The following is a 110379-nucleotide window of genomic DNA, read 5'->3' as shown; positions in this document are numbered from 1 at the left end:
GGGGGCATCCGGCGGGGTCGTCGGCGCGCTGGCGCCGCACGTGCCGGAAAACTGGAACCCCAAGAAGGCGTTCCAGTTGCGCGCTTTGCTGGCGGCCGAGCGGTTCTGGGCCGAGATCGAGGATGCGGGAGGGATGTCTTCGGGCTACGGGCGACTGGGCCGCCTGCAGCCAGTGTCCATCGACGGTCTGAACCTTGCGCGGGCCCGCGGTCAAAGCGCGGCCCAGCTGTGGGAGGGGCGCGCGGTCTGGGACGTGGTGCCGTCGGAAGGCGCCCTGGCTCATATCGGCCCCTGGATGATCCACGACACCCTGAGCGGTCGGATCCATCCCCGCCGGGCCTGTGACGCGCTGGTGTGTGCTCTCGAGGCGGTGGGGGTGCCCGTCCTGGCCGAGGGCACGGATCGCGGGCAGGTCATCTGGGCGACCGGGGCGGACGGGTTGCGGGACCTGTCCGAGGATTTCGGCCAGACGGTGGGCCAAGGCATCAAGGGGCAGGCAGTGCTGCTTGATCTGGACTGGCGGGATCGGCCCCAGCTTTTCGTCGGCGGACTGCACGTCGTCCCCCACGCGGACGGGACGGTGGCCGTGGGTTCAACCACCGAGCGTGTCTTCGACGACGGGACGGCATGTGACGGACTGCTGGACGCATTGTTGACGGACGCGCGCGCCGCGGTGCCCGCGCTGGCAGATGCCCCGGTGCTTCAGCGTTGGGCGGGGATCCGGCCGCGTGCGCGGTCGCGCGCGCCGATCTTGGGTGCCTGGCCGGGGCGCGCGGGGCATTTCGTGGCCAATGGCGGCTTCAAGATTGGCTTCGGCGTGGCGCCCGAGGTGGCGCGGGTGATGGCCGATCTCGTGCTCGAGGGGCGGGACGGCATCCCCGACGGCTTTCGCGTCGGGGATAACCTGAAGGCCAATCAGGCCAGGACCTGATCCAGCGGCGTGTGATCCCGCTTCAGCGCTTCGGCCACCGGCTTGTTGGTGATCTGGCCCGCGTGGACGTTCAGGCCCTCGGCCAGGTGGGGGTCGTCCTTGCAGGCCTGCTTCCAGCCCTTGTCGGCCAGCGCGAGCATGAAGGGCATGGTCGCATTGCCCAGCCCGATGGTGGACGACCGCGCCACGGCGCCCGGCATGTTGGCCACGCAGTAATGCATGATGCCGTCGACTTCGTAGATCGGGTCCTGGTGGGTGGTGGCTTTCGACGTCTCGAAGCAGCCGCCCTGGTCGATGGCCACGTCCACCAGTACAGCGCCCGGCTTCATCGTGCCCAGCATGTCGCGGGTCACCAGCTTTGGCGCGGCGGCACCGGGGATCAGGACCGCGCCGATCACCATGTCGGCTTCGGTGATGACCTCGGCAATGTTGCCCTTCGACGCGAAGCGGGTGTTGAAATCGCGGCCGAAAAGCTCGTCCAGTTGCCGCATGCGCGGCAGCGAGCGATCCAGAACGGTGACATCCGCGCCCATGCCCGCCGCGATGCGGGCGGCGTGGGTGCCCACGACGCCACCGCCGATGACGGCCACCGATGCGGGCGTGACACCGGGGATGCCGCCCATCAGCACGCCGCGCCCGCCATTGGCCTTCTGCAGCGTCCAGGCGCCCATCTGCGGGGCAAGACGCCCGGCGACTTCGGACATGGGGGCGAGCAGCGGCAGGCCACCGCGGGCGTCGGTCACGGTCTCGTAGGCGATGCAGGTGGCACCGGACTTCACCAGGTCGTCGGTCTGCGCGGGATCGGGGGCCAGGTGAAGGTAGGTGAACAGCAATTGGCCCTCGCGCAGCATGGCGCGTTCCTGGGCCTGGGGCTCTTTCACTTTCACGATCATGTCCGCAGTCTCGAAGACCTGCTGGGCGGTATCGGCAAGCGTTGCGCCCGCGTCGAGGTAATCTTGGTCAGAGAACCCCGCACCGATACCGGCACCGGATTGGACCAGCACCTCGTGGCCGTGGTCCACTGCCTCGCGGGCCGCGTTGGGGGTCAGACCGACGCGGAATTCTTGGGCCTTGATTTCGGTGGGGCAGCCGATGCGCATGGTGATCGCTCCTGTTGAATACTCGTTGCCCGAACATAGCCTGATCCGGGCGCAAATGGCTTGAAATCTGGTGCGTGATCTTGCCAGTATGGAGACGTATCTTGCATCAGATGAAAGAATACTCGAAGGATCGTGCGCATGATCGAAATCGACGCGTTGGATCGTCGAATCCTGGCCCTGCTGCAGGAACAGGGTCGCCTGAGCAATGCGGACCTGAGCGAGCGGGTGGCGCTGTCGCCTTCGGCCTGCCACAGACGTGTGGCGCGGCTGGAAAAAGCGGGGGTCATCGCGGGCTACGTGGCGTTGCTGGATCGCGCGCTGCTCGCCCGGGGCACCACGGCCTTCGTCGAGATCACCCTGTCAGGCCAGGCCGACGAGGTGCTGGACACGTTCGAGGCGGCGGTTGCCCGCATCCCCGAGGTCCTGGAATGTCACCTGATGGCCGGATCGGCGGATTACCTGCTGAAGGTCGTCGTGCGCGATACCGAGGATTTCGCCCAACTGCACCGCCAGTATCTGGCGCGGCTGCCCGGGGTCGCGCAAATGCAATCGAGTTTCGCGCTCAGGCGGGTGCGCGAGACGACGGCGATCCCGGTTTAGGGGCGAACCGGCGCACGGGCGTCACCCGCGCGCCGGGATATTTTCAAGAACAAAGATGGAGACGCGCGGCTCGCGGTGGGCTGGCTCAGGTCCTCGGACGGCTGCGCAGAAAGATGTAAAGCGGCAGGCCACAGCTGACGCCGATGCAGAACGTGGCGGGGATCGCGACCAGGTTCAGCCAGGCGCGGCGTTCCATGGTCTCCCAGATCACCCAGACCGTCAGGGCGATGGCGGCGATGGTCAGGTCCCAGACCAGCCCCGTGGTCGATGCGTTCACGTACCACGCGTCGATGAGTTGCCCGAGCGAGTTGCCGTCGGCCATGTAGCCCAGGAACCAGTACATCGGATGGATCGCGCCCCAGACGGCGAGGGCCAGGAACAGCCAGCGCATCAGAAGCCACCGCCGGTGATGCCGATTTCGGCGGTGCCGGAAATCTCGATGCCCAGCTCGCGCTCGGGTTCGGTGTCGAACGGTTCGGGCGGGCCGCTGGCGCCGCAGGCGGCGGCGAGCAACAGCGCGGCAAGGGCGGCGATGCGGATCATCTCGGTGGTCTCCGTTTCGGGAATGGTCGCAGGTTAGGCGTGCGGCGACGATTCGGACAGGCGTTTGCGCCAGCGTGCGACCTGATCGCGCACATTGTCGGGCGCGGTGCCGCCATAGGACGTGCGCGAGGCCACGGAATTGTCGACGCCCAGCACCGTGAACACGTCCTGGGTGATGGCGGGGTGCGCGGCCTGCATGTCGGCAAGGCTGAGGTCCGGCAGGTCGCAGCCGCGCTTTTCGGCCAGCGCCACCAGTGATCCGGTGACGTGGTGGGCGTCGCGGAACGGCAGACCTGCCTCGCGCGTCAGCCAATCGGCCAGGTCCGTCGCCGTGGAAAATCCGTGCGCCGCGGCCGCGCGCAGCGCGTCGCGGTTGGCCTGCATGTCGCCCACCATGCCGGTCATCGCCGCCAGCGCCAGCATCAGGCTGTCGGCCGCGTCGAAGACCTGTTCCTTGTCCTCCTGCATGTCCTTGGAATAGGCCAGCGGCAGCCCCTTCATCACCATCAGCAGCGCCGTCTGCGCGCCGAAGATGCGGCCGATCTTGGCGCGCAGCAGCTCGGCGGCGTCGGGGTTCTTCTTCTGCGGCATGATGGAAGAGCCTGTGGTCCAGCGGTCCGACAGGGCCACGAAGCGGAACTGGGCCGAGGACCAGATCACCAGCTCTTCGGCCAGGCGGCTCAGGTGCATGGCGCAGATCGAGGCGGCCGACAGGAACTCGAGCGCGAAGTCGCGGTCCGACACCGCGTCGAGCGAATTGGCGCAGGGCCGGTCGAAGCCCAAGGCATGGGCGGTGGCATCGCGGTCGATGGGATAGGACGTGCCCGCCAGCGCCGCGGCGCCCAGGGGCGAATCGTTCATCCGGGTGCGCGCGTCGGACAGGCGCGCGCGATCACGGCCGAACATCTCCACATAGGCCAGCATGTGGTGGCCCCAGGTCACGGGCTGGGCCGTTTGCAGGTGCGTGAAGCCGGGCATGACCCAATCCGCGCCCGCCTCGGCCTGGTCTACAAGTGCTGTTTGCAGCGCGCCGAGCCCGTCCATCGCCGCGTCGCACTGGTCGCGCACCCACAGGCGGAAATCGGTCGCCACCTGGTCGTTGCGCGACCGGCCGGTATGCAGGCGGCCCGCGGCCTCGCCGATCAGCTCTTTGAGGCGCGCTTCCACATTCATGTGGATGTCTTCCAGCGCCGCCGAGAACGGGAAGGATCCCGTTTCAATCTCTGACAACACGGTGAGCAGGCCTTCCCGGATCGCGTCCGCGTCTTTAGACGTGATGATGCCCTGCGCTGCCAACATGGCGGCATGGGCGCGCGAGCCCGCGATGTCTTGCGCCGCCAACCGCTGGTCGAACCCGATCGAGGCGTTGATCGCCTCCATGATCGCGTCGGGGCCTTCGGAAAAGCGCCCGCCCCACATCGCATTGGAAGTTTTGTCGGCCATGTCGTGCCCCTTGGAGGTCATATGAAGTTCCTGACCCTCGCCCTTTATCTGGGCCTTGCCTCGTTCGCAAACGCGGACCCTGCCGCCTGGAACGCCATGCGCGAAGGCGACATGCGAAAGCTGAACTTCCACGCCGAGCCGCGGCCGGTCAGCGATGCCGTCTTTTTCGACGCGGACGGCACCGAATACAGCCTGGCCGACTATGCAGGCAAGCACGTGCTCGTGAATTTCTGGGCGCTCTGGTGCTCGCCCTGCCGCGAAGAGATGCCCGCCCTGGATGCACTGCAGGGAGAGCTTGGGGGCGACGAATTCGAGGTGGTCACCCTTGCGGTCTGGCGCAACGCGCTGCCGGCGATCGAGTCGTTCTACGCCGAGCACGACATCGACGATCTGCCGATCCTGCTGGATCCGGACCGCGCGCTGTCGTCCCAAATGGCCGTCGCCGCGCTGCCGATCACGGTCCTGCTGAACCCCGCGGGCGAAGAGATCGCGCGCCTGACGGGCGATGCCAAGTGGGACAGCGACGAGGCGAAGCAGCTGTTGCGCGCGGTGATGGCCGACGGCTAGGCCATCGCCTTGACCTGCGCGTGGCGCATGCAATGGGTCAGGTGGTCGTTGAAAAAGCCGCTGGCCTGCATGAACGCATAGACGATCGTGGGGCCGCAAAAGCTGAAGCCACGCTGCTTCAGATCCTTCGAGATCCGGCGCGACAGCGGTGTTTCGGGCGGCACCTCGGCCATGGTCCGAAAGCGATTCTGCACGGGCCTGCCGTCGACGAAGTCCCACAGGTAATCCGAAAAGCTTCCCTGCGCCTCGATGCCCTGCCAGGCGCGCGCGTTCTTGATCGTGGCCTCGATCTTGCCGCGATGGCGCACGATGCCCGCGTCGCCGAGCAGGCGCTGCACGTCCCGCTCGCCCCACCGGGCGATCGTGTTCGGGTCGAAGCCGTCGAAGGCCGCCCGGAAATTGTCCCGCTTTTTCAGAATGGTGATCCAGCTCAGGCCCGCCTGGAAGCCGTCCAGCACCAGCTTTTCCCACAGCGCGCGGCTGTCGTATTCCGGCACGCCCCACTCGGTGTCGTGATAGGCGACATAGAGCGGGTCGTCGCCGCACCAATCACACCGTTCGCCCATGCTATGCTCCGTTTTCCGGGACAATCCGGCTAATTCAGCGCGAATTGTCCATTTTACGACTTATTAGCGGAAGGGGGTCAGGTTGCCCATGTCCCGGATGGAGTTCCCCATGAGTTTCGACAGCCTTCCCGCCGATTCGCTGCTATCGACCCCAGGCGCTGCCCTGGCCGATCCGCTGAGCGTCGCGATCCAGGCCCGCGATCGCGATGTCATCAAGATGGTCGAACGTGCGGTCGCGGACGACAACGTCATGCTCGCCTTCCAGCCCATCGTGCCATCGGGCAGGCACGACAGGCCAGCATTCTACGAAGGGCTGATCCGCCTTCTTGACGACAGTGGCCGGATCATTCCCGCCAAGGACTTCATCAGCCATGTCGAAGAGCGCGAGCTTGGCCGCCGGATTGATTGCCTGTCGATCAAATACGGGCTCGAAACCCTGCGCCAGCGCCCCAAGCTGCGCTTGTCCATCAATCTGTCGGCACGCTCCATCGGCTACACGCCGTGGCTGGATGCGCTCGACCGCGGGTTGCTGGCCGACCCGACGATCGGCGAGCGGCTGATCCTCGAGATCACGGAAAGCTCGGCGATCACCGTTCCGCAAGCGGTGGGCGAATTCATCGACACCTACCAGCGCCGGGGCGTGAGCTTCGCCATCGACGATTTCGGGTCCGGCTACACGTCCATGCGCTATCTGAAGGACCTGTACTTCGACATTCTCAAGATCGACGGGCAGTTCATCCGGGGCATCGCAGACAGCCCCGACAACCAGGCGCTGGTCAAGGCCATCGTCTCGATCGGGCGCCATTTCGACATGGTCACGATCGCCGAACAGGTCGAATCGGCCCGCGATGCCGAAATGCTGCACGACATCGACGTGGATTGCCTGCAGGGCTATTATTTCGGTGCACCCACCATCCGGCCCCGGTGGGAACCGTGCGAACAGGAAAGCCAGGTCGGGTAGCGATCCCGCTTCCGTCGGGGAAGATAATTCTGCACGACGGGGGGTCACTTGGTTGCCATTGTCCGTGATATGCCTAGTTTTCAGGCTTAGTCACTGAAAGGGAGCCCAATGACCAACGTCGTAATCGCCTCTGCCGCTCGAACTGCCGTGGGCACGTTCAACGGATCGTTCGCCAATGTCCCCGCCCATGACCTGGGCGCCAAGGTTCTGGAAGAAATCGTCGCGCGTGCAGGTATCGACAAGTCCGAGGTCTCCGAGACGATCCTGGGCCAGGTGCTGACCGCCGGTCAGGGCCAGAACCCCGCCCGCCAGGCGCATATCAACGCGGGCCTTCCCATCGAAGCGGCGGCCTGGGGCATCAACCAGGTCTGCGGATCCGGCCTGCGCGCCATCGCGCTGGGCGCCCAGCACATCCAGCTGGGCGACGCGAAGATCGTCGCCGCGGGCGGACAGGAAAATATGTCCATGAGCCCCCATGTGGCCAACCTGCGCCAGGGTCACAAGATGGGCGACATGAAGTTCATCGACAGCATGATCCGCGACGGCCTGTGGGATGCGTTCAACGGCTACCACATGGGTCAGACCGCCGAAAACGTCGCCGAGAAGTGGCAGATCAGCCGCGAACAGCAGGACGAATTCGCCACGCGCAGCCACAACAACGCCGAGAAGGCGCGCGCCGAAGGGCGGTTCCAGGATGAAATCGTGGCCTTCACCGTGTCGACCCGCAAGGGCGATACGGTCGTCGACAAGGACGAGCATATCCGCGAAGGCGCGACCATGGAGGGTATGGCCAAGCTGCGCCCCGCCTTCACCAAGGACGGCAGCGTGACCGCTGGCAACGCGTCGGGCATCAACGATGGCGCCGCGGGCGTGCTGCTGATGCAGGCGGACGAGGCCGAGAAGCGCGGCATCGAGCCGCTGGCGCGCATCGTCAGCTACGCGACCGTCGGTCTGGACCCGTCCATCATGGGCACCGGGCCCATCGGCTCGTCGCGCAAGGCGCTGGAAATGGCGGGCTGGAAGGCCGAGGATCTGGACCTGGTCGAGGCGAATGAAGCCTTCGCCGCGCAGGCCTGTGCCGTGAACAAGGACATGGGCTGGGATCCGAACGTCGTGAACGTGAACGGTGGGTCGATCGCCATCGGCCACCCCATCGGGGCATCTGGCGCGCGGATTTTCAACACGCTGCTCTACGAGATGAAGAAGCGGGACGCGAAGAAAGGCCTCGCGACGCTGTGCATCGGCGGCGGCATGGGCGTCGCCATGTGCGTCGAGCGTCCCTGACGGGATACGCCGCGCCGGATCTGTCCGGCGCGGCGGGCCTAGATAGTGGGCAGCAAAACATTCTTCGATCAGATCGTGTTCTCGGGCGGGGGCACGCGCTGCCTGTGGCAGGGCGGCTTCATCGACGTGCTCCGCAACGAGATCCCGATCGAGCCTGCGCGGATCTCGGGCCTGTCGGGCGGTGCGCTGACCTGTTGCGGTTTCATGACCCGGCGCGGCCAGGCCATTCGGGATCACATGTGCGAGGTCTTCGCCGCCCACGATCGCAACATTCCGCTGCACGAGCCCTTCGACGACGAGGACGGCAACTCGCCCCACCAGCGCATGTATCGCAAAATCGTCGAAAGCAGCATCGGCGACCCGCAGGCCCTGCGGCAGATCGCGGAAGGGCCGCAGATGCAAATCCTGATCGCCCGCCCGCCATCGGGCAGGTGGGCCAAGCTCAGCGGCGCCGCGATGACGCTGGTCTACGAGGCGGACACGGTGATCCGGTCCAACCCGCACCTGAAATGGGCCGAGAATTTCGGCCTGACGGGCGAACTTGTCGATGCCAACAAGGCTGCCCGCGACGGAAAGATCGTCGACCTGATCTGCGCGGCGGCGACGATCCCGCCCGCCTTCGAGCCGCCGCTGTGGGGCGGCAAGCCCGCGGTCGATGCCGGCATGGTCGACCAGGCGCCGATGCCGGTGCCCGACCAAGGACGCTCGCTTATTTTGCTGACAAAGCGCTTCCGCGACATACCTCAGGTCGAGGGGCGCGTGTATGTGTGCCCGTCCGAAAGCGTCGCGGCGGACAAGATCGACTTCACCGACCCCGAAAAGCTGCGCGACACGTGGCGGCAGGGGGAAGAGGACGCCCGCCGCTTCCTGGCGGATGGGCTTATGAACGACTGAGACGGAACCAACAGAGGAGGAGACATCATGGGACGTGTAGCAATCGTGACGGGGGGAACCCGCGGGATCGGGGCGGCCATCGCCAAGGCGCTCAAAGACGCGGGCAATACCGTGGCCGCGACGTATGGCGGCAATGACGAGGCGGCCAAGGCCTTCACCGACGAGACGGGCATCCCGACCTACAAGTGGGATACCGGCGATTACGAGGCCTGCAAGGACGGGATCGCCAAGATCGAAAGCGAGCATGGCAATGTCGACATTCTCGTCAACAACGCGGGCATCACCCGCGACGCACCCTTCCACAAGATGAAACCCGAGCAGTGGAGCCAGGTGATCAACACCAACCTGACCGGCGTCTTCAACATGACCCACAATGTCTGGGTCGGGATGCGGGAGCGCGGCTTCGGGCGGATCGTGACGATCAGTTCGATCAACGGTCAGAAGGGCCAGTTCGCCCAAGCCAATTACGCCGCCGCGAAGGCGGGTGACATCGGCTTCACCAAGTCGCTGGCCCAGGAAGGCGCCAGCAAGGGCATCACCGTGAATGTGGTGGCGCCTGGCTACATCAACACCGACATGATGAGCACGATCCCCGAAAAGGTGATGGAGCAGATCGTGGGCGGCATCCCGGTGGGTCGCCTGGGCGAGCCCGAAGAGATCGCGCGCTGCGTGCGGTTCCTGTGCAGCGACGACGCGGGGTTCATCACGGGCTCGACGATCTCGGCCAATGGCGGCCAATACATGATCTGACGCGCTTTCGATTGAAGCTCAGCGGGGCGTCGGTGCGAACCGGCGCCCTTTTCGCGACCTCAGCGGTCATAGATGCGCGGTCGCTTGAACCGAGGGCCGAGACTTTCTGGAGAATATCGGTGCGAGGTGCCCTACAGGCGGGCCGCGGCGGTCTTCGCGCCATGGGGCGCTGGCGCATCCGCCAGCGCCGGGTTGGTCGAGCCTAGTGGCTCAGACGTTCGATTTGCTCTTTCAGGCGAAGTTTTCGCTTCTTGAGGTCCGCAATCTTCAGATGGTCGGTGCCTGGGCTGCGTTGCGCCAATTCGACTTCATCCGAGAGGTGTTGATGTTTCTTCTTCAGTTCCTGCACATGCGAACTCAAAGCCATCGTCGTCCTCCTATAAGTTGGTCGTCCCTCGATTGAGGCACAGAATCGCGCGTTTGTCACCTGATCTGGAGGGGTATTGATAAAATGCCGCGCAATATTAGGGACCGGTAGGCAGGGCTGCTGCGTCCCTGAGCACTGCGCGTATCGCATCCGTGTAGTCATCCCCATCGGACAGGTGGGTGTCGCCCCGGTGCATGAAGAGGGGTGGTGCCAATGTCAGCGCCCCGCGACCGCCCTTGATGGCCTTCACGATGACAAGCGATGCAGCGCGCCCCGGGCGCGGATGCAGCGCGGTCATGGTGATCGAGCCCAGATGCGTATCCATCGCACCCAGAAGATCGGTCAGGCGATCGGCGCGTTGTATCACGCTGAGCGTGCCACGCGGTTTCAGCCTGCGCGCACCGGTGGCGACCCATTCCGCCAGGGGCGTGGCTTCGCGATGGGCGATGGCGCGGTCGGTGGCGGCGGGCGATGTGCCCGTCTGCGGCCGGTAATAGGGCGGGTTGGCGATGACATGGTCGAAGCGCCGCTGGCGGATGTCCGGGGGCAGGTCGGTCAGGTCGGCGGTCAAAATTTTCGCCGAAAATTTGTTCGCGGCGGCGTTGGTCCGGGCAAGATCGGCGTAGGCGGGTTGCAGTTCCACCCCGGTCAGGTCGAGCGAGGGCACGCGCGTGGCCAGTGCAAACAGTGCGGCACCGACGCCGCAGCCTAACTCGAGCACCGATTGACCGGGGCGCGCGTCGACGCTGGCGGCCAGCAGGATCGGGTCGACCCCGGCGCGGTACCCGCGACGCGGCTGGCGCAGCGTCAGGCGACCGCCCAGGAAGGCGTCGCAGGTCGTGTCAGTGTCCGAAGTCAATATCGTTGTCGCTGAGCACCGCGCGGGCGCGGAAATGATCGCGGTCTGCGACCATCAGGCGGCGCGGCAAAATGCCGATGCTGCCTTCCAGCACGCTCATATGGACGTCGAGCTCAAAGCACTCTATCCCCTCGCCGGTGAGCAGGACCTTGGCGAAGGCGATGGTTGTCGGGTCGCTGCTGCGCATGAGCTCTTTCATGGGGTCCCAGATACGCAGGCCCCGCCCCCTTGTCGAGCAGCCGGAGGTGTCATGGACGCGCAGGCAAAACCCCACGAGCGACTGGCCGCCGCGCTGTCCGAGCCGTTGGCCGAGGTCGACGCGCTGATCCGCGCCCGCATGGCCAGCGAGCACGCGCCGCGCATTCCGGAAGTCAGCGACCACCTTATAGGTGCCGGCGGCAAGCGGATCCGGCCCATGCTGACCATCGCCGCAGCCCGGATGAACGGCTACATGGGGCCCTACGACGTGCATCTCGCGGCGACGGTCGAGTTCATCCACACGGCCACGCTGCTGCATGACGACGTGGTGGACGAAAGCGGTCAGCGGCGCGGTCGGCCCACGGCGAACCTGCTGTGGGACAACAAGTCCAGCGTGCTGGTGGGCGATTACCTGTTCGCGCGGTCGTTCCAGCTGATGGTCGAGACGGGATCCATGCGGGTGCTGGACATCCTGGCCAACGCGGCGGCGACGATCGCCGAGGGCGAGGTGTTGCAGCTGACCGCCATGAGTGATCTCGCGACCAGCGAAGAGACCTATCTGAAGATCGTGCGCGGCAAGACGGCGGCGTTGTTTTCCGCGGCGACCGAAGTGGGCGGCGTGATCGCGGGGGCGCGGCTGGACCTGGTGCAGGCCCTGCACCGCTACGGCGACGCGCTGGGAATCGCGTTCCAGATGGTGGACGACCTGCTGGACTGGCAGCGCGGGGACGAGACCGGCAAGGGCTTCGGCGACGATTTCCGCGAGCGCAAGATGACCCTGCCGATCATCCGCGCGGTCGCGTCGGCGAAAGGCGAAGAATATACCTTCTGGGTTCAGACCATCGGGCGCGGCAAGCAGGGCGAGGGCGACCTGGACCGGGCCTACGAATTGCTCGAGACGCACGGCGCGCTGGAGAGCACGCGCCGCACGGCGCTTGACTGGTCCGACACGGCGAAAGAGGCGTTGAGTGTCCTGCCCCAGTCGGATCTGCGGCAGATGCTGATGGATCTTGCGGATTACGTCGTGGCGCGGATCCGGTGAGCGCGCTCGGGGCGGCTCCGTCGCGCCGGGATATTTTCAAGAACAAAGATGGGGCAGGGTGGCGCGTTCAGGCGAGCGACGTCTGCCTGATCCACCAGTCGGGATGCGCAGCGGTGAGCGTTGTGGCCGCATCCCTTGCCTCGGGCGCGGAGCGGTAGAGGCCGAAGCAGGTCGCGCCGCTGCCGGACATGCGGGCCAGCGCGCAGCCCGGGGTCGCGGACAGTCGCGCGAGCGCGACACCGATCGCGGGGGCGATGCTGCGCGCAAGCGCTTCAAGGTCGTTACGCTGTGAGGCAAGCCAGCCGATCAGTTCGTCGGTCCCGGCATCGTCCGGGAGATCTGAGAGGGGGGCGTTGTCCTTCTGCGCCAGGGCCGCGAACACCGCGGGCGTCGCCACGGCCACGCCGGGATTGACCAGCACGGCGTGGAGCGGCGGCAGCGGGTCCACGGGCGTCACGATGTCACCGATCCCGGTCATCAGAGCCGCCCGGCCGTGCAGGCAGACCGGCAGGTCGGCGCCGATCGCGGCGGGACCATCTGGCAGGGGGCGGCCGTCCATGGCCCGCAGCGCCCGCAGGGCCGCGGCGGCATCCGCGCTGCCGCCGCCGATCCCGGCCTGCATTGGCAGGTGCTTTTCCAGCGTGAACGCGGCGGGTGGGCCTTGGGTCGCACGCGCGGCCTTCAGGATCAGGTTGTCCGGTCCCGTCGGAACGCCTTTCGCCAGCGGGCCGTTCACGCTCAGCGCCCATTCGGCGGCGGGACGGGCCGTCACCCAATCGCCGATATCGGCAAAAGCCACGAGCGAGGACAGGAGGTGGTAGCCATCGGCGCGCTGGCCGGTGACATGCAGCGCGAGGTTGACCTTGGCGGGCGCGAAGAAGCGCCCGTCAGCCGCCGTCATTGGCGACCTGCGGTGTGCCATCTTCCTCGGCGATCACCTGGTCGAGCCCGACTTCGAGCTTGCGGCGAATCCGTTCGGGCTTGACCTCGCCGTTCTCGTCGTTGTCCACGAAACTGAGGGCGCGCTGCCACTGGAAGCGGGCTTCCAGCTTGCGGCCGACCGTCCAGTAGACATCGCCCAGATGGTCGTTGACCACCGGATCGACGGGCATCAGCGCCACCGCTTTTTCCATGGGCTCGACGGCTTCCTGGAAGCGTCCCAGGCGGTAGAGCCCCCAGCCGAGGCTGTCGACGATGAAGCCGGAATTCGGCCGTGCGGCGACGGCCTGTTCGATGAGCGACAGGGCTTCGTCCAGCTTCTCGCCGCGTTCCAGGAGAGAGTAGCCGAGGTAGTTCAGGACCGACGGGCTGTCGGGGTTGATTTCCAGCGATTGGCGGAAATCGGCTTCGGCCTTGTCCCATTCGCCCAGCCGCTCGAAGGTCACGGCGCGGGCGAAATACAGCACCCAGCGGTCGCGCACATCGGCGTCCAGATTGGCAAGGGCGGCGGTATAGGCCTTGTTGGCCCCCGCGTAGTCGGACTGGTCGCGCAGCGCGTCGCCGAACGCGTTTTGCACCATCGGCAGGTCGGGATTTTCACTGGCCAGTTGGCGCAGGACTTCGATGCCGACTTCGGCCCGGTCCGATTTCTGCAGGATCTCGGCGCGTCCGATCTCGGCCGCGATATGGGCCGGATCGTCGGACGGGATCGCGGTGAAGGCGTCGATGGCAAGGTCGAATTGCTCGAGCTCGTCCAGCAGGGCCGCGCTCATCAGGATCGCCTCGGTGTGCTCGGGGCGCAGATAGGTCGCGGCGCGGGCGTAGATCAGCGTGTAGGCGGGCGCGGATTCGCCGATCAGCACGTTGGCGATGTCGAATGCGACCTCGGCGATGCCGTCGGTCGCATCCTGCACGATCGTGAACTCCAGCGGCTCCTCGGCCTCGATCGCGGATTGCAGCGCTTGCAAGGGCGCGTCAAGCGTGCCGCCGCCGAAGCCCGCGGCCAGCTTTGCCGCCGCGTCGTCGAACCGTCCCAACTGGCTGAGGATCTGCGCGTGGGCAACGATCCCGCGGCGGGTCAGCCCGAGGTCGGGGCCGGAAAGGGCTGCATCGGCTTCGTCGAAGCGTCCCAGCGACGCCAGTGCCAGCGCCTTGTGGTAGGTGCCGAACGCGACCAGGCCCTGCTCGGCGGCGATGCTGTCGAATGCTTCCAGTGCCGCATCGGTCTGGCCATCGCCCAGAAGCGACCAGGCCTTCGCCAGACCGTCGAACAGCGGCCCCACCGACAGGCCCGCATCGAGGTCGGAAAGGATCTCGGACCAGTTGCCCTGCTGCGCCTGGGTGACGAGCACGGCCAGGGTCGCCAGTTGCGACGTGCCGCCGGATTGCGTCAGTTTCAGCGCGATGGTGTCAGCGCGGTCGAATTCCCCGAGCGAGATGAACGCCCCGGCCAGCTGTTCCAGAAGGGCCGTGTTGTTGGGGTCGCGCAGCATCGCCTGGGTCAGGTAACGCGCGGCTTCCGAGTAGTCGTTGACCATCTGCGCCTGGCGTCCCGCCAGATAGGCGCCGGGATTGATGTCGGCTTGGCCCGCCTGGGCCGAAAGGGTCAGTGCGGCGGAAAGAAGGAGCGGACGGAGCATGGGCTGCCTTTCGCGTTTGCGTTACCGCGAAAGGTAGCCATGCCGAGGGCGCGAAGCAATGAATCCGGGTGCACAAATTCGCGCGCAGCCGGTCGGAAGGCGACAATTCGCGCCGCCAAATCCGCCATCGCTCACATGTTGGGGTAATTCGGCCCGTCACCGCCCTGGGGCGTGGTCCAGACGATGTTCTGCGACGGATCCTTGATGTCGCAGGTCTTGCAGTGGACGCAGTTCTGGAAGTTGATCACGAAGCGGTCTTCGCCTGTCTTTTCGTCCTTCACGAACTCGTAGACGCCCGCCGGGCAGTATCGCTGGGACAGGCCCGCGTATTTCGGCAGGTTCACCGCGACCGGCACCTTCGGGTCCTTCAGCTTCAGGTGCGCGGGCTGGTTTTCGTCGTGGTTGGTGTTGGAGAAGCTGACATTGGTCAGACGGTCGAAGCTGAGCTTCCCGTCGGGTTTGGGATAGTTGATGACCTTGTGCTTGGACGCAGGCTCGGTGGCGGCGGCGTCGGTCTTGCCGTGCTTCAGCGTGCCCAGCAGAGAAAAGCCCAGCGTGTTCGTCCACATATCGAAGCCGCCGACCATCAGCGACGCCATGAGACCGTGCTTGGACCAGAGCGGCTTGACGTTGCGCACCTTCTTCAGATCCTGGCCGATCGGGCCCTCGACGACTTCCTTGGCGTAATCGTCCAGCGTGTCGGACGTGCGGCCCGCCTCGAGCGCGGCGTGGGCGGCCTCGGCCGCGGCCTTGCCCGACAGCATGGCATTGTGATTGCCCTTGATGCGCGGCACGTTGACCATGCCCGCCGCACACCCCAGAAGCGCGCCGCCCGGAAAGGCCGTCTTGGGCAGCGACTGGTAGCCGCCTTCCGAGATCGCCCGCGCGCCGTAGCTGATGCGCTTGCCGCCCGCCAGCAGGTCCTTGACGTAAGGGTGATGCTTGAATTGCTGGAACGCCAGGTAGGGGTTCACATGCGGATTGGCATAGCCCAGGTGCACCACGAAGCCCACGTAGACCTGGTTGTTGTCCAGGTGATAGATGAACGACCCGCCGCCCGCGGACTTGCCCAGCGGCCAGCCCATGGTGTGCACGACGGTGCCTTCCTTGTGCTTCTCGGGGTCGATTTCCCACAGCTCTTTCATGCCGAGCCCGTATTTCTGCACGTCCGCATCGGCATCGAGCGCGAATTTCTCGATCACCTGTTTGGACAGTGACCCGCGCACGCCTTCGCCCAGCAGGACGTATTTGCCGTGCAGCTCCATGCCGGGCTCGTAACCGTCGCCCTTGGTGCCGTCGGGCGAGATGCCGAATTCGCCCGCGACGACGCCCTTGACCGATCCGTCCTCGGCATAGACCAGCTCGGAGCAGGCCATGCCGGGGAAAATCTCGACGCCCAGTTCTTCGGCCTGTTCGGCCATCCAGCGGCAGACATTGCCCATAGACACGATGTAGTTGCCGTGGTTGTTCATCAGCGGCGGCATCACCTGCGTCGGAATGCCGACCTTGCCGGACTCGCCCAAGTAGAAGAACTTGTCGGATGTCACGGGCGTGTTCAGCGGCGCGCCCTTGTCCTTCCAGTCGGGGATCAGCGCGTCCAGACCGCACGGGTCCAGGACCGCGCCCGACAGGATATGCGCGCCCACTTCCGATCCCTTTTCCAGAACCACGACCGACCGCTCGGGGTCGAGCTGCTTCAGGCGGATCGCCGCCGAAAGGCCCGCGGGACCGGCGCCCACGATGACCACATCGTATTCCATCGCTTCGCGGGTAGGCTCGGACATGCTCTTTCCTTCATCGCTGAGGTTTGCGACGTGGTATCGGCAATGGGACGCCGGGGTCAATTGTGACACAGCGTAGCGTGACGCCCGATCGCCGCCCGACTGCCAACGTCCGCTTGACTTTGGCGCATCCCCTTGGCCTAACCGATCCCAACTTTTCAAATGTCTCTCTGAGTAGAAACGTGCCTTCCATGGAAAAAATCGCCCTTACCCGTGCCGGTCATACCGAGCTGAACGCAGAGCTGAAGCAGCTGAAGTCTGTCGAGCGCCCGGCGATCATCCGTGCCATCGCCGAAGCGCGCGAGCATGGCGATCTGTCGGAGAACGCGGAATACCATTCGGCCAAGGAAAAGCAGTCCTTCATCGAGGGCCGCGTCAAGGAAATCGAGGGCATCCTGTCGCTGGCCGACGTGATCGACACGTCCAAGATGTCCGGCTCGATCAAGTTCGGCGCGCATGTGAAGCTGGTGGACGAGGATACCGACGACGAAAAGCTCTATCAGATCGTGGGCGAGCCCGAGGCGAACCTTGAAAAGGGTAAGCTGAACATCAAGTCGCCGCTGGCGCGGGCGCTGATCGGCAAGGACGAAGGCGACAGCGTCGAAGTGCGCACGCCGGGTGGCGTGAAGTCCTACGAAATCCTGAGCGTCGAATATCGTTAGGCCCCGGGGGGCGCAGTCCCTTCGCCGAAAGGTTCGCATGAGCGACACGACCCCATCATCGCAGCCGCGCAAATCGCGCAATGCCGTCAGCATCGGGCTGGCGCTGTCGGCGGCCTGGCTGGTGCTGGTGGTGGCCTTCTTCCTGCTTGCCGGGCGCGGCGAAGGCGAGGGTCTGAGCATCCTGCCCGCGGTGATGATCGTTATCGCGGTCGTCGGGCCCATCGCGCTGATCGCGTCGGTGTCGGTGGCGTTGGCGATGGTTACGCAAGCCGCACAGGTCCGCGCCCTGCGCGCCGAGCTGACCGCGCACCGCGCGAGCGTCACGCCGGTGCCCGGCCCCGATCCCGATCTGAAGGCCGATGTTCAGGCGCTGGGCGGGTCGCTGGACGAAATCCGCGCGCGGTTGGACGAGCTTGAAATGTGGCTGGCCGAACGGGCCCACCTGATCGAAGCCATGGCATCCCGCCCCGATCCGGTGGACGAGCGGCGCGCCGACCACGCGAACGGGCAGGATGCGGATATCGCGGACGCGCCCGATCCCGTCCAAACCGACGAAAGCGAGGCCGAGAAAACCCCCGAACTGGGTCTCACGTCGCCCAGCGAAGGGCCGAACGTGCCGCTCGATACCTTCATCCGGGCGCTGGAATTTCCATCGGACCAGCACGACGCCGAAGGGTTCGACGCGCTGCGCGTCGCCCTGCGGGACCACCGCGCGGCGCAGCTGGTGACGGCGGCGCAGGATGTTTTGACGCTGCTCAGCCAGGATGGGCTTTACATGGACGATCTGACGCCGGACCGGGCCAGCGTCGAGCTGTGGCGGCGATTCGCGCAAGGAGAGCGCGGCGCCGCTGTCGCGCGCGTGGGCGGCATCCGCGACGAAGAGGCCGAAGACCTGTGCGTCGCGCGCATGCGCCAGGACACGATCTTCCGCGATGCGGTGCACCACTTCCTGCGGCTGTTCGATCACACTTTCGCCGATCTCGAGCCCGGGGCCACGGACGCGCAAGTGGCGGCATGGAGCGAAACCCGCTCGGCCCGTGCGTTCATGCTCCTGGGCCGCGCGGCGGGGATCTTCCACGACTAGCGCTCCGCTGGGATGGCGCGCGTGCGGGCAGGCGCTGCGCCGGGATATCTTTAAGAACAAAGATGGGGGCGGTGGTGCCAACATCGCGTCTGTTTGGGCGCGCGGGCTTCTGGTGCGTCAGAACCGGTCCAGCAGGCGGCGCAGGTAGTCGCGTTCGGCTTCCGGGCGGGCCTGGTCGCCAGAGCGGCGGCGGATTTCGTCCAGTAGTTCTTCGGCCCGGCGATAGATGTCTTCCTGGCCCAGCATCTGCTCGTCAGATCCCAGTTGCCCGTTCTGGCCAGCCTCGCGTCCCAGCGGATCGCGGCCGCGGCCCTGGGGGTCGCCTTGGCTTTGCGCCTGGCCCTGGCCCTGCTGCTGCTGTTGCTCCTGCGCCAGGGCTTCGCCGAGCGCGCGCATGCCTTCGCGCAGGGCTTCCATCGCCTCGGACTGGTTGTCGAGCGCGCCTGCGTAGTCGCGGTCGCGCAGATCCTCTTCGGCGCCATCCATGGCGCGGCCCGCGCGGTCCAGCGCGTCGCGGGCTGTATCGCCCGCCTCAGTCCCGGCACCCGGCAGGTTGCCGCGCTGGCGGTTCAGCTCGTCGCGCAAGGCCTGTTGGCGGTCGGCCAGGCTTTCGCCCAGGTCCTGCTGTCCGCCCTGACCCTGTTGTCCCGGCTGCTGCCCCTGTCCCTGGCCCTGCTGCTGACCTTGGCCCTGCTGCTGGCCCTGACCGGGTTGCTGGCCCTGTTGTTGTCCTTGCTGGCCCTGCTGGCCGGGTTGTTGCTGGCCCTGCTGGCCTTGTTGGCCGAATTGCTCCTGCAGATCGCGGAAGGCCTCGTCACTGAGGTCCTGCTGGTCGCGCAGCGCCTGTTGCATGTCCTGCATCGCCTGCTCGCCGGGGCTTGGCTCACCGCCCTGGCCCTGGGTGACCTGCATGTTCTCCATCATGCGGTTGAGCTGTTCCAGAAGCGCCTGGGCTTCGGCCATGCGGCCCTGTTCCATCAGCTCCTGGATGCGGTCCATCATTTCCTGCAGCTGGTCGCCGGTGATTTCCTGGCTTTCGCCGTTCTGGGCCTGCTGCTGGTCCTGCCCCTGGTTCTGCTGGGCCAGTTGGCGGATGTAGTCCTGCGTCGCCTCGCGCAATTCCTGCATCAGCTCGGCGATCTCGGCGGGGTCGGCGCCGTTCTCGATGGCCTCGGACAGGCGTTCCTGGGCCCGGCGCAGGCGGTCGAGCGCGCTGGCGAGGTCGCCGTATTCCAGCTCTTGCGCGATGTCCCAGAGCGCCGCGGCGATTTCTTCCTGCCGCTCGGCGCTGAGCGGCGTGACGTCTGCCCCCGCTTCGAGCCGCCGGATGGCGACGCGCAGCCGCAGGTAGAGCGTCTGGGACGGGAAGGCGTCTTCGGGGCGCCACGACACGGCGCGCAGGATCTGCGCCACGCGGCCCGCATTGTCGCGCGACCACAGCAGGTCGCGGCGTTGCTCAATCACGGCCTTGGCCATGGGGTTGAAGTAGCGCAGTCCCACAAGGGTTTGCGGCAGCGTTTCGGACGCGCCTTCCTGGCCGAGCTCGTCGGTGACGCGATAGGTCAGCGTTACGGGCAGGTTGGCCCAGGGGTGCTGGCTGAAGTTCTCGATCAGGGTGCCGGAGAAGTCCGAGCGGTCGCCGCTGATGGGCAGCGGCAGATCGACGATCAGCGGCTCGCGCGGGTCAGGCGGGGTGGCAAGGCCATAGCTGCGGTCGACCCGATCCAGGTCCAGCGCGATTTCGACATTGCCCGAGGCGACGCCGTAATCGTCCGAGGCATTGAAGGGCTGCCGGAACTCGCCGCCTTCGCCACGCTCGGGCGTCTCGGGCACGGAAATCGCCGGCGGCGCGTCGGGCAGAAGGGTGATGTCGAAGCTGCGCCCGCCGGGCCCGTCGATCGAGATGTCGCCGGCCTGTGCCACGCGGAAATTCTGCACGGTGGCGCTGGCGCTGCCGGGATCGCCGACGGCGGCCGAGACGGTTTCGGAGACCGTCAGGTCGCCCACCTCGCCATAAAGACGCAAGGTGACGTTGGCGCCCTCGGGCACCTCGACCTGGCCCGCGGGCAGGTCGGCCAGGTAGAGCGACGGCAGGCCGGTATAGGCGGGCGGCTCGATCCAGCCTTCCCAGCTTGGCCCCGACGCCATGGCCTGGCCGCCGCCTTGCGTCATCTCGGACACGGTGCCCACGCGCAGGATCGAGCCGAACAAGAGCGCGGTCGCGAAGGCCAGCAGCGCCACGTAGCGCAGCGCGAAGGGGTCGCGCGCGGCCACGCGCAGATCCGGCTCGACCGCGCGGGCGGCGCGGATGCGGGCGGACATGCGCAGGAGGTGAGCCTGCCAGATGGCGCGGGATTGGGCGTCCGCGCCGCCGATCGCCTGCGCGTCGGTCAGCGCGGTGATCGGGCGGCCCGGCAGCGATTCGTCCAGCCGGATCAGCGCGTCGGTCTGGGTCGGCCAGCGAAAGCTGCGGATGCCCCGGACCAGCGCCCAGAGACCGCCCAGGATCAGCGCCAGCGAGACGGCCCAGAACACTTCCAGCGGAACGCTTTCGTGCAGGCCGAGCATCAGGGCGGCCAGCCCCAGCAGCAGCACGCTCCAGAGCGGCCAGAAGCTGCGCGTCGCCCGTTCGGCCAGCAGGCCGAGGCGCGTCAGGAAGAGCGGTCGGCGCAATCCGCGTTTCGCGGTGTCTGGCAGGCGGTCGGTGGGGGGCATGACGCTCCGGAGCAGGACGGGCGCGGGGCCTGTCGGTGAAAGCGCTGCAGGCGGATGCGGGTCGCCGTCAGAGCCAGTCAGGGATGATATCGCGTTTGATCATATCGTCAAACGTGGGCCGGGCGCGAATGACAGCGCTGTGATCGGCTTGAACCAGCACCTCGGGGACCAGCGGGCGCGAATTGTATTCGCTGGCCATGACCGCGCCGTAGGCCCCCGCGCTGCGGAAGGCGACCAGGTCGCCGGGCTTCAGCGGCGGCATGGGGCGGGCCTTGGCGAAGGTGTCGCCCGATTCGCAGACCGGACCGACGATATCGACGGGCGCGTAGGGGATGCCCGCGGGCGGCTCGACCAGCGGGACCACGTCGTGATGCGCGCCGTACATGGCGGGGCGCAACAGGTCGTTCATGGCCGCGTCGAGGATCAGGAAGGTGCGGCCTTCGCCCTCTTTCACGTAAATCACCCTGGACACCAGGACGCCTGCGTTGCCCGAGATCAGGCGGCCCGGCTCGATCTCGATCTCGCAGTCCAGATCGCCGACGGTGCGGCGGATCAAGTCCCCGTAATCGCTGGGCAAAGGCGGCGCAAGGTTGTCGCGGGCGTAGGGGATGCCAAGCCCACCGCCAAGGTCCAGGCGCGTGATCTCGTGGCCGTCGGCGCGCAGCTGGCGGGTCAGGTCGGCCACCTTGGCGTAGGCGGCTTCGAACGGGTCGAGCGAGGTCAGCTGGCTGCCGATATGGACGTCGATGCCGATGACCTTGATGCCGGGCAGGGCGGCGGCGTGGGCGTATATCTCGCGGGCGCGCGCAATGGGCACGCCGAACTTGTCCTCCTTGCGCCCGGTGGCGATCTTCTCGTGGGTCTGGGCGTCGACGTCGGGATTGACACGCAGGGTGATGGGCGCGGTCAGCCCCAGGCCGGACGCGACGTCGGACAGGGCCTGCAACTCGGGCTCGGATTCGACGTTGAACTGGCGGATGCCGCCCGAGAGGGTCTGTGCCATTTCGTCACGCGTCTTGCCGACGCCGGAGAACACGATGCGCTCGCCCGGGATGCCCGCGGCGCGCGCACGCGCGTATTCGCCGCCCGAGACCACGTCGACACCCGCGCCGAGATCGCCCAGCAGTTTCAGCACCGCGACGTTCGACAGCGATTTCATGGCGAAGCAGACCAAGTGGTCCATTCCCTGCAGCGCGTCGTCGAAGAGCTGGAAATGCCGGGTCAGCGTCGCGGACGAGTAGCAGTAGAAGGGCGTGCCGACCTGATCGGCGATCTGGGCGAGGGGCACGTCTTCTGCGTGGAGCTGTCCGTCGCGATACAGGAAATGGTCCATGCGGGGTCTCTTGCAAAAAGGAGCGGCTGCGCCGCGTCTGATTTTATTGCGCTTGGCTGCGCCAATCGCGGTGCCTCCGGCGGAGGTATTTGAAGACAGGTGAAGCTGCAAAGCAAAACCCCCGAACGGTAGGTCCGGGGGTCGATGCGTTTCAGGCTGCTGGGGCGATGATTTACATCATGCCTTCGCGCTGGGCCTTCTTGCGTGCCAGCTTGCGCTGACGGCGAATGGCCTCGGCCTTTTCGCGCGCTTTCTTCTCCGAGGGTTTCTCGAAATGCTGCTTGAGCTTCATTTCGCGAAAGACACCCTCACGCTGGAGTTTCTTCTTCAGTGCGCGAAGCGCCTGATCGACGTTGTTGTCACGAACGCTAACCTGCATGTGGTTTTCACCACCTTTCTAAGTTTGTGTTTCGGTAAAGGTGCAGGAGTGTGGCGATTTAGCAGGGACTGCCTAGTTTGTCCAGCAACGCTTGATGGTGGAGACCTTTATGACAGACCCCAAAGACGCGCTGCTCGACGCGGCGATGATGCATGTGCCCTTCGACGGATGTAGCGAGACGACGCTGCGGGCCGCCGCGCGGGATGCCGACATTCCGATCGAGCAAGCCCGTGCGCTGTTCCCGCGGGGGCCCGTGGACATGGCGCTGGCCTTTCACACGCGCGGAGACGAGCGGATGCTCGAGCGGCTGAAGGACGAGGACCTGTCGGCCCTGAAGTTCCGCGACCGGGTGGCGCGCGCGGTGCGGCTGAGGATCGAGGTGATCGACGACAAGGAGACGGTGCGGCGGGGCACCACGCTCTTCGCCCTGCCACAGCATTCGGCGGACGGAGCGAAGGCGATCTGGGGCACGGCCGACCGGATCTGGACCGCCCTGGGCGACACGTCGGAAGATATCGACTGGTACACCAAGCGCGCGACCCTGTCGGGGGTTTACGCGTCGACGGTGCTGTTCTGGCTGGGCGACGATTCGATGGACGCGCAGGACACCTGGGCCTTCCTGGATCGCCGGATCGAGGACGTGATGTCGATCGAGAAGGCGAAGGCGGCGGTCAACAACAACCCGGTGCTTCGGGCACTGATGGCGGGGCCGAACTGGGCGATGTCGAAGGTGCGCAAGCCGTCGGGCGTGGCGCGGGATGACGTGCCGGGCCGGTGGGGCGCGTGATGGACGTGCCCGAACGGATGCAGATCGTCGAAATTTCGCAACATGGCGGACCCGAGGTGCTGGTCCAAGCCGAGCGCGATGTGCCGCGGCCCAAAGCGGGCGACGTGCTGATCCGCGTGGCTTGGGCGGGGGTCAACCGGCCCGATGCCTTGCAGCGTGCGGGCAATTACGCGCCGCCACCCGATGCAAGCGATCTGCCCGGGCTGGAAGCGTCGGGCGAGGTCGTGGCGGTGGGCGAAGGCGCGGGCTGGTCCGTGGGCGACCGGGTCTGCGGGTTGCTGCCCGGCGGCGGCTACGCGGAATACGTCACCACGCCGGGCGCGCATTGCCTGCCCGTGCCCGAGGGTTTGAGCCTGAAGGAGGCCGCGTGCCTGCCCGAGACCTATTTCACCGTCTGGACCAATGTCTTCGACCGGGGCAGGCTGCGGGGCGGCGAGCGGTTCCTCGTGCATGGCGGCTCGTCTGGGATCGGGACCACGGCGATCCAGCTGGCGCGCGAATGGGGCGCCCGGGTCTTCACGACCGCCGGGACGGACGAGAAATGCGCGTTTTGCGCCGAGCTCGGGGCGGAGCGGGCGATCAATTACAAGACCGAGGATTTCGTCGACGTGCTGCGGTCCGAAGGCGGCGCGGACCTGATCCTGGACATGGTCGGCGGCGACTATATTGCCCGCAACATCAGGACGCTGGCCGATGACGGGCGGTTGGTCCAGATCGCGTTTCTGGGCGGGGCCAAGGCTGAGTTGAACTTCGCGCCCCTGATGGTGCGACGGCTCACGGTCACCGGATCCACGCTGCGCCCCCAGAGCGACGGCGCCAAGGCGGCAATCGCCGACGCGTTGCGCGAACATGTCTGGCCGCTTCTGGCGGCGGGCAAGGTGCGGCCCATCATGGACAGCGAATTCGCCCTGGCCGAGGCCAGCAAGGCCCATGCGCGCATGGAAAGCTCGGATCATATGGGCAAGATCGTCCTGCGGGTCGCGGGGGACATGACATGATCGGTCGACGGGCCCTTCTGGGTGGGATGTGCGCGTGGCCCCTGGCGGGCCGGGTCGGCGCGCTTGAACGTTCTTTCGAGGCGCTGGTCGCCCGGGCGGCGGAGTTCGAGCAGCTTCGGTCGCTGATCGTGTCGGTGGACGGGGAAGACGTCGTCTCGCGGGTTTTCGCCGGGCCGTCGCTGGACACGCCCGTGAACGTCAAATCGGTATCGAAGACCATCGTGTCGGCACTGACCGGATGCGCCATCGAGCGGGGCGAGATCGCGTCGGTCGCGGCAACGCTGGGCGACGTGGCGCCCGGCCTCATCCCGAACGGGGCCGATCCGCAGGTGGCCCGGATCACCGTCGAGAACCTGCTGTCCATGCAGGCGGGGCTCGAGCGGACATCGGGGCCGAATTACGGCCAGTGGATCGCCAGCGGCAACTGGGTGGCCGACGCGCTGGGCCGGGACTTCGTGGCCGCGCCGGGCGGACGGATGCTCTATTCCACGGGCTCGACCCATGTTCTGGGCGCAGTGCTGAGCGAAGCGACGGGGCTGTCCCTGCTGGACCAGGCCCGGCAACGTTTGGGCGCGCCCCTGGGCATCGAGATCCCGCCCTGGACGCGTGATCCGCAGGGCCGCTTCATGGGCGGCAACCAGATGGCGCTGAGCCCGCGCGGCATGGTGCGCTTCGGCGCGTTGTATCGCCAGGGCGGCGCCATCGGCGACACGCGCGTGTTCGGACAGGATTGGGTCGCGGACTCGTGGACGACGCGCACGCGCTCGCCCTGGTCGGGGCTGGGCTACGGCCTGGGGTGGTTCCTGGGGGTCGAGCGCGGGGCGCAGTTCGCCCTGGCGCGCGGCTATGGCGGACAGGTCATCTGCGTGGCGCCCGACCTGGGACTGGTCGTCGCGATCACGTCCAACCCGGATCAACCGGCGCGCTCGCAGGGGTATTTCGGGGATCTGATGGGCCTGCTGCGGGACACGATGGGCCTGGTCGCCCGGGGCTAGTGTTTGAGCCGTCCGTTGGGCTAAGACGCGCCCGAAAGGGGCGCCGTTTGGACCAGAGGCCGATCATCGAAATGCGGGGGCTGCGCCACGCCGTGGACGGGGTCGAAATCCTGCGCGGGCTGGATCTGGAGGTCTCCGAGCGGCGGATCGGGATCGTGGGGCGCAACGGGTCCGGCAAGACGACGCTGGCGCGGGCCCTGTGCGGATTGGTGGACATCCAGGGGCATCTGCGCGTCGCGGGCGTCGATGTCGCCCGGGATCGGCGCGGGGCGCTGGGCGCCGTCGGGCTGCTGTTCCAGAACCCCGATCACCAGATCATCTTCCCCACGGTCGCAGAGGAGTTGTCGTTCGGCCTGCGCCAACAGGGCTTGGCCCGGGACGCCGTGTCCGATCGCGTGGCGCGGACGCTGTCCGCGTTTCAGCGCAGCGACTGGGCCGACCGGTCGATCCACGACATGTCGCACGGTCAGAAACAGCTGGTGTGCCTGATGGCGATCCTTGCCATGGCGCCGGAAGTCGTGGTCCTGGACGAGCCCTTCGCGGGACTGGATATCCCGCTGCGGATGCGGCTGGCGCGGGTATTGGACGGGATCGGCTCGGCGGTGGTGCATATCTCGCACGCGCCCGAGGATTTGCTGGGCTGCGATCGTGTCATCTGGCTTGAGGACGGGCGCATCGCCGCGGATGGCGGGCCCGCGGTTCTGAGCGATTACGCCGCGCATATGCGAAAGCTCGGGGAAACCGAGTGCTGACGCTGACCTCCCCCGTCCGCGTCCGGGCGCAGGACTGGCCCGCGGGGGGCAAGCTGGCGGCCTTGTCCGGGGCCAGCGTGGTGCTCTTCGCGGTGGATTCGGTGGTGTTCCACGGCGCGGCGGCCGCGGCGACGCTTGCGCTGTTCGCCACCGGGGGGCGGCGCTTCGCGGCGCACGGGCTGCGCCGGATGTGGGCGCTTTGGCCCTTCGTCGCGGTTCTTCTGATCTGGAACTGGCTGGACGGCGCGCCGGTGCAGGGCATCGCGCTGTCCCTGCGCCTTCTGACGGCGGTGGGGTTGGCGACCCTTGTCACGATGACCACGCAGCTGTCGGACATGATGGCGGTCGTGCGCTGGCTGGCCCATCCATTGCGCCGCTTCGGCGTGACGACCCGGCCGCTGGAACTGGCGGTGGCGCTGGTCATCCGCTTCACCCCCGCGCTGGCCAGAAGCGGCGCGCATCTTGCGCAGGCGTGGCGCGCGCGGTCGGGCAGGCGCGCGTCGTGGCGGATCGTGGCGCCGCTGGCGGTGCTGGCCCTTGACGATGCCGAGCGTGTGGCCGATGCCTTGCGCGCCCGTGGGGGGCTGACCGGGGGACCGACGGATGGAACGTGACCTGAGCCTGATCGCCATGTTCGCCGCGCTGATCGCGGCGCTGGGTCTGATCCCGCAGATCACGCTGGCCTTCGGCGTGCCGATCACCGCGCAATCGCTGGGCGTGATGCTGTGCGGCACGGTGCTGGGCGCCCGGCGCGGCGGTCTGGCGGCGCTGCTGTTCGTCTTCCTGGTGGCCTTGGGCCTGCCGCTTCTGTCTGGCGGCCGCGGGGGACTTGGTGTCTTCGCCTCGCCCACGGCGGGCTTCGTGCTGGGCTTTCCGGTGGCGGCCTTCGTGACCGGCTGGATCACCCGGCGGCTGGGTCGGCTGCCCGTGGGATTGGCCGCAAGCCTTGCGTCGGTGCTGGGCGGGATCGGCGTGCTGTATCTCTGCGGGATCACCGGTCTGTCGCTGGCGCTGGGGCGCAGTTGGGCCGACGCCGCGCTGCTGGTCACCGCCTTCCTGCCGGGCGACGTGATCAAGGCGGTACTGGCAGGGATGCTGACGCTGACACTCTATCGCGCGCGCCCCCGCCTGGTGCTGTCGCGGGCATGACCGATCTCGAGCGGCTGCTGGCGCGGCGCCGCTCGGTCCGGGGCTACCTGGACAGGCCGGTGGCGCGGACCGATGTCGAAGCGATCCTGACCGCCGCGCGCACGGCCCCCAGCGGCGCGAACCTGCAGCCGGGGACGTTCCACGCCATGACGGGCGCACCGCTCGACGAGCTGCGGCAGACGCTGGCGCGGGCGCTGGACGAAGGGCGGGCGCAGGTGTCGGAATATGACTGGTTTCCCGCCGACATGACGCCCGATCTGAAGGCAAAGCAGCGCGCGGCGGGCTTTGCTCTTTACGACGCTCTGGGCATCGCGAAGCGCAATCTGACGGGGCGCCGGGCGCAGTTTGCCCGGAATTACCGGTTCTTCGACGCCCCCGTTGGCATCGTGGTCACGATCCGGCGCGACATGGGCAAGGGCGCGTTCATGGACCTGGGCATGGCGCTGATGGCGCTGATGCTGGCGGCCGAGGCGCGGGGCCTGGCAAGTTCGGGGATCGGCGCGCTGGCGAATTACGCCGATCTGGTGGCAGACGCGCTGGGCCTTCCGGACGACGAAATGGTCGTCTGCGGCGTCGCGCTCGGCCACGCGGATCCCGATGCGCCCGAGAACGCGGTGCGCACGGAGCGCGATCCGCTGGACGCCTTCGCGTCGTTCCGGGGCTGGGATCAGTAGAAGGCGATGCGCGCCAGGGCGAGATCCGCGTCCATCGCCTCGCCGATGGCGACAAGGCCGATCCGGCGCAGCGTGGCCGGATCGAACGGGACCTCAAGCCGGTGCGCCTCTACCTTTGCGAAGGGCAGGCGATGGGTGGTCCAGTCTGCCGTGGTCGGGAAGGTCAGGCGATAGCTTTGCCAGGGCCGCGCGATGTCGTCCGTGCGCAGGTGGATGTTGTAGTCGGCGCCGTTGCCGCGCACGGTCAGCTCGATGCCGCTGAAGCCGGATGCGTCCACTGCCCCGGCAGCGGGATCCAGATCCAGCGCCATCTGCAGGAAGCCACCGTTGTTTTCCAGGCTGACCTGCCCCGTCAGGTGGCGCGCGGGGCGCCCGGCCACGTCTTCTGTGACAAGCGTGCCGGACGACACGCCGCCCATGACCTGGTCCGATACCAGCTCCCACACCGTACCAAGGGCGGTTTCGGGGCCGGTGACGGCGTCGATCAGCGGGTCTTGCATGGCAATGGCTTCCGGGGCGAGCGCCAGCGACAGCGCGACAAGGGTTCGTTTCAGCATGAAGGTCAGTTAGCTTGCGCTCTGGCAAAGTCGCGGGGCGTCCGGCAACAATGCCCCGGACGGAGGGATCGAACATGGACATCATCGAAGACCTGCGCTGCATCGTGGGCGACGCCCACGTTCTGACCGGCAAGGACGCGGCGTTCTTCGGGCGCGACTGGACCGGTGCCTACGAGGGCACGCCGCTCTGCGCGGTCAGGCCAGGCTCGACGGACGAGGTGGCGGAGGTGGTGAAGGCCGCGGCGGCGGCGGGCATCGCCGTTGTGCCGGTGGCGGGCAATACCGGTCTGATGGGCGGCACCCACGCGCCGGGCCGCATCGCGCTGAGCCTGGAGCGGATGAACCGCGTGCGCGAGATCCGGCCGCAGGCGCGGCTGGCGGTGGTCGAGGCGGGCGTGGTGCTGAGCCAGCTGCACGACGCCGCGGATCAGCACGGGCTGGTCTTTCCGCTGACCTTCGGCGCGCGCGGCTCGGCCCGGATCGGCGGCGTTCTGGGCACCAATGCGGGCGGATCGAACGTGCTGCGCTACGGCAACACGCGGTCGCTGTGCCTGGGGATCGAGGTCGTGCTGCCCTCGGGCGAGGTGATGGACCTGATGACCGAGCTGATGAAGGACAATTCCGGCTACGACCTGCGCGACCTCTTCATCGGGGCGGAAGGCACGCTGGGCATCGTGACGGCGGCCGTGATGCGGCTTTATGCGAAGCCCGCGGCCTACGCGACGGCGATGGTGGCGGTGCCGGACCTGGGCGATGCGCTGGACCTGCTGAACACGCTGCAGACCGCCACGGGGGGCGCCGTCGAGGCGTTCGAATACATGCCGCGCAACTATATCGATGCGCACCTGGCCCATGATCCGGCGGCAAAGACCCCTTTCGCCCGGCAATACGACCACAACATCATGGTCGAGATCGGCGCCACGGCACCGCGCGATGCGGAGGTGGCCGAGGACGGAACGGTGCCGGTGCAGGCCCAGCTCGAGCAGGCCCTGGCCCACATGATCGAGGACGGCCGGGTGCTGGACGCGCACGTGGCCCGGTCCGAGGCCGAGCGCCGCGCGATCTGGGCCCGGCGTGAGATCGCGGGCGAACTGACGGTCGCGGGCGGGCATTCGGTCATCACCGACGTGTCGGTGCCGCTGGACCGCGTGGCGGAATTCCTGGACCGTGCCGAGCGTGCCATCGCCGCCCGCGACCCGGACGCGCGGAGCATGGTCGTGTCGCATCTGGGCGATGGCAACATCCACTTGACGATCTGGCCGACGGACCACTCGGAAGCGCAATACGACGCGATGATGGAGATCGTCGAAGAAATCGTGCTGGACCTGCGCGGATCGTTCTCGGCCGAGCACGGTATCGGCCTGGGCAAGCGCGGGTCGATGGCGCGGCGAAAGGATGCCGTGGCGGTCGCGGTGATGAAACAGATCAAGGCGGCGCTGGATCCGCAGGGGATCATGAACCCCGGAAAGGTTCTGCCCGACTGAGCCCGCCCGAGGCGAGGGGCGCTGCCCCTCGCGCTCCCCGGGATATTTGGAAGAACAAAGATGGGGCAGGGCCGCCCGGTTTCAGGTGCCGGTCTTCCAGTCGAAGAAATCGGTCGCGGCCCGCGACAGCAGCCCCTCGGCCAGCGCACGGCCCAGCTTCGGGCCGTCGGCGACGGGTCCGCTGATCGCGTCGGACAGTGCTTCGGATCCGTCGGTGCGCAGGATTTCGCCGCGCAGGGTCAGGGTATCGCCGTCGAGCGTGGCGAGCCCCGCGATGGGAGTCTCGCACGAGCCGTCAAGGGCGGCGAGGAAGGCGCGCTCGGCCGCCAGGCGCTGGCCGGTGGGCGTGTCGTGGATCGCCGCGAGCATGTCCGCGGCGCGGGCGTCGTCCGAGCGGCGCTCGATCCCGATGGCGCCTTGCGCGACGGCTGGCAGCATGTCGTCCTCGGTCACCGGGGTGCGGGGCACGTCGGTCATGTTCAGCCGGTTCAGCCCGGCCATGGCAAGGAACGTCGCCTGTGCGACGCCGCGTTCGAGCTTCAGCAGCCGGGTCTGCACGTTGCCGCGGAACTCGACGATCCGCAGGTCGGGGCGGCGATGCAGAAGCTGGGCGCGGCGGCGCAGCGACGAGGTGCCGACGACGCTGCCCTCGGGCAGCGCGGCCAGCGTGCCGCCGTCCAGCGCGATAAAGGCGTCGCGCACGTCTTCGCGCGGAAGGTAGGTGTCCAGCAGCAGGCCGTCGGGCTGTAGCGTCGGCATGTCCTTCATGGAATGCACGGCGATGTCGATGTCGCCCGACAGCATCGCATCCTCGATCTCGCGCGTGAAGAGGCCCTTGCCGCCGATTTCCTTCAGCGGCCGGTCGATGATCCGGTCGCCGGTGGTCTTGATGACGACGATGGTGAACGCCTCGAACGGCAGCTCGAAGGCGCGGGCCAGGCGATCGCGGGTCTCGTTGGCCTGGGCGAGCGCCAGGGGCGAGCCGCGGGTGCCGATCTTCAGCGGGGCGTGGGGGCTGGGCAAATTCATGGGCCATGGGTAGCCGTGACAGCCGGGGCTGACAACTGAAACTGTCTTGACAATCGGACAGCCGGAACGGACCACCCATGGACGGATGAGGGAGAGCGGAATGGCCGAGAAATTGTTGATGCGCGCGCTGCGGGGCGAGACCCTGGACGTGCCGCCCGCGTGGATGATGCGCCAGGCCGGACGCTACCTGCCGGAATACAAGGCGACGCGCGCGCAGGCCGGCGATTTCCTGTCGCTATGCTACAACCCGGATCTGGCCGCCGAGGTCACGTTGCAGCCGATCCGGCGGTTCGGCTTCGACGCGGCGATCCTGTTCGCCGACATCCTGCTGGTGCCCCAGGCGCTGGGCGCGGATCTGTGGTTCGTCACCGGCGAGGGTCCGCGCCTGTCCACGATCACGGACCGGGTCGGCGTCGATGCGCTGAAGCCCGTGGACGCGATCCACGACACGCTGAACCCGATCTACGAGACGGTGAAGATCCTGTCGCGCGAATTGCCCGACGACGTGGCGCTGATCGGCTTCGCGGGCGCGCCCTGGACCGTGGCCACCTACATGATCGCCGGGCGCGGCACGCCGGACCAGGGGCCCGCGCACGCGTTGAAGGACGGCGACCGGGCCAGTTTCGAGGCGCTTCTGGACCGGATCACCGAAGCCACCATCGAATACCTGAGCGCCCAGATCGACGCGGGCGCCGAAGTGGTGAAGCTGTTCGACAGCTGGGCCGGGTCGCTGAAGGGCGACGATTTCGATGCCTACGCCGTCGCCCCCGCCAAGCGGATCATCGGCGCGCTGAAAGAGCGGCATCCGGGCATCCCGGTCATCGCCTTCCCGCGCGAGGCGGGACAGGGATATGTGGGCTTCGCGGGGCGCACGGGCGCGGATTGCGTGGCGCTGGACAACTCGGTGACGCCGGAATGGGCGGCCGAGCACGTGCAGAAGGACGGCTGCGTCCAGGGCAACCTGGCGCCCGGGCACATGGTGACGGGCGGACAGGCGCTGGTGGACGCGGTGCGCCACATCCGCGACGCGTTCAGCGGCGGGCCGCATATCTTCAACCTGGGCCATGGCATCACGCCGGACGCGGATCCCGACAACGTGGCGCTGATGCTCGAGACGTTGCGCGAGCACCGCGGCTAGAACGGCACGTCACAGTCTGGGCGCATTTCGACGGTAGGGCGGGACCCGACCATCGAAGGATCCCGCATGCGGCTGATGCTGAAGACCCTGTGGCAACTGGCGCGGATCTGCCTGATCGCCGCGAGCGTGACCCTGACCGGCTGGACGGCGCTGGCCGCGCCCGAGCCGTGGGAGCGGCGCGCGCTCGACCTGCCGCAGGGGCGCCTGGGTTGGGAGGATCGGCAATCCTTGCGCGAATCGCGGCTGCTGCGGCTGGCGATGCGGGCGGCGCCCGAGCTCGTGGTGGATCTCATGGCCTACACCGCGCCCGAAGTGCCGCGCGATCTGCTGGCGCAGGCCTTGCACGACGCGGCCGAGGGACGCAGCCTTCAGCCGATCGCCCCCATGGAAGACCCCGAAACGCCGACTCCGCCGGTGCGGCGGGCAGGCGGCGCCAAGTTCGTGCGGGTCGAGTGACGCGCTAGAGCGTGACGTCGCCGGGCTCGATGAAGGCATCGGCCCAATCCCCGCTGGGGATCTGTTGCAGCGGGTCAACGTCGTCATTGTAGATATAGACCCAGGCCTGGATCGGCCCGCGACTGGTCTGCACGTCGCGCTGGACCCGCTCGTATTCGGGCGGGACCTCGTCGATGCCTTCGTAGTCGTCCAGAACGTGCATGGTGCCGGGCGTCGTCAGCTTCCAGACCTCACCCTTGACCCGGCCCGGACCTTCCTCTTTCAGCGCGGGATACCAGCCGGTCGAATAGAGCAGGCCGGGCAGCCAGCCTTCGCAGATCAGCTCGGCGCCGTGGCGGAAGGCGAGCGTGGCATCGTTGTTGATGAAACCCGAGCGCAGCGTGCCATAGACGAACACCAGGTCGCCCAGGTGGGGATCGTCGCTCATACCCATTTGGCCAGGGGTGGCAGGCTCATCAGAACGGCATTGGCGTCGTGGCCGGTCTCGAGCCCGAACTTGGTGCCGCGGTCATAGACCAGGTTATACTCGGCATAGAGCCCGCGATGGATCAGTTGCGCGTCCTTGTCGGCGTCGCTGAAACTTTGCGTGCGGCGTTTTTCCACCAGCGGCAGGAAGGCGGGCAGGAAGGCGTTGCCGATATCGCGGGTCAGCGCGAAGTCGGCCTGCCAGTCGCCGGTGCAATGATCGTCCATGAAGATGCCGCCCACGCCACGGGCGCGGCCGCGATGGGGGATGAAGAAATATTCGTCCGCCCAGGCCTTGAGCCGGGGATAAAGCTCGGCCCCGTGGGGTCCGAGATGGGCTTTTTGCGTGGCGTGGAAATGGGCGGTGTCTTCGGCATACTCGATGCAGGGGTTCAGGTCCGAGCCGCCGCCGAACCACCAGGCATGGGGCGTCCAGAACATGCGGGTGTTCATGTGCACGGCGGGCGCGTGGGGGTTCTGCATATGGGCGACCAGGCTGATGCCGCTCGCCCAGAAGCGCGGATCCTCGGCCATGCCGGGGATCCCCTTGCGCGCGGCCATGGCGGCCTGCGCGCGGGGGGCGAGTGTGCCATAAACCTGCGAGACGTTGACGCCGACCTTTTCGAAGACGCGGCCGCCGCGCATCACGCTCATCAGGCCGCCCCCGGCGTCGCCGCCGTCGTCGGACTTGCGCCTGGTTTCGGTCACCTCGAACCGGCCCGGCGGCTGGTCCGCGAAGGGGCCGGCGGCGTGCGAATCCTCGAGCCCTTCGAAACCGGCGACGATCCGGTCGCGCAGGGTGCGAAACCAGTCGGCGGCCTGCTGTTTTTCGGATTGGAACGGGGCGGCGTCCATGAAAGTTGCTCCTGTCGCTTGGCTCGGCTTCCGCCTAACATCGGGGCGTGCGGAAATCCACATAGGGCGCACGCGTCGCCCCGAAGCCCGGAGAAGACAATGGTCCGAACCCCCACCGCCCTCATTCTGCCGCTGGTCCTGACGCTGGCGGCCTGTGCGACCCCGCGCGAAGCCTGCATCGCCAGCGCCGAGGCGCCGTTGCGCGAGGTCACGCGCGATATCGCGCAGACCGAGCGCGCGCTCGACCGCGGCTACCGCCTGGTCCGCGTCCGCGACATCCGCCTGGCGCTGACCCGCTGCGTCACGCGCAACAGGGACGGCGAGCGGGTGAGCTATCCCTGCCAGCGGCCCACCACCGTGACCCGGTCCGAGCCTGTCGGCATCGACTATTCCGAAGAGCGGGCGCGCCTGAAGCGGCTCAGGGCCGAGCAGACGCGGCTTCTGCCACAGGTCGAGCGCGGCATCCGGCAGTGCCAGATCAGCTATCCGCCACAGGGTTAGTGCGCGGGCGAATCGACCACATCGACCAACGTGCGGCCGCCGTCGATCGTCAGGATCTGCCCGGTCATGAAGCCCGATCCGTCGGCGGCCAGGAACTGCACGGCCTCGGCGATTTCGCTGGCGCCTGCGATGCGGTTCAGCGGCGTGGCGTCGATGATCTCGTCGCGGATATCGGCATCGGCCTTGATCGCGCCCCTGAGCGATGCGCTCATCACGCTGCCGAAGGCGACCGCATTGACTCGGATCCGGTGCGGCGCGAGCGCCACGGCCAGCGAGCGCGTGGCCTGGTCGGCGGCGGCCGAACTGATCGAATAGGCCAGCAAATTCGGCTGCGTCCGGCGCGCGGCGATAGAGCTGAGATTGATGATCGAGCCGATCGGGCCCTCGTTGCGCTCTTCCGCCTTGGCCTGCTTTATCATGCGCCGGGTGACGTTCTGGGTCAGCCGAAGCGACGTCATCAGGTTCTGTTCCAGCAGCTCGGACACGGTCGTGTCCTCGGGGTCGAGCGGGTCCGACAGCACCATCTGGCGGGACGCATTGACCAGGATGTCGATCCGGTCGAAGGCGTCCAGCGTCGCGGACAGCAGATTGGCGATGGTCAGCTTTTCCCGCAGGTCGCCGCCGAAATAGCGCGCCGAGCCGCCATCGTTGTCGGTCAGGTCGCCCATCTCGTCGGCCAGCGTTTCCTCGTCCATGTCGCACAGCATCACGTTGGCACCCGCCTCGATGAAGTGGCGGGCGACGGCGAAGCCGACCCCGTGGGCGGCACCGGTCACGATGGCGGTCTTGCCAGCGATGGAAAAAGACATCGGGTAGCTCCTAGCGTTTCCGGCGCGGACGCGCGGCGCGGTAGAGTTTGAAGGCGGTCGTGCCCGGCAATTCCGCCACTTCGGCGAACAGCTCGGTCAACGCCGCTTCGTAGGGCAAATGGCGGTTGGCCACCATCCACAGCGTGCCGCGCGGCGCCAGGATGCGGGCGGCATTGGCGATGAAGGCGCGGCCGAGCTCGGGCGCGCCCGCGCGGCCCTTGTGGAAGGGCGGATTGGTGATGACGTGCCGGATCGGCTCGGGCGGGGTCCAGGCCGTCGCGTCCGCCCAGTGGAAGACGGCGCGCGGATCGTCCACGTTGCGGCGCGCACAATCCAGCGACGGCAGGTCGGCTTCGACCAGGTGGATCGCTTCGATTGCGGGGCTGCGCAGCGCGCGGTGGGACAGGTATCCCCAACCCGCACCCAGGTCGGCGACGGTGCCTTCCAGCGGGGCCAACGCCGCCGACAAAGCGGCCGAGCCGGGATCGATCGCGTCCGCCGAAAAGCTGCCGGGCGCCGTCCAGTAGCCATCGGCGTTGCGCGCGGGGTCCGCGATCCAGTTCGAGAAATCCCCGCCGGTCATCGCGAAGATCTTGCCGTGGGCCTTCGATATCACGTCGCCCACCTCGCCCCGCGCACGACAGGCCTTCAGCATCGAATCGATCCCGTCGGTCTTTTGCCCGTCCACGATGACGCGCGCCCCGGTCGCCATGGCGCGGGCGATGCGGTCGCGGGCCAGCGCACGCTCGCGCGGCAGGCGGACGATGATCGTCGCGGGCGCATCGGTGATTGCGGTGTGACAGGTAAAGCCGCGTTCGGTGAACCTGTCGAAATCCGGCTGTCGGGTCACCACGAGGTCGGGACGCTCGGGCAGCGCCGACAGGTCCGTATCGACCGCGGCGCCCACGATGGCCACCGGGGCGTCGATCAGCCCCGCGTCAAGGGCCAGCGGAAGGCGAGCGTCCAGCATCCCCGGGCCGCGGCCCTATTCCTTTTCCATGGTGCATTGCAGCGGGTGCTGGTGGCGTCGGGCGAAATCCATCACCTGCGTCACCTTGGTTTCGGCCACCTCGAAGGAAAACACGCCGACCACGGCCAGCCCCTTCTTGTGGACCGTCAGCATGATCTCGAAGGCCTGCGCGTGATTCAGTCCGAAGAAGCGTTCCAGCACGTGGACCACGAACTCCATCGGAGTGTAGTCGTCGTTCAGCAACATCACCTTGTAAAGCGGCGGGCGCTTCGTCTTCGGCTTGGTCTCGAGCACGACATCGGTATCGCCGTCGTCGGGCGTCGGTCCGTTTGACAGGATCGGGGCTGTCGCGATCACGTCTGGCCTTTCAAGTGTGGCGGGAAAGTCTTGCTGGCGACTATATAAGCCCGTCGCCGGATGTGAAAAGGGGGGCGTCATGTCACGGATCACCGCGATCGGCTTCGATGCAGACGATACGTTGTGGCATAACGAGCGGTTCTACAAGCTGACCGAGGCGCGTTTCGCCGAACTGTTGCGCGAGCATGCCGATCCCGACCACCTGGCCGAGCGGCTGCTGGACGCCGAGCGCCGCAACTTGGGACGCTACGGGTTCGGCATCAAGGGATTCGTCCTGTCGATGATAGAGACGGCGATGGACGTGACCGACGACCGGGTGCCCGCATCGGTGTTGCGCCAGATCATCGAGGCGGGCCAGGACATGCTGGCCCACCCGGTCGAGCTGCTCCACCACGCCCGCGACGCGATCGCGGCGCTGCACGAAGATTTCCGGCTGATCCTGATCACCAAGGGCGACCTGCTGGACCAGGAGCGCAAGCTGGCGCAATCGGGGCTTGGCGATTGGTTCGACCAGGTCGAAATCGTGTCGGACAAGACCGCCGCCGTCTACGCGCGGATCTTCCAGCCCCACGGCGGGGCCGGGGCGGGTCTGATGGCCGGAAATTCCCTGAAATCGGACGTGCTGCCGATGATCGCCGCCGGGGGGCACGGCGTCCATGTGCCCCACGGCCAGGTCTGGGCGCTGGAGCATGCCGAGCCGCCGGAAAACGAGCCGCGGTTTCACGAGATGCCACATCTGGGCGGTCTGCCCGCACTGGTGGACAGATTGCGGTAGCGCCCTGCATGTTGATGCGGCGGGCCCCCGGCCATCTAGATGTGGCGCTGTTGCCTGAGAATCACGCCGAAAGTCATTGAACTAACGCTGTTTTCCGAATCAAAGCCCTGTGCTAGCGTTCTCTCTGAAAGCGGATCGGACACCAAGATTCGACCGCCGAGGCAGAACAAGGCAGTAACCCGTGGCAGCACAGCGGACGAAGAGCGTGTGTTTCGCGCTCGTATCCACCCTTTTCCTTATGATCGGCCCGGTGGCACACGCCGCGCCCTATGCGGCGATGGTGATCGACGCGCGTTCCGGTGAGGTGCTGCACGCGCGCAACGCCGACACCCGCCTGCATCCGGCGTCGCTGACCAAGATGATGACGCTCTATGTCGTCTTCGACGCGGTGCGCCGGGGCGAGCTGTCGATGGATACGAAGGTCCGGATCTCGAAGCACGCGGCGTCCGAGCCTCCGTCGAAGCTGGGTCTGCGCGCGGGCCAGACGATCGCGCTGCGCTATCTCGTGCGCGCGGCGGCGGTGAAGTCGGCCAACGACGCGGCGACCGCGCTCGGCGAAGCGGTGTCCGGCTCCGAGGCGAAATTCGCCCGGCGCATGACCCAGACCGCCAAGGCCATGGGCATGACGCGCACCACCTTCAAGAACGCCCACGGTCTGACCGAAGCGGGCCACCTGAGCACCGCGCGGGACATGACGACGCTGGGGCGGCGGCTGTTCTACGACTTCCCCGACTACTACAACCTGTTCTCGCGGACCTCGACGGATGCGGGCATCCGCAGCGTCAACAACACGAACCGCCGCCTGTTGAACGCCTATCGGGGCGCTGACGGCATCAAGACCGGGTATACGCGGGCGGCCGGGTTCAACCTGGTGGCGTCGGCCGAGCGGGACGGCGAGCGCGTGATCGCCACCGTCTTCGGCGGCCGATCCTCGGCGACACGCAACGCGAAAGTGGCCGAGCTGCTGGACCTGGGCTTCGCCCGTGCGCCCAGCCGCGTGGCGGTGAAAAAGCCGCCCGCGATGGTGCTTCAGCCCGAGACGCCCGAAGCGGTCGTGGTCGCCCGCTCGCTGCGGCCGGTGGCGCGTCCCACCCAAGCGGCTGCACCGGTGCAGGTAGCCGCCGCGCCGAAACCCGCAGCACCCGCACCCGCCGAGGTGACGCGCGCTGTGAACGAGGTGATCGCCCTGGCCGCCGTACCGATGCCCGAGCCGCGCCCCGAGGCCACGCAGGAAGTGGTGACGCGGCTGTCGTCATCGGGCGGGCGGCACTGGGGCATCAACCTGGGCAAGTACGGCTCGCGCTACCAGGCCGAGCGGGTCCTGCTGAAAACGGCGCTGGTCGAGATCGGCACGCTGGAAGACGCCCTGCGCAAGGTCGTGCAGAATTCGGGCGGATACGAGGCGAATTTCGTCGGCATGACCCAGGAACGCGCGGCACTGGCGTGCCGGCGCCTGAGCGCGCGCGACATGGAATGCGCGACCATCGGGCCGGGCTGAGCCCTAGGTCTGCGCGTGGTCGGTCGCCCGGACGTCGAACGCGGCGGCCATCAATGCGCGGGTGTAGTCGGTCTGCGGCGCATCGAAGATCGCATCCGCGTCGCCCGCTTCGACCACGTCGCCCTGCTTCATCACCATCACCTTGTGCGACAGCGCGCGCACGACCTTCAGGTCGTGGCTGATGAACAGGTAGGCCAGGCCGTACTTGCTTTGCAGCGCGCGCAGCAATTCGACGATCTGGACCTGAACGGTCATGTCCAGCGCCGATGTGGGTTCGTCCAGCACCACCAGCTTGGGCCGCAGGATCATCGCCCGCGCGATGGCGATGCGCTGGCGCTGGCCGCCGGAAAACTCGTGCGGGTAGCGGTCCATCGTGCCGGGGTCCAAGCCGACCTCGGCCATGATCTCGGCCACTTGCGCGCGGCGCTCGTCGCGGCTGCCGCTGGAATGGATCGTCAGGCCTTCGGCGATGATTTCCTCGACCGTCATGCGCGGCGATAGCGATCCGAACGGATCCTGGAACACGATCTGCATGTCGGCGCGCAGCGGGCGCATGGCGCGGCCCTTCAGGCCCTGGATGTCGCGCCCCATGAAGACGATCGGCCCTTCCGAGGCGATCAGCCGCATGATCGCCAGCGCAAGGGTCGTCTTGCCCGACCCGCTTTCGCCCACGATGCCGACCGTTTCGCCCTGGCGGACGGACAGGGTGGCGGCGTTCACCGCCTTCACGTAGCCGGTCGTGCGCTTCAGAAGCCCGGTCTGGATCGGGAACCAGATCTTCAGCTTGTCGGTCTCGGCCACGGTCTGCGCCCCCTCAGGGACGGGATTCGGGCGGCCGGTGCTTTCGGCTTCGAGCAGCATCTTCGTGTAGGCGTGCTTCGGCGCGTCGAAGATCTCGGCGGTCGGGCCGGTCTCGACGATTTCACCGTCCTTCATCACGCAGACCCGGTCGGCGATCTTGCGCACGATCGTCAGGTCGTGGGTGATGAACAGCATCGACAATTGCTCGCGGGTCTTCAGCGCGGCGAGCAGTTCCAGGATCTGGGCCTGGATCGTCACGTCCAGCGCCGTCGTCGGCTCGTCCGCGATCAGCAGGTGCGGCCCGTTGGCCAGCGCCATGGCGATCATCACGCGCTGGCGCTGCCCGCCCGACAGCTGGTGCGGATAGGCGCCCAGGCGGCTTTCGGGATCGTTGATACCGACCTCGTGCAGCAGTTCGAGGATGCGCTTGCGGGCCTTGTCGCCGGTCAGGCCCTGGTGCAGTTCCAGCGACTCGCTCAATTGCCGCTCCAGCGTGTGCAGCGGGTTCAGCGACGTCATCGGCTCCTGGAAGATGAAGCTGATGTCGTTGCCGCGCACCTTGCGCAGCAGCTTTTCCGACGCGCCGACCATCTGCTGGTCGAGATAGGTGATCGACCCGTCCACATGGGCCGAGCCGGGCAGCAGGTCCACGGTCGACAGCGCGGTGACGGATTTGCCGGACCCCGATTCGCCCACGATGGCGACGGTTTCGCCCTTGTTCACGTGGAAGCCCACATCGCGCACGGCATGGGTTTCCGCGCCGTCCTGCCGGAAGCGCACGTTCAGGCCTTTGACGGTCAGGACCGCATCGCTCATTGAAAGGTCTTTCTGGGATCGAACGCGTCGCGGATGCCTTCGAAGATGAAGACCAGCAGCGACAGCATGATCGCGAAGGTGAAGAAGGCGGTGAAACCCAGCCACGGCGCCTGCAGGTTCTGCTTGGCCTGCAAGGTCAGCTCGCCCAACGACGGGGCCGAGGATGGCAACCCGAAGCCCAGGAAATCCAGCGATGCCAGCGTGCTGATCGTGCCGGTGATGATGAAGGGCAGCATGGTCACGGTCGCCACCATCGCGTTGGGCAGCATGTGGCGAAACATGATGGTCCAGTTCGACACGCCCAAAGCGCGCGCGGCGCGGACATATTCGAAGTTGCGCGCACGCAGGAACTCGGCCCGCACGATGCCCACCAGCGCGGGCCAGCCGAACAGCACGGTGACGAAGACCAGCAGCCAGAAACTTCGCCCCAGGATCGCGAAGAGGATGATGATGACATACAGCGACGGGGTCGAGGTCCAGATCTCGATCACGCGCTGGAAGATCAGGTCGGTCCAGCCGCCGAAGAAGCCCTGCACCGCGCCCGCGATGATGCCGATGACCGAGGTCAGGATGGTCACCACGATGGTGAACAGGATCGACAGCCGGAAGCCGTAGATCACCCGCGCCAGAACGTCGCGCGCGGTATCGTCGGTCCCCAGCCAGTGGTCGGAATTGGGGGCGGAGGGCGCGGCGCCTTGGATGTCGTTGATCGTGTCGAAGCTGTAGGGGATCGGCGGCCAGAGCAGCCAGCCCGCCTGCGCGCCCTCGGCCACGGTGCCCGCTTCGATGATGGCTTCGGGGTCGTCGAAGCAATCCTCGAGCCCGCCCGAGCGGATCAGGCATTGCACCTCGATGTCGGAATAGACCGCCTCGGTCCGGAAATCGCCACCGAACTCGGTCTCGGAATAGAAGCGCATGATGGGCGCGTAGATCTCGCCATTATACCCGACCAGGATCGGCTTGTCGTTGGCCAGGAACTCGGCGAACAGCGTCAATCCGAACAGCACCCCGAAGATGATGAGCGACCAGAAGGCCCGCCGGTTGCGGCGGAAATTGCGCCAGCGGCGCTGGTTCAGCGGGCTCAGGAACGGACGGCGTCGCGTGGGCGTGACCGGCGGCGGCGCGTCGTGACCACCCCCGCCGGGATGCGGCGGCGGCGTCTCGATCGCGGGCTCGGTCGGGCCGCGGCCGGGCGCGGGCTGGTCGAGATGGCTCATGGGTCAGCCTTCCCGCGTTTCGAAGTCGATGCGCGGATCGACCAGGACATACATCAGGTCCGACAGGATGCCGACCACCAGACCGATCAGGCCGAAGAAGAAGAGCGTGCCGAAGATCACCGGGTAGTCGCGCGCGACGGCGGCCTCGAAGCCGAGGCGGCCCAGCCCGTCGAGCGAGAAGATCGTCTCGATGATAAGGCTGCCGCCGAAGAACACGCCGATGAAGACCGACGGGAAGCCCGCGATCACGATCAGCATCGCGTTGCGGAAGACGTGGCCGTACAGCACCTTCGATTCCTTCAGCCCCTTGGCGCGCGCGGTCACGACGTACTGTTTCTTGATCTCGTCCAGGAAGCTGTTCTTCGTCAGCAGCGTCAGCGTCGCGAAGGCCGAGATGGTCGAGGCCAGCACCGGCAACGTGATGTGCCAGAAATAATCCGCGACCTTGCCCAAGGGGCTGAGCTGGTCGAAATTGTCGCCCGTCAGGCCGCGCAGCGGGAAGATCTGGAAATAGGATCCGCCCGCGAAGAGCACCAGGAGCAGGATGGCGAACAGGAATCCCGGGATCGCGTAGGCCACGATGATCAGCCCGCTGGTCCAGGTGTCGAAGCGCGATCCGTCGCGGACCGCCTTGCGGATGCCCAGCGGGATCGACACCAGGTAGGCGATGACGGTGGACCACAGGCCCAGCGTGATCGACACCGGCATCTTTTCCAGCACCAGCTCGAGCACCCCGATGGACCGGAAGTAGCTGTCGCCGAAATCGAAGCGGATGTAGTTCCACATCATGCCCAGGAACCGCTCGAGCGGCGGCTTGTCGAAGCCGAATTCCCGCTCGAGCTCGGCGATGAATTCGGGCGGCAGGCCGCGCGAGCCGGTATAGGCGTCGACCTCTTGCGCGCCCGCGGCGTCACCTGCGCCGCCCGAGATGCCTTCGAACACGTCGCCGCCGCCTTCCAGCTGGGCGATGATCTGCTCGATCGGGCCGCCCGGCACGAATTGCGTCAGCGTGAAGTTGACGATCATGATCCCCAGAAGCGTGGGCACGATCAGCAACAGGCGTCGAAGGATATAGGCGCCCATGGCTCAGAGCTTGCCCGCGTCCCGCAAGGCCTGCGCCTTGTCTTCGTCCCACCACCAGAAATCTTGGTTCCCAAGGTCGTAGGGCGGCAGCGGCTCGGGGTAGTCGTAGACGTCGTAATAGGCGACCCAGAAGGCGCCGTTATACCAGACCGGCACCATGAAATAGGCGGCGCGCATGATGCGGTCGATGGCGCGGACGCCCGCCTGCATCTGCTCGAGGTTCTCGGCCACCTTCAGCCCTTCGATCAGCTGGTCTACCGCCGGATCGCAATAGCCCGCCGGGTTGAACACGTCGTCGCGGTCCTTGCAGCCATAGCGTTGCGAGATGCCGTTGGCCTCTTCCAGCCCGTTCACGTAGCTGTCGAAGATCATGTCAAAGTCGTGGCCGCGCACCCGGTCGGTATATTGCGCATCGTCGATGCGGTTGTAGGTGGCATCCACGCCCAGCCGCTTGAGGTTGTCGATATAGGGCAGGATGATCCGGTCGAAGCTGGGGTTGTTCTCGATGAACTCGACTCGCAGCACCTGGCCGTCCTTGCGGCGGATGCCGTCGTCGCCCGCGATCCAGCCCGCATCGTCCAGCAGCGCGCCCGCCGCGCGCAGGTCGCCCCGGTTCAGCTGCCGCGGCCCACCGCTGGGCGCCACGAAGACCTCTTCTGTCATGATCGCCGGGTCGATCATGTCGGCGACGCCTTGCAGGTATTCCAGCTCCAGCCCCTCGGGGACGCCCTGGGCCTGCAGGTCGCTGTTCTGCCAGAAGGATTGGCGGTGCTTGAACAGCCCGTATTGCAGCGTGTCGTTGGTCCATTCGAAATTGTACATGAGCCCCAGCGCACGGCGGACGCGCACGTCCTGGAACGTCTCCTTGCGCAGGTTGAAGACGAATCCGGCCGCGGCGGGAAGCGAGCCGTCGGGCAGCTCTTCCTTGACGATGGTGCCATCCTCGATGCCGGGGAAGTCGTATTGCGACGCCCAGGTCAGGCTGCTGGTCTCGGCGCGGAACAGGTATTCGCCCGCCTTGAACGCTTCGAGCGCGGCGTTGGTGTCGGCGAAGTATTCCTGCCGGATGCTGTCGAAGTTCCAGCGTCCGATATTGATCGGCAGGTCGCGCCCCCAGTAATCAGGATTACGCTTGGCCACGATGCGGCGCGGCACGTCGACCGTGTCGATCATGTAGGGGCCGGTGCCGGGACTTTGCTCGAGCCGCGACTCGTCCAGCTTGGCGCCGGTTTCCTCGAACCATTTCTTCTGGAACACGATCGAGGCACCCGCCTGGGAAATCAGCCCGTTGCGCGGCAGGTCGGGGTTCAGGTTGAACTTGATGCGGTGCGGGCCCAGGATCTCGTAGCTGGGGATCATGTTCTTCACCGCGATGCGGAAGGACGGAAACCCTTCCTCCATGAACAGGTCATAGGTGAAGGCGATGTCCTCGGCGGTCATGGGCGAGCCGTCGCTGAAGGTGACGTCGTCGCGCAGGTTGAAGATCACCCAGTTCTGGCTTTCGGGATATTCCAGCGTCGTGCAGAGCAGGCAATAGGACGCGTAGGGGTCGTCGGCGGTCGAGGTCATGATCCGCTCGTAGGGCAGCACGCTCAGCGCGGGCGACCGGCCGCGCCGCGAATAGGGGTTCATGCTGTCGAAGCTGCCCCGGCCCCAATACGACATCTCGCCGCCCTTGGGCGCGTCGGGGTTCACGTAGTCCAGCCGCTCGAATCCGTCCGCGTATTTGATCGCGCCCAGGTCGGAAAACGCGTGCGCGGTGGTGATCTTCTCGTCGCTGTCCTGCGCCCAGACCCCAAGGGCCGTCGCGATCAGGGCCGATCCGGTCAAAAGCCCGGTCATCAGGCATTTGCGGACGTGATCGGCGCGGGATGCGGTTCTTGCGGTGGCTCTGGGTGTCATGGGGCACTCGGATCAGGGGCGGGAGGGTTGCGACACGCTAAGGGGCGGCGTCCGGCATGTTCAAGTTGAAATCGCGTGAGGTTTCGTGCTGTCACGCGCGCGTCAGAAACAAAAATGCCGACCCCGCGGGTCGGCATTCGCTTGATTTCCGGGGAAGTCGGACGACTATCCACCCACCGAGTCGAGATAGGCGATCAGGTTGGCGCGGTCCTCGACCTTCGGCAGCCCGTTGAAGCCCATCGACGTGCCGGTCGCCCAGCCGCGCGGATCTTCCAGGAAGCCGTTCAAGTTCTCGGGCGTCCAGACATCGGCCACCTGGCTCAATGCACCGGAATAGGCGCTGTAGCCGCCGACGCTGCCCACATCGCGGCCCACGACGCCGTAAAGATGGGGGCCAACCGCGTTGGCACCGTCTTCCAGGTTGTGGCACGCGCGGCACTTGCCGAAGACGCGCTCGCCCGCGCCCACATCGGCGACCTCGAAGGCCTCCATGAAGGTCGGGCCTTCTTCCGCGGCTTCTTCTTCGCCGCCGGTCTCGGGCACTTCGATCGAATAGGCCTGTTGCTCTTCGCCGTGCCCGCCGCCCATGTGGTACAATTCCTCGGCCGCCCAGGCGCCCAGCAGGAAAACCAGCAGCGCGCCGCAGAAACCGCCGATGACTTTGGTCAGGATCATGGTGTCGAACATGTCGCGTCTCGTCCCTTGCAGGTTGTCGCGCATTCTCTATCCCCTTACGCGACGAAGTTTCAAGCGGTATGAACCGCGACGAAATGACGACATCTGTCGCAATCGAAGGGATTTGACCGGATGACGGGCCGTATTTCGTTCCAGGGAGAGCTTGGCGCCTATTCGCACCAGGCCTGTGTCGAAACGCGCCCGGCGCTTCAGCCGCTGCCCTGCCGCACCTTCGAAGACGCGATTTCCGCGGTGCGCGAAGGCCGTGCGGTCGAAGCCATGCTTCCGGTCGAAAACTCGACCTATGGCCGTGTCGCCGACATCCATCGCCTGTTGCCCGAAAGCGGTCTGAAGATCGTCGACGAGGCCTTCGTGCGGGTCCATATCTGCCTGATGGCCGCCAAGGGCACCCCGCTCGAGCGGATCCGCCGCGTCCGCGCGCACCTGGTGCTGCTGCCGCAATGCGCGCATTTCCTGGACAGCCTGGGGATCGAAGGCATCGCCGCCGCCGACAGCGCGGGCGCCGCGGCCGCGCTGGCCGCGCAGCCCCGTGCCGACGAAGGGGTGCTGGCCTCGGCCATGGCGGCCGAAACCCACGGGCTCGAGATCCTGGCCCGCAACATCGAGGATCAGGACCACAACGCCACGCGCTTCCTGGTGATGGCGCCCGAGGGCGACATGACCCGCCGCGGCGCGCACGGCATGATCACCAGCTTCGTCTTCCGCGTCCGCAACATCCCGGCGGCGCTTTACAAGGCCATGGGCGGCTTCGCCACGAACGGCGTCAACATGACCAAGCTGGAAAGCTACATGGTCGGCGGCCATTTCACCGCCACGCAGTTCTACGCCGACGTGGAAGGCCACCCCGATGACCCGGCCCTGGCCCGCGCGCTGGAGGAGCTGGAGTATTTCACCGATGAGCTCGAGATCCTGGGCGTTTATCCCGCCGATCCGGGGCGGAAGTAGGTGTGGCCGACGCCGGGACATGAGTATTCGCAGGCGGCGCGATGTCAGCCCCTGGGGTGCGCCCGCTCGTAGACTTCCATCAACCGGGCGGTGTCGACCGCCGTGTAGGCCTGCGTTGTCGACAGCGAATTGTGGCCGAGCAGTTCCTGGATGGTCCGCAGATCGCCTCCGGCACCCAGCAGGTGCGTGGCGAAACTGTGGCGCAAGGCGTGGGGCGTGGCGCTGGCAGGAAGGCCCAGCTGCAGGCGGGTCTGCTCCATGGTCTTTGCCACGATACGGGGGTTCAGCTTGCCGCCGCGCACGCCGCGAAACAGGGGGGCGTCGGTGGGCAGGTCGAACGGACAGGCGCACACGTAGGCCCGCACCGCGTCGCGGGCGGCGGGCAGGACCGGGACGACGCGCTCCTTGCCGCCCTTGCCGACGATCCTGAGCGCGGTGCCCGGATCGGCCTGCGCGCCGGTCAGGCCCAGCGCCTCGGAGATGCGCAGCCCGCAGCCCCAGAGCAGTGTCACCACCGCCACGTCGCGCGCCGCGACCCAGGGCTCGCGGGCTTGCATCTCGACCGTTTCCAACAGCGCGTGGGCCGCGTCCACCGATAGCGGGCGCGGCAGCTTGCGGCGGTATTTGGGCGAGCGTGCGGACAGGATCGCCGTGGGCTCGAACCCGTCGCGGCTGGCAAGCCAGCGGGTGAAGCCCTTCACCGACGACAGCGCCCGCGCCAGCGATCGCGCGCCAAGGCCGCGGCCGCGTTCATGGGCCATCCAGGCGCGCATGTCGCGCAGGGTGATCTCGGCGATGATCGCGGTGCCCGTCGCGTGGCCCAGATGGCCCTGGATGAACTCCAGAAACCCCAAGACGTCGCCGCGATAGGCCGTCACCGTCGCGTCCGACGCATTGTCGAGCGACCCCAGATGCGTCAGCCACCCTTCCAGCGCGTCGGCAAGGCCGGGCGAGATCATCCCAGCCAGCGGCGCAGCGTCCGCTCGAACACGCCCGAGAAGAAGTCCAGCAGGTCGGTGCCCTGGCCGGGCGCGAACTGGTGTGGATCTTCCGCGCCCAGAACCAGCATGCCCGGCAACCGACCCTCGCTGAGGTTCAGCATCAGGCAGGCTTCCGACCGGATCGTGCCCGCCTTGGCGCCGTGCATTTCGGGATCGCCCCCATCGGTCTGGCGCAGCGTCACCCGGCGCGGCCCGCCGCCCGTCTTGGTGCCCGCGTAGAGACAGCAAAAGCCCTGCTCGGCCATGGACAGCGTGTCGCCCAGCGCGCCAAGGTCGGGCGCATTCGCGTGATCCGACGATTCCAGCAGCAATCGCAGGCTGTCCACCCGCAGCGTATCGGCCACCGGTCCCGACAGGTCCGCAAGGAAGGCCCCGAAGTCGCGCGCGTCCAGCAGGCGCAGGATCGCCCGGTGGATCATGTTCGTGCCCGCCAGGTTCTCGTAGGCGGCGGCGATCACGTTGCGGTGGGTGTCCTCCAGCCGGTCCAGCCGTGCCTCGAGCCGCTCCATGGCCAGGCCGCGCATGTCGACGACATTGCCGCCCATGGCACGCTCGTTCGCGGCGACCAGCGCCCGCATGACATCGTGGTCGTCCAGGATCAGGTCCGGCTCGGTCAGGATCCGGTCGCGGATTTCGGGTGTCTTCAGGGGATTGCTGCTGCTCATTTGGGTGCCATTCTTGGTGATGGAATTGGCGTGACCCTAGCAGATGTGGCGGCGCGAAGAAGGGGGCGCGTTCACGCCGCTTCGAAACGGTGCCGGTATGCCGCAGGCGGGGTGGTGGCATGGGCCGCACCGGATTATGTGAAAGGCGGCATTGCTCGGGACATGGGTATTTGACGACAGGGGAACACATGGCAACCGCGCCCGGCTGGTTCGAGGCAGGCGCGCTGGTCGCGGTCTTGACGACGCAGCCGCTGGACCGGACGCTGGACTACCGCGCGCCCGAGGGCGGCTGTTTCGCGGGCGCCTTCGTCGAGGTGCCGCTAGGCCCGCGCAAGGTGCTGGGCGTTGTCTGGGGTGCGGGCGAGGGCGGGTACGACCTGGCGAAGGTGCGCAGTGTGATCCGGGTGCTGGACGTGGCCCCCATGCGCGACGAGATGCGCGCCTTCCTGATGCGCGCCGCCGACTACACCCTGACGCCGCTGCCCGCGATGCTGCGGCTGGCCACGCGGGTGCCGGGCATGGGCGACGCGCCGTCCATGCGCAAGGTCTATGCGCGCGGTGTGGGCGATCCGGACCGGATGACCGATGCCCGCGCCCGGGTGATGGACGTGCTGGACGAACAGGACGGCGCGGTCTTCACCCAGAAGGAACTGGCCGACCTGGCGGGTGTGGGCGTGGGCGTGGTCAAGGGGCTGGTGGCGCAGGGCGTGGTCGAAGAGCGCGAGACGCCGCGCGACCTGCCGTTTTCGCGGCTGGATCCGGAGCTTCCCGGTGTCGATCTGACAGGCGACCAGGCCGCGGCCGCCGACGCGCTGGCCGACGCGGTGCGGGCGGGCGTTTACGGCACCACCATGCTGCGCGGCGTCACCGGCTCGGGCAAGACCGAAGTCTACCTGGAGGCCGTGGCCGCCTGCCTGCGCAAGGGACGGCAAGCGTTGGTGCTGCTGCCCGAGATCGCGCTGACGGCCGAATTCCTGACCCGCGTCCAGGAACGGTTCGGCGCGATGCCCGCCGAATGGCACAGCGGCGTGACCATGACCGAACGGCGCCGCGCCTGGCGCATGGTGGGGCAGGGGGGCGCGCAGCTGATCGTGGGCGCCCGCTCGGCCCTGTTCCTGCCTTACCGCGACCTCGGCCTGATCGTCGTCGATGAGGAACACGACACGTCCTACAAGCAGGAGGACGGCGTGCTCTATTCCGCCCGCGACATGGCGGTGCTGCGTGCGTCCATCGTGGGCGCGCAGGTGGTGCTGGCCTCGGCCACGCCGTCGCTGGAAACCTGGGCCAATGTGGACGCGGGCAAGTACCGTGCTCTGACGCTGACCTCGCGCTACGGTCCCGCCGTGATGCCCGACATGCGCGCCATCGACATGCGCTCCGAAGACCTGCCCGGATCGCGCTGGGTGTCGCCGACCCTGCAACGCGCGGTCGAGGCGCGGCTGGAGCGCGGCGAGCAATCGCTGCTGTTCCTGAATCGCCGCGGTTATGCACCGGTGACGATCTGCCGGGCCTGCGGCAACCAGATCGGCTGCGACCACTGCGATGCGCGCATGGTGGAGCACCGGTTCCTGAAGCGGCTGGTCTGCCATCAATGCGGCGAGACGAAGCCGGTGCCCGAAACCTGCCCCGCTTGCGAAGTCGACGGCAAGCTGGCCGCCGTGGGGCCCGGGGTCGAGCGCATGGGCGAAGAGGCCGCGCTGCTGTTCCCCGATGCCCGTGTCGAGGTGCTGTCGTCGGACATGTATTCCAGCGCCCGCGCGCTGAAGGCGCGGATCGCGGCCATCGCCGACGGCGACGCCGACATCATCATCGGCACGCAGCTGGTCGCCAAGGGCCACAACTTCCCGAAGCTGACGCTGGTGGGGGTGATCGACGCCGACCTGGGGCTGCAAGGGTCCGACCTGCGCGCGGCCGAGCGGACCTTCCAGCTGATGCGGCAGGTGGCGGGGCGCGCGGGGCGGGCCGAAAAGCCCGGCGTCGCGCTGTTGCAGACCTTCCAGCCCGAGCACCCGGTGATCCGCGCCATCCTGGCGGGCGACGAAGACCGGTTCTGGTCCGCCGAGGCGGCCGAGCGCCGCGCCGCGGGCGTGCCGCCCTATGGCCGGATGGCGGGCATCGTGCTGAGCGCGCCGGACGTGCAGGCGGTGTTCGACCTGGGCGGCGACATGGCGCGGCGCGACGGGCCGCTCAGGCGGATCGGCGCGCAGGTCTATGGCCCTGCCCCCGCGCCCATCGCCCGCATCCGCGGCCGTCACCGGGTGCGCCTGCTGGTCAAGGCCGACAAGACCGCGCCGCTGCAGGTCGCGCTGGCCGAATGGCTGCGCCAGTTCCGCTGGAAGGGCGACATCCGCATCAGCGTCGATATCGACCCGCAGAGTTTCTACTAGGGCCGTCACGCAGACCGAAAAAAGGCCGCACCCAGAAGGTGCGGCCCTTGATCCGGTTCATCTGCCTTGGATCAACCGTTGTCGGTGGTCGACACTTCGCGCGGCTGGCCGTCGGGGCCGTAATACACGATCTCGACGCTGTCGCCCAAGGTGTTGCGCAGGTCCCGCATGGCTTGCTGGCGCAATTGCTGCTCGATCTGCGGGCGCACGGCCTCGAGCGGCGGGACTTCGGTCGTGGCGTTGTCCGCGATCTCGTCATAGGCGGCCTGCACGGTTTCGTCGGTCACGACGTCGCCAAGCTCTTGATCCATGTAGGCCTGGATCGTTTCGGCGTCCTGCTGCGACTGCATGGCGTCGTCCTGAGCGTTCGACGCGGTGTCCGTGTCGCCGTCTTCCGACATCTCGTCGGTGGCGGACGCGCTGTCGCTTTCCATGCCGTCATCGGACATGTCGCCGGTGATGCCCTTGGCCTCGGCGTCCTGCAGGATCAGTTCGCGCAGGATCAGCTGTTCGACGGTGAAGGGGATGACCTGCTCGGCGGGACGCTGACGGATCTGCGGGGGCAGGGCCGAAACGGCGATTGCCACATCGCCCGCGGTGATTTCAGCATCGCCGACCGTGACGACGATGGCTTCCGCCTGGGGGTCGTTGGCGGCATCGGTCTCGGTCGCCATGGCGCCGGACTGGTCCTGTGTCATTTCGCCCGATCCGTCATTCGCGGTGACGTGGCTTTCGGCCAGGACCGGCGTGGCGATCAGGAACGGTGCGGCGAACAGGGTCGCCAGGGCTGTGGTGGTGAAGCGTTTCATTGTGCAACTCCTTGATTGGTTGTTGCGGGGTCAACGGGCTCCCCCCCGGCAGATGTTCCACTCGCGCGATCACGCTTTCTTTTGCGTTCCGGCGCGCGTAATCGGGAACCATGCGGATCGTCCCCCTTCACGAAGCACGCCATCTGCCGCTTTGGCGCAGGCCGACGACGCTGTTGCTGCTGATGGCCTTCGCCATGCCGCTGGCCTTTGCCACCTGGTCGGCGCTGCTGAACAACTTCGTCATCGACGCGGCCGGGTTCACCGGGGTCGAGATCGGCTGGCTGCACACCGTGCGCGAGATCCCGGGCTTCCTGGCCATCGGCGTCATCGCGCTGATCATCTTCATCCGCGAACAGGTGCTGGGTCTGGTGTCGCTGCTGCTGTTGGGCGCGGCCACGGCGATCACCGCCTATTTCCCCAGCTTCGGCGGCATCCTGACGCTGACCATGCTCAGCTCGATCGGGTTTCACTACTACGAGACGGTGAACCAGAGCCTGCAGCTGCAATGGCTGCCCAAGGACCGCGCGCCGCAGGTGCTGGGCTGGCTGGTGGCCATGGGCTCGGCGGCGTCGCTGCTGAGCTACGGGCTTTTGGTCGTCACGTGGCGGGCCTATGACCTGAGTTACGCGACCGTCTACATGGCGGGCGGCGGTGCGACGGTGGGCATCGCGCTCTATTGCCTGCTGGCGTTCCCGCAATTCGAAGCGCCCGATCCGCAGACCAAGAAGTTCATCCTGCGCCGCCGCTACTGGCTGTACTACGCGCTGCAATTCATGTCGGGCGCGCGGCGGCAGATCTTCGTCGTCTTCGCGGCCTTCATGATGGTCGAACGATTCGGCTTCGACGTGCACGAAGTCACGGCGCTGTTCCTGATCAATTTCGTGGCCAACATCTTCCTGGCCCCGCTGATGGGCCGCGCGGTAGCGCGCTTCGGCGAGCGCGCGGCGCTGGGGTTCGAATATGTCGGCCTGACGCTGGTGTTCCTGGCCTATGGCGGGCTTTATTATTTCGGCTGGGGCGTGGTGCTGGCGGCATCGCTTTACGTGGCGAACCACATCTTCTTCGCGCTGGCCTTCGCGTTGAAGACGTATTTCCAGAAGATCGCCGATCCGCGCGATATCGCCCCCACCGCCGCCGTCGCCTTCACCATCAACCATATCGCCGCCGTGTTCCTGCCCGCCGGGCTGGGCTATCTGTGGATCGTGTCGCCGGGATCGGTTTTCGCGGTGGCGTCGGGGATGGCGGCCACGTCACTGGCGCTGGCGCTGCTGATCCCGCGCCATCCCGCGCCGGGCAACGAGACGATCTTCGCGCGGCCCCTTGCCGCACCGGCCGAGTAGCGATCGCGCGCGCGACTGCCTATATCAACGGTCAAGCCAACCGAAGGAGACGCCCCATGTTCCAGATCCTGCGCCGCAAATCCGAAATGGTATCGCCCGAAGATGCCCTGCCGGGCCGCGATCACCCCATTGCCACCGCCGATACCCATTTCGTCTTCGACCGGCCCCTGACCGCCGACGTGCCCGAGGGCATGGAGGTCGCGATCTTCGGCATGGGCTGTTTCTGGGGTGTCGAACGGATGTTCTGGAAGCTGCCGGGCGTCTGGCTGACCATGGCGGGCTACGCGGGTGGCCACACGCCGAACCCGACCTACGAAGAAGTCTGCTCGGGTCGGACCGGCCATAACGAGGTGGTGCGCGTGGTCTACGACCCTGACGTGATTTCCTACGACGACCTGCTTAAGGTCTTCTGGGAAGGGCATGACCCGACCCAAGGGATGCGGCAGGGCAACGACACGGGCACCCAGTATCGCTCGGGCATCTATGCCACGACCGACGCGCAGAAGTCCGCCGCCCGCGCCGCGCGCGACGCCTTCGCGCCCAAGCTGGACAAGGCCGGGTATGGCGAGATCACGACCGAAATCGTGGACGCCCCTGAATTCTACTTCGCCGAAGGCTATCACCAGCAATACCTGGCCAAGAACCCGGGCGGATATTGCGGCATCGGCGGCACCGGCGTGACCTGTCCCATCGGGACCAACGTCGCCTGATCCGGGCCCGTATTGGCGCCGAAAGCAGGCCGCACGGACCCCCGTGCGGCCTTTTTCGTGACGCCGCGGGGAACCCCACGTTCCCGTGATGGTTGTTTCCGGACTGCTAAGATTTTAGGCATTCGGAGCCCCCATGGACGATATTCAGAACGCGATCACCGGACTCGATATCGGCGTGATCGCCGCCTATTTCGGAGTCGTCATCCTGATCGGCGTCTGGGTCTCGAAATCGACCAAGACCGGCGACGACCTGTTCCTGGCGGGCCGCTCGCTCGGCTGGGCGGCCATCGGGTTTTCGCTGTTCGCGTCCAACATTTCGTCCTCGACGCTGATCGGGCTGACCGGATCGGCCTATACCACCGGCATCGCGGTGTCGGCCTATGAATGGATGGCGGGCATCCCGCTGCTGGTGATGGCCTTCATCTTCGCGCCCATCTTCCTGAAGACCAGGATCACGACCACACCGGAATATCTGGACAAGCGCTACAGCCGCCGGACGCGGCTGTATTTCTCGGGGCTCACCATCTTCTTCACCGTCGTGGTGGATTGCGCGGGCGGGCTCTACGCGGGCGGGTTGGTGCTGAACACGTTCTTTCCCAACATCCCGCTCTGGGCCAGTTCGCTGGCGATCGGGCTCTTCGCCGGGATCTACACGGCCGCGGGCGGGCTGAAGGCCGTCGTCTATACCGATGTTTTGCAGGCCGTGGTGCTGATCGGCGGCTCGACCATCCTGGCCTGGACCATGTTCGCGCAGCTCGATTATTCTTTCGCCGCCATCCGCGAGGCAGTGCCGAACGAGGATCATTTGAACATGGTCCTGCCCCTGGGCAACGAAACGCTGCCTTGGCCGGGCCTGTTCTTCGGCGTCGCACTTCTGGGCTTCTGGTACTGGGTCACGAACCAGTACATCGTCCAGCGCATCCTGGGCGCGCGGTCTCTGCCCGACGCGCAATGGGGCGCGATCCTGGGCGGCATGATGAAGATCCTGCCGCTGTTCATCATGGTGTTCCCCGGCGCCATGGCCACCGCGCTGCTGCCGGGGATCGAGACCTCCGACCGCGTGTTCCCGGTCATGATCACGCAGCTTCTGCCTGCCGGTCTGACGGGGCTGGTGCTGGCGGGACTGGTGGCGGCGATCATGTCCAGCGTCGACAGCACGCTGAACTCGTCCTCGACCCTGCTGGTGCACGACTTCGTCGAGACGCCCGAGCGCCAGATCGACCAGTCCACCCAGCGCCGCTACGGAACCTACGCCACGCTGGGCTTCATGGTGCTGGCCATCGTCTGGGCGCCGCTGATCCAGTTCGCGGGCGGGCTGTGGAGCTATCTGCAGCAGATGTATTCGATCCTGGTGCCGCCTTTGGTCGTCCTGTTCATGATGGGCGCGCTGTCGCGGCTGGGCACCGAAAAGGCGGGCTTCTACACCATGGTGTTCGGCCATGCCGTGGGCGTCGTGCTGTTCCTGATCGGCAACGAGCCCGTGATGGACCTGTTCGGCATGGACCCGCTCTGGCCGCTGCATTTCTCGATCAACGTGGCGATCGTCACCGTGGCCAGCCTGGTGTTCTACGTGACCGTCAGCCTGGTGACCGAGGAAAAGGACATCGCCGACGGCGTGATGTGGTCGCGCAAGATGGCGTTCGAAGACGCCGCCTGGGGCCGCGCCTGGTACCTGGACGTGCGTCTGCAGTCGCTTGTTCTGATCGCGGCCATGGCAACGATCCTGTTCCTGTTCTGGTAGGCTTGTGGCGGGCGGCCATCCGTGGAAAACGGCGCTGTCCCGATCCCCACGAGGCCCGCCATGCCGACCTTCACCGCCCTGACGACCCTGCCCGACGCCGAGAACGCCCGCAACCTGGGCGAAGCGCTGGAACGGATGGATCCCGCGCCCACGGGCATCGGCGTGTTCGAGATGGAAGACGACAGCGGCCTGTGGGAAGTGGGCGCCTATTTCGAAGCCGCCCCCGACCGCGCCGCCTTGGCGGTGCTGGAAGCCGCGTTCGCCACCCGGCCCTTCGTGGTCAGCGAATTGCCCGAGGTCGACTGGGTCGCCAAGGTTCGCCGCGAACTGGCCCCGATCGAAGCGGGGCGGTTCTTCCTTTACGGCAGCCACGATGCCGACCGGGTGCCCGAGGACAAGATCGCCTTGCTGGTCGACGCGGCGATGGCCTTCGGCACCGGCCACCACGGCACCACGCTGGGCTGTCTGCGGGCGCTGGATCGGCTGGCCGCGGACGGTCTGACGATCACGAATGCCGTCGATATCGGCTGCGGCACCGCCGTGCTGGCGATGGCCGCCGCGCGCGTCTGGCCCGACCACCCGGTTCTGGCCAGCGATATCGACGCCGTGGCGGTCGAGGTGGCGCAGGCCAATGTCGTGCTGAACGGGCTTGAGGGCCGCGTGCGGTGCATCGAGGCGATGGGCTTCGAGCATCCCGACCTGACCGACGCCGCGCCCTTCGATCTGATCTTCGCCAACATCCTGAAAGGCCCGCTCGTGGCGCTGGCGCCCGACGTGGCCGTCCACGCCGCGGCGGGCGGCCACGTGATTCTGTCGGGGATTCTAAACCCGCAGGCCGACGAGGTGGTCGAGGTTTATGCGCGAAACGGGATCAATCTGGTCGAGCGGCAGGTGATTGGTGACTGGACCACACTGCTGTTGCGCTCGGGATCCGCGGAATGACCGCTCCCGGTCCTATTTTAGCCTAATTGGCCCGATTTGCCCCAATTCCGCCACATTTCGGCGCGAAATTCCGTCCTGTCGGTGGGGGCCGACAAAAGGATACCAGGACGCTGCCATGTCTGCCACGAGCCAAATCGAATTCGATCGCCGCTCCAGCCGGATAATCAAGAAATCCAAGCTGATGAAGGGCGGTGCCGTGCACTCGGTCCGCAAGGACGGGCTGATCGTGCGACGCCCGCGCCGTGCGACCGGATTGCCGTGGCGCGGTCTGCTCCGGGTCGGTCTGGCGCTTTGGGTGTTCAAGGTTGCCGCGGTTCTGAACCTGGGTCTGAGCGACTACCAGGATCGCAACGCGGCTTTGGCCGAAGGCGAGCTGGCCGAGCGTCTTGCCGCTTTCGTCATGCAGGCCGACCCGATCACGGTGGTCGCGGTCGACAAGGTGCAGGCCCTGAGCGCGGCGATGGCCCAGCTGGAGCGCGTCGCGCTTTTCTAGGACCGCAAAATTGGTGGGGGCAGCAAGCCGCGCGAACCGGGGGGCGCGCGGCTTGCCTGTTGCGTTTTACCGCCGCTTGGCGATCCGGCCCACATCCGACCGGGTCAGGCCGATATCCAGCAATTCGTGGTCGCTCAGGCGCGCAAGCGCCTTCTCGGTGGCCCGTGCGTTCACCGCGTCGATGGCGCGGATGACGAGGTTGACGGCAGAATGCGCCAACCGGGTGCTCAGAGGCTCGGCGTGCGAGCGGTGAAGATCGTAAAGTGCCATATGCGGCATCCTTTGAATGAACGGTGAGACGGCCAGGTGCTCCACCCGGCGATCCACCGCCCCTATCGGACGCGTCATCATCGGGCAACGCATTGTTTTGCATACCGGATATGCGATCGGCGTATGACTTTTCCGACCCGCGAAGTGTCGCTTTCGGCCCATCCGGATGCGACACCGCCGTCGGGCCCCTGGCCGATTTGTGCGGTGGCCCCCGCGCACCGCGGACCCCTTGTCTTCGGGGCGGCCGGGACAACGCCCTTGGCGGATGTTCGCCTTTCGTGCTAGCGATTCGGTTAACAAAGAAAAAGGGCAGTGCGATGCGGATATTGGGGGTCGATCCCGGCCTGCGCACGATGGGCTGGGGCGTGATCGATGTGGATGGCTCGCGCCTGCGCCACGTGGCCAACGGGCATTGCACGTCCGACGGGACGCAGGCCCTGGCGCTGCGGCTCATGTCGCTGCACCGGCAGTTGGGCGATCTGCTGCGCACCCACGCGCCCGACACGGCCGCCATCGAACAGACCTTCGTCAACCGCGACGGCGCGGGCACCTTGAAGCTGGGCCAGGCGCGGGGCGTGGCGCTTCTGGCGCTGGCGCAGTCGGGGATCGAGGTGGGCGAATACGCGCCGAACTCGGTCAAGAAGACGGTGGTTGGCGTGGGCCACGCCGACAAGCGCCAGGTCGAGCACATGGTGAAGATGCAGCTTCCGGGCGCCGTGCCCGCCGGTTCGGACGCGGCCGACGCGCTGGCGATCGCGCTCTGCCACGCGTTCCACCTGCAGGGCGCGCGGGCCCTGGCGCGGGCGCGGGCGTCGTGATCGGGCGGCTGGCCGGGCGGCTGATCCTGCGGGCGGGCGATCACGTCATGATCGACGTGGGCGGCGTGGGTTATGTCGTCTTCGTGAGCGAGCGCACGCTGGCTACACTGCCCGGCACCGGCGAAGCGGTGGCGCTTTATACCGATCTGCTGGTGCGCGAGGATCTGTTGCAGCTGTTCGGCTTCCTCACCCCGGTCGAAAAGGAGTGGCACCGCCTGCTGATGAGCGTGCAGGGGATCGGCGCCAAGGCGTCCATGGCGATCCTTGGCGCGCTGGGCGCGGACGGCGTCAGCCGGGCCATCGCGCTGGGCGACATGGCCGCGATCAAGGCCGCGCCGGGGGTCGGTCCCAAGATCGCGCAGCGGGTCGTGATCGAGCTGAAGGACAAGGCGCCCGCCTTGATGGCGATGGGCACAACAAGTGCCGTGCCGCCCGATCCGGACGCGGTCATCGCGCCGGACACCGTCGCGACACCCGCCGCGCCCGCGCCCATGGCGAACGCCCAGGCCGAGGCCCTGTCGGCCCTGTCGAACCTGGGCTACGCCCCCGCCGATGCGTCGCGCGCGGTGGCCGAGGCGGCGGGCGAGGGCGCGGCTGACACCGCGGCCCTGATCCGTGCCGCGCTGAAACGGCTGGCACCCGCATGACCGACGCGCCCGATCCCGCCCTCAGGCCCGAGCGTCTGCCGGATGACGACGGGCCCGCGCTGCGGCCGCAGACGCTGGACGCCTTCACCGGCCAGGCCGAGGCGCGCGCGAACCTGAAGGTCTTCATCGAAAGCGCGAAGATGCGCGAACGGGCGATGGACCACGCGCTGTTCCACGGGCCACCTGGCCTGGGCAAGACCACGCTGGCGCAGATCGTCGCGCGCGAACTGGGCGTGAATTTCCGCATGACCAGCGGCCCGGTTCTGGCCAAGGCGGGCGACCTGGCGGCGATCCTGACCAATCTCGACGCGCGCGACGTTCTGTTCATCGACGAGATCCATCGCCTGAATCCGGTGGTCGAAGAAATCCTGTACCCCGCGCTCGAGGATTTCGAGCTGGATCTGGTGATCGGCGAAGGCCCCGCCGCGCGGTCGGTGCGGATCGAGCTGCAGCCCTTCACGCTGGTGGGGGCGACCACGCGGCTGGGCCTTCTGACCACGCCCCTGCGGGACCGGTTCGGCATTCCCGTCCGGCTGCAATTCTACACCGTGGACGAGCTGCAGCATATCGTGGCGCGCGGCGCCCGGCTGATGGGGGTCGAGGCCGAGCCCGCGGGGACGCGCGAGATCGCGGCGCGGGCGCGGGGCACGCCGCGCATCGCGGGGCGGCTGCTCCGGCGCGTGGTGGATTTCGCGCTGGTGGATGGCGACGGGCGGATCACGCGTGCGCTGGCCGACGATGCGCTGACCCGGCTGGGGGTGGACAAGCTGGGGCTCGACGGGGCGGACCGGCGCTACCTGCGGCTGATCGCCGAGCATTACCAGGGCGGACCCGTGGGGATCGAGACGCTGTCGGCGGCCCTGTCGGAAAGCCGCGACGCGCTGGAAGAAGTGATCGAGCCATTCCTGCTTCAGCAGGGCCTGATCCAGCGCACACCGCGGGGCCGGATGCTGGCACAGGGCGCGTGGACGCATCTGGGCATGGCACGGCCCCAGCCGTCCGGACCCCCCGACCTCTTCGGCCGCGATCAGTAGTCTTCGTCGAAGAGGCCTGCGCCGCCCGGTGCCGTCAGGTGGATGAGCAGAAGCGCGGAAAAGACCAACCCGAAGAGCAGCAGCGAATAGGCCGAGATGCCGTCGCAGATGCCCAGCCGGTAGGGGCTGTTGACGTCCAGCGCGTGGGACATGGCGATGCTGCCGGTGGTGGTCAGACCCGTCAAAGCGCCGCCGACCAGAAGCAGGGGCGGATTGTTCAGAGTGGTTGCGGTCCGGCGGACCAGGAACGCCGAAAGGATCAGCAGGGCCGCGGTGGCGTAGGACATGCGATCACCCAGATCGGTCCAGAACGGAAGAAGCGCATCCAGCCCGTCCTGATGTGCCAGCAGCCGGACCAGCATGTTCAGCCCGACCAATCCGAAAACGAACCGCGCACACCAGATCGCCAGGCGGTTGCCGCCATCTTTGCCGTTGCCGATCCCGAACAGCGCCACGGTCAGGACCAGGAAACACAGCGCGGTCGTCGGGACGATCGCCTGGAAGTTGGGGGAATACCGCACCAGAAGATCGTTGCCGCCGAACCATCCGAACCAGACCGTCGCAAGGCTGATGGCGGCGGCACTCAGGCAGAGGGTGACGATGATCGTCCTGAACGGTGTGGGATTCATCGGGAGCGCATCATGACGTGTTCTGAAGCCTCCCTCGCTTTAACAGTATTCCTGATTAGCACAGGCACATCCCTCGCACAATCTTAGCACGACCGCGAAATTCGTAAGACTCTCAGCATAATTGTCCCCAAAGGTCGTACTCGCCAGCCTCGTCGATCTCGACCGTGACCAGGTCGCCGGGCTTCAGCGATTCGAAACCTGCATCGATGAACAGGTGGCCGTCGATTTCCGGCGCGTCGGCATGGGTGCGGCAGGTTGCGCCGTCGTCTTCGACGGTGTCCACGATCGCCTGGACCCGCGTCCCCACTTTCCCGGCCAGCTTGGCTTCGGAAATCTGCTGAGCCTTTTCCATGAAGCGGTCCCACCGTTCCTGCTTCAGCTCGGGGGCCACGTGATCGGGCAGCGCGTTCGATCGCGCGCCCGCGACGTTTTCGTACTGGAAGCAGCCCACGCGATCGAGCTGCGCTTCGTCCAGCCAGTCCAGCAGGGTCTGGAACTCGGCCTCGGTCTCGCCCGGGTAGCCGACGATGAAGGTCGAGCGCAGGGTGATGTCCGGGCAGTCGCGCCGCCACGCCGCGATCTCGTCCAGGGTGCGGGCGCTCGCGGCGGGCCGGGCCATGCGCTTCAGCGTGTCCGGGTGGGCGTGCTGGAACGGGATGTCGAGATAGGGCAGGACGCCCGACGCCGGATCGGCCATCAGCGGGATCAGCTCGCGCACATGGGGGTAGGGATAGACGTAGTGCAGCCGCACCCACGCGCCCAAGGTCCCGAGCTCGCGCGCCAGGTCAAGGATCGGCGCTTTCGCGTCACGGTCCTTCCAATCGGTGCCATAGGCGCTGGTGTCCTGGCTGATGACCAGCAATTCCTTCACGCCCGCCTCGACCAGCTTTTCCGCCTCGCGCAGCACCGCCCTGGCGGGGCGCGATTGCAGCCGCCCGCGCATGTCGGGGATGATGCAGAACTTGCACTTGTGATTGCACCCTTCGGAGATCTTCAAGTAACTGTAATGCCTTGGCGTCAGGCTCACCCCGCGTGCGGGCAGCAGATCCACGAAAGGGTCCGGATCCGGCGGCACCGCGTCGTGCACGGCGTCGAGCACCTGCTCGTATTGATGCGGCCCGGTCACCGCCAGCACCTTCGGATGCGCGCCGGTGATGTAGTCGGGCTCGGCCCCAAGACAGCCGGTGACGATGACGCGCCCGTTCTCGGCCAACGCCTCGCCGATCGCCTCGAGCGACTCGGCCTTGGCGCTGTCCAGGAAGCCGCAGGTGTTCACGATCACCGCATCGGCGCCCGCGTAATCGGGCGAGATGCCGTAGCCCTCGGCGCGCAGCCGGGTCAGGATGCGCTCGCTGTCGACCAGCGCCTTTGGGCAGCCAAGGCTCACCATCCCGATGGTGGGCTGTGCCGTCGGGCGCACCGTCGACAGGTCGCGTTCCAGCCGCGGGTTCGAGATGTCGGGGCGAAGGTTCGGGGGGTTCTGGGCCATGGCGCAGGCTATAGGCGCTTGGCAACGGGGTGGAAAGGGCTGCGACGACGCGTGAATTGACGGTATCCTCATGTCGCCTATACTTTACGCATCCCCAAGGATCCGACCCATGTGCAATATCTTCGCCAATCAGGATGAAAACCGCTATGCCGCGTCGACGCGACGGCTGCGCCTGAACGGTCAAAGCACGTCGATCCGGCTGGAAAACGCCTTCTGGGACATTCTGGACCGGATCGCCGAAAGCCAGGACGAAACCACGCCCAGCTTCATTTCGCGCCTGCATTCCGAGGTGCTGGAATCGCGGGGCGAGCCGCAGAACTTCTCGTCGCTTCTGCGCTGCGCTTGCCTGGTTTTCCTTGAGAGCGTGGACGATCCGGCCACCGCGCTGGCGGCGGAATAGCGCCACCTACGACCAAAGGCGTATGACGATCGGCGCGCTGTAGTATCGGATTACTACCGCGCCCGCGCGCTTCCCGCAATTAATGGACCCTCAAGAAAACGGAGGGCCCATGGCCAAGATGATCCACAGCATGATTCGCGTGCTGGACGAAGACAAATCCGTCGCATTCTACGACACCGCGTTCGGTCTGAAGGTCGCGGACCGGCTGGATTTCGACGACTTCACGCTGGTCTATCTCAGCAACGACGAGACCGGGTTCGAGCTTGAGCTGACCATCAACAAGGACCAGTCGCAGCCCTACGACAAGGGCAACGGCTATGGCCACCTTGCGGTGTCCGTGGACGATCTGGATGCCGAGCACGAACGCTTCAAGGCGGAAGGGCTCGAGCCGCGCAAGCTGGTCGAATTCGCACCCGGCGGCACGCTGGTCGGCCGCTTCTTCTTCGTCACCGATCCCGATGGCTACGAGATCGAGGTTCTGGAACGGTCGGGTCGTTTCAAATGATTCATCTGCCGCGCCGGTCGACGGACCCGCGCGGTTTCTTTGTCAGGGAGGACACCATGCAAGACACCAAATCCCCGAAAGGGCTGACGCGGCGCGAGCTGCTGTCGCGCGCAACTGCCGCGGGCGCCAGCTTTGTGATCGGCGCGGGCTACGTGGCGGGCCGCGACGCGGCCTGGGCCACGGAAATGAACGCGATGAAGCCCGAAAGCTTCGCGACATTGGCGCAGATGGCGCGCGACATCTATCCGCACGACCAAGTGGCCGACCAGTATTACGCCGCCGCGATCAAGGGCTACGACACCCAAGAGCAGGCCGAGATGGCCGAGGCCGGGCTGGGGAAGCTGAACACACTCGCGCGCGAGATGAAGGGCAGCGACTACATCGACATCGGCTGGGAAGCCGACCGTGTCGAGGTGCTGCGCGCCATGCAGGACGATCCGTTCTTCCAGACCGTGCGCGGCGGGCTGGTGACCGGCCTGTATAACCAGAAGGAAATCTGGCCGATCTTCGGCTACGAGGGCGAGTCCTATTCGCAGGGCGGCTACATCAACCGCGGTTTCGACGACATCGCGTGGATCGGGTAAGGGAGAACGATCATGGCTGCACCTTTTGACAAGACCGACGACAGCGTCGTCGTGATCATCGGCACCGGCGCCGGCGGCGGCACCCTTGCCAACGAACTGGCCCAGAAGGGCATCAGCGTCGTGGCACTGGAAGCGGGCGGGCGCTACCTGCCCCAGGATTTCCTGAACGACGAATGGGACAGTTTCGGCCAGCTGGCCTGGACCGACATGCGCACGACCAGCGGCGACTGGCGCGTGGCCAAGGACTTTTCCAACCTGCCGTCCTGGATCGTGAAGGCGGTGGGCGGCACCACGACCCACTGGGCCGGCGCGTCGCTGCGTTTCCAGGACCACGAGTGGAAGGCGCTGACGAATTACGGCGCGCTCGAGGGCGCGAACCTTCTGGACTGGCCCATCGACGGGGCCGAGATGGCGTCTTGGTACGACAAGGCCGAGAAGAAGATGAACGTCACCGGCACCAACGACAATCCGCGCCTGCCGGGCAACAACAACTACAAGGTCTTCTCGGCCGGGGCGAAAAACGTGGGCTACCAAGAGTTCCACACCGGCAACATGGCCATCAATTCGCGCGACGACCAGGACCGCATGATGTGCCAGCAGACCGGCTTCTGCTTCCAGGGTTGCAAGTGGGGCGCCAAGTGGTCCACCGCCTATACCGAGATCCCCGAAGGTGAAGCCACCGGCAACCTGGAAGTGCGCGAAAAGGCCCACGTGGCGCGGATCGTGCATGACGACAGCGGCAAGGTCACCGGCGTCGAGTATCTGGACGAAAACGGCGACATGCACATGCAGGCCGCGCGCATCGTCTGCGTGGCGGGCAACTCGATGGAAAGCCCGCGGCTGCTGCTGAACTCGGCCTCGACGATGTTCCCCGACGGGCTGGCCAACAGCTCGGGGCAGGTGGGGCGCAACTACATGCGGCACCTGACCGGCTCGGTTTACGGCATCTTCGACAAGCCCGTGCGCATGTATCGCGGCACCACCATGGCCGGGATCATCCAGGACGAGGCGAAGCACGATCCGTCCCGCGGCTTCGTGGGCGGCTACGAGCTGGAAACCCTCAGCCTCGGCCTGCCCTTCATGGCCGCGTTCCTCGACCCCGGTGCGTGGGGCCGCGAGTTCACCACCGCGCTGGATCACTACGAGAACATGGCCGGCATGTGGATCGTGGGCGAGGATATGCCCCAGGAAACCAACCGCATCACCCTGTCCGATGCCGAGGATCAGTGGGGCCTGAAGGTCGCGAACGTGCATTACTCGGACCACACCAACGACGTGGCCATGCGCAACCACGCCTATGACCGGGGCATGGCGATCTACGATTCGGTGGGCGCCACGCGCACGCTGCCGACGCCGCCCTATCCGAGCACCCACAACCTGGGCACCAACCGGATGAGCGAGAACGCGGCCGATGGCGTCGTGAACAAGTGGGGCCAGACCCACGACATCGCCAACCTGTTCGTCTCGGACGGCTCGCAGTTCACCACCGGTGCGGCCGAGAACCCGACGCTGACCATCGTGGCGCTGGCGATCCGCCAGGCCGACCACATCGCGCGCGAGATGAGCGCGGGCAACCTTTAAGGCTCGCGGCGCCGCCACGGCGGCGTCACCTTGAGCGCTGGATAAAACATGACATGGCGCCCTCTTTCCGGGGGCGCCTTTTCAGTGAATGGCGTCCGGGTCCGGACAGCGGCTTTCCGCATCGCGCGGGCGGGTTCGCGGGTCAGCCGGTCTTGCGCATCTCGGTTTCGGCCCGCGTTTGCGCGCGGCGTCCGATGACGCGCAGGATGATTTCGCCGATTTCTTCCAGCGACATCTTCGATTTCAGGATGTTCAACTCGGCCCGCGCGGGACGGATCGCGTCCGCATTCGCCGACAGGCCGATCACCGGTATGGAGGACGACGACAGCGCCGGGTCATCGAGCAGGTCAAGGCCCGAGCCATCGGGAAGCTCCCAGTCGAGCAAGACCAGATCGTAGGCGTCCGAGGCAAGACACGCTTTCCCGGCGGCGAACGAGCGCGCGTGGGTCAGCTCGGCCCGCCCGTCCAGAACGTTATGCAAAAGCTCGGCGAAGTTCGGGTCGTCTTCCACGTGCAGCACGTGGGGCAGGTTCCGGTTGGGTGCCGCGCGCCTGCGATGGGTGCCGGTCCGGTCGATCTCGCCCATGCTGGGAAGCGTGAACCAGAAGGTGGCGCCGCCGCCTTCGTTGTTGTGAAAACCGATATCGCCGCCAAGCTGTTCGATCAGGCCATGCGAAATGTGCAGCCCGATCCCCGATCCGCCGTGACTGCGCGAAATCGAGCCGTCCTGTTGCTTGAAGCGCCCGAAGATCTGCGACGCGAAGGCGTCCGAGATCCCCGGCCCCCTGTCGGTGACCGACACCCGGATCATGTCCGTATCCGCGTGATCGAGCTTCAAGTCGACCTGCGATCCGGCTGGCGAGAACTTGGCGGCGTTCGAGATCAGGTTGGCCAGGACCTGGGTCACGCGATCCTTGTCGGTGCGCGAGAAATAGGCCCTATCGGGTCTGGTGAAGCGGATCGTGACGCCGAGGTCGCGGGCATAGGGTTCAAGCTCGGACAGCGCGCCTTCGACGATCAGGCCGATATCCTCGCGCTCCATCGACAGCGTGACGCCGCCTTGCGACAGGCGGTCGACGTCCAGCAGGTCATTGATCAGCGTCAGCAGCCGACGGCAATTCGTGCTGGCGATGTCCAGAAGCCGCAACTGCATCTGGTCGCCGCCGTCGCGCGCCTGCCCATGCAGCATCCCCACGGCGCTGCTGACCGAAGTCAGCGGCGTGCGCAACTCGTGGCTCACGGTCGATACGAAATTTGTCTTGGCGATCTCGATCTGCTTGGCTTCGGTGACGTCGAGAACCTGCATGATGACGAAATCCGACATGGACCCGGTGCCGCGCACGAAGATCCGTGTCATGTTGCCCCAGACGATCGAGCCATCGGGCCTGTGGAACATCAGCTCCAGCTGGTGGGTGTCCTGGCCACCTTCCAGGAAGGCGTCGCGCTCGCCTTCCGCCCGGGTCCGGTCTTCTTTCGACATGAAGTCCGCAAGGTGGCGTTCTTTCAGGAATTCGGGCTCCACGTTCAGAAAGCGCGCCATGGCGGGGTTGTGTCGGATCTTCGTTCCATCGAGATTCTCGATGCTGGTGGCGATCGGTGCGTGGGACAGCAGATCTTCGAACCGCTCGGAGCCGAGCGCGACCAGGCGCGCGACCGACCGTCCCAGAAGGCCGACCAGGTCATCGCGGTCGGTGCCTTCGACCTCGATCTTCTCGTGTCCGTCGGCAAGTCGTCTGAGACTGATCGCGAGGTTGCGGATCGGGCGCACGAAAGCGCGCGACTGCCAGATTGCAAAGCCGAGCGATACCACCAAAGCGATCGTGGCGACCGTCAGCGCCGTGAGGTGGCGCGCCTGGATCGCGGCCCGTGCGTCGGCGATCTCGGTCTGCTGGGCGGACCTGATCGTGGAGGACAGCGCGGCCAGCTGATCGATCACGTCGGTCGTCGTCGCGAACCAGGCATTGCCCGCAGCAGGCAAGATTTTCGTCCGTGTCTCGAAGACCGAGCGCATGCTGTCGCGCGCTCGGGCCGCGGGGCTGTCCAGCACGCCGTCCAGCTCCTCGACCAGGTCGGCAGGCGCAAGTCGGCGAAACCGCTCGAGCAACACCTCCTGGCGCGCTTCCAGTCGGGACAGGTTGGTCAGGATCCGTTCGGACGGCGTGTCTGCCGTCAATGCGCTGGATCCCGCTGCGCGTTCCTGGCCCGCAAACTCGATCGCTTGTTGCAGCAGGGCATCGAGCACGCCCAGCCGTTCACCCGGGGTCGCCGTGCTGGCCAGCGTCGTCAGATCCGTGATCGTCAGCAGCGCGTCGATGATCTCGGTATAGAACGCCATCATGCCCGGCCGGTCCAAGGTCAGCGCATCGACCTGGCCCCGGATATCAGGCAGCCGCGAAACAAGCTGGCTTGCCCGATCCGCGGCGACGCGCAGGTCCAGGTCTGCATCGATGTCGTCCCGCCCGGTCGCGCCCAGATCGACAAGCGCGCCGACGCCGTTCCCAGCGGACAGGACGACGTCCGTCGCGGCGCGCTGGATCGCCAGTTCCGGCCCAAATTCGGTGCCGCCGGACGACAGGAAACCGGACGAACGCCCCCGCTCGCGCTGCAATTCGGACACGATCTGGCTGGCTTCGTCGGACGCGGCGATCAGGCGCATCTGGACCTGCACGGCGTCCAGCCGCGCGGCACTGTCCTGCATGACCATCCACGCCAGGAACGCCGCGGCCAGAAGCGGTGCGACCACGATGCCCAGCGCCTTGGCCAGCGTCCTGCGTTCGGCCTGACGTTGGGTGCGGGTGATATGTCCTTCGGTATCCATACTCGTACCTTCGCCCTGGGCGGTGAAGGTATTGCGAAGAAATCTTAGCCCGCGGTTAAGGCCAACGCCCGCAGCGGACCGTAATCCATCGAATTGACCGGATCGGAATGCGGTGAAGGGATGGTAGCGTGAGGCGGACTTGAACCGCCGACCCCAGCATTATGAGTGCTGTGCTCTAACCAGCTGAGCTATCACGCCTCATCCGGCGCCTCACCTAAGGCGGGGGCCGGGGCCTGTCAACACCGCAATCGCGCCTGGCGGATGCGGCAGGCGGAAGGGGTCACACACGACCACGGCCGCGGGTCCGTGCCGGGCCGGTCCAGAGGATCATTCGTGGCCGCGCAGCACCTGCGCGGGACGGGCGGCAAGGGGCGGCCAGGCGAAGGCCAGGCCCGCCAACAGTGTTCCCAGGACACCGCCGCCCACGATCAGCAGCGCCGAGCCGGGGGCAAAGACGAAATCCGTCTCCATCACGAAGCGGCTGACGGCCCAGCCCGCAGCCCCGCCCGCCGCCACCGCGACGAGGCCCGCCGCCAGCCCCAGCGCCGCCCAGCGCAACGCGAAGCTGGCAAGGATGGTGGCGCGACTGGCCCCCAGCGTCTTCAGCACCGCCGCCTCGTAGATCCGGGCCCGGGTCCCCGCCGCCGCCGCGCCCAGCAACACCACAGCGCCGGTGACCAGCGTCGCCGCCGCACCATAGGTGACCGCGGCCGCGATGCTCCCCAGGATATCGGCCACCCGGTCGATGGCGTCGCGCACCCGGATCGCGGTGATGTTGGGATAGGCATCGGCCAGGTCGCGCAAGATCGCGGCCTCGGCGTTTTCCTCGGCGTAGATGGTCGAGATGAAAGTGTGCGGCGCGCCCTGCAGCGCGGCCGGGTTCATCGCAAGGATGAAGCCGATCCCGGCGGTCGAGAAGTCGACCTCGCGCAGGGACGTGATCTCGCCCTCGATGTCGCGGCCCAGGATGTTGACGGTCAGCCGGTCGCCCAGCCCGATGCCCAGCTCTTCGGCCTCTTCCGCGGCGAAGCTGATCTGGTTGGGGCCGCTGTAGTCGGCGGGCCACCAGTCACCGGCGGTGATCTGCGTATCGCGCGGCGGGGCGTCGGAATAGGTCACGCCCCGGTCGCCGCGCAGCACCCAGTGATCGCCCGCGACCTGGGCGGCATCCTGCCCGTTGATCCGGGTGATGATGCCGCGCAGCATGGGCGCCGTCTGCACATCCTCGACTCCGGGATCGTCCGCCAGCCGCGCGCGGAATCCGTCGATCTGGCCGGGCTGGATGTCGACCATGAAATAGCTCGGGGCCACATCCGGCAGATCGCGCTCGATCGCGCCGCGCAGGTTGGTGTCGATTTGTCCCACGGCCGCCAGCACGGTCAATCCAAGCCCCAGCGACAGGATCACCGCCAGCGCCTCGCCCCCCGGACCGCCGACGGCGCCCATGGCAAGGCGAAGCGCCGAGCGCCCGCGCAGCGCGCGGCGCCGCGACAGGGCACGGGCGATCCGCCGCGTGGCCTCCGAGATGGCGACAAGCGCCAGGAAGGCGGCCCCGAGGCCAAGCGCGGTGTAAAGGCTCAGAAGTGGCAGGCCCGACAGCCACGCGGCCGCGCCGACCAGCAGGGCCAGCAGACCGGCGATGACGGCCAGGAAGGCGCGGCGCGGACGGCCTTCGGGCAAGCCGCCCGCGTTGCGGAACAGGGTTGCCGCGCGGATGTCCTGGGCTTTTGCCAGGGGCCACAAGGTGAACAACGCCGCGGCAAGCACACCGTAAAGGGCGGCCTCCAGCAGCGGCTTGGGGTAGATGCCGATATTGGCGGGCAGCGGCAGGCGCGCGGCGATGAGCGGCTCGAACACCAGCGGCAGACCGGCGCCCAGCACCAGCCCGATTGCAAGGCCCAGCGCGGTCAGCACGCCGATCTGCAGCCCGTAGATGGCGAAGATCGTGCGCCCTTCGGCCCCGACCGTCTTTAGGGTGGCGATGGTGGCGGTCTTCTCGACCATGTGCGCACGGACGGCCGAGGCAACGCCGACGCCGCCCACCGCCAGCCCGGCCAACCCGACGAGCACCAGGAAAGACGACAGCCGATCCACGAAGCGCTGTACGCCCGGCGCCCCGTTGCGCCGGTCGCGCCAGCGATACCCCGCCTCCGGCAGCGCCGCGTCCAGCTGGGCCTCGGCGCGGTCCAGGTCGGCCTCGGGCGGCAGGGCCAGGCGGTATTCGGTCTCGAACAACGTGCCCGGCGCGATCAGGCCCGAGCCTTCCAGGTCTTCGGTTCTGAGCAGCGTGCGCGGGCCCAAATCGAACCCGCCGCCCGCGTTGTCGGGCTCGCGCACCAACTCGCCCGCAAGCCTGAACGTCTTGGTGCCCAGCCTGAACGTGTCGCCGACCTCGAGGGCCAGGCGGTCGATCAGCAGGCGGTCCATCACCGCGCCTGGCACGGCGCCCGAAAGCGCGTCCGACAGCGGCTGCTCGGGGTCGAGCGCGACCTCGCCCAGCAGGGGATAGGCGTCGTCGACGCCCTTGACCTGGGTCAGCGCCCGGGTGTCCCCGGCCACGGCCATCGAGCGGAAATCGACGATCTCCGAAACGTCCCCCAGCCGCTCCAACGCGGCGCGCTCGTCGGGCTCGGCGAACCGATACGTGAACTCGACCGACGCATCGCCGCCCAGGATCCGCGCGCCTTCCTGCGCCAACCCGTCCGATATCGCCTCGCGCACCGATCCCACGGCGGCGATGGCCGCGATCCCCAGCGCGAGACAGGCCAGGAAGACCCGGAAGCCCTTCAGCCCGCCACGCAGCTCGCGCCGGGCGATGCGCCACGCCACGCTCATGCGCGCGACCCCGGCTTCCCCTTTTCGAAAATATCCCCGGGGGAGTCGCCGCAGGCGACGGGGGCGGCGCCCCCTGCCGGATCGCCCACCCGGCGCGTCATTCGGCCGCCTGCGCGTGATCGGTCTTCAGACGACCGTCCTCCAGCCGGATCGTGCGCTGGCAGCGCTCGGCCAGGGCCGGGTCGTGGGTCACCAGGACCAGCGTGGCCCCGATCGACGTGTTCAGCCCGAACAGCAGCTCGATGATCGCCTGCCCGGTCGGCCCGTCCAGGTTGCCGGTCGGCTCGTCCGCGAGCAGGATCTCGGGACGCGGTGCCGCGGCGCGGGCCAGGGCCACGCGCTGCTGCTCTCCGCCCGACAGCTCGGTCGGGTAATGGTCCAGGCGACTGCCAAGCCCCATGGCCTCGAGCTCGGCCGCCGCGCGCTCGAACGCGTCGGCATGTCCTGCCAGCTCCAGCGGGGTCGCGACGTTTTCCAGCGCCGTCATCGTCGGAATCAGGTGGAAGGATTGGAACACCACCCCCATATGCTCCCTGCGAAAGCGGGCCAGCGCGTCCTCGCCCATGGCAGTCAGATCCTGCCCCAAGGCGTGAACCTGTCCGCCGGTGGCGCGTTCCAGGCCACCCATGACCATGAGGAGTGACGATTTGCCCGAGCCCGATGGACCCACCAGACCCACCGTTTCCCCGCGCGCCACATCCAGCGTGATGCCGTGCAGGATATCGACCGGACCGGCATTGCCGTCCAGCCGCAGCCTTGCGTCGGTCAGCGACAGAACGGGATCGGTCATCGGCTCATCCTTTTGGGTCTGGCTGCGATATGGGGTGCGGGGCGTGGTTTCCAAGGTGACGATTTGCCTCGCATTGGCGGCACCGGCCTGGGCCGATCCGGTGCGGGTGGCGGCGCTGGGCGACTCGCTGACGCAAGGATTCGGGCTGCCGCGATCCGACGGCTTCGTGCCGCAATTGCAGGCCTGGCTCGACGCGCAAGGCGAAGACGTCGCCATCCTGAACGCGGGCGTGTCGGGCGATACGACGGCGGGTGGGCTCAGCCGGGTGGACTGGACCCTGACCCCCGAGATCGACGCGATGATCGTGGCTTTGGGCGGCAACGACTTGCTGCGCGGAATCGACCCCGAGGTCAGTCGCGCCAATCTCGACGGCATCCTGTCGAAGGCCGCCGAGGCCGACGTGCCGGTCCTGCTGGTGGGCATCGACGCGCCGGGCAATTACGGGCCGGACTACAAGGCCGATTTCGACGCGATCTATACCGACCTGTCCGCCAAATACGACACGCTTCTGGCCCCGGACTTCCTGTCGGCGCTGTCCAGCGTGGAAGATCGGCAGGCGGCCATGGCGCAGTACATGCAGCCGGACGGCATCCACCCAAATGCCAACGGGGTCGAGTTGATCGTGCAGGACTTGGGGCCGAAGGTGCAGGCGCTGATCGACCGCGTGGAATAGGCGGGTTGCCCGTCGCGGCCCGCTTGGATAGCCAAACCCCATGGATGTCGACGAGATCACCGCCCATTTCACCCGCGCCAGCGGCGATTACGCTTTCGCCCGCTGGGGCCGTGCCATTGCGCCGGTCGTATTCGGCGTGGACGACGCGACGCTGTCGGTGATGAAGGGCGCGCTCGAGGCCGTGTGCCAGATGGCGGGCCACGAGCTGACCGAGATGGATCCCGAGCTCGGCGTCAACTTCATGGTTTTCTTCTTTCGCGACTGGGACGAGCTGCGCCATGTGCCCGATCTCGACCGTCTGATCCCCGACCTCGCCCCGCTCGTGGACAGGCTGGAGGAAGCCGACGCCAACCAGTACCGCATCTTCCGCTTCGACGAAGCCGGGGCGATCCGCGCGTGTTTCGTGTTCCTGCGCATGGACGAGCACCTGTCGGCCGTCCCGGCCGAAACGCTGGCGCTGAGCCAGGTGGTCCAGTCCATGCTGCTCTGGAGCGATACCGCCTTCACCGACCGCTCGCCCCTCGCCTTGGTGCCCGGCGGCGCCACCGTCCTGCGCCCCGAGATCGGCGCCCTGATCCGCGCGGCCTATGACCCGGTGATGCCCGCAAGCGCCTCGGACCCCAGCCACGCGCTGCGCCTGTCGGCGCGGCTGGGGATGGCGCAGTGACGGCCTTTGTCGCCTTCCAAATCGGACTGGGTGGTTTGCTGCTGGCCACGGTCGGCACGATGTTTTTCACGTCGCACATCGCGCGAAAGATACCTTCCTTGGTGGTCCGCGATTCGCTCAAGGGGCTCGATCGAATGTTCTTCGCGGGCATGGCGATCGGTCTCATCGCCGCCGTGCGCCTTATCCTGACGAACGACGTGTCCGATCTGGTCGCGGTCGCATCGAGCGCCACGGCCATAGCGGTCTTCCCTGTCGTCCTGCTGATCTTCACCCTCCGCGTCGTGGCTATATCGCGGGCGGCTGACATGCCGCCCGCTCCCCACGCGATCCGCGCGGTGGGCGAGACCGTGCTGATGGCGGCGCTGGTCGGACTGTTTCACTGGCTTGGCTGGATATGACCCACGCCTTCCCCGTCACCGTCTATTACGAAGACACCGACATGGGCGGGATCGTCTATCACGCCAATTACCTGAAGTTCATCGAACGCGCGCGGTCGGACTGGGTGCGGGCGCGGGGCATCGACCAGAACGCGCTGCGCGATGGCGGTCTTGTCTTCGCCGTGCGCCGGATCGAGGCCGAGTTTCTCGCCCCCGCGCGGCTGGACGACCGGCTGGATGTGCAGACCGAGCTCAACAGCGCCAGCGGTGCCCGGATCACGCTGCACCAAAGCGTCCAGCTCGAGGCCAGCCCGCTGTTTCGCGCCACGGTCGAGCTGGCGGCGATCGATATCGCCTCGGGCAGGCCCGTCCGGCTGCCGAAGGAACTGCGCGGCTGAACGCCGATCTTCAGGCGTTCACCCGATTGTGCAGAAAAGATAGCTTTCGCGCCGCGGCTGCTGTATCTAATCCGCAACGAGGCCCAACAATGCGGCCCGCGTGAGTGAGAGAGCAGACTATGGAAACCGAGACTTTGGCGCTGGCGTCCGAGATGGATTTCTCCATGTGGGGGCTCTTCGCCCGCGCCACGATCACCGTGAAACTTGTCATGCTGCTGCTGATCCTGGCGTCCTTCTGGGCGTGGGCGATCATCATCCAGAAGGGGCTGTCGTTCCGCCGCGCCCGGTCGGAAGCCGCGCGTTTCGATGCCGCGTTCTGGTCCGGCGAGCCGCTGGACGAGCTTTACCGCAAGCTGGGCCCCGATCCCGACGGCCGCGCCGCCAGCGTCTTTGCCGCCGGAATGGCCGAATGGCAGCGCTCGCACCGCGACGACGGCGCGCTGATCCCCGGCGCCCAGGCCCGCATCGACCGCTCCATGGACGTGGCGATCCAGCGCGAAGCCGAAGAGCTGGAAAAGGGCCTGCCGTTCCTGGCCACCGTGGGCGCCACAGCGCCCTTCGTGGGCCTGTTCGGCACGGTCTGGGGCATCATGAACGCCTTCATCGAGATCGCGGCCCAGCAGAACACCAACCTGGCCGTCGTGGCCCCCGGCATCGCAGAGGCGCTGCTGGCCACCGGGCTGGGGCTGCTCGCGGCGATCCCGGCGGTCATCTTCTACAACAAGCTTTCCACCGATGCGAACCGCATCGTGGGCGGCTACGAATCCTTCGCCGACGAGTTCACCACGATCCTGTCGCGCCAGCTGGACGCCTGAGCCATGGGCGCGGGCACAATCCAGAAGGACGGCGGCGGGTCGCGAAGGCGGCGGGGCCGCGGCCGCAACAGGCCCATGGCCGAGATCAACGTCACGCCCTTCGTTGACGTGATGCTGGTGCTGTTGATTGTGTTCATGGTGGCCGCCCCCCTTCTGACCGTGGGCGTGCCAGTGCAATTGCCCGAAACCGCCGCCCAGGCGCTGCCGACCGAGCGCGAAGAGCCGCTGACGCTGACCCTGACGACCGACGGCCAGGTCCTGCTGATGGATAACGAGACCGAAAGCGACGACCTGATCGCGCAACTGCGCGCCATCGCCGCCGAGCGCGAAAGCCGCAAGGTCTATGTGCGCGCCGACGGGGCCATTCCCTATAGCGAGGTGGTGCAGGTCATGGGCGCGCTGAACGCGGCCGGGTTCAACGATATCGGCCTGGTGACGGATGCGGGCGGCCCTCGGCTTGACGGGTCGGACGGGTAGGTCCCATGCAACCGGGCACGATCATTTCAGGGGTGGCGCACACGGCGCTGATCCTGTTCGCGCTCTTTGGCGGGATGTTCGCGCGTGACGAACTGCCGCCTCCGGACGTGGCGCAGGTGACGGTCCTGAGCGAAGAGGACTTCGCGGCCCTGACCCGCCCGGACGTGGCAGACGAGCCGACGCCCGCCTCGGAAGCGCCGACCGCCGCGCTGGAAATCCCCGACACGCCTGCGCCCGAACCGGACCCGCAGCCCGAACCGACGCCCGCTCCCGAACCGACGCCCGAGCCCGAACCGGCGCCCGCGCCTGAACCGCAGCCCGATCCCGTGCCGCAACCCGATCCCACGCCCGACCCCGTGGTCGAGCCCGATCCCGAACCCGCGCCGCCCGAGCCCGTCCCCGAGGCGCCCCCCGCGCCACCCCAGCCCGAGGTCGCCGACGACCGGCCCGTCGCGCCCGTGGATGTGCCGCGCCCGCAGCCGCGCGTCTCCACCGAAGCCACGCCGCCACCGCCCCCCGAGGCGGAAGAAGCGCCCGAAGTGGTCGAAGCGCCCGACCCCGAGCCCGCGGAGGCGCCCGAACAGGTGGTCGAGGATCAGACCCCCGCCGCGCCGCCCGAGACGGCCGAAGAAATCGTGACCGAGGCCGAGCGCCCGACGCAGCTGACCAATTCCGCGCCGACCGGAACCCCGCGCCCGCGCGGTCGCCCCGAACGCCCCGCGACCCCGCCGCGCAGCGAAGGCACGACCTCGACCGCGGCATCCGACAACGTCAACCAGGCCGCGCAGGAAACGATCGCGGGCCTGCAGCAATTGCTCGAACAGGCGCCGCAGGAAGGTATCCCGGCGGGCCCGCCGCTGACGGCGGGCGAAAAGGAAGCCTTCCGCCTTGCCGTGCGCCAGTGCTGGAACGTCGATACCGGCAGCCAGGCGGCGAACGTCACCGTGTCGATCCGCTTCCAGATGACCCGCGAAGCGCAGGTCATCACGTCGTCCATTCGCCAGACCGGGGCGTCGGGCGGCTCGGACGCGGCGGTGCGCGCGGCCTTCGACGCGGGCCGCCGCGCGATCCTGCGCTGCCAGAATCAGGGTGGCGGATACAATCTTCCGGCCGAGAAATTCGGCCAGTGGCAAGAGGTCGAAGTGACCTTCAACCCCGAAGGGATGCGCCTGAGATGAGCCATGTCATTGCATATCGGCATTCCGGCGCGCAGGGGAACCTTGTGATCCGGCCTGCCATTGACCCCGTAACAGCTTCAGCAAGACTGGACAGGACATGACCCTTCTGCGCCTTCTCACCCCGGCCATCCTGGCCCTGTCGATCCTCGGCCTCGGCCTGCCCGGTGCCGCGCAGGCCCAGGACGGCCCCTTGCGCATCGAGATCACCGAAGGCGTGATCGAACCGCTGCCATTCGCGCTGCCCACTTTCATCGCCGAGAACCCCGAGGCGCAGGAATGGGCCCAGCGGATCAGCGACGTGGTCGCCGCAGATCTGACCGGCACGGGCCTGTTCCGCCGCATCCCGCGCGATGCCTTCGTCACGGACGTGACGGAATTCACGCCCTCCGTGACCTATGCCAACTGGAAGGCGATCAACGCCCAGGCCCTGATCACCGGCGCGGTCAACGTGTCGGGCGACCAGATCAACGTGAAGTTCCGCCTGTTCGACGTCTTTTCGGAAGCGCCGCTGGGCGAGGGGCTGCAATTCGGTGGCACTAGTGGCTCGTGGCGCAGGCTGGCCCACAAGGTCAGCGACGCGGTCTATTCCCGCATCACCGGCGAGACCGGCTATTTCGACAGCCGCGTGGTCTTCGTCAGCGAGCAGGGTCCGAAGAACGAACGCCAAAAGCGGCTGGCGGTCATGGATTACGACGGCGCCAACGTGCAGTACCTGACCGACAGCTCGTCCATCGTGCTGGCGCCGCGGTTTTCGCCCGACGGCACGCGCGTGCTCTATACCAGCTACGAGACGGGCTTTCCGCAGATCTACGAGATGAACGTGGGCACGGTCAGCCGCATCCCGCTGCAGGTGCCCGCAGAATCGATGACCTTCGCGCCGCGCTACGCCCCCGATGGCCGGACGGTGGTCTTCTCGGCCTCGATCGGTGGCAATACCGACATCTACGCGGTGCAGCCCGGCGACACCCCGCGGCAACTGACCAACGCCCCCAGCATCGAGACGGCGCCGAGCTACAGCCCCGACGGCAGCCAGATCGTGTTCGAGTCCGACCGTTCGGGCACGCCGCAACTCTATATCATGCCCGCCGGCGGCGGCGAGCCGCGGCGCATCAGCAACGGCGCGGGCCGCTACGGCACGCCGGTGTGGTCGCCGCGCGGGGACCTGATCGCCTTCACCAAGCAGAACGCGGGCCGCTTCCATATCGGTGTCATGCGCACCGATGGCAGCGAAGAACGCCTGTTGACCGCGTCCTTCCTGGACGAAGGCCCCACCTGGGCACCCAATGGCCGCGTCATCATGTTCACCCGCGAAAGCGCGGGGGCGGGCGGTCAGCCCGCGCTGTTCTCGGTCGACGTGTCGGGGCGCAACCTGACACAGGTCAACACGCCCAACGCCGCGTCCGACCCGGCCTGGTCGCCGCTTCTGCCCTGATGTGTTCCCAAGCGCGCAAGGCGATGCTATCAACACGCAAATGACCGGCAAAGCCCGGCGGTAACTCGAGGATCACGAGCCATGACCACCCTTCGCGCAGCCCTCGTCCTGACGGCGATCTTGGGCCTGTCGGCCTGCTCCAACCCGGACCGCTTCGGCTCGGGCAATCCCGGCGACGGGATGCCGTTCGATCCCAACGCGCCCGGCATGAACGGCGCGGGCGACATCACGTCCGGCGTGCTGGATCCCGCATCGCCCGAGTATTTCCGCCAGTCGGTGGGCGACCGCGTGCTGTTCGCCGTGGACCAGTCCACCCTGAACGATGCGGGCCGCGCCGCGCTGAGCGCGCAGGCCCAGTGGCTGCAATCCAACCCGGGCTATACCGCCATCATCGAAGGCCACGCCGACGAGCAGGGCACACGCGAATACAACCTTGCGCTGGGTGCGCGTCGCGCGGCATCGGCCCGCGACTACCTGGTCAGCCAGGGCGTGTCGTCGTCGCGCCTGCGCACCGTGACCTACGGCAAGGAGCGTCCGCTGGAAGTGTGCTCGACCGAAGCCTGTTACGCCAAGAACCGCCGCGCCGTCACCGTGATCGCCGCTGGCGCGGCGTTGTCCTGACACGATGCTCCGCACTCTGATCCTTGGCGTCGCGCTGGCCTTCCCCGGGCTGGCGATGGCGCAGAACACGGAAACGCTCGCCGATATCCGCGCCGAGCTTTCGGCCCTGGCGGCCGAGGTGCAGGGACTGCGCTCGGAACTTGCGACGACGGGCGCGGGCGGCTTGGACCTGTCCGGCACGTCCGCGCTGGAGCGCATCGATGCCATCGAGGCCGAGCTGCGACGCCTGACCGGCCAGACCGAAGAGATCGAGTTCCGCGTCAACCGCGTCGTCAGCGAGGGCACGAACCGGATCGGCGACCTGGAATTCCGCATCTGCGAGATCGAGGAATCCTGCGATATCGGCAACCTGGGCGAAACGCCGACCCTGGGCGGCGATATCGGCAGCGCGCCGCCGCCGCGCGCCGCGCCCGAACCGCGTCCCGAGGGCGCGCAACTTGCCGTGGGCGAACAGGCCGATTTCGACCGGGCGCAGGAGGCGCTCGATTCCGGTAGCTTTCGCACCGCCGCTGACCTCTTTGCGACCTTTGCGCAGACCTACACCTCTGGTCCGCTGACGAACGAGGCGCATTACCTGCGCGCCCAGGCCCTGTCCGAACTGGGCGACGATCCCGAAGCCGCGCGCGCCTATCTCGACGCGTTTTCGGGCGCACCTCAGGGTCCGCGCGCACCCGATGCGTTGCTGAACCTGGGCGTGAAGCTGAATGCGCTCGGCCAGCGCGCCGATGCCTGCGCCACGCTGGCCGAAGTGACGACCCGCTTCCCGGACGCGCCCGCGTCGATTGCCGCGCAAAGCTCGCGCGTCAGCATCGGCTGCCAGTGATGCCCGTGGCCGGACCCTCCGCCATATGGAGCCGCCCGCCGCGCTTCTGAGCCTTGCCGACGCCGACGGTCCGATCGGCGTCGCCATCTCGGGCGGCAGCGATTCGACGGCCCTTCTGATGCTCGCCATCGCCGCCCTGGGGCCCGCGCGACTGCGCGCGGCGACGGTCGATCATCAGTTGCGCCCCGCTGCCGCCGATGAGGCGAAATCCGTCGCCCGGCTCTGCGCCCGGCACGGTGTCGCGCACGAAATCCTGCACTGGCAAGCGCCGGATCTGTCCGGCAACCTTCAGTCCAAGGCCCGCGACGCCCGCTACGCGCTGCTGGCGGATTGGGCGCGGGCGCAAGGCTGCGCGACGGTGCTTCTGGGGCACACGCAGGATGACCAGGCGGAAACGGTGCTGATGCAGATGGCGCGCAGCGCCGGGCTGTCGGGATTGTCGGCCATGAACGGGCGTGTGGTGCGCCACGGCGTCACCTTCGTCCGCCCCCTGCTCGACACCCCGCGCGACGCGTTGCGGGATTGGCTGCGCGATCTGGGCATCTGCTGGAGCGACGATCCCACCAATGCAGACGCGCGCTACACCCGCGTTCGGACCCGCGCCGCGCTGAAGCACCTGGCGCCACTGGGGCTGGATGCGGCGGCGCTGTCCTCGATGGCCGCGCGGTTGCGACGGACCGATGACGGCGTGCGGCAATTGCTGGCCGATTGGGCGCAGGCGCATACCCGCGTGGTCGCGGGCGACATCGTGCTCGACGCCGCGGCGCTGTCCCGCCTGCACCCCGACATGGCGCGACGAGTCCTTGGTGCGGCCATCACCTTCGTGACCGGAGCGCCTTACCCGCCCCGCGGACGCGATACGCTCAGGCTGCTGGGCGGGCTGTCGCACCCGCAAACGCTGCAGGGCTGTATCCTGTATCCGCTTGGCGACACGATCTGCATCGGACGCGAGCCAAGCCACGCCGCGCGATCCGAACCGATCCCGCCGGGCCAGGTCTGGGACGGGCGCTGGCGTCTCGACCGGCCTTTGCCGGACGGCGCCCATGTCGCCGCCTGCGGGCCGGAAGGCCTGGCCCAGCACCCCGATTGGCGCGCGCTCGGTCATCCGCGCCTGCGCCTTCTGTCGGCTCCCGCCATTTGGCGCGAAAGTCGCCTGATCGCGCTTCCGATCGACCCGAAAGACACGTCATGGACCGCCACCTTCTGCCGTGACGATTTTCCACACTGGCTTCTCTCGCATTGAACGCGGGACGCTGATAACTATCTGTCAATCAGATCCGGTTAAGCCGGAGTGAACCCAGGTAAGGGAGATATCCTTGGGCAACGCGCGCAACATCGCTTTCTGGCTGGTCCTGTTCTTCTTGGTCCTGGCCCTGTTCAACCTGTTCTCGGGCAACTCCGGCAACCTCAACTCGCGGCAGATCAGTTATTCCGAGTTCATCGAACGCGTCGAAACGGGTGGCGTGTCGGCCGTGACGCTCGATGGCGAAAACGTGATGTTCCGCGGTGCGGATGGACAGGACTACGTGACGATTCGGCCCGACAGCGGCGATCAGCTGACCGAGCGCCTGATCGACAACGACGTCACCGTGAATGCCAAGCCGCAGGAACAGTCGGGCTTCACCACGGTGTTGCTGAGCTTCCTGCCCTTCCTGCTGCTGATCGGCGTCTGGATCTACTTCATGAACCGGATGCAGGGCGGCGGCAAAGGCGGCGCCATGGGCTTCGGCAAGTCGCGCGCCAAGCTGCTGACCGAAAAGCACGGCCGCGTTACCTTCGACGACGTGGCGGGCATCGACGAGGCCAAGGAAGAGCTCGAGGAAATCGTCGAATTCCTGCGCAACCCGCAGAAATTCTCGCGCCTGGGCGGCAAGATCCCCAAGGGCGCGCTGCTGGTCGGCCCTCCGGGCACCGGTAAGACGCTTCTGGCCCGCGCCATCGCGGGCGAGGCGGGCGTGCCCTTCTTCACCATCTCCGGCTCTGACTTCGTCGAGATGTTCGTGGGCGTCGGCGCAAGCCGCGTGCGCGACATGTTCGAGCAGGCCAAGAAGAACGCGCCCTGCATCGTCTTCATCGACGAAATCGACGCGGTCGGCCGCTCGCGTGGCGTGGGCTACGGCGGCGGCAACGACGAACGCGAGCAGACGCTGAACCAGCTTCTGGTCGAGATGGACGGTTTCGAGGCCAACGAAGGCATCATCATCGTCGCGGCGACCAACCGCCCCGACGTACTCGACCCCGCACTTCTGCGCCCCGGGCGCTTCGACCGCCAGGTTCAGGTCCCGAACCCCGACATCAAGGGCCGCGAAAAGATCCTGGGCGTTCACGCTCGCAAGGTGCCGCTGGGTCCGAACGTGGACCTGCGCATCATCGCGCGCGGCACCCCGGGATTCTCGGGCGCCGACCTCGCGAACCTGGTCAACGAATCGGCCCTGACGGCGGCCCGTGTCGGTCGGCGTTTCGTCACCATGGAGGATTTCGAGAACGCTAAGGACAAGGTCATGATGGGCTCCGAGCGGCGCTCGATGGTCATGACCGAGGACGAGAAGAAGCTGACCGCCTATCACGAAGCTGGTCATGCCATCGTCGGTTTGAACGTCCCGCAGCACGACCCGATCCACAAGGCAACCATCATCCCGCGCGGTCGGGCGCTGGGCCTCGTCCTGTCGCTGCCCGAGCGTGACCAGCTTTCGGTCAGCTGGACGAAGTACACGTCCAAGATCGCCATGGCGATGGGTGGCCGCGTGGCCGAAGAGCTGATCTTCGGGAAGGAAAACGTGACGTCCGGCGCCGCGTCGGACATTCAGCAGGTCAGCAAGATCGCCCGCGCGATGGTCACCCAGTTTGGCTTTGCCGATGAGCTCGGCTTCGTCGATTACGCCAACGAACAGCAAAGCTATCTGGGCGCCTATGGCGGCGGCACCAACCACTCGGCCGCGACGCAGAAGATCATCGACGACAAGGTGAAAGAGATCATTGACGACGGCTACGAAACCGCCAAGCGGATCCTGACCGAGAAGCGCGAGGATCTCGAGCGCCTGGCCCAGGGCCTTCTCGAATACGAGACGCTCACCGGCAACGAGATCCAGAAGGTCATCAACGGTGAGCCCCTGAGCCGCGGCGACGACGATAGCGGCAGCTCGGACCAGGGCAACGCGCCATCTGTGACGTCGATTCCGAAGACGAAGCCCAAGCCCAAGCCGGAAGGCGGGTTGGAGCCCGAGCCCTCGGCCTGATCCAATCACCTCGACCTGAAGGCCGCGTCCACCAACGACGCGGCCTTCGCGCTTTTCCGGACACCTCCGCGTAGATCCCCATGCCTCGAACGCCCGCCCGCCTTTCCCCCGTGACCGTCTTGTGCTGGGCTCAGGCCGTGATCCTGGCCTTCGTGTCCGTGGATCTGCTGCGCTCGCAGCAGGGCAAGTGGCTTCTGCGCGAAGGCGGCGGGATCGAATCCGTCTCCGCGGTCCTGCTGGCCGGTGCCGCGCTTCTCTACCTTACCTACACCCCGTCGCGGCAAACCTGGCATGTGCCGGTCGGCCTGATCCTTTTGGCCATGCGCGAGCTGGATTTCGACAAGCGCTTCACCTCGGAAGGGGTGTTGCAGCTGCGTCTTTACAGCGGCGACGCGCCGATGGCCGAAAAACTGGTCGGCGCGGCGATCGTTCTCCTGGCGCTGGTGGTTCTGGCCCGACTGGCGCTGTTCCAGGCGATGCCATGGCTGCGGGCGCTTCTGCGCGGCGCGGCCTGGGCCTGGCTTTTCGCCCTGAGCGCGGCCTTGATCGTCATCGCCAAGTCCCTGGACGGGATCGCGCGCAAGCTTGCCCCGCTGGGCATCGACGTGCCCGCGGATCTGTCTGATCTGAGCTCCCGGGTCGAAGAGCTGTTCGAGCTGTTCTTCGCGCTGGCCTTGCTGGCCTCGCTGACGCTGGTCCTGCGCACACGCGATGCCGCCTGATGCCTGCCCTGAAGCCCAGCGGCCACGCGGCGCGAATCACTTGGCTGGGCCTCGTGCCCCATCGCGATCGCAAGGCCGTGGAGGGTGCGCCGGTCGCATCGATGCAACTGGATTTCGGTGGTCTGGTCGGCGAGGTTCACGCGGGGCTGACGCGCCCCTCGTGCAGCCGGGTGACCGCGCAGCATCCTCGCGGCACGGAAATCGCCAATGTGCGCCAGGTGTCGATCCTGTCGGCCGAGGAACTGGCGCAGATCGCCGACCGGATGGGCCTCCAGACGCTTGACCCCGCGTGGCTGGGCGCCTCGATCGTGGTGGAGGGCCTGCCGGATTTCAGCCATCTGCCGCCATCGTCGCGGCTGCAGGGCCCCGACGGCGTCACGCTGGTCGTCGACATGCAGAACCGCCCCTGCCACCTTCCCGCCCTGACCATCGAAGAGCGGCTGGGCGCGGCGGGCAAGGGGTTCAAGGTGGCCGCGAAGGGTCTGCGCGGCATCACGGCCTGGGTCGAACGGCCCGGCACCTTGGCGCTGGGCGAAACCATGCGTCTGCATCTTCCAGACCAGCGAGCCTGGCAGCCGGGCGACTGAGCCGGAACTAGGCGGTCAGACCGTCGGGCTCTTTCAGGTCGTGCGCCCGGCAGAACGCCGTAACCGTGTTGGCCAGCAGGCAAGCGATGGTCATGGGCCCGACGCCGCCGGGCACAGGCGTGATCGCGCCCGCGACCTCGGCGCAGGAGGCGAAGTCGCAATCGCCCACCAGCCGGGAAGCGCCATCACGCTCGACACGGTTGATGCCCACGTCGATGACGGTCGCGCCCGGCTTCACGTAATCGCCCGTCACCATCTCGGGTCGGCCGACCGCCGCCACCAGGATGTCGGCGCGGCGCGTGACCTCGGCCAGGTCCCGCGTCCGCGAATGCGCTATCGTGACGGTGCAGCTGTCCCCCAGCAACAGCTGCGCCATGGGCTTGCCTACGATGTTGGACCGCCCCAGCACCACCGCGTCCATGCCCGACAGCGACCCGTGATGGTCGCGCAGCATCATCAGGCAGCCCAGCGGCGTGCAGGGCACCATGGCCTTTTGCCCGGTCCCCAGCAGCCCCACATTCGAAACGTGAAAGCCATCCACGTCCTTGGCTGGATCGATGGCGTTGATCACCAAATCGCTGTCCAGGTGAGCGGGCAGGGGCAGTTGCACCAGGATCCCGTGCACCTGGGCATCCGCGTTCAGCCGGGCGATCAGGGCCATCAGGTCGACCTGGGTGGTGTCGGCGGGCAGACGATGCTCGAAGGATTGCATCCCGCATTCCTTGGTCATCTTGCCTTTCGAGCGGACATAGACCTGGCTGGCCGGATCCTCGCCGACCAGCACCACCGCAAGACCGGGGGCTGTGCCCTGCTCGTCGCGCAGCCGCGCGACGTGATCGGCGACGCGGGCGCGGATGGTGGCGGCGAAGGCCTTGCCGTCGATGATTGCGGCGCTCATGGTCGGTCCTTTCTCAGGGCGGATCGGCGGGGGCGGGACCCCGGCCTTGCGGGCGTTCGGAAAGGCGGCAGTAATCCCGCACGCCGCTCAGAACAACCCTTCGATCTGGCCGTCGTCGTTCAGCATGATCGCCTCGGCCGAGGGGACGCGGGGCAGGCCCGGCATGGTCATGATCTCGCCGCAGATCGCCACGACGAAACCCGCGCCCGCCGACAGCCGCACTTCGCGCACCGGGACGGTGAAGCCGGTGGGGGCGCCGCGCGCCTCGGGGTCGGTCGAGAAGCTGTACTGCGTCTTTGCCATGCAGACCGGAAGGTGCCCGTATCCTTGGTCTTCCCACTGCTTCAGCTGCGCGCGGATCTTGCCGTCGATCAGGGCGCCATCGGCGCGATAGATCTTGCGGCAGATCGTGTCGATCTTGTCGGCCAGTTTCATGTCGTCTGGATAGATCGGCGCGAAATTGGCGCTGCCCTGTTCCGCGATCTGCGCCACCCGCGTCGCCAGGTCCCGCGTCCCGTCCGAGCCGTTGGCCCAGTGCTTGCACAGGATCGCCTCGGAGCCTTGGGTCTTCACGAATTCCTGCACCGCGGCGATCTCGGCCGCGGTGTCGCCGTGGAAATGGTTGATGGCGACCACCACCGGTACGCCGAAACTTTTCACGTTCTCGATATGGCGTCCCAGGTTGGCGCAACCGGATTTCACGGCCTCGACGTTCTCGGAGCCCAGATCGGCCTTCGCCACGCCGCCGTTCATCTTCATGGCGCGCACGGTGGCGACCAGCACCACGCAGTCGGGCGCCAGCCCCGCCTTGCGGCACTTGATGTTCATGAACTTCTCGGCGCCCAGGTCGGCCCCGAAGCCCGCCTCGGTCACCACGTAATCGGCCACCTTCAGGGCCGTGGTCGTCGCGATCACCGAATTGCAGCCGTGGGCGATGTTGGCGAAAGGTCCGCCGTGGACGAAGGCGGGATTGTTTTCCAGCGTTTGCACCAGGTTCGGCTGCATCGCGTCCTTCAGCAGGACCGTCATGGCGCCGTCGGCCTTGATGTCGCGCGCGTAGATCGGATCGCGCTCGCGGGTGTAGGCGACGATGATGTCGCCCAGGCGCTTTTGCAGATCCGTCAGCGACGTGGCCAGGCACAGGCACGCCATGACTTCCGAGGCCACGGTGATGTCGAACCCCGTCTCGCGCGGGAAGCCGTTCGCGACACCGCCCAGGCTGGCGGTGATCTGGCGCAACGCGCGGTCGTTCATGTCCATGACGCGGCGCCAGACCACGCGGCGGGTGTCGATCTGCAGCTCGTTGCCCCAGTAGATGTGGTTGTCGATCATCGCCGATAGCAGATTGTGAGCACTGGTGATCGCGTGGAAATCGCCGGTGAAGTGCAAGTTCATCTCCTCCATCGGCACGACCTGGGCATAGCCGCCGCCCGCGGCCCCGCCCTTCATCCCGAAACAGGGTCCAAGCGATGCTTCGCGGATGCAGACCGCGGCTTTCTTGCCGATGGCGTTCAGCCCGTCACCCAGTCCCACGGTCGTCGTGGTCTTGCCCTCGCCCGCGGGGGTGGGGTTGATCGCCGTGACCAGAATCAGCTTTCCGTTCGGATTGTCCTGCACGCTGTCGATGAACCGTTGGCTGATCTTGGCCTTGTCGTGACCGTAAGGCAGCAGGTCGTCCGAGCCGATTCCAAGTTTCTCGCCGATCTCCTGGATCGGGCGCTTGCTGGCCTCGCGGGCGATTTCGATGTCGGACTTGAAGCTCATGGGATGGGGTTCCTTGGCGCTGGTGTTCTTTGGCTATAGCGGTGCGGGGGGCGGCGAAAGCGCGGATTTGCGACACTCGCACCGCCGGTTGCGTCCCGCCGGAAAACACGCATTCGTGACGGACCCGAATGCCCGTCGGCGAGTTTCAGCTTCGATCGCAAGAAAGGGTCACGTCATGAGTACATTCGTAACGATTTCCAGCGGCCTGCTTTTGGGCATGGCGCTGGCCACTCTGGCCCTTCTGTAAACGTTCCGGCCCTTCGGGGGCCGAAGGCCGCGCTCCGGTTCCCTCGGGCGCGGCCTTTTTCGTGTCAGACGGGCAGCATCGTGCCTTGCAGGATCGCGATTTCCGACATCGCGTCGCCGGTTCTGGCCCAGACAGTGGCGCGCACGATGGTGATGCGACGGCCGGGCTTCACCACCTCGCCCTTCGCGATCAGCAGGTCGCCCGCCGCCGGACGCAGCAGGTTGATCTTCATCTCGGTCGTCAGCACGTCCTGGCCGTCGTCCATCAGGGTCAGCGCGGCGTAACCCGCCGCGCTGTCACCGATGGCGAAGGTCAACCCGGCATGTCCGAAACCCTGCTGCTGGCGCGATCCCGGCAGGATCGGCGCTTCGATCATGGCGAAGCCATCGCCCAGATCGGCAAGCGTCGCGCCCAGTGTCCGCATCATCGTCTGGCGCGCGAAATTGGCCCGCAGGGTGTCGGCGTTCACGCGGCGCGCCGCCGCGGCAACGGCACCGCGCAGGGCCGGGGCCCGGTCAGGATCGCGCAGGCGCCATCGCCCATCAGCGCCGCGAAGGGCGCTGCGGTCCAGTCCAGCCCGCCCGTATAGGTGCCGAAGGCGGGCAGGATCATGTGCCGGTCGTCGTGCAGGAAACAGGGCCGCGACACGGATTTGCCGCGCACCCCCAGCCTGGCTTTCGGGTGATAATGGCCGCTGACCTCGCCCGGCGCGGGGGTGGCGATGTGGCGGAATGTCAGCGGCCCGATGCCCACGCGCGCCAAGGCGCGGCCGCCCAGGTCGCTGGGGGCGGGGTCGTGGTTGCCTGCGATCCAGATCCAGTCCCGGCCCGCCTGCATCCGGGCGATCCATTGCGCTTCGGTGTCGTCCAGCCCGGCCCGCGCGGCGTTGTCATCCAGCGAATCGCCCAAGCAGATCACCGTCGCCGGGTCGGTGGCGTCCAGCACGGCGTCGAGCCGCAGAAGCGTATCGCGCGCCTCGTAGGGGGGCAGCATGGCGCCGCCGCGCCGCGCCATCCGTTCGGATTTGCCCAGGTGCAGGTCCGACACGATCAGCACCCGACGCTCGGGCCAGGACAGCGCCCCCGAGCCCAGCGCCCGCAGCGCGACGCCCTGCAATATCACATCGACGAAGTTCATTCTTCGTTCTTAACGATTTCACCGCACCGACGGCAAGTCAGTAGGGCACGCGCCAGTGACGTTTTTCGTCCGCGGGCTTCATGTCCAGCCCCGCCGTGTCCATCAGCCGCTGGGCTTCCTCGGCGAGCAGCCGCTCGGTCGCGGCACCGTCCACCGGCACGCGCCCCGCTTCCAGGAACAGCGGCGCGGCCAGCGGAGTCACGCGGTCCAGCACCACGTGATCGACCCGTCCCGCTGTGCGCATCAGCATGTCCTCGATCCGGCCGAAATCCACGAGCCCCTTCAAGGCCTCTTCGCGGGTGATGTCCATCAGCAGGTGGTCGGGTTCGTACTTGTGCAGCACGTCGTACAGGATGTCGGCGCTGAACGTCGCCTGCTTGCCGGACTTGCGTTGGCCCCGCGTGGTCCGTTCGATCAGCCCCGAGATCACGGCCGACTGCTTGAACGTCCGTTTCATTACCGCGTTTCCGGCCAGCCACGTCTCGAAGGTTTCGCGCAATCCGTCGCGGTCGAACAGCGGCTCGGGGTGGACCAGCGTGTCGAGCCCCCAGATCAGCGTCGCGTAGTCGGTGCTGACGAACCCCATGGGATGCAGGCCCTGCTGCTCCATCCGGGCGGTCAGTAGCAGCCCCAGCGTCTGCATGGCGTTGCGCCCCGCGAAGCCGTAGACGCAGGTATGTTCGCGCCCGTCATGGGGGAACGACTCGATCAGGATGCGGTCGTGCTGCGGAAGCTGCGAGCGGTCGCGTTGCAGGTGCAGCCATTGCCGCGTGGGGTCTGGCAGTTCGGGCCAGTCGTCCTGGGCGAACATCCGCAGGATCCGCTCGGAAAGCTGCGTCGAGGTGGCGAATTTCGTGCCCATGAAGGTGGCGATCTTGGGCTGCTTGTCGGCGCGGCGCGTGACCTCGACGACCATTTCGCGCAACCCCTCGTAGCGCACGATCTGCCCGCCGATCAGGAACGTGTCGCCGGGGGTGAGCGTCGAGGCGAAGCCTTCCTCGATCTCGCCCAGGGGCGTGCCGCCGCGGCGGTTTTTCATCCGCACCTTCAGCAGGTCCGTGTCCATGATCGTGCCGATATTCTGGCGGATGCGCTGGGCCGCGCGCGGGTCGCGCAGGTGCCAGGTCCCGTCCGGGTCCTGCTTCAGCCGTTTCCACTGGTCATAGGCGCGCAGCGCGTAGCCGCCGGTGGCCACGAAGTCCAGGCAGGCGTCGAATTGCGCGCGGGTGAGCGAGGCATAGGCGCCCGCCGTCTTGACCTCGTTGTAAAGCGCGGTCGCCTCGAACGGCCCGGCGGCGGCGCGGATCAGGATGTGCTGGCACAGCACGTCGCGCGGTCCGGGGCCGCGCGGGTCGCCGTCGAGGTCACGTTCCTTGACGGCCTGCAGCGCGGCCACGCATTCCACCACCTCGAAGCGGTTGGCGGGCACCAGCAGCGCCTTCGAGGGCGCGTTGTAGCGGTGATTGGCCCGCCCGATCCGCTGCACCAGCCGTTTGACGTTCTTCGGCGCGCCGATCTGGATCACCAGGTCCACGTCGCCCCAGTCGATCCCGAGGTCCAGCGACCCGGTGCAGACGATCGCGCGCAGATCGCCCTGGACCATGGCCTGCTCGACGCGGGTGCGCTGTTCGCGCGACAGGCTGCCGTGGTGGATGCCGATGGGCAGCGCGTCGTCGTTCTGCAGCCACAGCTCGTGGAAGAAGATCTCGGCCTGGGCGCGGGTGTTGTGGAAGATCAGCGTCGTCTTGTGGGCCTTCACCTGCTCTAGCACCGCCGGGATCGCGTAGCGCCCGCCACCCCCCGACCAGGGCGGGGCGGCGTCGGTGTCCAGCATGGCGATGTCGGGGTCGGGACCGGGATCGGCGTAAAGGATCTCGCACGGGTCGGGATGCCGCGCGAGGAAGCTGGCAACGGCGGCCGGATCCTCGACCGTCGCCGACAGCCCGACGCGGCGCATGTCGGGGCACAGCGCCTGCAACCGGCTGAGCGCCAGCATCAGCTGGTCGCCGCGCTTCGATTCGCTCAGCGCGTGGATCTCGTCCACCACCACGCGCTTCAGGCCCGCGAACATGCGCGGCGCGTCTTCGTAGCTGACCAGCAGCGCCAGGCTTTCGGGCGTCGTCAGCAGGATATGCGGCGGGTCGGCGCGCTGGCGCTTCTTGCGCGTGGCGCTGGTGTCGCCGGTCCGATCCTCGATCCGGATCGGCAACCCCATCTCGGTCACGGGCGTCGTCAGGTTGCGCTTGATATCGGCGGCCAGCGCCTTCAGAGGCGAGATATAAAGCGTGTGCAGCCCGTCGTGATCGGTGTCGGCCAGATCGACCAGCGTGGGCAGGAACCCCGCCAGCGTCTTGCCGCCGCCGGTGGGCGCGATCAGCAGCAGCGCGGGCGCATCGGCGCGCGCGAGCATGTCCCGCTGGTGGGGGTGGACCTGCCACCCCCGTCGCGCAAACCAGTCTGAAAACCTGTCGGGCAGCCTGTCCATCCCCCTCATCTAGGGGCGGCGCGCGGCATTTCGAAGGGCGCGTCAGTGCTGGATGTCGGCCTCTTCCACGAACATGTTGGCCCAGGCCCGGTCGATCAGCTCGGGGCTCATCTGGTTGGGGATCCCTTCGAATTCGCAGATCGAGATCATCTGGTCGATCAGGAAGATCGGCTGGTAGTTGGCATAGACGTTGTCGATCTCGGGATAGCGGTTTTTCAACAGGTGGATCAGCGTCGCCTCGTCCAACGGCATCTTCTTCTTCTTGGCCACCAGGCTGAAGATCTTCAGGAAATCCTTCTGGTTCGGCCCGTCGATCTTGATCTTGTAGAAGATCCGGCGCAGCGCCGCCTTGTCGAAGATCTTGTTCGGGTGGAAGTTGGTCGAGAAAATCACCAGCGTGTCGAACGGCACCTCGAACTTCTCGCCCGATTGCAGGGCCAGGATGTCCTTGCTTTCTTCCAGCGGCACGATCCAGCGGTTGATCAGCGCCTGGGGCGGGTCTTCCTGTCGGCCAAGGTCGTCGACGATGAACACGCCGCCGGTGGATTTCAGCTGCAAGGGCGCCTGGTAGGTGCGCGCGGTCTCGTTATAGACGAGGTCCAGCATGTCCAGGCGCAGCTCGCCGCCGGTGATGACCGTGGGCCGGTCGCACATGACATAGCGCGTGTCGAAGCGGGTCTTGCGGCGCAGCGCGGTGGGGTCGTCTTCCTGGTCCTCGGCGGCCGAGTGAACGATCGGGTCGTAAACGGTGATGACCTGGCCCGCGTATTCGATGGCGCGCGGCACGTAGATCTTGTCGCCCAGCGCGTCGCGGATCCCGTTCGAGATCGACGACTTACCGTTGCCGGGCGGCCCGTACATCAGGATCGAGCGGCCCGATCCCACCGCGGGGCCCAGGTTGTCGATCAGGTTGTCGGGCAGCACCAGGTGACCCATGGCGCCCAGCAATTGCTGGCGGGTGATGGCGATGTTGCGGATCGACTGACGCTTGACCTGCTCGCGGTATATGTCCAGCGGGACCGGCATTGCGCCGTAATATTCGGACTGACCCAGGGCTTCGAGCGCGCGCGCCTTGCCTGCGTCGCTGAGCTGATAGGCCATTTCGCCCGAGCTTCCCGCATGCATGCTGCCCATCGCCTCGATCAGTTTCTGGCGGCGCGCGATGTCGATCAGTTCCTGCGTGACCGCGACGGGCAGCGCGATGCGCTTGGCGATATCGGACGTCTCGGAGGCGTTGGTGCGGAAGATCGTCTTCAGCAGGATATCCCGCATCATCACCGGCGACAGCAGCATGTCCTCGAGCGTTTTGGGGACAGGGGGCGCGGTGACGCCAAGGGTGGGGGTCATGTTCATCTGCAAGCTGCCTTTTCTGTCGTTTGCCGCAGCGTTTCCATATTTCGGACAATCCCGCGCGGTATCTGCTGATCGACGACGAATATGCCGGGCCAATATGGCCAAAAAATGAAGGAACGCAGGAATGAACGGAGCAAACCCCATTCGCATGGCGCTGTGGTGCGCGGGCCTGATCGCCCTGTTCTCGGGGTTGGCGCTGATGAAGGGCGGGCTTTTTGCGGACCGCTACGAAGGCGACATGCTGCACCTGGTCGAGATCATCCTTCGCGTGGCCGACGGGCAGATCCCGCACGTGGATTTTATGACGCCCATCGGCGTTCTGGCGGTCTGGCCCATCGCGCTGTTCGTCGAGCAGGGCTACGGCGTCGGCATCGCGGTGCATCTGGGCCAGCTGCTGGTGGCGCTGGTCATCGCGCCGCTGACGGTCTGGGTGGCCTGCAGCCGCTTTTCGGGCGTGCTGGCCATGGGATACGTGCTGCTGGTCATGGTCTTCGCGCTGGCGCTGGTCCATGGCGAAGCGATCCCCAATATCTCGATGTCGATGCATTACAACCGCTGGGCCTGGGCGCTGGCCTTCGTGATGCTGCCGGTGGGGTTGTTGCCGCCGCTGCGCCAATCCGCGACTTTGGACGCGCTGGCGCTGGGCCTGCCCATGGCGGCGCTGGTGCTGATCAAGGTCACCTATGTCGTGGCGCTGGCCCCGGGGCTGATCGTCATGCTGGCCGCGCGGCGCGAATACCGCGCGCTGCTGGGCGGCATCGCGGTGACGCTGGTGGCGCTCGCGCTCTTCACGGCGGTCATGGGCTTCGACTATTGGGCCGCCTATGTCGGTGACATCCTGGCCACGTCACGATCCGAAATCCGCGCCCATCCCGGCCAGAAGCTCGACCAGGTGCTGACCGGCCCGCTGTTTCTGGGCGGCCACCTTCTGGCGCTGATCGCCATCGTCATGTTGCGCCGCGCGGGCCTGCACGTGCTGGGGCTAGGGTTGATGGCGTTCCTGCCGGGCTTCATCTTCATCACATACCAGAATTTCGGCAACGATCCGCAATGGATGCTGATCGCGGGTCTCGCGATCCTCATGTCCATCGGCAGCCTGCGCCCGGACCCCGATGCGCGCTGGGACAGGCGCACCATCCTGGCGATGGTGTCGGTGGGGATGCTGGCGGCGTCGGCGCCGTCGTTCTTCAACCTGGCCTACAGCCCGATGCGCCACTACAGTGAGGACACGACCGCCTTCACCACCGTCTTCCCGCGCTCGGACCAGCACGACGATTTCTTCACCGACACGCGCCGCGTCTTCCAGGTGAACATGCAGATCGCGGGCGAAGACGCGGTGACCGATTTCCGGCGCTTCGCCGACCTGGCCGAGCGCCCGCCCGTCACCATGGTCAACGGCGAAGTGCTCGAGGAATGTTCGCTGCACAACGGCCTGATCGCGTGGTTCGACACGGCCGCGCGGCAGCTCGAAGACATCGGGCTGGGCGACGATGCGCATGTGCTGGTGGCCGACCTGCTCAGCGCGCTGTGGATGTATTCCGACCACCTGTCGTCCTTGCGGGGCGGGGCGCCCTGGCGCTACGGCGGTGCGCCGGGGATCGAGGATGCCAGCCACGTGCTGGTGCCGCTTTGCGCGATCAACTCGAAGACGCGTGCGGCGATCATGACCTCGATCGACGAGGCAGGGTATCCGCTGACCGAAGTGGCGCGGACCGAGCTGTTCATCTTGTTGAAGAAGGGCGCGCCCGCCGTTCAGACGGCGGCCAACAGCAGGTAGAACAGCAGCGCAGGAGCCAGCGCCAGACCCATGGGAAACTTCCGCGATGTCCAGCTTTCCCAGCCGGGCGCGCGGCCCCGGATCGCGGGCGTGGCGCGCGCGATGCGATGGGTGGCGAACGCGGCCAGAAGGATCGCAGCGAAGAGATACATCAGCATCGCCGCGTCCTGCAGGAAGACGAAGGGGGCTGCGGCCGCGGCGAATTTGGCGTCACCCGCGCCCAGCGCCCCACCCATGTTCAGGACGAACCCGATTACCAGCACCACGACAAGGTGAACCCATTGCCACGCCCAGACCGGCAGCGGCAGAACGAAGGGCCCCACGATCAGGTAGATCAGCGCCAGCGCCATGACGGCCTTGTTGGGGATCTTCATGCGCGCCATGTCGGACCACGCGACCCAGACACAGACGGGCAGGACGAACGGAATGAATGCCCGTGCGGCCAGGTCCGGCAGCGTCAGCGCCGCCGTGATCTGCTCGAACTGGTCCACCGTCAGTTTGCGACGTTGGACTCAAGCGCGGCCAGGGCGCGGGCGGCCACGTCGAAATGCTGCGGATGGGTGTCGACCGCTTCGGTCAGCAGACCGCGCCCGGTGGTCACGTCACCCTGTTTCACGGCCGCCAGGCCCAGCGTGTGCAGCAATTGCGCGCGCTCGATCTGGGTCATGGGGACGACCGGCAGCTCGTATTTGCGCTGGGCGCCGCGCGCCAGCGTCAGGTTGTTCTTCGCGGTGAACAGCCCGCTGTCATGGGTCAGCGCGTCGGCGAACAGCTTCTCGGCGCCCGCGTAATCGCCGCGCGTCAATTTTGAATAGCCCCAGTTGTTCAGCACGCCCGCGGGCTTCGTCGTCAGCCCGGCGGCGGTCTGGTAGAAACTGTCGGCCTTCTGCCATTGCTTGTTGCCGTCGGCGATCATCGCCTCGAGCCGGAAGCGGCGATAGGTCTCCACGTTGGGCGGGATCTTGTTCAGCTGCTCTTCGGCGCCATCCCAGTCGCCCGCGCGGAGCAGCGCGTCGGCCAGGCCCATGCGGTCGTCGTGGGTTGCCTCGGGCATCTCGGCGATCTTGGCCCAGACCGGTGCCGCCTGCGCGGGCTTCTTGGCGCGGATCAGCGACGTGGCCAGACCGCGCTGCAAGTCGATGCGGCTGGGATCCGCGGCGACAGACTTGCGGAAATAGGCGACCGCTTCGTTGGGATCGGCCACCGTCAGCATGATGTCGCTCAGATTGCTTTCGTCGATGACGTTGACTTCCTTCAGCGCCCGCTCGACTTCGGCCTCGTCCGACCGCCCGCCACATGCGGAAACGAAAAGCGCGCTGCCAAGGCAGAGCGTCACAAGAATGGAATGGCGCATGTTGCCTGCGTCCTTCTACCTGCTCGATTTATTCGATCTTGCTGTCAGGAGGTCGCAAGGATCAGGTAGGACCCGCCGCCACGACGCACCAACGCAAAATTCGCGTTATTATCGTCAGAATAGGGCGCGTTTTCGATTTTTGCGAGCGCTAAGGTCAGATTTGCGCGGATGTCGTCGCTTTTGCCACTATCGGCAGCGAAGGCGGCCTGGAAAATGCGGCTGGCTTCGGCCGCTTCGCCCGTTTCCATGAGCACGACGCCCAGGTTGTTCAGCGCCGGGACGTGGGTGGGATCCTTCTCGACGGCCTGGCGCAGCAACCGCTCAGATTGGCCAAGCCGACCCAGTTTCAGGTTCACCGAGCCCAGCGCGCTCAGCACGTCGACATCGGTGCCCCGCTCGCTGGCGCTGCGCAGATAGGCTTTCAGCGCAAGCTCGTACTCGCCCGCCTCCATCAGGCGGTGGCCGACGAGCAGCCCGTCCACGCTGTCGGCGCGCCGGTCCACGGCACTGGGGGCGAACACGCCGTCGGACGCGGATTGACCGCCCGTTTGCGAACAGGCGGCCAGACCGAGTGTCAGGATCAGAAGCGCGATGCGCGTCACGTGTAGCCCTTAGATCGACATCTTTCCCAGGGTTTCTACGATGTTGTAGATCGAAGGTCCAAGCAAGATGATCAGCAGTGGCGGAACCGTGAGCATCATCGTGGCCAGCGTCATCTTCGTGGGCAGGGTGTTGGCCTTTTCTTCGGCCCGCATGACCCGCTTGTCGCGCATTTCCGACGCATAGACCCGCAGGGCTTCCGCGACGCTCGTGCCGAACTCGGCCGACTGGATCAGCACGGTGACGAAGTTCGACACGTCCGGCACGCCGGCCCGTTCGCCCATGTCTTTCAGCACCGTGTTCTTGTCCTTGCCCGCTTTGATCTCGTGGCTGACCATTGCGTATTCGTCGGCCAGCGCCGGGTAGCCCGCGCGGATTTCCTGGGCCACGCGCGCGATCGAGTGGTCCATGGACTGACCGGCCTCGACGCAGACCAGCATCATGTCCAGGCTGTCGGGAAAGCCGTTCACGATCTCTTCCTGGCGCTGCTGGATGCGCTTTGTGATCCAGTATTTGGGCGCCATGTATCCGACGGCACCGGGAATGATGGTCCACAGGATCATCTGCTTGATGGTCAGGTCTGCGCCGGTGGCGTTGTTGGCGACAGTGTAGATGACGCCCAGGATCAGCAGGATGATCCCCAGCGCGAACTGCGCGAAGTGGAAGGTCCGGACTGAGTTCTTGTCACGATAGCCTGCCTGGATCAGCTTCATCTGGATCGCCGAGTAGTCGTCGGCATCCTGCGGCTCAAGGAAGCTCGAGTATTTCTCCAGCTTGTCGTGCTTGCCGCCGATCCGCAGCTTGGCGCCGTCCTTGGTCGCGCCTTTCTTGGCCTTGGCCGCATCCCGGAACTTGTCCATGGGATCGGCCTTCTTCTGCATCATCACCGGCAGGGCGACCAGCACCAGAAGCAGTCCGAACCCGCCCACCGCGATCAGCGGACCCGCAGGGCCCAGCCGTTCGACCAGAAAATCCATGATCATTTCCATGACGGGTTCCTCAGACTTTGATGTTCACGAGGGCGCGCATCACGAAGATGTTGGCGACCAGGAAGCCGGCGACGACAAGACAGGCGGGGATGAAATACGATGTCTCTTTCACGTCGTCGTAGTAATTGGGCTGCAGCACGTTGATCATCACCAGCGCGCCCAGTGGGAAGACCGACAGGAACATGCCGGACCACTTCGCCTCGGCGGTGATGGCCTTCACGCGGCGAAACAGCTTGAAGCGCGAGCGGATGACCTTGGCCAGGCCGTACAGAACCTCTGCCAGGTTACCGCCCGATTGCTGCTGGATGGTCACGGCCACGGCCAGGAAGCGCATGTCCTGCATGTCCAGCCGTTCGGCCATGGCTTTCAGCGACTCGCCCACGTCGCGCCCGTAGGACGATTCGTCCGCGATCACGCCCATTTCCGAGCCCAGCGGGTCGGGCGTTTCCTTGGCCACCGCGGCCAGCGCCGAGCTGAACGGGTGTCCCACGCGAAGCGAGCGGACCATCAGTTCCACCGCGTCGGGCAGCTGTTCCTCGATCATGGCCATACGCTTCTTGGCCTTGTTGCTGACCCAGACGAACACGCCGCCCACGCCCATGGCCACGCTGACCGCGATGCGGATCGGGGTCGATGCCTCGGTCGCCTGCGTCAGGCCCACATAGGCCACCACGCTCAGCACCCCCATCACCATGATCAGCTGGCTCGGCGTGAAGGCGATGTTTGCTTTCTGCGCCTTCTGGGCCAGCAGCGAATACAGCGGGATCTTCTGGCTTTTCATGTGCTGGCTCATCTCCTTGCGGAGCTGGTCCAGGACCTGTTCGCGGCCCTTGCCCTTTTCGAGCATTTCCAGGCGGCGGTTGACCTTGCTGTTCAGGCTGATGGATTTGCCGAAAACGGTCAGGTAGATGCCTTCGACCATCACCAGCACGGCGACGAAGATCAGGCCATAGATGATCGGTTCTGCACTGATCATGGGAATTATCCTTGATAGGGTTCGAAGATTTCGTGGGGCAGGTTGTAGCCCCACATCTTGAAGCGTTCGGAGAAATGCGAGCGCACGCCGGTCGCGGTGAAGTGGCCGATGATCTTGTTGTCCGGCGTCAGGCCCACGCGCTTGAAGCGGAACACCTCCTGCATCGAGATGACGTCGCCTTCCATGCCGGTGATCTCGGTGATCGAGGTCATCCGGCGCGAGCCGTCCTGCAGGCGGCTGGCCTGCACGATCAGGTTCACGGCGCTGGAGATCTGGCTGCGGACCGCCTTCAGCGGCATCTCGATCCCGGCCATGGCGATCATGTTCTCAAGTCGGCTGACGCCGTCCCGCGCGCTGTTGGCGTGGATCGTCGTCATCGACCCGTCGTGGCCGGTGTTCATGGCCTGCAGCATGTCGATGACTTCCTCGCCGCGGGTTTCACCCACGATGATGCGGTCGGGACGCATCCGAAGCGCGTTCTTCAAACAGTCGCGCTGGCTGACGGCGCCCTTGCCTTCGACGTTGGCGGGGCGGCTTTCCATCCGGCCCACATGGGTCTGCTGCAGCTGAAGTTCTGCCGTGTCCTCGATGGTCAGGATGCGCTCGTCGTTATCGATGAAGGAAGACAGCGCGTTCAGCGTCGTCGTCTTGCCCGAGCCCGTTCCGCCCGACACGATCACGTTCAACCGGGTGCTGACCGCGGCCTCAAGATACAGCGCCATTTCTTCGGTGAAGGCGCCGAAGCGGACCAGGTCGTCGATCGCCAGCTTTTCCTTCTTGAACTTACGGATGGACACCAGGCTGCCGTCCACCGCGATGGGCGGGACCATGGCGTTGAAACGCGATCCGTCGCCCAGGCGGGCGTCGACGTAAGGGTTCGATTCGTCCACGCGACGACCCACGGCCGACACGATCTTGTCGATGATCCGCAGCAGGTGGCGCTCGTCCTTGAAGGTCACGTCGGTCAGCATCAGCTTGCCGTCGCGCTCGACGAAGATCTGCTGCGGCCCGTTCACCAGGATATCGTTGACGGTTTCGTCCTTCAGAAGCGTCTCGAGGGGCCCGAGCCCCTTCACTTCGTCGAACAGGTCCTGGTTCAGGGTCGTGCGCTCGTCGCGGTTCAGCACGACGCCCATCTCGCCCAGCGCTTCGCTGACGATTTCCTGGATCTCCGATTTCAGGTCCTGGTCCGTGGCCGCTTCCAGGGCCGACAGGTTCAGGTTGTCCAGAAGTTCCTTGTGCAGGGCGACCTTGATATCGCCCAGCCGTTCCTTCCGGCGCTTTTCCTTGTCCATGGGCTCGACCCGCGCGGCGGTCGTCTTGTTGGGACGCACGTTGGCAGGCATCTTGCTCTTCGGCGGCGCGACCTTTTCGTCCAGCGGCTCGAGCGCGGCGGTCTTCTTCGACACCTGCGCCAGCGGCGCGGGGGCGTCGGTTCCGACCTTGGTGGCGGGGGTTTTCTTGTAGCGTGAGAACATCCTGCTTTTCCCTTACGATCCGCTGGCCGCGGCCTGGTTCAGAGCGTGCGCCGACTCGGCGAGCTTCTGGATTTCCTTGCGGAGCGGGTTCTTCTTCGCGGCCTCGGCCAGCGGCGTGCCCTGGTCGTTGGCCTCGGTCACGGCCTTGCCGCCATCGGGCAGCTGCACCTCGATCGAGATGTCCAGGCTTTCGGCCAGGCGCTTCAGGCGGCTCTTGCCGGCCATGTCGGTGAACTTGGGCGCGCGGTTCATGATGTAGCGCAGCTTTTCCACCGGCAGATCTTCGGATTTCAGCGCCCGGATCATGCGCAGCGCGTTCTGGGCCGACCGCATGTCGAGCTCCATCAACGTGAAATACACATGCGCCTTGGTCAGGACGGTTTCGGTCCACATCACCACGGTCGACGGCATGTCGACGATCACGTAGTCGAAATTCGCCGCGGCCGTGTCGATGATGCGTTCGATATCCTCGGGCGTCAGCAGGTCCAGCGGCAGCATTTCGGCGGGCGCGGTCAGCACGTGCAGCTTGTCCTCGTAGGGCTGAAGCGCCTGCATGAAGCTTTCGCTGTCCATGGTGTCGGTGTTGGTCAGAAGCTCGAACACGGCCTCGCGCTGGGGCAGGTCGAGATAGGTGGCGACGGCCCCCATCTGCAGATCGAAGTCCAGCACGCAGACGCGCGGCGCATCGTCCTTGGAAATGGTCGCAAGCTCCCACGCCAGGTTGACGGCGAACGTCGTGCCACCGGCGCCGCCCGCCAGCGAATGAACCGGCATCACCACGCCTTCGCGGTCGCCGGTGGGTTTCAGCTTCGTGACCTTGGCTTCGGGCGCTGCGGCGGCGGGCTGGGGCGCGGGCGCTTTCAGCCGTTCGATGGCTTCATGCAGCGCACCTTCGGGCAACGGGTAGGGGACGAATTCCTTGGCGCCCTGCTTCAGAAGCTGGTGCAGCACCATGGGGCTGACCTCTTCGGCGATGACGATGACATCGACGTCGTGGTCCCTGGCCGTCTTGATCAGATCGACGATGACGCCGACGTGCTTCTCATCCTCTTCGTCCATCGCGATGGCGATGAAGTCGAGCGTGTTCGCTTCGGTCTGGGTCAGGAACACGGCCGCGTCGTGGTAGGACAGATCGCCCCAGGCTTCGCCCAGTTCGGTCTCCATGTCCTCGATCAACAGGTCGAAATTCTGAACATCCCGGCATACGGTGCATGCCTTGATGGGTGCGGGTTCTGCCGCACGAGCCGTTGCGTTCGTCATTGCCTCACGTCCTTCGATGGCCGGGCGCGGGCGATGGGTATCAGAAAGAAATTGCCATTCGCTTAGCCCGGTGACGCCCATTCTGTGGGGCGCCTCCTATCGTCAGGTATGCTGGGCAAGTTTGGCGACATTGAGGCCGAAACTTCGTCATTATTCGGCACCCGAGAACAGCGGGTGCCGAACAATTCGATCAGTTTCCGCCGCTGTCGATGGCGGACAGGCCGCCTTCGTCGCTCGTCGGCAGCGCGGTCGCGCTTTCCACGTATTCGCGGAAGATCACTTCGGCGTACTTGCCGTTCATCAGGGTCGGGCGGCCACCGGCGAAGCCCGAAACCTCGGTCACGGTGCGGCGGTTGGCGCGTTCGCGGCCTTGCGTGACGATCAGCGGCTGGGTCTCGCCGAAGCTGACCAGCGCGGCCAGACGGTTCCGATTCGCGCCGTTGCGCACCAGCTCGCGCACGACGGCTTCCGCCCGACGCTGGCCCAGGGCCCTGTTATAGGCGTCCGAGCCGACCAGGTCGGTGTGCCCGTACACGCGGAACGTCACTTCGGGGAACTGGCGGATCCAGGTCGCCTGGCGCGCGACGGTCGCACGGGCCTGCGGCGACAGGGTCGCGCTGTTGAAGTCGAAGTTCACGACCGAGTCGATTTCGCCCGCGAAGCGGTTGTTCAGGCCTTCGATCTGGCTGATATCGCCCGATTGCACGGCCATGTTGTTGACCACGGCAGCGCCGAAGCGCCCTTCGTCGAGCTCGGCGCCAGCGGGCGCGTTCCAGTCCGCGATGCTGCGGCTGACATTTTCGCAGGCGGTCAGGGTGAAGGTGGCGGCGGTCGCCAGGAGCAGGGCTTTCGAGGTGTTCATCTGCCTTACTCCATCACGTATCCGTAGGACCCCGAGAAGTCCTGTTTCGCCACTTCCGCCGCCGGGCCGTTCTGCGGGCCCATGACCCGCCGCTTGCCGCCGACGACTTCGCCGAACAGGAACAGCTCGCGCTCGGTCGGGATCACCACGCGGTCGGTGGGCAGGGCCAATGCCTCGCCACGGACGGGGGTGACCAGGTGAGCGGTGATGATGATGACCAGTTCGGACTGCTCGCGTTCGTATTCCGACGACCGGAACAGCGCGCCCAGCACCGGGATGTCGCCCAGCCACGGCACCTGGCCCTTCAGGTCGCGGAAGTCGTCTTCCAGAAGCCCGGCGATGGCGAAGCTTTCGCCGTCGCGCAGCTCGATGGTCGTCTGGCTTTCGCGGCGCGAGAAGCCGTTGATGTTGAAGCCCGCCTGCTGGATGCCGATGGTGGGGTCCAGGCCCGACACTGCGGCGGTCAGCTCGATATTGATGACGTCATGGCCCAGGACACGGGGGATGAAGTCCAGCTCGACACCGAAGGGCTTGTATTCGATCCGGATCGCGTCGTCGCCGCTGGCCACGGGGATGGGATATTCGCCACCCGCCAGGAACGACGCCTTCTGACCCGACAGGGCCACCAGGTTCGGCTCGGCCAGGGTGCGCACGACGCCCTTGCTTTCCAGTGCTTCCAGCAGGATCGCGAATTTCAGACTTCCCGAGCCGAAGCCGATGGCCAGGGACCCTTCCGAGTTGTTGTCGCCGACAAAACCCTGGCCGCTCAGGATACTCGACGCGTTATTGCCTTGGTTCAGGGTACCGTTTGCGCCGAGGATCCCGACGTCGCCGCCCGAGATGTCACCGCCCAGCGCCACGGACGACGACAGCTGCTTCGAGACGGATCGGCTCATTTCCGCGAAACGGACCTTCAGCATGACCTGTTGCGTTCCGCCGACCATCATCAGGTTCGAAACCCGCTCGGGTGCATAGCGGTTGGCAAGGTCCAGGGCGCGGTCGAGCGCGGTGATCGACGACACCGTGCCCGACAGGACGATCCCGTCATTGGCGGTGCGCACCTCGATCTGCTCGTTGGGCAGGATCTGGCGCAGACGCTCCTTGAACTCGCCCACGTCGGGGATGACCTGCACCTCGACATTGGTGATCAGGCGGCCTTCGGCGTTCAGCAGGGTCAGCGTGGTGCGCCCCGGCGCCTTGCCCAGCACGTAGATCGTGCGATCCGAAAGGGTCGAGATATCGGCGATCGCGGGATTCGCGATGCTAAGCTCGGCGAAGGGCTGGTCGCTTTCGACCACGACCGCGCGGTTCATGGGAACCCGCAATTCGGAGCTGGTGGTGCCTTGCATGACGCGAAGCGCCTGTGCATGGGACGGGGATGACAGCACAAGCGGCGATGCACAGAGCGCCAAGCCCGCGACAGCCGCTTTCAGGAAGTTCTTCATGCTCATTGTGACCTGCCTCTCAAATCACGATTGGACAGGTCTCGTGCCCGTCTTTCGCGTTACCTTGCGCGCAAACTGATATTTAATCAAGAATCAGCGTGTTGCGCCTGCACCTTGATGTTGGAAAGGCGCAACACCGCGAGGTGTAGCGCCTTATTCTCATGCGGTCGCGACAAGCGTCGCGCCGGGATCAGTTGGTGCAGGGGATCGGGATTTCGATCACATCGGCACCCCGGCGGGTGCGGATCGTGCAGACCTGTTCCTGCTTCACCTCGGCGCGCTGTTCCTCGACGATGCCCAGCAATTCGCGCTGGTCGATCTCGACGGCGCCCGCCACGGTGTCGTCCTCGTTGCCGACCAGCGACAGCGACAGCGACCCGGTGCTTTGCGCCTGGGCCAGGGCGGCCACGTCGCGCGGCGTCGCCTCGACGGTGACGGTGCGGGCGACGGTCGCTTCCGAGCGGTCTTCGTCGGCAGACTGGTCGATGGCGACAAGCTTGACGCCCGCCTGTATCAGCTTGGTCACTTCCTGGCGATCGACGCCCTTGCTGTTGACAGTGCCCGTCCAATAGACGTCGACGCGGTCGCCGGGGCGCAGGAAGCCCGACACGCCAGACGAGACGTCGACGCGGATGGCGAAGGCGCGCTTGCCCGGCGACAGCCGCGACGCGACACCCGCCTCCATGCCCGGTTCGGTCACCTTGTTGGCCAGGATCGCCTCACCCGCGACCATCGAGCGCAGAACCGAGCGCTGCACGTTCGGGCCCTGCGGGAACAGCGCTTCTTCCTCCAGGAATGCGCCGACCGATATCGCTTCTTCCGGGAACAGCACCTGGCGAACGTCTTCGGCGGTCAGCCTTTCGCCATAGGCGATATCGCGGCTGGTCACAAACACTGGCTTGGTGACGAAGTCGCCGCCCCGGCTGGCGCGTTCCGCGTCCAGCGCGGCCTGGTGCGCCGCCATGTAGTCTTTCGCCATGAAGACGGCGAAGCCGGCCAGGCCAAGACCCAGCAAAAGTACCAATCCAAATACGAGTCTCATGATTTCCCCTTCCATCTTGCCATGGATCCGTGCGTCGGGCGCAGGCTCCATGCGTCATCGGGAAACGTATCGCGTCGGAATACGGCAGGATAATGCCTTTGTTGCAGCGATACGGGATCATTTGCGATCCAGGCCCCGATTGTTTCGTCAATTCGTCGTCCGGCCGGGAAAGATCCGGTCCGGAAGGCTTTCGTCTTCCAGCGTGGATTCAACATTCACGACAGCGCCCTTGCTGCCGTCATAGGTGAATGTGCCGACGGCGATACCAAGCCCGACGGCCAGGCCGGTCAGGACCTTCCAGTCGAACGCAGCGCCCCCGTCCTCGGTGCCGATGAAAGTAGTGAGCATGCGATAGGTCATGGGGTGCCTCGTCTTTTCATGTTCTGAGATGAAAATGGCCGCGCCCCGGGGGGACGCGGCCGATATTGCGCCAATGTCGCGAGCCCGAACCTTACGGGAAAGTCGTGGTGACGTCCGTTCCGGCCAAGTGGCTCGAAACGGCTTGGGTAACCGTCTTGGTGCCCTCGGTCACCGACGACAGAACGGCGATGCCCAGGCCGACGATGGCGGCGGTCAGCACGACCCAGTCGACGGTGACGGCGCCGTCTTCATCGTTGCGGAAGGTCTTTGCGAGTTTGAGGAGTTTCATACTGGTATCCTTTCGAGGTGGCAGGTTGGTCCGATTTTTTGATTGAATGACGTGACTTACGTTCGTCTATACTGGGAAATGCCAGCCAACTGGGGCGAGAACGCGACCCTTTGAGACAGAAACAAAGGCATTTTCTAGAATTTGTCGGTATCTGCATGGGATGGGCCGCATCGGATTGGCTGACCCGAATAGCAAAAAGGGGCCGCCTCAGATGAAGCGGCCCATTTCGTTCGAGTGGTGCGTGGCGATCAGAAGGCTTTGGTGACCGAGGTCCCCGCCAAGTGGCCCGATACGTTTTCGGTAACCGTCTTGGTGCCCGATGTGACAGAAGCCAGAACGGCGATGCCTAGGCCGACGATGGCGGCGGTCAGCACGACCCCGTCGACGGTGACGGCGCCGTCTTCGTCGTTGCGGAAGGTCTTGGCGAGTTTGAAGAGTTTCATACTGGTATCCTTTCGAGGTGGCAGGTTGGTCCTGTTGTTGGACTGATTGACGCGACTTGCGCCCGTCTGCCCCAAGAACTGCCATCCAACTGGGGCGAGAACGCGACCCTTTACGTCAGAAACCAAGGCATTTTGGGATTTCCCCGAAATCTGCATGCGATGGGCCGTATCGGATTGGCTGGCCTGAACGGCAAAAAAAGGGCCGCCTCAGAAGAAGCGGCCCATTTCGTTCGAGTGGTGCGTGGCGATCAGAAGGCTTTGGTGACCGAGGTCCCCGCCACGTGGCCCGATACGGGTTCGGTGACCGTCTTGGTGCCCGATGTGACCGAAGCCAGAACGGCGATGCCCAGGCCGACGATGGCGGCGGTCAGCACGACCCAGTCGACGGTGACGGCGCCGTCTTCGTCGTTGCGGAAGGTCTTGGCGAGCTTAAAGAGTTTCATGTGTTAGTTCCTTTCTAGGATGTTCTGGTCAGTGGCAGTTTCGATCCAGAACATCGCGCTCCGTTTCGATGATTAGGTTTTGCACAAGCTGTGTGGCGCAAATCGGGCAGACGTCGGACGATTCAAAGAATGGTAAATTGTCTTCGCATTTTATCGATCCGTGCGACTCCACGGGCTTGCACGGGTTTTCCCGTGAATTTGGGGCAATTTGGTGACGCTGGCCGCGAAAACGCGCACGCGGTGGCAGCGGCGCTGGCCAGGCCGGGCTGCGTTCTTCAAAACTGAGGCCAATAAAAAGACGTCGCAGGCAAGGCAGGCACGCCCATGAGGCATATCGGCATTTCGACGGCTCTGGCCGTTCTTCTGGCATTTGGTCCGGCCCATGCGGCCGATCCCCCGCCATTCCCGGATTTCACCTTCAAGCGGATGAAGCCGCCCAAGGCGGGCACGCGCAAGCGCATCACGGTTCAGATCGACCCGTCCGAGCAATGGCCGCCCCCCGTCGCTGCAAAGCCGGTCGAGCCGATCAGTCCCGCGGACCCCGCCCCCGCGGCGAAAAGCAAGGCTTACGCCTGGTTTTGGGACCAGGTGCCCGCGGGCGGCGCGGGCAATGACGGTCTGACGCAGGCGCTTGCGGTGCTGTCGCGTCCGCCCGCGGGCGTGAAGGCTCCGCAATACCGGCTCGACCGGCTGCGCAAGCTCGCCGACCGCCACGGGCTCGAGATCCTGAAGGCCACGATCGGCACCCGCGTGTCACCGGCGCTGGCGCTGGCGGTGATGGCGGTGGAATCGGCCGGCAAGGTCAATGCCGTCAGCTCGGCCGGAGCCCAGGGCCTGATGCAGCTGATGCCCGACACCGCGAAGCGCTTCGGGGTGACCGACAGCTCGGTGCCGGGCCAGAACATCAAGGGCGGCGTGGCCTACCTGGATTGGCTGATGAAGGAATTCGACGGCGACCCGCTCCTTGTCCTGGCGGGCTACAACGCGGGCGAGGGCGCAGTCACCCGCCACGCGGGCGTGCCGCCCTACGCCGAGACGCGCGGCTACGTGCCCAAGGTCCTGGCGGCGTTCCACACCGCCAAGGGCCTGTGCCTGACCCCGCCGATGCTGGTCAGCGACGGGTGCGTCTTCATGCAGGCCAGCCGGGTGGCGTCCAATGGCTGACCCGCGTCCGCTGGTGCTGGACGTGGACGGCACGTTCCTGAAGACCGACATGCTGTTCGAATCGTTCTGGGCCGGGCTCGGTCGCGATCCGATCGCGACATTAGGCGCGCTGCGTCATCTGGGCGATCGCCCGCGACTGAAGGGCGAACTGGCGCGCATCGGGCAGCCCAACGTGGCGCTGATGCCGGTGAACGCGGATATCCTGGCCCTGGCCGACGCGGCGCGGGACGAAGGGCGGCAGGTCGTGCTCGCGTCGGCATCGGACGCGGCACTTGTTCGGAAGCTGGCCGACGCCCACGGGGTGGTGGACAATTCCATGGGCAGCCATGGCGGCGTGAACCTGAAAAGCGCCGTCAAGGCCGACGCGCTGGCCGAGCGCTATGGCCGTGCCGCCTTCGACTACGCGGGCAACGAACCGGTGGACCGCCCGGTCTGGGACAAGGCCCATGGCGTCGTTATCGTCGGCGATCTGCCGACCCACGCCAAGGCGCTACGGGCCGAGGGGCACCCAGTGACCGAATTGCCCGGCGGCTGGTCCTGGTCGCAGGCCCGGCGCGCGCTGCGGACCCATCAATACGTCAAGAACGTGCTTCTGTTCCTGCCGGTCATCGCGGCGCACGCCTTCAATTGGCAGGCTTTCGGACTTGTCCTGCTGGGCATCGTCGCGTTTTCGGCAGCGGCGTCGTCGATCTATATCATCAACGACCTGCTGGACCTCGAAGCCGACCGCCTGCACGCCACCAAGCGCAACCGCCCCTTCGCCAGCGGCGCGGTGCCGATCCAGGTGGGCATGGCGCTGTTCGTCGCCTGTCTCGGCGTGGCGCTGGGCCTGGGTGCGATGCTCGGCTCCGGATTCCTGGCGACGGTGGGCGTCTATATCCTGCTCAGCCTCGCCTATTCGCTCCGCCTGAAGCGGATGCGCTGGATCGACGTTTTCTGCCTGGCCACGCTTTACACCCTGCGCGTCGTCGCCGGTGCGACGGCCAGCGGGGTCGAGGCCACGACCACAATGCTGGTCTTCGTCTTTCCGGTCTTCGTGACGCTGGGCTGCGTGAAGCGCCTGACCGAGCTGGCCAAGGCCACCGATGACGCGAAGCTGCCCGGTCGCGGCTACGCGCGCGCCGACTACACGGACCTGATGAACATGGCCGGCGTCGGCGTGGTGGGCGCACTGGTCATCTTCGCGCTCTACACGGTCAGCGACCAGGCCGCCCAGCTTTACCAGACCCGCTGGATCATGTGGCTGGCGCTGCTGCCGATCGCGTTGTGGCTGTTTCGCATGGTGGCGCTGGGTGCGCGGGGGCAGATGGATTACGACCCCATCGTCTTCGCGCTGCGCGACCGCCAGGGGCTGGGCCTTCTGGCGATCACCCTGTCGCTGATGTTCTGGTCGGCGGGGCTGTGGGCGGAATGGCTGGGATAAGGTCGCCTAGATCGACATCTTCTTGAAGATCGGCTCGGGCACCGCCTTGATGATTGCCATGATGTAGCGCCAGAAGAACGGCGTGTAGATCACGTTGCGCCGCTTCTTCACCGCCTTCAGGATGTCGCGCGCCACGTCGTCGGGCGTCGCGACCAGGAACATGCCCTCGATCCCCCAAGTCATCGCGGTGTCGACGAAGCCGGGCTTCACCGTCACCACGTGCCCGCCCGCCCGCGTCAGTCGGTTCCTGAGCCCCGACAGGTAGGTGGCGAACCCGGCCTTGGCTGCACCGTAGACGTAGTTGCCCACGCGGCCCCGGTCGCCCGCGACGGATCCGACGCCCACCACGACGCCGGCACCCTTGTCCTCGATCACCGGGGCCAGCATCTGCAGGAACCGCGCGGGGCCGGTGAAGCTGTCCATCACCGTGCCATCGATCAGCGACGGGTCGGCGTCGATCAGCGACTGGTCGGGCATGGAGCCCACGAAGACCGCGCAATTCACCGTGCCCTCGGCCGCGTCCAGGATCGCCTGGAACGTCGACGGATCGCGCGCGTCGAAGCGCACCGCGCGGGCATCGGCCGCGCCGCGCAGCTGGCAATCGGACGCCGTGGCTTCCAGGTCGGGCATGTCGCGGCCTGCCAGCACCAGGGCATCGCCCCGCTCGGCCAGTTGCCGCGCCATCGCGCGCGCCATGGAGGACGTGGCGCCCAGGATGATCCAAGTCTCGCTCATGGCGCGGCCCTCAGTTCCAGTCGGCGCACCAGGTCGGTGACCAGCGCCTTGTCGGGATCGACTTGCTGCACCTCTGCCAGCCAGTCGCCGTGTTCGGGATACATGGCGCGCACATGGGCGCCGCGGGCCAGCGCGTCCTTGGCCAGGTACAGCCGCCCCCGGGCCTCGGCCACATCCTGTTCCAGGTCGCGGATCAGGCGGGTGGAGCGATCGACGTTGCGGAAATCGCAGGCCAGCGTGTAGCCCTCCATCGGGAAGGACATGAACCCCGCGCGCCCCGGTCCCATGCGTTTCAGCACCGCCAGCGGCGATGCCAGCCCGGAGGTCGCGATCTTTTCCAGCATCGCGCGCAGGGCAGGGGCCGCGTCCACCGGCACGACGCATTGGAACTGGTGAAAGCCGCGCCTGCCGTAAAGCTTGTTCCAGTCGTGGATGCGGTCGAGCGGGAAGAAGAAATCCTGCAACCGCTTCACGCTGGTGCGCCCCGATCTGGGGACGCGGTTGTAATATAGGCTGTTGAACGCCCGCACGATGCCGGGCGACAGCGCCCAGCCGGGCGCGTTGCGCTTGATCCGGCGCGCGGTGGATTTCGACGGGATCAGGCCCGAGCCTGTCTCGGCCTCTTCCAGGATCCCGCGCCCCAGCTTGGTACCGGTGGCGGTCGCGTCGATCCAGCCCACCGTATAGGTCGCGTCCGAGCCGTCGAGCAGCGCCAGGAAGTCATCCCAGCCGGGCACACGGCGTTCGGTCACCACGATCACGTCGCCCTTGCATTTCAAGAGCCGCAGCTTGGCCGAGACGATCACCCCGGTCTGGCCCAACCCGCCCACGGTGGCGCGGAACAGGTCGGTGCCTTCGCCGACCACCCGCTCGCCCTTCGGCGTCTGCAGCGTGATCTCGGCGACGTGTTGCCCGAAGGATCCGGCGTGGTGGTGGTTCTTGCCGTGCACGTCCATGGCAATCGCGCCGCCGACGGTGGCGAACCCGGTGCCCGGCATCACCGCCGGAAGAAAGCCCTTGGGCGCCAGCATCCGCGACAAAACGCCCAACTCGACCCCGGCCTCGACGGTGATTTCGCCCGCCTCCGGATCGAAGCCCAGCACCCGGTCCATCCGGGTCATGTCCACCGCGCGGCCGCCGTCGTTCAGGCAGGCATCGCCGTAGGAGCGGCGATTGCCGATGGCGGGTGCCGGCTCTTCGTCCATGAGCGCCGCGACCGCGCTGGCGCGTTCGGGGCGCGCCAATTGGCCGGACGCGGTCAGCGCGCGGCCCCAGCCGCTGTATTCAGCCGTGTTCCAGCGCATGGGAACCCTTTCGTGACTGCGCCTCGGCGTGCGGGAACACGGCAAGGCCGATGAGGATCGCGAACCACAGGGTGGTGACGCGGATGATGGCGGTGGCCGGGACGGAAACCTCCAGCGGCACGTGGTTGGCGGCCAGCAGCGCGATCATGGCGGCCTCAGCCCCGCCTACGCCGCCGGGCGCGCCAGTCAACCCGCCCGCCAGCGTTGCGAAGATGAAGATCGCGATGGCGGTCCACAGGCCGATCTCGGCCCCCATCCACTGAAGCAGCGCGAAGAAGGCGACCCCTTCGGCCAGCCACCCGACGACGCCGAGCGTGGCGGCGAACAGCATGGTGGCCGGGTGCGAAAACTGCGCCAGCGACAGCGCCGCGCGCCGCACCCGCACGAACAGGCGCCCGAACCGGCCCGTGGCGCGATAGGCGCCGTAGGACATCCAGGCCAGAAGCGACGGTCGCGTCACCACGAAAGACGCAAGAAGCGCCAGCCCGGCCACGGGCACGGCGCCCATGATGCCGGTCGTCGACAGGGCCAGCGCCAGCGCCAGGATCAGCCCCATGGCCGCCAGGTCCGACGCGCGGTCGATCAGGACCAGCGGCGCCGTGCGCTCGAACGGCCAGCCGGTTTCGCGGCGGATCCAGCGCATGCGCACCAGCTCGCCCACGCGGCCGGGGGTGACGGACATGGCAAAGCCGCCCAGGAAATGGCGCAGGTTCTGAACCAGCGCCGTGTCCAGGCCCAGGCGTCGCGCGAAAAGATGCCAGCGCAACCCGCGAAACAGGTAGTTGACCAGGCTCAGCGCCAGCAGGACCAGCACCTGGCCCAGGCCCAGCCGCGCGATCTGGGCGCGCACCTCGTCCCACCCGGTGGCACTGGCCAATCCGATCAGCCCCACGACCAGCAGAACAAGGCAGCCGCCCAGGATCATGCGGTCGCGCAGGCGTGTGTCGGTGCCGGGGCCAGGGGCATGGGGCCGAGTGATCATCATGCGCCCCCGATTAGAGACAGATTGGGGCGATAATATGAAACCGTTTCCGTTTCTTGAACGATCATCAAGCGGCCGCGGCCCCGCAGATCGGGCGGCGGACACGTCCGGTCCGATCGCGGTGGCGGCAGGTCCGGGCGCTCACCCAAGCCAATAGCGACCGTGCGTATGCGAAAAGCTGTCGCCCGCACCGCGCGTAGCACTCTCCCTCCGCCGTGATCTGCGCCCTCTGCCGAAACGGAGGCCCAGGGCAGCGTAGTCTCGCCCTCTGGCGCCAGACCCCGTCCCGCGGATCTCAGACGATCGATGCCTCGGTGGCCGCGCGGATGTCCTGCTCGGTCACGCCATCGGCGCATTCCAGGATATGCAGCCCCTTGTGATCCACTTCCAGCACGCCCAGGTCGGTGATGATCAGATCGACCACGCCCTTGCCGGTCAGCGGCAGGGTGCATTCCTTCAGAAGCTTGCTCTCGCCGTGCTTGTTGGTGTGGTCCATCACCACGATGACGCGGCCCACGCCCGCCACCAGGTCCATGGCGCCGCCCATCCCCTTGACCAGCTTGCCGGGGATCATCCAGTTGGCCAGGTCGCCCTTTTCCGACACTTCCATCGCCCCAAGGATCGCCGCCGCGATCTTGCCGCCGCGGATCATGCCGAAGGACATGGCGCTGTCGAAATAGGACGTGCGCGCCAGCTCGGTGATGGTCTGCTTGCCGGCGTTTATCAGG

Annotated in this window: 113 protein-coding genes and 1 tRNA gene (2 of these 114 cut by a window edge); 54 read left to right on the top strand and 60 right to left on the bottom strand. The window is 66.7% G+C overall.

What is annotated here, in order from left to right; translation table 11 throughout:
• On the top strand, nucleotides 1-931 hold the 3' portion of the coding sequence (locus tag ILP92_RS01130) for an NAD(P)/FAD-dependent oxidoreductase (RefSeq protein ID WP_198914525.1). The gene continues 107 nt to the left of window position 1, outside the view; the window shows 931 of its 1038 coding nt (coding positions 108-1038); the start codon falls outside the window, past its left edge; the stop codon is at nucleotides 929-931.
• On the opposite strand, the gene ald is transcribed toward ILP92_RS01130, so the two are convergent.
• Nucleotides 916-2031 (bottom strand): alanine dehydrogenase, encoded by a 1116-nt coding sequence (gene ald, locus ILP92_RS01125; RefSeq protein ID WP_198914524.1) that lies wholly within the window; start codon nucleotides 2029-2031, stop codon nucleotides 916-918. The genes ILP92_RS01130 and ald overlap by 16 nt on opposite strands.
• Nucleotides 2032-2172: 141 nt before the next feature.
• On the opposite strand from ald, the gene ILP92_RS01120 reads away from it, so the two are divergent.
• The gene (locus ILP92_RS01120; RefSeq protein WP_198914855.1) at nucleotides 2173-2631 is read left to right on the top strand and encodes an Lrp/AsnC family transcriptional regulator; all 459 of its coding nucleotides are present in this window, start codon (nucleotides 2173-2175) and stop codon (nucleotides 2629-2631) included.
• 85 nt (nucleotides 2632-2716) lie between these two features.
• Here the strand turns inward: ILP92_RS01120 and ILP92_RS01115 are convergent, their stop codons facing one another.
• Genes ILP92_RS01115 through argH form a run of 3 tightly spaced genes read right to left on the bottom strand, consistent with a single transcriptional unit; the run spans nucleotide 2717 to nucleotide 4617 of the window.
• Complete coding sequence (locus tag ILP92_RS01115; RefSeq protein ID WP_198914523.1) at nucleotides 2717-3022, bottom strand: DUF2834 domain-containing protein; 306 nt, start codon at nucleotides 3020-3022, stop codon at nucleotides 2717-2719.
• The gene (locus ILP92_RS01110) at nucleotides 3022-3174 is read right to left on the bottom strand and encodes a hypothetical protein (RefSeq protein ID WP_198914522.1); all 153 of its coding nucleotides are present in this window, start codon (nucleotides 3172-3174) and stop codon (nucleotides 3022-3024) included. The genes ILP92_RS01115 and ILP92_RS01110 overlap by 1 nt, the downstream gene beginning before the upstream one ends.
• Before the next feature lie 33 nt (nucleotides 3175-3207).
• Nucleotides 3208-4617, bottom strand: coding sequence for an argininosuccinate lyase (gene argH / locus ILP92_RS01105; protein WP_198914521.1), 1410 nt, complete (start codon nucleotides 4615-4617; stop codon nucleotides 3208-3210).
• 21 nt (nucleotides 4618-4638) lie between these two features.
• Here argH and ILP92_RS01100 point away from each other — a divergent pair, with 21 nt between their 5' ends.
• On the top strand, nucleotides 4639-5184 hold the full coding sequence (locus tag ILP92_RS01100) for a TlpA disulfide reductase family protein (protein ID WP_198914520.1): 546 nt from the start codon (nucleotides 4639-4641) through the stop codon (nucleotides 5182-5184).
• On the opposite strand, the gene ILP92_RS01095 is transcribed toward ILP92_RS01100, so the two are convergent.
• Nucleotides 5181-5750, bottom strand: coding sequence for a DNA-3-methyladenine glycosylase I (locus ILP92_RS01095; RefSeq protein ID WP_198914519.1), 570 nt, complete (start codon nucleotides 5748-5750; stop codon nucleotides 5181-5183). The genes ILP92_RS01100 and ILP92_RS01095 overlap by 4 nt on opposite strands.
• A gap of 109 nt (nucleotides 5751-5859) precedes the next feature.
• On the opposite strand from ILP92_RS01095, the gene ILP92_RS01090 reads away from it, so the two are divergent.
• The 4 genes from ILP92_RS01090 to phbB all read left to right on the top strand — a co-directional run bounded on the left by ILP92_RS01090 (nucleotide 5860) and on the right by phbB (nucleotide 9639).
• Complete coding sequence (locus ILP92_RS01090) at nucleotides 5860-6711, top strand: EAL domain-containing protein (RefSeq protein WP_198914518.1); 852 nt, start codon at nucleotides 5860-5862, stop codon at nucleotides 6709-6711.
• A gap of 108 nt (nucleotides 6712-6819) precedes the next feature.
• Nucleotides 6820-7995 (top strand): acetyl-CoA C-acetyltransferase, encoded by a 1176-nt coding sequence (locus ILP92_RS01085; protein ID WP_198914517.1) that lies wholly within the window; start codon nucleotides 6820-6822, stop codon nucleotides 7993-7995.
• Between the two features lie 45 nt (nucleotides 7996-8040).
• Nucleotides 8041-8889 (top strand): patatin-like phospholipase family protein, encoded by an 849-nt coding sequence (locus ILP92_RS01080; RefSeq protein ID WP_368667818.1) that lies wholly within the window; start codon nucleotides 8041-8043, stop codon nucleotides 8887-8889.
• 27 nt (nucleotides 8890-8916) lie between these two features.
• Nucleotides 8917-9639 (top strand): acetoacetyl-CoA reductase, encoded by a 723-nt coding sequence (gene phbB, locus ILP92_RS01075; RefSeq protein ID WP_198914516.1) that lies wholly within the window; start codon nucleotides 8917-8919, stop codon nucleotides 9637-9639.
• A 202-nt stretch (nucleotides 9640-9841) separates the two neighbouring features.
• Here the strand turns inward: phbB and ILP92_RS01070 are convergent, their stop codons facing one another.
• From ILP92_RS01070 to ILP92_RS01060, 3 genes are all read right to left on the bottom strand, one after another.
• Entirely contained in the window at nucleotides 9842-10006 is a 165-nt protein-coding gene (locus ILP92_RS01070) for a YdcH family protein (protein ID WP_198914515.1), read from the bottom strand.
• A gap of 97 nt (nucleotides 10007-10103) precedes the next feature.
• Complete coding sequence (locus ILP92_RS01065; protein WP_198914514.1) at nucleotides 10104-10865, bottom strand: tRNA1(Val) (adenine(37)-N6)-methyltransferase; 762 nt, start codon at nucleotides 10863-10865, stop codon at nucleotides 10104-10106.
• Nucleotides 10849-11064 (bottom strand): putative signal transducing protein, encoded by a 216-nt coding sequence (locus ILP92_RS01060; RefSeq protein ID WP_198914513.1) that lies wholly within the window; start codon nucleotides 11062-11064, stop codon nucleotides 10849-10851. Before ILP92_RS01060 ends, ILP92_RS01065 begins: the two co-directional genes overlap by 17 nt.
• A gap of 51 nt (nucleotides 11065-11115) precedes the next feature.
• On the opposite strand from ILP92_RS01060, the gene ILP92_RS01055 reads away from it, so the two are divergent.
• Entirely contained in the window at nucleotides 11116-12105 is a 990-nt protein-coding gene (locus ILP92_RS01055; RefSeq protein ID WP_198914512.1) for a polyprenyl synthetase family protein, read from the top strand.
• A 67-nt stretch (nucleotides 12106-12172) separates the two neighbouring features.
• On the opposite strand, the gene ILP92_RS01050 is transcribed toward ILP92_RS01055, so the two are convergent.
• The 3 genes from ILP92_RS01050 to ILP92_RS01040 all read right to left on the bottom strand — a co-directional run bounded on the left by ILP92_RS01050 (nucleotide 12173) and on the right by ILP92_RS01040 (nucleotide 16468).
• A complete protein-coding gene (locus ILP92_RS01050) occupies nucleotides 12173-13006 on the bottom strand; it encodes a 4-(cytidine 5'-diphospho)-2-C-methyl-D-erythritol kinase (RefSeq protein WP_198914511.1) in 834 nt (277 codons plus the stop codon).
• Nucleotides 12993-14684: a tetratricopeptide repeat protein gene (locus ILP92_RS01045; protein ID WP_198914510.1), complete on the bottom strand. Its 1692-nt coding sequence runs from the start codon at nucleotides 14682-14684 to the stop codon at nucleotides 12993-12995. The genes ILP92_RS01050 and ILP92_RS01045 overlap by 14 nt, the downstream gene beginning before the upstream one ends.
• Nucleotides 14685-14815: 131 nt before the next feature.
• The gene (locus ILP92_RS01040; protein ID WP_198914509.1) at nucleotides 14816-16468 is read right to left on the bottom strand and encodes an electron transfer flavoprotein-ubiquinone oxidoreductase; all 1653 of its coding nucleotides are present in this window, start codon (nucleotides 16466-16468) and stop codon (nucleotides 14816-14818) included.
• Between the two features lie 188 nt (nucleotides 16469-16656).
• Here ILP92_RS01040 and greA point away from each other — a divergent pair, with 188 nt between their 5' ends.
• Nucleotides 16657-17127 carry a transcription elongation factor GreA gene (gene greA, locus ILP92_RS01035; RefSeq protein WP_198914508.1) on the top strand — a complete coding sequence of 157 codons (471 nt, stop codon included), beginning with the start codon at nucleotides 16657-16659 and terminating at the stop codon, nucleotides 17125-17127.
• Nucleotides 17128-17164: 37 nt separating this feature from the next.
• A complete protein-coding gene (locus ILP92_RS01030) occupies nucleotides 17165-18211 on the top strand; it encodes a hypothetical protein (protein ID WP_198914507.1) in 1047 nt (348 codons plus the stop codon).
• Nucleotides 18212-18328: 117 nt separating this feature from the next.
• Here the strand turns inward: ILP92_RS01030 and ILP92_RS01025 are convergent, their stop codons facing one another.
• The 3 genes from ILP92_RS01025 to rpsU form a co-directional block, all read right to left on the bottom strand.
• On the bottom strand, nucleotides 18329-20926 hold the full coding sequence (locus ILP92_RS01025; protein WP_198914506.1) for a TIGR02302 family protein: 2598 nt from the start codon (nucleotides 20924-20926) through the stop codon (nucleotides 18329-18331).
• Nucleotides 20927-20993: 67 nt separating this feature from the next.
• Nucleotides 20994-22259 (bottom strand): diaminopimelate decarboxylase, encoded by a 1266-nt coding sequence (gene lysA / locus ILP92_RS01020; RefSeq protein WP_198914505.1) that lies wholly within the window; start codon nucleotides 22257-22259, stop codon nucleotides 20994-20996.
• 172 nt (nucleotides 22260-22431) lie between these two features.
• The gene (gene rpsU / locus ILP92_RS01015; protein WP_007426337.1) at nucleotides 22432-22638 is read right to left on the bottom strand and encodes a 30S ribosomal protein S21; all 207 of its coding nucleotides are present in this window, start codon (nucleotides 22636-22638) and stop codon (nucleotides 22432-22434) included.
• Between the two features lie 109 nt (nucleotides 22639-22747).
• On the opposite strand from rpsU, the gene ILP92_RS01010 reads away from it, so the two are divergent.
• From ILP92_RS01010 to ILP92_RS00980, 7 genes are read left to right on the top strand one after another with little or no spacing between them, the layout of a single operon-like run.
• A complete protein-coding gene (locus ILP92_RS01010) occupies nucleotides 22748-23425 on the top strand; it encodes a COQ9 family protein (RefSeq protein WP_235970971.1) in 678 nt (225 codons plus the stop codon).
• Complete coding sequence (locus ILP92_RS01005) at nucleotides 23425-24423, top strand: NAD(P)H-quinone oxidoreductase (protein WP_235970951.1); 999 nt, start codon at nucleotides 23425-23427, stop codon at nucleotides 24421-24423. Before ILP92_RS01010 ends, ILP92_RS01005 begins: the two co-directional genes overlap by 1 nt.
• On the top strand, nucleotides 24420-25418 hold the full coding sequence (locus tag ILP92_RS01000; RefSeq protein WP_235970949.1) for a serine hydrolase domain-containing protein: 999 nt from the start codon (nucleotides 24420-24422) through the stop codon (nucleotides 25416-25418). The genes ILP92_RS01005 and ILP92_RS01000 overlap by 4 nt, the downstream gene beginning before the upstream one ends.
• Before the next feature lie 47 nt (nucleotides 25419-25465).
• Entirely contained in the window at nucleotides 25466-26170 is a 705-nt protein-coding gene (locus ILP92_RS00995) for an energy-coupling factor ABC transporter ATP-binding protein (protein ID WP_235970948.1), read from the top strand.
• A complete protein-coding gene (locus ILP92_RS00990) occupies nucleotides 26164-26784 on the top strand; it encodes a CbiQ family ECF transporter T component (RefSeq protein WP_198914503.1) in 621 nt (206 codons plus the stop codon). Before ILP92_RS00995 ends, ILP92_RS00990 begins: the two co-directional genes overlap by 7 nt.
• Nucleotides 26774-27319, top strand: a complete 546-nt coding sequence (locus tag ILP92_RS00985; protein ID WP_198914502.1) for a biotin transporter BioY — start codon at nucleotides 26774-26776, stop codon at nucleotides 27317-27319. Before ILP92_RS00990 ends, ILP92_RS00985 begins: the two co-directional genes overlap by 11 nt.
• A complete protein-coding gene (locus tag ILP92_RS00980; protein ID WP_198914501.1) occupies nucleotides 27316-27993 on the top strand; it encodes a nitroreductase in 678 nt (225 codons plus the stop codon). The genes ILP92_RS00985 and ILP92_RS00980 overlap by 4 nt, the downstream gene beginning before the upstream one ends.
• On the opposite strand, the gene ILP92_RS00975 is transcribed toward ILP92_RS00980, so the two are convergent.
• A complete protein-coding gene (locus tag ILP92_RS00975) occupies nucleotides 27987-28550 on the bottom strand; it encodes a CIA30 family protein (RefSeq protein WP_235970946.1) in 564 nt (187 codons plus the stop codon). The two genes, ILP92_RS00980 and ILP92_RS00975, sit on opposite strands and share 7 nt — an antisense overlap.
• Nucleotides 28551-28624: 74 nt before the next feature.
• Between ILP92_RS00975 and ILP92_RS00970 the strand changes: the two genes are divergently transcribed.
• Nucleotides 28625-30034 carry an FAD-binding oxidoreductase gene (locus tag ILP92_RS00970; protein ID WP_198914500.1) on the top strand — a complete coding sequence of 470 codons (1410 nt, stop codon included), beginning with the start codon at nucleotides 28625-28627 and terminating at the stop codon, nucleotides 30032-30034.
• An 81-nt stretch (nucleotides 30035-30115) separates the two neighbouring features.
• Here ILP92_RS00970 and hemC read toward each other — a convergent pair whose 3' ends face one another.
• Nucleotides 30116-31063: a hydroxymethylbilane synthase gene (gene hemC / locus ILP92_RS00965; RefSeq protein WP_198914499.1), complete on the bottom strand. Its 948-nt coding sequence runs from the start codon at nucleotides 31061-31063 to the stop codon at nucleotides 30116-30118.
• Between the two features lie 100 nt (nucleotides 31064-31163).
• Between hemC and hemE the strand changes: the two genes are divergently transcribed.
• Together hemE and ILP92_RS00955 are read left to right on the top strand one after the other, a co-directional pair.
• Nucleotides 31164-32201, top strand: coding sequence for a uroporphyrinogen decarboxylase (hemE, locus tag ILP92_RS00960; RefSeq protein ID WP_198914498.1), 1038 nt, complete (start codon nucleotides 31164-31166; stop codon nucleotides 32199-32201).
• A 66-nt stretch (nucleotides 32202-32267) separates the two neighbouring features.
• Entirely contained in the window at nucleotides 32268-32657 is a 390-nt protein-coding gene (locus tag ILP92_RS00955; protein ID WP_198914497.1) for a hypothetical protein, read from the top strand.
• A gap of 4 nt (nucleotides 32658-32661) precedes the next feature.
• Here ILP92_RS00955 and ILP92_RS00950 read toward each other — a convergent pair whose 3' ends face one another.
• The gene (locus ILP92_RS00950) at nucleotides 32662-33084 is read right to left on the bottom strand and encodes a gamma-glutamylcyclotransferase family protein (protein ID WP_198914496.1); all 423 of its coding nucleotides are present in this window, start codon (nucleotides 33082-33084) and stop codon (nucleotides 32662-32664) included.
• Nucleotides 33081-33977 (bottom strand): oxygen-dependent coproporphyrinogen oxidase, encoded by an 897-nt coding sequence (gene hemF, locus ILP92_RS00945; protein WP_198914495.1) that lies wholly within the window; start codon nucleotides 33975-33977, stop codon nucleotides 33081-33083. Before hemF ends, ILP92_RS00950 begins: the two co-directional genes overlap by 4 nt.
• A gap of 99 nt (nucleotides 33978-34076) precedes the next feature.
• On the opposite strand from hemF, the gene ILP92_RS00940 reads away from it, so the two are divergent.
• Nucleotides 34077-34478: a hypothetical protein gene (locus ILP92_RS00940; RefSeq protein ID WP_198914494.1), complete on the top strand. Its 402-nt coding sequence runs from the start codon at nucleotides 34077-34079 to the stop codon at nucleotides 34476-34478.
• On the opposite strand, the gene ILP92_RS00935 is transcribed toward ILP92_RS00940, so the two are convergent.
• Genes ILP92_RS00935 through clpS form a run of 3 tightly spaced genes read right to left on the bottom strand, consistent with a single transcriptional unit; the run spans nucleotide 34475 to nucleotide 36611 of the window.
• Complete coding sequence (locus tag ILP92_RS00935; protein ID WP_198914493.1) at nucleotides 34475-35287, bottom strand: SDR family NAD(P)-dependent oxidoreductase; 813 nt, start codon at nucleotides 35285-35287, stop codon at nucleotides 34475-34477. The genes ILP92_RS00940 and ILP92_RS00935 overlap by 4 nt on opposite strands.
• A 10-nt stretch (nucleotides 35288-35297) precedes the next feature.
• On the bottom strand, nucleotides 35298-36257 hold the full coding sequence (locus tag ILP92_RS00930) for a class I SAM-dependent methyltransferase (RefSeq protein WP_198914492.1): 960 nt from the start codon (nucleotides 36255-36257) through the stop codon (nucleotides 35298-35300).
• A 15-nt stretch (nucleotides 36258-36272) separates the two neighbouring features.
• On the bottom strand, nucleotides 36273-36611 hold the full coding sequence (gene clpS, locus ILP92_RS00925) for an ATP-dependent Clp protease adapter ClpS (protein WP_198914849.1): 339 nt from the start codon (nucleotides 36609-36611) through the stop codon (nucleotides 36273-36275).
• An 82-nt stretch (nucleotides 36612-36693) separates the two neighbouring features.
• Between clpS and ILP92_RS00920 the strand changes: the two genes are divergently transcribed.
• Entirely contained in the window at nucleotides 36694-37389 is a 696-nt protein-coding gene (locus ILP92_RS00920) for an HAD family hydrolase (RefSeq protein ID WP_198914491.1), read from the top strand.
• Between the two features lie 238 nt (nucleotides 37390-37627).
• Nucleotides 37628-38887: a D-alanyl-D-alanine carboxypeptidase family protein gene (locus ILP92_RS00915; RefSeq protein WP_198914848.1), complete on the top strand. Its 1260-nt coding sequence runs from the start codon at nucleotides 37628-37630 to the stop codon at nucleotides 38885-38887.
• A 3-nt stretch (nucleotides 38888-38890) separates the two neighbouring features.
• Here the strand turns inward: ILP92_RS00915 and ILP92_RS00910 are convergent, their stop codons facing one another.
• From ILP92_RS00910 to ILP92_RS00890, 5 genes are all read right to left on the bottom strand, one after another.
• A complete protein-coding gene (locus tag ILP92_RS00910; protein ID WP_198914490.1) occupies nucleotides 38891-40504 on the bottom strand; it encodes an ABC transporter ATP-binding protein in 1614 nt (537 codons plus the stop codon).
• Complete coding sequence (locus ILP92_RS00905) at nucleotides 40501-41721, bottom strand: ABC transporter permease (protein WP_198914489.1); 1221 nt, start codon at nucleotides 41719-41721, stop codon at nucleotides 40501-40503. Before ILP92_RS00905 ends, ILP92_RS00910 begins: the two co-directional genes overlap by 4 nt.
• A 3-nt stretch (nucleotides 41722-41724) precedes the next feature.
• Nucleotides 41725-42804, bottom strand: coding sequence for a microcin C ABC transporter permease YejB (locus ILP92_RS00900; RefSeq protein ID WP_198914488.1), 1080 nt, complete (start codon nucleotides 42802-42804; stop codon nucleotides 41725-41727).
• Between the two features lie 3 nt (nucleotides 42805-42807).
• Nucleotides 42808-44646: an extracellular solute-binding protein gene (locus ILP92_RS00895; RefSeq protein ID WP_198914487.1), complete on the bottom strand. Its 1839-nt coding sequence runs from the start codon at nucleotides 44644-44646 to the stop codon at nucleotides 42808-42810.
• Nucleotides 44647-44871: 225 nt separating this feature from the next.
• Nucleotides 44872-45393, bottom strand: coding sequence for a c-type cytochrome (locus ILP92_RS00890; protein WP_198914486.1), 522 nt, complete (start codon nucleotides 45391-45393; stop codon nucleotides 44872-44874).
• Nucleotides 45394-45513: 120 nt separating this feature from the next.
• Between ILP92_RS00890 and ILP92_RS00885 the strand changes: the two genes are divergently transcribed.
• On the top strand, nucleotides 45514-46347 hold the full coding sequence (locus ILP92_RS00885) for a prephenate dehydratase (RefSeq protein WP_198914485.1): 834 nt from the start codon (nucleotides 45514-45516) through the stop codon (nucleotides 46345-46347).
• A 44-nt stretch (nucleotides 46348-46391) separates the two neighbouring features.
• On the opposite strand, the gene ILP92_RS00880 is transcribed toward ILP92_RS00885, so the two are convergent.
• Nucleotides 46392-47306, bottom strand: coding sequence for a tyrosine recombinase XerC (locus ILP92_RS00880; protein ID WP_198914484.1), 915 nt, complete (start codon nucleotides 47304-47306; stop codon nucleotides 46392-46394).
• Nucleotides 47303-48013 (bottom strand): DUF484 family protein, encoded by a 711-nt coding sequence (locus tag ILP92_RS00875; RefSeq protein WP_198914483.1) that lies wholly within the window; start codon nucleotides 48011-48013, stop codon nucleotides 47303-47305. The genes ILP92_RS00880 and ILP92_RS00875 overlap by 4 nt, the downstream gene beginning before the upstream one ends.
• A gap of 188 nt (nucleotides 48014-48201) precedes the next feature.
• Here ILP92_RS00875 and ILP92_RS00870 point away from each other — a divergent pair, with 188 nt between their 5' ends.
• On the top strand, nucleotides 48202-50400 hold the full coding sequence (locus ILP92_RS00870) for a primosomal protein N' (protein ID WP_198914482.1): 2199 nt from the start codon (nucleotides 48202-48204) through the stop codon (nucleotides 50398-50400).
• A gap of 71 nt (nucleotides 50401-50471) precedes the next feature.
• On the opposite strand, the gene ILP92_RS00865 is transcribed toward ILP92_RS00870, so the two are convergent.
• On the bottom strand, nucleotides 50472-51209 hold the full coding sequence (locus ILP92_RS00865; RefSeq protein ID WP_198914481.1) for a SurA N-terminal domain-containing protein: 738 nt from the start codon (nucleotides 51207-51209) through the stop codon (nucleotides 50472-50474).
• Between the two features lie 110 nt (nucleotides 51210-51319).
• Between ILP92_RS00865 and ILP92_RS00860 the strand changes: the two genes are divergently transcribed.
• The 5 genes from ILP92_RS00860 (at nucleotide 51320) to ILP92_RS00840 (ending at nucleotide 56435) form a co-directional block, all read left to right on the top strand.
• Entirely contained in the window at nucleotides 51320-52549 is a 1230-nt protein-coding gene (locus tag ILP92_RS00860) for an MFS transporter (protein ID WP_198914480.1), read from the top strand.
• 56 nt (nucleotides 52550-52605) lie between these two features.
• On the top strand, nucleotides 52606-53259 hold the full coding sequence (msrA, locus tag ILP92_RS00855) for a peptide-methionine (S)-S-oxide reductase MsrA (RefSeq protein ID WP_198914479.1): 654 nt from the start codon (nucleotides 52606-52608) through the stop codon (nucleotides 53257-53259).
• Nucleotides 53260-53392: 133 nt separating this feature from the next.
• Nucleotides 53393-55000, top strand: coding sequence for a sodium:solute symporter (locus ILP92_RS00850; RefSeq protein ID WP_198914478.1), 1608 nt, complete (start codon nucleotides 53393-53395; stop codon nucleotides 54998-55000).
• A gap of 60 nt (nucleotides 55001-55060) precedes the next feature.
• The gene (locus ILP92_RS00845; RefSeq protein WP_198914477.1) at nucleotides 55061-55942 is read left to right on the top strand and encodes a 50S ribosomal protein L11 methyltransferase; all 882 of its coding nucleotides are present in this window, start codon (nucleotides 55061-55063) and stop codon (nucleotides 55940-55942) included.
• Nucleotides 55943-56057: 115 nt separating this feature from the next.
• Nucleotides 56058-56435, top strand: coding sequence for a hypothetical protein (locus ILP92_RS00840; protein ID WP_198914476.1), 378 nt, complete (start codon nucleotides 56058-56060; stop codon nucleotides 56433-56435).
• A gap of 66 nt (nucleotides 56436-56501) precedes the next feature.
• Here the strand turns inward: ILP92_RS00840 and ILP92_RS00835 are convergent, their stop codons facing one another.
• A complete protein-coding gene (locus ILP92_RS00835; RefSeq protein ID WP_198914475.1) occupies nucleotides 56502-56705 on the bottom strand; it encodes a DUF1127 domain-containing protein in 204 nt (67 codons plus the stop codon).
• A gap of 317 nt (nucleotides 56706-57022) precedes the next feature.
• Between ILP92_RS00835 and ruvC the strand changes: the two genes are divergently transcribed.
• Genes ruvC through ruvB form a run of 3 tightly spaced genes read left to right on the top strand, consistent with a single transcriptional unit; the run spans nucleotide 57023 to nucleotide 59204 of the window.
• Nucleotides 57023-57523 (top strand): crossover junction endodeoxyribonuclease RuvC, encoded by a 501-nt coding sequence (ruvC, locus tag ILP92_RS00830; RefSeq protein ID WP_198914474.1) that lies wholly within the window; start codon nucleotides 57023-57025, stop codon nucleotides 57521-57523.
• Entirely contained in the window at nucleotides 57520-58170 is a 651-nt protein-coding gene (ruvA, locus tag ILP92_RS00825) for a Holliday junction branch migration protein RuvA (RefSeq protein WP_198914473.1), read from the top strand. The genes ruvC and ruvA overlap by 4 nt, the downstream gene beginning before the upstream one ends.
• A complete protein-coding gene (ruvB, locus tag ILP92_RS00820) occupies nucleotides 58167-59204 on the top strand; it encodes a Holliday junction branch migration DNA helicase RuvB (RefSeq protein WP_198914472.1) in 1038 nt (345 codons plus the stop codon). The genes ruvA and ruvB overlap by 4 nt, the downstream gene beginning before the upstream one ends.
• Here the strand turns inward: ruvB and ILP92_RS00815 are convergent.
• Both ILP92_RS00815 and rimO read right to left on the bottom strand, forming a co-directional pair.
• A complete protein-coding gene (locus ILP92_RS00815) occupies nucleotides 59198-59833 on the bottom strand; it encodes a hypothetical protein (RefSeq protein ID WP_198914471.1) in 636 nt (211 codons plus the stop codon). The genes ruvB and ILP92_RS00815 overlap by 7 nt on opposite strands.
• Nucleotides 59834-59945: 112 nt before the next feature.
• Complete coding sequence (rimO, locus tag ILP92_RS00810) at nucleotides 59946-61322, bottom strand: 30S ribosomal protein S12 methylthiotransferase RimO (RefSeq protein ID WP_198914470.1); 1377 nt, start codon at nucleotides 61320-61322, stop codon at nucleotides 59946-59948.
• 109 nt (nucleotides 61323-61431) lie between these two features.
• On the opposite strand from rimO, the gene ILP92_RS00805 reads away from it, so the two are divergent.
• From ILP92_RS00805 to ILP92_RS00790, 4 genes are all read left to right on the top strand, one after another.
• Nucleotides 61432-61722: a ribbon-helix-helix domain-containing protein gene (locus ILP92_RS00805; protein WP_198914469.1), complete on the top strand. Its 291-nt coding sequence runs from the start codon at nucleotides 61432-61434 to the stop codon at nucleotides 61720-61722.
• A 109-nt stretch (nucleotides 61723-61831) separates the two neighbouring features.
• The gene (locus ILP92_RS00800) at nucleotides 61832-62227 is read left to right on the top strand and encodes a VOC family protein (RefSeq protein WP_198914468.1); all 396 of its coding nucleotides are present in this window, start codon (nucleotides 61832-61834) and stop codon (nucleotides 62225-62227) included.
• Nucleotides 62228-62283: 56 nt separating this feature from the next.
• Nucleotides 62284-62811 carry a Twin-arginine translocation pathway signal gene (locus tag ILP92_RS00795; protein WP_198914467.1) on the top strand — a complete coding sequence of 176 codons (528 nt, stop codon included), beginning with the start codon at nucleotides 62284-62286 and terminating at the stop codon, nucleotides 62809-62811.
• A gap of 12 nt (nucleotides 62812-62823) precedes the next feature.
• Nucleotides 62824-64392 carry a GMC family oxidoreductase gene (locus ILP92_RS00790; protein WP_198914466.1) on the top strand — a complete coding sequence of 523 codons (1569 nt, stop codon included), beginning with the start codon at nucleotides 62824-62826 and terminating at the stop codon, nucleotides 64390-64392.
• 142 nt (nucleotides 64393-64534) lie between these two features.
• On the opposite strand, the gene ILP92_RS00785 is transcribed toward ILP92_RS00790, so the two are convergent.
• The 4 genes from ILP92_RS00785 to ILP92_RS00770 all read right to left on the bottom strand — a co-directional run bounded on the left by ILP92_RS00785 (nucleotide 64535) and on the right by ILP92_RS00770 (nucleotide 70835).
• Nucleotides 64535-67210, bottom strand: coding sequence for a nitrate- and nitrite sensing domain-containing protein (locus ILP92_RS00785; RefSeq protein WP_198914465.1), 2676 nt, complete (start codon nucleotides 67208-67210; stop codon nucleotides 64535-64537).
• A gap of 121 nt (nucleotides 67211-67331) precedes the next feature.
• A tRNA-Met gene (locus ILP92_RS00780) sits at nucleotides 67332-67408 on the bottom strand.
• A 129-nt stretch (nucleotides 67409-67537) separates the two neighbouring features.
• On the bottom strand, nucleotides 67538-70045 hold the full coding sequence (locus ILP92_RS00775; RefSeq protein WP_198914464.1) for an ABC transporter permease: 2508 nt from the start codon (nucleotides 70043-70045) through the stop codon (nucleotides 67538-67540).
• Nucleotides 70046-70142: 97 nt separating this feature from the next.
• Nucleotides 70143-70835, bottom strand: a complete 693-nt coding sequence (locus ILP92_RS00770) for an ABC transporter ATP-binding protein (RefSeq protein ID WP_198914463.1) — start codon at nucleotides 70833-70835, stop codon at nucleotides 70143-70145.
• A gap of 43 nt (nucleotides 70836-70878) precedes the next feature.
• On the opposite strand from ILP92_RS00770, the gene ILP92_RS00765 reads away from it, so the two are divergent.
• From ILP92_RS00765 to ILP92_RS00700, 14 genes are all read left to right on the top strand, one after another.
• A complete protein-coding gene (locus ILP92_RS00765; RefSeq protein ID WP_368667816.1) occupies nucleotides 70879-71508 on the top strand; it encodes an arylesterase in 630 nt (209 codons plus the stop codon).
• Between the two features lie 40 nt (nucleotides 71509-71548).
• On the top strand, nucleotides 71549-72175 hold the full coding sequence (locus tag ILP92_RS00760) for a hypothetical protein (RefSeq protein WP_198914461.1): 627 nt from the start codon (nucleotides 71549-71551) through the stop codon (nucleotides 72173-72175).
• Nucleotides 72172-72573, top strand: coding sequence for a hypothetical protein (locus tag ILP92_RS00755; protein ID WP_198914460.1), 402 nt, complete (start codon nucleotides 72172-72174; stop codon nucleotides 72571-72573). The genes ILP92_RS00760 and ILP92_RS00755 overlap by 4 nt, the downstream gene beginning before the upstream one ends.
• Entirely contained in the window at nucleotides 72570-72950 is a 381-nt protein-coding gene (gene ybgC, locus ILP92_RS00750) for a tol-pal system-associated acyl-CoA thioesterase (RefSeq protein ID WP_198914459.1), read from the top strand. Before ILP92_RS00755 ends, ybgC begins: the two co-directional genes overlap by 4 nt.
• A 119-nt stretch (nucleotides 72951-73069) precedes the next feature.
• Entirely contained in the window at nucleotides 73070-73765 is a 696-nt protein-coding gene (tolQ, locus tag ILP92_RS00745) for a protein TolQ (protein ID WP_198914458.1), read from the top strand.
• 3 nt (nucleotides 73766-73768) lie between these two features.
• Nucleotides 73769-74242, top strand: a complete 474-nt coding sequence (gene tolR, locus ILP92_RS00740; RefSeq protein WP_198914457.1) for a protein TolR — start codon at nucleotides 73769-73771, stop codon at nucleotides 74240-74242.
• Nucleotides 74243-74247: 5 nt separating this feature from the next.
• A complete protein-coding gene (gene tolA, locus ILP92_RS00735) occupies nucleotides 74248-75420 on the top strand; it encodes a cell envelope integrity protein TolA (RefSeq protein WP_198914456.1) in 1173 nt (390 codons plus the stop codon).
• A 97-nt stretch (nucleotides 75421-75517) separates the two neighbouring features.
• Nucleotides 75518-76852, top strand: coding sequence for a Tol-Pal system beta propeller repeat protein TolB (gene tolB, locus ILP92_RS00730; protein ID WP_198914455.1), 1335 nt, complete (start codon nucleotides 75518-75520; stop codon nucleotides 76850-76852).
• A gap of 81 nt (nucleotides 76853-76933) precedes the next feature.
• Complete coding sequence (pal, locus tag ILP92_RS00725) at nucleotides 76934-77473, top strand: peptidoglycan-associated lipoprotein Pal (protein ID WP_198914454.1); 540 nt, start codon at nucleotides 76934-76936, stop codon at nucleotides 77471-77473.
• 4 nt (nucleotides 77474-77477) lie between these two features.
• Complete coding sequence (gene ybgF, locus ILP92_RS00720; RefSeq protein WP_198914453.1) at nucleotides 77478-78296, top strand: tol-pal system protein YbgF; 819 nt, start codon at nucleotides 77478-77480, stop codon at nucleotides 78294-78296.
• A gap of 25 nt (nucleotides 78297-78321) precedes the next feature.
• Entirely contained in the window at nucleotides 78322-79539 is a 1218-nt protein-coding gene (gene tilS / locus ILP92_RS00715) for a tRNA lysidine(34) synthetase TilS (protein WP_198914452.1), read from the top strand.
• Between the two features lie 73 nt (nucleotides 79540-79612).
• Nucleotides 79613-81532, top strand: coding sequence for an ATP-dependent zinc metalloprotease FtsH (ftsH, locus tag ILP92_RS00710; RefSeq protein ID WP_198914451.1), 1920 nt, complete (start codon nucleotides 79613-79615; stop codon nucleotides 81530-81532).
• 80 nt (nucleotides 81533-81612) lie between these two features.
• Complete coding sequence (locus ILP92_RS00705; protein ID WP_198914450.1) at nucleotides 81613-82254, top strand: hypothetical protein; 642 nt, start codon at nucleotides 81613-81615, stop codon at nucleotides 82252-82254.
• Entirely contained in the window at nucleotides 82254-82841 is a 588-nt protein-coding gene (locus ILP92_RS00700; protein WP_198914449.1) for an MOSC domain-containing protein, read from the top strand. The genes ILP92_RS00705 and ILP92_RS00700 overlap by 1 nt, the downstream gene beginning before the upstream one ends.
• A 7-nt stretch (nucleotides 82842-82848) precedes the next feature.
• Here ILP92_RS00700 and folD read toward each other — a convergent pair whose 3' ends face one another.
• The 6 genes from folD to ILP92_RS00670 form a co-directional block, all read right to left on the bottom strand.
• Nucleotides 82849-83739 (bottom strand): bifunctional methylenetetrahydrofolate dehydrogenase/methenyltetrahydrofolate cyclohydrolase FolD, encoded by an 891-nt coding sequence (gene folD, locus ILP92_RS00695; RefSeq protein ID WP_198914448.1) that lies wholly within the window; start codon nucleotides 83737-83739, stop codon nucleotides 82849-82851.
• An 87-nt stretch (nucleotides 83740-83826) separates the two neighbouring features.
• A complete protein-coding gene (locus ILP92_RS00690; protein WP_198914447.1) occupies nucleotides 83827-85503 on the bottom strand; it encodes a formate--tetrahydrofolate ligase in 1677 nt (558 codons plus the stop codon).
• Nucleotides 85504-85814: 311 nt separating this feature from the next.
• On the bottom strand, nucleotides 85815-86177 hold the full coding sequence (locus ILP92_RS00685; protein WP_198914847.1) for a PaaI family thioesterase: 363 nt from the start codon (nucleotides 86175-86177) through the stop codon (nucleotides 85815-85817).
• A 38-nt stretch (nucleotides 86178-86215) separates the two neighbouring features.
• On the bottom strand, nucleotides 86216-86887 hold the full coding sequence (gene pdeM / locus ILP92_RS00680) for a ligase-associated DNA damage response endonuclease PdeM (RefSeq protein WP_198914446.1): 672 nt from the start codon (nucleotides 86885-86887) through the stop codon (nucleotides 86216-86218).
• Nucleotides 86888-86924: 37 nt separating this feature from the next.
• A complete protein-coding gene (locus ILP92_RS00675; protein ID WP_198914445.1) occupies nucleotides 86925-89372 on the bottom strand; it encodes a ligase-associated DNA damage response DEXH box helicase in 2448 nt (815 codons plus the stop codon).
• Between the two features lie 42 nt (nucleotides 89373-89414).
• The gene (locus tag ILP92_RS00670) at nucleotides 89415-90725 is read right to left on the bottom strand and encodes a DUF8689 domain-containing protein (protein WP_198914444.1); all 1311 of its coding nucleotides are present in this window, start codon (nucleotides 90723-90725) and stop codon (nucleotides 89415-89417) included.
• A 124-nt stretch (nucleotides 90726-90849) separates the two neighbouring features.
• On the opposite strand from ILP92_RS00670, the gene ILP92_RS00665 reads away from it, so the two are divergent.
• On the top strand, nucleotides 90850-92502 hold the full coding sequence (locus ILP92_RS00665; protein WP_198914443.1) for a hypothetical protein: 1653 nt from the start codon (nucleotides 90850-90852) through the stop codon (nucleotides 92500-92502).
• Here ILP92_RS00665 and ILP92_RS00660 read toward each other — a convergent pair.
• The 14 genes from ILP92_RS00660 to ILP92_RS00595 form a co-directional block, all read right to left on the bottom strand.
• A complete protein-coding gene (locus ILP92_RS00660; RefSeq protein ID WP_438361540.1) occupies nucleotides 92478-92975 on the bottom strand; it encodes a prepilin peptidase in 498 nt (165 codons plus the stop codon). The genes ILP92_RS00665 and ILP92_RS00660 overlap by 25 nt on opposite strands.
• Before the next feature lie 20 nt (nucleotides 92976-92995).
• Entirely contained in the window at nucleotides 92996-93856 is an 861-nt protein-coding gene (locus ILP92_RS00655) for a tetratricopeptide repeat protein (protein WP_198914442.1), read from the bottom strand.
• Between the two features lie 44 nt (nucleotides 93857-93900).
• Nucleotides 93901-94458 (bottom strand): tetratricopeptide repeat protein, encoded by a 558-nt coding sequence (locus tag ILP92_RS00650; RefSeq protein WP_198914441.1) that lies wholly within the window; start codon nucleotides 94456-94458, stop codon nucleotides 93901-93903.
• A 9-nt stretch (nucleotides 94459-94467) separates the two neighbouring features.
• Nucleotides 94468-95445 (bottom strand): type II secretion system F family protein, encoded by a 978-nt coding sequence (locus ILP92_RS00645; RefSeq protein ID WP_198914440.1) that lies wholly within the window; start codon nucleotides 95443-95445, stop codon nucleotides 94468-94470.
• 10 nt (nucleotides 95446-95455) lie between these two features.
• Entirely contained in the window at nucleotides 95456-96421 is a 966-nt protein-coding gene (locus ILP92_RS00640) for a type II secretion system F family protein (protein WP_198914439.1), read from the bottom strand.
• A gap of 5 nt (nucleotides 96422-96426) precedes the next feature.
• On the bottom strand, nucleotides 96427-97899 hold the full coding sequence (locus tag ILP92_RS00635) for a TadA family conjugal transfer-associated ATPase (RefSeq protein WP_198914438.1): 1473 nt from the start codon (nucleotides 97897-97899) through the stop codon (nucleotides 96427-96429).
• A 12-nt stretch (nucleotides 97900-97911) separates the two neighbouring features.
• Nucleotides 97912-99159 (bottom strand): CpaE/TadZ family protein, encoded by a 1248-nt coding sequence (locus ILP92_RS00630; protein ID WP_198914437.1) that lies wholly within the window; start codon nucleotides 99157-99159, stop codon nucleotides 97912-97914.
• Nucleotides 99160-99349: 190 nt separating this feature from the next.
• A complete protein-coding gene (locus tag ILP92_RS00625; protein WP_198914436.1) occupies nucleotides 99350-100021 on the bottom strand; it encodes an OmpA family protein in 672 nt (223 codons plus the stop codon).
• Between the two features lie 5 nt (nucleotides 100022-100026).
• On the bottom strand, nucleotides 100027-101472 hold the full coding sequence (locus ILP92_RS00620) for a type II and III secretion system protein family protein (RefSeq protein WP_198914435.1): 1446 nt from the start codon (nucleotides 101470-101472) through the stop codon (nucleotides 100027-100029).
• 184 nt (nucleotides 101473-101656) lie between these two features.
• A complete protein-coding gene (gene cpaB / locus ILP92_RS00615) occupies nucleotides 101657-102508 on the bottom strand; it encodes a Flp pilus assembly protein CpaB (RefSeq protein WP_198914434.1) in 852 nt (283 codons plus the stop codon).
• A gap of 147 nt (nucleotides 102509-102655) precedes the next feature.
• Nucleotides 102656-102868 carry a hypothetical protein gene (locus ILP92_RS00610; protein ID WP_198914433.1) on the bottom strand — a complete coding sequence of 71 codons (213 nt, stop codon included), beginning with the start codon at nucleotides 102866-102868 and terminating at the stop codon, nucleotides 102656-102658.
• Nucleotides 102869-102959: 91 nt separating this feature from the next.
• Nucleotides 102960-103157, bottom strand: coding sequence for a Flp family type IVb pilin (locus ILP92_RS00605; protein WP_198914432.1), 198 nt, complete (start codon nucleotides 103155-103157; stop codon nucleotides 102960-102962).
• A 248-nt stretch (nucleotides 103158-103405) separates the two neighbouring features.
• On the bottom strand, nucleotides 103406-103600 hold the full coding sequence (locus ILP92_RS00600) for a hypothetical protein (RefSeq protein ID WP_198914431.1): 195 nt from the start codon (nucleotides 103598-103600) through the stop codon (nucleotides 103406-103408).
• 248 nt (nucleotides 103601-103848) lie between these two features.
• A complete protein-coding gene (locus tag ILP92_RS00595) occupies nucleotides 103849-104043 on the bottom strand; it encodes a hypothetical protein (protein WP_198914430.1) in 195 nt (64 codons plus the stop codon).
• A gap of 324 nt (nucleotides 104044-104367) precedes the next feature.
• Between ILP92_RS00595 and ILP92_RS00590 the strand changes: the two genes are divergently transcribed.
• On the top strand, nucleotides 104368-105207 hold the full coding sequence (locus ILP92_RS00590; protein WP_198914429.1) for a lytic transglycosylase domain-containing protein: 840 nt from the start codon (nucleotides 104368-104370) through the stop codon (nucleotides 105205-105207).
• Nucleotides 105200-106630 carry a UbiA family prenyltransferase gene (locus ILP92_RS00585; protein WP_198914428.1) on the top strand — a complete coding sequence of 477 codons (1431 nt, stop codon included), beginning with the start codon at nucleotides 105200-105202 and terminating at the stop codon, nucleotides 106628-106630. Before ILP92_RS00590 ends, ILP92_RS00585 begins: the two co-directional genes overlap by 8 nt.
• 6 nt (nucleotides 106631-106636) lie before the next feature.
• Here the strand turns inward: ILP92_RS00585 and ILP92_RS00580 are convergent, their stop codons facing one another.
• The 4 genes from ILP92_RS00580 to ILP92_RS00565 all read right to left on the bottom strand — a co-directional run.
• Nucleotides 106637-107365, bottom strand: a complete 729-nt coding sequence (locus ILP92_RS00580) for an SDR family oxidoreductase (RefSeq protein ID WP_198914427.1) — start codon at nucleotides 107363-107365, stop codon at nucleotides 106637-106639.
• Complete coding sequence (locus tag ILP92_RS00575; RefSeq protein ID WP_198914426.1) at nucleotides 107362-108669, bottom strand: FAD-binding oxidoreductase; 1308 nt, start codon at nucleotides 108667-108669, stop codon at nucleotides 107362-107364. The genes ILP92_RS00580 and ILP92_RS00575 overlap by 4 nt, the downstream gene beginning before the upstream one ends.
• On the bottom strand, nucleotides 108650-109654 hold the full coding sequence (locus tag ILP92_RS00570) for a lysylphosphatidylglycerol synthase transmembrane domain-containing protein (protein ID WP_198914425.1): 1005 nt from the start codon (nucleotides 109652-109654) through the stop codon (nucleotides 108650-108652). The genes ILP92_RS00575 and ILP92_RS00570 overlap by 20 nt, the downstream gene beginning before the upstream one ends.
• A 292-nt stretch (nucleotides 109655-109946) precedes the next feature.
• Nucleotides 109947-110379 carry the 3' portion of a 3-oxoacid CoA-transferase subunit B gene (locus ILP92_RS00565; RefSeq protein WP_198914424.1) on the bottom strand. The gene runs 191 nt beyond the window's last position, so only the last 433 of its 624 coding nucleotides appear in the window; its start codon lies beyond the right edge, outside the window; it ends in the stop codon at nucleotides 109947-109949.

This window comes from Palleronia pontilimi (assembly GCF_016412875.1).
Classification (GTDB): Bacteria; Pseudomonadota; Alphaproteobacteria; order Rhodobacterales; family Rhodobacteraceae; genus Palleronia; species Palleronia pontilimi.
Note: the sequence above shows the minus strand (reverse complement) of the source record. Positions and strands in the feature narration are given on the sequence as shown.

Excerpts from the sequence above, each read along its gene's own strand:
- tolA (WP_198914456.1), top strand. The coding sequence starts at position 74,248 with ATGCAACCGGGCACGATCATTTCAGGGGTGGCGCACACGGCGCTGATC.
- ILP92_RS01055 (WP_198914512.1), top strand. The coding sequence starts at position 11,116 with ATGGACGCGCAGGCAAAACCCCACGAGCGACTGGCCGCCGCGCTGTCC.
- pdeM (WP_198914446.1), bottom strand. The coding sequence starts at position 86,887 with ATGAACTTCGTCGATGTGATATTGCAGGGCGTCGCGCTGCGGGCGCTG.
- tolQ (WP_198914458.1), top strand. The coding sequence starts at position 73,070 with ATGGAAACCGAGACTTTGGCGCTGGCGTCCGAGATGGATTTCTCCATG.
- ILP92_RS00950 (WP_198914496.1), bottom strand. The coding sequence starts at position 33,084 with ATGAGCGACGATCCCCACCTGGGCGACCTGGTGTTCGTCTATGGCACG.
- phbB (WP_198914516.1), top strand. The coding sequence starts at position 8,917 with ATGGGACGTGTAGCAATCGTGACGGGGGGAACCCGCGGGATCGGGGCG.
- ILP92_RS01060 (WP_198914513.1), bottom strand. The coding sequence starts at position 11,064 with ATGAAAGAGCTCATGCGCAGCAGCGACCCGACAACCATCGCCTTCGCC.
- ILP92_RS00600 (WP_198914431.1), bottom strand. The coding sequence starts at position 103,600 with ATGAAACTCTTCAAACTCGCCAAGACCTTCCGCAACGACGAAGACGGC.
- hemC (WP_198914499.1), bottom strand. The coding sequence starts at position 31,063 with ATGAATTTGCCCAGCCCCCACGCCCCGCTGAAGATCGGCACCCGCGGC.
- ILP92_RS00625 (WP_198914436.1), bottom strand. The coding sequence starts at position 100,021 with ATGAACACCTCGAAAGCCCTGCTCCTGGCGACCGCCGCCACCTTCACC.
- ILP92_RS00870 (WP_198914482.1), top strand. The coding sequence starts at position 48,202 with ATGGCAACCGCGCCCGGCTGGTTCGAGGCAGGCGCGCTGGTCGCGGTC.
- ILP92_RS00590 (WP_198914429.1), top strand. The coding sequence starts at position 104,368 with ATGAGGCATATCGGCATTTCGACGGCTCTGGCCGTTCTTCTGGCATTT.
- ILP92_RS00605 (WP_198914432.1), bottom strand. The coding sequence starts at position 103,157 with ATGAAACTCCTCAAACTCGCAAAGACCTTCCGCAACGATGAAGACGGC.
- pal (WP_198914454.1), top strand. The coding sequence starts at position 76,934 with ATGACCACCCTTCGCGCAGCCCTCGTCCTGACGGCGATCTTGGGCCTG.
- ILP92_RS00930 (WP_198914492.1), bottom strand. The coding sequence starts at position 36,257 with ATGCTGGACGCTCGCCTTCCGCTGGCCCTTGACGCGGGGCTGATCGAC.
- ruvB (WP_198914472.1), top strand. The coding sequence starts at position 58,167 with ATGACCGACGCGCCCGATCCCGCCCTCAGGCCCGAGCGTCTGCCGGAT.
- ILP92_RS00645 (WP_198914440.1), bottom strand. The coding sequence starts at position 95,445 with ATGGAAATGATCATGGATTTTCTGGTCGAACGGCTGGGCCCTGCGGGT.
- ILP92_RS00910 (WP_198914490.1), bottom strand. The coding sequence starts at position 40,504 with ATGAGCGATGCGGTCCTGACCGTCAAAGGCCTGAACGTGCGCTTCCGG.
- ILP92_RS00770 (WP_198914463.1), bottom strand. The coding sequence starts at position 70,835 with ATGACCGATCCCGTTCTGTCGCTGACCGACGCAAGGCTGCGGCTGGAC.
- ILP92_RS01000 (WP_235970949.1), top strand. The coding sequence starts at position 24,420 with ATGATCGGTCGACGGGCCCTTCTGGGTGGGATGTGCGCGTGGCCCCTG.
- ILP92_RS00570 (WP_198914425.1), bottom strand. The coding sequence starts at position 109,654 with ATGATGATCACTCGGCCCCATGCCCCTGGCCCCGGCACCGACACACGC.
- ILP92_RS00880 (WP_198914484.1), bottom strand. The coding sequence starts at position 47,306 with ATGATCTCGCCCGGCCTTGCCGACGCGCTGGAAGGGTGGCTGACGCAT.
- ILP92_RS00920 (WP_198914491.1), top strand. The coding sequence starts at position 36,694 with ATGTCACGGATCACCGCGATCGGCTTCGATGCAGACGATACGTTGTGG.
- ILP92_RS00840 (WP_198914476.1), top strand. The coding sequence starts at position 56,058 with ATGTCTGCCACGAGCCAAATCGAATTCGATCGCCGCTCCAGCCGGATA.
- ILP92_RS01045 (WP_198914510.1), bottom strand. The coding sequence starts at position 14,684 with ATGCTCCGTCCGCTCCTTCTTTCCGCCGCACTGACCCTTTCGGCCCAG.
- ILP92_RS01040 (WP_198914509.1), bottom strand. The coding sequence starts at position 16,468 with ATGTCCGAGCCTACCCGCGAAGCGATGGAATACGATGTGGTCATCGTG.
- rpsU (WP_007426337.1), bottom strand. The coding sequence starts at position 22,638 with ATGCAGGTTAGCGTTCGTGACAACAACGTCGATCAGGCGCTTCGCGCA.
- ILP92_RS00795 (WP_198914467.1), top strand. The coding sequence starts at position 62,284 with ATGCAAGACACCAAATCCCCGAAAGGGCTGACGCGGCGCGAGCTGCTG.
- msrA (WP_198914479.1), top strand. The coding sequence starts at position 52,606 with ATGTTCCAGATCCTGCGCCGCAAATCCGAAATGGTATCGCCCGAAGAT.
- ald (WP_198914524.1), bottom strand. The coding sequence starts at position 2,031 with ATGCGCATCGGCTGCCCCACCGAAATCAAGGCCCAAGAATTCCGCGTC.
- ILP92_RS01115 (WP_198914523.1), bottom strand. The coding sequence starts at position 3,022 with ATGCGCTGGCTGTTCCTGGCCCTCGCCGTCTGGGGCGCGATCCATCCG.
- tolR (WP_198914457.1), top strand. The coding sequence starts at position 73,769 with ATGGGCGCGGGCACAATCCAGAAGGACGGCGGCGGGTCGCGAAGGCGG.
- ILP92_RS00885 (WP_198914485.1), top strand. The coding sequence starts at position 45,514 with ATGACGGGCCGTATTTCGTTCCAGGGAGAGCTTGGCGCCTATTCGCAC.
- ILP92_RS00905 (WP_198914489.1), bottom strand. The coding sequence starts at position 41,721 with ATGAGCCATCTCGACCAGCCCGCGCCCGGCCGCGGCCCGACCGAGCCC.
- ILP92_RS01050 (WP_198914511.1), bottom strand. The coding sequence starts at position 13,006 with ATGACGGCGGCTGACGGGCGCTTCTTCGCGCCCGCCAAGGTCAACCTC.
- ILP92_RS00690 (WP_198914447.1), bottom strand. The coding sequence starts at position 85,503 with ATGAGCTTCAAGTCCGACATCGAAATCGCCCGCGAGGCCAGCAAGCGC.
- ILP92_RS00985 (WP_198914502.1), top strand. The coding sequence starts at position 26,774 with ATGGAACGTGACCTGAGCCTGATCGCCATGTTCGCCGCGCTGATCGCG.
- ILP92_RS00675 (WP_198914445.1), bottom strand. The coding sequence starts at position 89,372 with ATGGACAGGCTGCCCGACAGGTTTTCAGACTGGTTTGCGCGACGGGGG.
- ILP92_RS00705 (WP_198914450.1), top strand. The coding sequence starts at position 81,613 with ATGCCTCGAACGCCCGCCCGCCTTTCCCCCGTGACCGTCTTGTGCTGG.
- ILP92_RS00595 (WP_198914430.1), bottom strand. The coding sequence starts at position 104,043 with ATGAAACTCTTTAAGCTCGCCAAGACCTTCCGCAACGACGAAGACGGC.
- ILP92_RS00620 (WP_198914435.1), bottom strand. The coding sequence starts at position 101,472 with ATGAGCATGAAGAACTTCCTGAAAGCGGCTGTCGCGGGCTTGGCGCTC.
- ILP92_RS00630 (WP_198914437.1), bottom strand. The coding sequence starts at position 99,159 with ATGACGAACGCAACGGCTCGTGCGGCAGAACCCGCACCCATCAAGGCA.
- ILP92_RS00635 (WP_198914438.1), bottom strand. The coding sequence starts at position 97,899 with ATGTTCTCACGCTACAAGAAAACCCCCGCCACCAAGGTCGGAACCGAC.
- rimO (WP_198914470.1), bottom strand. The coding sequence starts at position 61,322 with ATGGCCCAGAACCCCCCGAACCTTCGCCCCGACATCTCGAACCCGCGG.
- ILP92_RS00670 (WP_198914444.1), bottom strand. The coding sequence starts at position 90,725 with ATGAACATGACCCCCACCCTTGGCGTCACCGCGCCCCCTGTCCCCAAA.
- ILP92_RS00860 (WP_198914480.1), top strand. The coding sequence starts at position 51,320 with ATGCGGATCGTCCCCCTTCACGAAGCACGCCATCTGCCGCTTTGGCGC.
- ILP92_RS00775 (WP_198914464.1), bottom strand. The coding sequence starts at position 70,045 with ATGAGCGTGGCGTGGCGCATCGCCCGGCGCGAGCTGCGTGGCGGGCTG.
- ILP92_RS00970 (WP_198914500.1), top strand. The coding sequence starts at position 28,625 with ATGGACATCATCGAAGACCTGCGCTGCATCGTGGGCGACGCCCACGTT.
- ILP92_RS00575 (WP_198914426.1), bottom strand. The coding sequence starts at position 108,669 with ATGCGCTGGAACACGGCTGAATACAGCGGCTGGGGCCGCGCGCTGACC.
- ILP92_RS00800 (WP_198914468.1), top strand. The coding sequence starts at position 61,832 with ATGGCCAAGATGATCCACAGCATGATTCGCGTGCTGGACGAAGACAAA.
- ILP92_RS00610 (WP_198914433.1), bottom strand. The coding sequence starts at position 102,868 with ATGACCTATCGCATGCTCACTACTTTCATCGGCACCGAGGACGGGGGC.
- ybgC (WP_198914459.1), top strand. The coding sequence starts at position 72,570 with ATGACCCACGCCTTCCCCGTCACCGTCTATTACGAAGACACCGACATG.
- ILP92_RS00585 (WP_198914428.1), top strand. The coding sequence starts at position 105,200 with ATGGCTGACCCGCGTCCGCTGGTGCTGGACGTGGACGGCACGTTCCTG.
- ILP92_RS00785 (WP_198914465.1), bottom strand. The coding sequence starts at position 67,210 with ATGGATACCGAAGGACATATCACCCGCACCCAACGTCAGGCCGAACGC.
- ILP92_RS00980 (WP_198914501.1), top strand. The coding sequence starts at position 27,316 with ATGACCGATCTCGAGCGGCTGCTGGCGCGGCGCCGCTCGGTCCGGGGC.
- ILP92_RS01095 (WP_198914519.1), bottom strand. The coding sequence starts at position 5,750 with ATGGGCGAACGGTGTGATTGGTGCGGCGACGACCCGCTCTATGTCGCC.
- ILP92_RS01025 (WP_198914506.1), bottom strand. The coding sequence starts at position 20,926 with ATGCCCCCCACCGACCGCCTGCCAGACACCGCGAAACGCGGATTGCGC.
- ILP92_RS00845 (WP_198914477.1), top strand. The coding sequence starts at position 55,061 with ATGCCGACCTTCACCGCCCTGACGACCCTGCCCGACGCCGAGAACGCC.
- ILP92_RS00915 (WP_198914848.1), top strand. The coding sequence starts at position 37,628 with ATGATCGGCCCGGTGGCACACGCCGCGCCCTATGCGGCGATGGTGATC.
- tolB (WP_198914455.1), top strand. The coding sequence starts at position 75,518 with ATGACCCTTCTGCGCCTTCTCACCCCGGCCATCCTGGCCCTGTCGATC.
- ILP92_RS01010 (WP_235970971.1), top strand. The coding sequence starts at position 22,748 with ATGACAGACCCCAAAGACGCGCTGCTCGACGCGGCGATGATGCATGTG.
- ILP92_RS00685 (WP_198914847.1), bottom strand. The coding sequence starts at position 86,177 with ATGATGCGGACACTGGGCGCGACGCTTGCCGATCTGGGCGATGGCTTC.
- ILP92_RS00805 (WP_198914469.1), top strand. The coding sequence starts at position 61,432 with ATGTGCAATATCTTCGCCAATCAGGATGAAAACCGCTATGCCGCGTCG.
- ILP92_RS01030 (WP_198914507.1), top strand. The coding sequence starts at position 17,165 with ATGAGCGACACGACCCCATCATCGCAGCCGCGCAAATCGCGCAATGCC.
- ILP92_RS01085 (WP_198914517.1), top strand. The coding sequence starts at position 6,820 with ATGACCAACGTCGTAATCGCCTCTGCCGCTCGAACTGCCGTGGGCACG.
- ILP92_RS00665 (WP_198914443.1), top strand. The coding sequence starts at position 90,850 with ATGAACGGAGCAAACCCCATTCGCATGGCGCTGTGGTGCGCGGGCCTG.
- ILP92_RS00900 (WP_198914488.1), bottom strand. The coding sequence starts at position 42,804 with ATGGGCGCCTATATCCTTCGACGCCTGTTGCTGATCGTGCCCACGCTT.
- ILP92_RS01100 (WP_198914520.1), top strand. The coding sequence starts at position 4,639 with ATGAAGTTCCTGACCCTCGCCCTTTATCTGGGCCTTGCCTCGTTCGCA.
- ILP92_RS00875 (WP_198914483.1), bottom strand. The coding sequence starts at position 48,013 with ATGAGCAGCAGCAATCCCCTGAAGACACCCGAAATCCGCGACCGGATC.
- ILP92_RS00890 (WP_198914486.1), bottom strand. The coding sequence starts at position 45,393 with ATGTTCGACACCATGATCCTGACCAAAGTCATCGGCGGTTTCTGCGGC.
- ILP92_RS00700 (WP_198914449.1), top strand. The coding sequence starts at position 82,254 with ATGCCTGCCCTGAAGCCCAGCGGCCACGCGGCGCGAATCACTTGGCTG.
- ILP92_RS01110 (WP_198914522.1), bottom strand. The coding sequence starts at position 3,174 with ATGATCCGCATCGCCGCCCTTGCCGCGCTGTTGCTCGCCGCCGCCTGC.
- ILP92_RS00790 (WP_198914466.1), top strand. The coding sequence starts at position 62,824 with ATGGCTGCACCTTTTGACAAGACCGACGACAGCGTCGTCGTGATCATC.
- lysA (WP_198914505.1), bottom strand. The coding sequence starts at position 22,259 with ATGGACCATTTCCTGTATCGCGACGGACAGCTCCACGCAGAAGACGTG.
- tilS (WP_198914452.1), top strand. The coding sequence starts at position 78,322 with ATGGAGCCGCCCGCCGCGCTTCTGAGCCTTGCCGACGCCGACGGTCCG.
- ILP92_RS01090 (WP_198914518.1), top strand. The coding sequence starts at position 5,860 with ATGAGTTTCGACAGCCTTCCCGCCGATTCGCTGCTATCGACCCCAGGC.
- ybgF (WP_198914453.1), top strand. The coding sequence starts at position 77,478 with ATGCTCCGCACTCTGATCCTTGGCGTCGCGCTGGCCTTCCCCGGGCTG.
- ILP92_RS00835 (WP_198914475.1), bottom strand. The coding sequence starts at position 56,705 with ATGGCACTTTACGATCTTCACCGCTCGCACGCCGAGCCTCTGAGCACC.
- ILP92_RS00815 (WP_198914471.1), bottom strand. The coding sequence starts at position 59,833 with ATGAATCCCACACCGTTCAGGACGATCATCGTCACCCTCTGCCTGAGT.
- ILP92_RS01070 (WP_198914515.1), bottom strand. The coding sequence starts at position 10,006 with ATGGCTTTGAGTTCGCATGTGCAGGAACTGAAGAAGAAACATCAACAC.
- ILP92_RS00935 (WP_198914493.1), bottom strand. The coding sequence starts at position 35,287 with ATGTCTTTTTCCATCGCTGGCAAGACCGCCATCGTGACCGGTGCCGCC.
- ILP92_RS00640 (WP_198914439.1), bottom strand. The coding sequence starts at position 96,421 with ATGATCAGTGCAGAACCGATCATCTATGGCCTGATCTTCGTCGCCGTG.
- ruvC (WP_198914474.1), top strand. The coding sequence starts at position 57,023 with ATGCGGATATTGGGGGTCGATCCCGGCCTGCGCACGATGGGCTGGGGC.
- ILP92_RS00895 (WP_198914487.1), bottom strand. The coding sequence starts at position 44,646 with ATGACCGGGCTTTTGACCGGATCGGCCCTGATCGCGACGGCCCTTGGG.
- ILP92_RS00850 (WP_198914478.1), top strand. The coding sequence starts at position 53,393 with ATGGACGATATTCAGAACGCGATCACCGGACTCGATATCGGCGTGATC.
- ILP92_RS00940 (WP_198914494.1), top strand. The coding sequence starts at position 34,077 with ATGGTCCGAACCCCCACCGCCCTCATTCTGCCGCTGGTCCTGACGCTG.
- ILP92_RS01005 (WP_235970951.1), top strand. The coding sequence starts at position 23,425 with ATGGACGTGCCCGAACGGATGCAGATCGTCGAAATTTCGCAACATGGC.
- hemF (WP_198914495.1), bottom strand. The coding sequence starts at position 33,977 with ATGGACGCCGCCCCGTTCCAATCCGAAAAACAGCAGGCCGCCGACTGG.
- folD (WP_198914448.1), bottom strand. The coding sequence starts at position 83,739 with ATGAGCGCCGCAATCATCGACGGCAAGGCCTTCGCCGCCACCATCCGC.
- greA (WP_198914508.1), top strand. The coding sequence starts at position 16,657 with ATGGAAAAAATCGCCCTTACCCGTGCCGGTCATACCGAGCTGAACGCA.
- argH (WP_198914521.1), bottom strand. The coding sequence starts at position 4,617 with ATGGCCGACAAAACTTCCAATGCGATGTGGGGCGGGCGCTTTTCCGAA.
- ILP92_RS00955 (WP_198914497.1), top strand. The coding sequence starts at position 32,268 with ATGCGGCTGATGCTGAAGACCCTGTGGCAACTGGCGCGGATCTGCCTG.
- ILP92_RS00975 (WP_235970946.1), bottom strand. The coding sequence starts at position 28,550 with ATGCTGAAACGAACCCTTGTCGCGCTGTCGCTGGCGCTCGCCCCGGAA.
- ILP92_RS00760 (WP_198914461.1), top strand. The coding sequence starts at position 71,549 with ATGGATGTCGACGAGATCACCGCCCATTTCACCCGCGCCAGCGGCGAT.
- ILP92_RS00655 (WP_198914442.1), bottom strand. The coding sequence starts at position 93,856 with ATGCGCCATTCCATTCTTGTGACGCTCTGCCTTGGCAGCGCGCTTTTC.
- ILP92_RS00865 (WP_198914481.1), bottom strand. The coding sequence starts at position 51,209 with ATGAAACGCTTCACCACCACAGCCCTGGCGACCCTGTTCGCCGCACCG.
- ILP92_RS00580 (WP_198914427.1), bottom strand. The coding sequence starts at position 107,365 with ATGAGCGAGACTTGGATCATCCTGGGCGCCACGTCCTCCATGGCGCGC.
- cpaB (WP_198914434.1), bottom strand. The coding sequence starts at position 102,508 with ATGAGACTCGTATTTGGATTGGTACTTTTGCTGGGTCTTGGCCTGGCC.
- hemE (WP_198914498.1), top strand. The coding sequence starts at position 31,164 with ATGGCCGAGAAATTGTTGATGCGCGCGCTGCGGGGCGAGACCCTGGAC.